Annotated in this window: 109 protein-coding genes and 2 tRNA genes (2 of these 111 running past the window's edge); 59 read left to right on the top strand and 52 right to left on the bottom strand. The window is 70.1% G+C overall.

Annotated features, from left to right (window positions below; genetic code table 11):
* The 3 genes from ASG48_RS11410 to ASG48_RS18335 all read right to left on the bottom strand — a co-directional run.
* On the bottom strand, positions 1–197 hold the 5' portion of the coding sequence (locus tag ASG48_RS11410; protein WP_055849567.1) for a type II toxin-antitoxin system RelE/ParE family toxin. It extends 97 nt beyond the left edge of the window; only the first 197 of its 294 coding nucleotides appear in the window; the start codon lies at positions 195–197; its stop codon lies beyond the left edge, outside the window.
* 8 nt (positions 198–205) lie between these two features.
* Entirely contained in the window at positions 206–442 is a 237-nt protein-coding gene (locus ASG48_RS11405) for a ribbon-helix-helix protein, CopG family (protein WP_055849563.1), read from the bottom strand.
* Positions 443–596: 154 nt separating this feature from the next.
* Positions 597–1,268 carry a hypothetical protein gene (locus ASG48_RS18335; RefSeq protein WP_156381562.1) on the bottom strand — a complete coding sequence of 224 codons (672 nt, stop codon included), beginning with the start codon at positions 1,266–1,268 and terminating at the stop codon, positions 597–599.
* 387 nt (positions 1,269–1,655) lie between these two features.
* Between ASG48_RS18335 and ASG48_RS11400 the strand changes: the two genes are divergently transcribed.
* Positions 1,656–1,922, top strand: coding sequence for a hypothetical protein (locus ASG48_RS11400; protein ID WP_055849560.1), 267 nt, complete (start codon positions 1,656–1,658; stop codon positions 1,920–1,922).
* Between the two features lie 266 nt (positions 1,923–2,188).
* On the opposite strand, the gene ASG48_RS18330 is transcribed toward ASG48_RS11400, so the two are convergent.
* Both ASG48_RS18330 and ASG48_RS11395 read right to left on the bottom strand, forming a co-directional pair.
* Complete coding sequence (locus ASG48_RS18330; protein WP_156381561.1) at positions 2,189–2,365, bottom strand: hypothetical protein; 177 nt, start codon at positions 2,363–2,365, stop codon at positions 2,189–2,191.
* A 1,141-nt stretch (positions 2,366–3,506) separates the two neighbouring features.
* Positions 3,507–3,583, bottom strand: a tRNA-Arg gene (locus tag ASG48_RS11395).
* Positions 3,584–3,728: 145 nt separating this feature from the next.
* Between ASG48_RS11395 and ASG48_RS11390 the strand changes: the two genes are divergently transcribed.
* Positions 3,729–4,733 (top strand): NADP-dependent oxidoreductase, encoded by a 1,005-nt coding sequence (locus tag ASG48_RS11390; RefSeq protein WP_055849557.1) that lies wholly within the window; start codon positions 3,729–3,731, stop codon positions 4,731–4,733.
* 521 nt (positions 4,734–5,254) lie between these two features.
* Positions 5,255–5,869: a ribonuclease H-like domain-containing protein gene (locus ASG48_RS11385; protein WP_055849554.1), complete on the top strand. Its 615-nt coding sequence runs from the start codon at positions 5,255–5,257 to the stop codon at positions 5,867–5,869.
* 95 nt (positions 5,870–5,964) lie between these two features.
* Here ASG48_RS11385 and ASG48_RS18935 read toward each other — a convergent pair whose 3' ends face one another.
* From ASG48_RS18935 to ASG48_RS11370, 4 genes are all read right to left on the bottom strand, one after another.
* Entirely contained in the window at positions 5,965–6,093 is a 129-nt protein-coding gene (locus ASG48_RS18935; protein WP_280138012.1) for a hypothetical protein, read from the bottom strand.
* Between the two features lie 224 nt (positions 6,094–6,317).
* Positions 6,318–7,349: a RhuM family protein gene (rhuM, locus tag ASG48_RS11380; protein ID WP_055849552.1), complete on the bottom strand. Its 1,032-nt coding sequence runs from the start codon at positions 7,347–7,349 to the stop codon at positions 6,318–6,320.
* Between the two features lie 166 nt (positions 7,350–7,515).
* Positions 7,516–7,591 (bottom strand) — tRNA-Ala (locus ASG48_RS11375).
* 188 nt (positions 7,592–7,779) lie between these two features.
* The gene (locus ASG48_RS11370; protein ID WP_055849549.1) at positions 7,780–8,181 is read right to left on the bottom strand and encodes a TIGR02300 family protein; all 402 of its coding nucleotides are present in this window, start codon (positions 8,179–8,181) and stop codon (positions 7,780–7,782) included.
* Between the two features lie 307 nt (positions 8,182–8,488).
* Here ASG48_RS11370 and aroA point away from each other — a divergent pair, with 307 nt between their 5' ends.
* Together aroA and ASG48_RS11360 are read left to right on the top strand one after the other, a co-directional pair.
* A complete protein-coding gene (gene aroA / locus ASG48_RS11365; RefSeq protein WP_055849546.1) occupies positions 8,489–9,850 on the top strand; it encodes a 3-phosphoshikimate 1-carboxyvinyltransferase in 1,362 nt (453 codons plus the stop codon).
* Positions 9,851–9,859: 9 nt separating this feature from the next.
* The gene (locus ASG48_RS11360) at positions 9,860–10,273 is read left to right on the top strand and encodes a hypothetical protein (protein WP_055849543.1); all 414 of its coding nucleotides are present in this window, start codon (positions 9,860–9,862) and stop codon (positions 10,271–10,273) included.
* A gap of 13 nt (positions 10,274–10,286) precedes the next feature.
* Here ASG48_RS11360 and ASG48_RS11355 read toward each other — a convergent pair whose 3' ends face one another.
* Positions 10,287–11,189 (bottom strand): LysR family transcriptional regulator, encoded by a 903-nt coding sequence (locus tag ASG48_RS11355; protein WP_055849540.1) that lies wholly within the window; start codon positions 11,187–11,189, stop codon positions 10,287–10,289.
* A 155-nt stretch (positions 11,190–11,344) separates the two neighbouring features.
* Between ASG48_RS11355 and ASG48_RS11350 the strand changes: the two genes are divergently transcribed.
* From ASG48_RS11350 to rpsA, 3 genes are all read left to right on the top strand, one after another.
* A complete protein-coding gene (locus tag ASG48_RS11350; protein WP_055849538.1) occupies positions 11,345–12,118 on the top strand; it encodes a L,D-transpeptidase in 774 nt (257 codons plus the stop codon).
* Positions 12,119–12,348: 230 nt separating this feature from the next.
* The gene (cmk, locus tag ASG48_RS11345; RefSeq protein WP_055849535.1) at positions 12,349–12,987 is read left to right on the top strand and encodes a (d)CMP kinase; all 639 of its coding nucleotides are present in this window, start codon (positions 12,349–12,351) and stop codon (positions 12,985–12,987) included.
* Between the two features lie 296 nt (positions 12,988–13,283).
* The gene (gene rpsA / locus ASG48_RS11340) at positions 13,284–14,984 is read left to right on the top strand and encodes a 30S ribosomal protein S1 (protein ID WP_055849532.1); all 1,701 of its coding nucleotides are present in this window, start codon (positions 13,284–13,286) and stop codon (positions 14,982–14,984) included.
* Positions 14,985–15,424: 440 nt separating this feature from the next.
* Here rpsA and sbmA read toward each other — a convergent pair whose 3' ends face one another.
* The 4 genes from sbmA to hisF form a co-directional block, all read right to left on the bottom strand.
* Positions 15,425–16,684, bottom strand: a complete 1,260-nt coding sequence (gene sbmA / locus ASG48_RS11335; protein WP_055849529.1) for a peptide antibiotic transporter SbmA — start codon at positions 16,682–16,684, stop codon at positions 15,425–15,427.
* Between the two features lie 155 nt (positions 16,685–16,839).
* Complete coding sequence (coaA, locus tag ASG48_RS11330; protein ID WP_055849526.1) at positions 16,840–17,802, bottom strand: type I pantothenate kinase; 963 nt, start codon at positions 17,800–17,802, stop codon at positions 16,840–16,842.
* Positions 17,802–18,131, bottom strand: coding sequence for a phosphoribosyl-ATP diphosphatase (locus ASG48_RS11325; RefSeq protein WP_055849524.1), 330 nt, complete (start codon positions 18,129–18,131; stop codon positions 17,802–17,804). The genes coaA and ASG48_RS11325 overlap by 1 nt, the downstream gene beginning before the upstream one ends.
* Positions 18,132–18,287: 156 nt before the next feature.
* Positions 18,288–19,067, bottom strand: a complete 780-nt coding sequence (gene hisF / locus ASG48_RS11320) for an imidazole glycerol phosphate synthase subunit HisF (RefSeq protein WP_055849521.1) — start codon at positions 19,065–19,067, stop codon at positions 18,288–18,290.
* 326 nt (positions 19,068–19,393) lie between these two features.
* On the opposite strand from hisF, the gene ASG48_RS11315 reads away from it, so the two are divergent.
* Complete coding sequence (locus ASG48_RS11315) at positions 19,394–20,251, top strand: alpha/beta fold hydrolase (RefSeq protein ID WP_055849518.1); 858 nt, start codon at positions 19,394–19,396, stop codon at positions 20,249–20,251.
* Positions 20,252–20,509: 258 nt separating this feature from the next.
* On the opposite strand, the gene ASG48_RS11310 is transcribed toward ASG48_RS11315, so the two are convergent.
* The 7 genes from ASG48_RS11310 to hisB form a co-directional block, all read right to left on the bottom strand.
* Positions 20,510–20,746: a hypothetical protein gene (locus tag ASG48_RS11310; protein ID WP_055849516.1), complete on the bottom strand. Its 237-nt coding sequence runs from the start codon at positions 20,744–20,746 to the stop codon at positions 20,510–20,512.
* 79 nt (positions 20,747–20,825) lie between these two features.
* Positions 20,826–21,569 carry a 1-(5-phosphoribosyl)-5-[(5-phosphoribosylamino)methylideneamino]imidazole-4-carboxamide isomerase gene (gene hisA, locus ASG48_RS11305; protein ID WP_055849513.1) on the bottom strand — a complete coding sequence of 248 codons (744 nt, stop codon included), beginning with the start codon at positions 21,567–21,569 and terminating at the stop codon, positions 20,826–20,828.
* An 8-nt stretch (positions 21,570–21,577) separates the two neighbouring features.
* Complete coding sequence (locus ASG48_RS11300) at positions 21,578–22,093, bottom strand: hypothetical protein (RefSeq protein WP_055849510.1); 516 nt, start codon at positions 22,091–22,093, stop codon at positions 21,578–21,580.
* Entirely contained in the window at positions 22,090–22,287 is a 198-nt protein-coding gene (locus ASG48_RS11295; RefSeq protein ID WP_055849507.1) for a hypothetical protein, read from the bottom strand. Before ASG48_RS11295 ends, ASG48_RS11300 begins: the two co-directional genes overlap by 4 nt.
* A 67-nt stretch (positions 22,288–22,354) precedes the next feature.
* The gene (gene hisH, locus ASG48_RS11290) at positions 22,355–23,008 is read right to left on the bottom strand and encodes an imidazole glycerol phosphate synthase subunit HisH (protein WP_055849505.1); all 654 of its coding nucleotides are present in this window, start codon (positions 23,006–23,008) and stop codon (positions 22,355–22,357) included.
* Entirely contained in the window at positions 23,008–23,496 is a 489-nt protein-coding gene (locus ASG48_RS11285; protein ID WP_055849501.1) for a DUF2628 domain-containing protein, read from the bottom strand. The genes hisH and ASG48_RS11285 overlap by 1 nt, the downstream gene beginning before the upstream one ends.
* A 7-nt stretch (positions 23,497–23,503) precedes the next feature.
* Positions 23,504–24,112 (bottom strand): imidazoleglycerol-phosphate dehydratase HisB, encoded by a 609-nt coding sequence (hisB, locus tag ASG48_RS11280; RefSeq protein ID WP_055849777.1) that lies wholly within the window; start codon positions 24,110–24,112, stop codon positions 23,504–23,506.
* Positions 24,113–24,274: 162 nt separating this feature from the next.
* Here hisB and hslV point away from each other — a divergent pair, with 162 nt between their 5' ends.
* Positions 24,275–24,835: an ATP-dependent protease subunit HslV gene (hslV, locus tag ASG48_RS11275; RefSeq protein ID WP_082529423.1), complete on the top strand. Its 561-nt coding sequence runs from the start codon at positions 24,275–24,277 to the stop codon at positions 24,833–24,835.
* A 46-nt stretch (positions 24,836–24,881) separates the two neighbouring features.
* Here the strand turns inward: hslV and ASG48_RS11270 are convergent, their stop codons facing one another.
* On the bottom strand, positions 24,882–25,487 hold the full coding sequence (locus ASG48_RS11270; protein ID WP_244486875.1) for a GNAT family N-acetyltransferase: 606 nt from the start codon (positions 25,485–25,487) through the stop codon (positions 24,882–24,884).
* Positions 25,488–25,668: 181 nt separating this feature from the next.
* Between ASG48_RS11270 and ASG48_RS18320 the strand changes: the two genes are divergently transcribed.
* Entirely contained in the window at positions 25,669–25,863 is a 195-nt protein-coding gene (locus ASG48_RS18320; protein ID WP_156381560.1) for a hypothetical protein, read from the top strand.
* 51 nt (positions 25,864–25,914) lie between these two features.
* On the opposite strand, the gene ASG48_RS11265 is transcribed toward ASG48_RS18320, so the two are convergent.
* From ASG48_RS11265 to ASG48_RS11255, 3 genes are all read right to left on the bottom strand, one after another.
* A complete protein-coding gene (locus tag ASG48_RS11265; protein WP_055849773.1) occupies positions 25,915–27,297 on the bottom strand; it encodes an HD domain-containing phosphohydrolase in 1,383 nt (460 codons plus the stop codon).
* A gap of 91 nt (positions 27,298–27,388) precedes the next feature.
* On the bottom strand, positions 27,389–28,015 hold the full coding sequence (locus ASG48_RS11260) for an alpha-ketoglutarate-dependent dioxygenase AlkB (RefSeq protein WP_055849493.1): 627 nt from the start codon (positions 28,013–28,015) through the stop codon (positions 27,389–27,391).
* A gap of 16 nt (positions 28,016–28,031) precedes the next feature.
* Positions 28,032–28,742 (bottom strand): LuxR family transcriptional regulator, encoded by a 711-nt coding sequence (locus ASG48_RS11255; RefSeq protein WP_055849490.1) that lies wholly within the window; start codon positions 28,740–28,742, stop codon positions 28,032–28,034.
* A 490-nt stretch (positions 28,743–29,232) separates the two neighbouring features.
* Between ASG48_RS11255 and hslU the strand changes: the two genes are divergently transcribed.
* The 3 genes from hslU to ASG48_RS18310 all read left to right on the top strand — a co-directional run bounded on the left by hslU (position 29,233) and on the right by ASG48_RS18310 (position 32,960).
* Positions 29,233–30,537: an ATP-dependent protease ATPase subunit HslU gene (gene hslU / locus ASG48_RS11250; RefSeq protein ID WP_055849487.1), complete on the top strand. Its 1,305-nt coding sequence runs from the start codon at positions 29,233–29,235 to the stop codon at positions 30,535–30,537.
* A gap of 191 nt (positions 30,538–30,728) precedes the next feature.
* Positions 30,729–31,454 (top strand): hypothetical protein, encoded by a 726-nt coding sequence (locus tag ASG48_RS18315; protein WP_156381559.1) that lies wholly within the window; start codon positions 30,729–30,731, stop codon positions 31,452–31,454.
* A gap of 3 nt (positions 31,455–31,457) precedes the next feature.
* Positions 31,458–32,960 carry an ATP-binding protein gene (locus ASG48_RS18310; protein WP_156381558.1) on the top strand — a complete coding sequence of 501 codons (1,503 nt, stop codon included), beginning with the start codon at positions 31,458–31,460 and terminating at the stop codon, positions 32,958–32,960.
* Positions 32,961–33,024: 64 nt separating this feature from the next.
* Here ASG48_RS18310 and ASG48_RS11245 read toward each other — a convergent pair whose 3' ends face one another.
* Positions 33,025–33,807, bottom strand: coding sequence for a class II glutamine amidotransferase (locus ASG48_RS11245; protein WP_055849485.1), 783 nt, complete (start codon positions 33,805–33,807; stop codon positions 33,025–33,027).
* Positions 33,808–34,123: 316 nt separating this feature from the next.
* Here ASG48_RS11245 and ASG48_RS11240 point away from each other — a divergent pair, with 316 nt between their 5' ends.
* Positions 34,124–34,666: a formaldehyde-activating enzyme gene (locus ASG48_RS11240; protein ID WP_055849482.1), complete on the top strand. Its 543-nt coding sequence runs from the start codon at positions 34,124–34,126 to the stop codon at positions 34,664–34,666.
* A 39-nt stretch (positions 34,667–34,705) separates the two neighbouring features.
* On the opposite strand, the gene ASG48_RS11235 is transcribed toward ASG48_RS11240, so the two are convergent.
* From ASG48_RS11235 to ASG48_RS11220, 4 genes are read right to left on the bottom strand one after another with little or no spacing between them, the layout of a single operon-like run.
* A complete protein-coding gene (locus tag ASG48_RS11235; protein ID WP_055849479.1) occupies positions 34,706–35,101 on the bottom strand; it encodes a helix-turn-helix domain-containing protein in 396 nt (131 codons plus the stop codon).
* The gene (locus tag ASG48_RS11230; RefSeq protein ID WP_055849475.1) at positions 35,098–35,643 is read right to left on the bottom strand and encodes a Smr/MutS family protein; all 546 of its coding nucleotides are present in this window, start codon (positions 35,641–35,643) and stop codon (positions 35,098–35,100) included. Before ASG48_RS11230 ends, ASG48_RS11235 begins: the two co-directional genes overlap by 4 nt.
* A complete protein-coding gene (locus ASG48_RS11225; protein ID WP_055849466.1) occupies positions 35,640–36,734 on the bottom strand; it encodes an MltA domain-containing protein in 1,095 nt (364 codons plus the stop codon). Before ASG48_RS11225 ends, ASG48_RS11230 begins: the two co-directional genes overlap by 4 nt.
* Positions 36,735–36,753: 19 nt before the next feature.
* Complete coding sequence (locus tag ASG48_RS11220) at positions 36,754–37,467, bottom strand: Tim44/TimA family putative adaptor protein (RefSeq protein ID WP_055849464.1); 714 nt, start codon at positions 37,465–37,467, stop codon at positions 36,754–36,756.
* Between the two features lie 250 nt (positions 37,468–37,717).
* Between ASG48_RS11220 and ASG48_RS11215 the strand changes: the two genes are divergently transcribed.
* Together ASG48_RS11215 and secB are read left to right on the top strand one after the other, a co-directional pair.
* Entirely contained in the window at positions 37,718–38,236 is a 519-nt protein-coding gene (locus ASG48_RS11215; protein WP_055849461.1) for an FxsA family protein, read from the top strand.
* A gap of 201 nt (positions 38,237–38,437) precedes the next feature.
* A complete protein-coding gene (gene secB / locus ASG48_RS11210) occupies positions 38,438–38,950 on the top strand; it encodes a protein-export chaperone SecB (RefSeq protein ID WP_055849458.1) in 513 nt (170 codons plus the stop codon).
* Between the two features lie 61 nt (positions 38,951–39,011).
* On the opposite strand, the gene dnaQ is transcribed toward secB, so the two are convergent.
* The 4 genes from dnaQ to ASG48_RS11190 form a co-directional block, all read right to left on the bottom strand.
* On the bottom strand, positions 39,012–39,734 hold the full coding sequence (dnaQ, locus tag ASG48_RS11205) for a DNA polymerase III subunit epsilon (protein WP_055849454.1): 723 nt from the start codon (positions 39,732–39,734) through the stop codon (positions 39,012–39,014).
* 107 nt (positions 39,735–39,841) lie between these two features.
* Entirely contained in the window at positions 39,842–40,462 is a 621-nt protein-coding gene (gene coaE, locus ASG48_RS11200) for a dephospho-CoA kinase (RefSeq protein WP_055849452.1), read from the bottom strand.
* Entirely contained in the window at positions 40,459–41,418 is a 960-nt protein-coding gene (locus ASG48_RS11195; RefSeq protein ID WP_082529414.1) for a shikimate dehydrogenase, read from the bottom strand. Before ASG48_RS11195 ends, coaE begins: the two co-directional genes overlap by 4 nt.
* Positions 41,411–42,010, bottom strand: coding sequence for a Maf-like protein (locus tag ASG48_RS11190; RefSeq protein ID WP_055849448.1), 600 nt, complete (start codon positions 42,008–42,010; stop codon positions 41,411–41,413). The genes ASG48_RS11195 and ASG48_RS11190 overlap by 8 nt, the downstream gene beginning before the upstream one ends.
* 536 nt (positions 42,011–42,546) lie before the next feature.
* Here ASG48_RS11190 and hemE point away from each other — a divergent pair.
* The 6 genes from hemE (at position 42,547) to ASG48_RS11160 (ending at position 47,515) form a co-directional block, all read left to right on the top strand.
* Positions 42,547–43,569, top strand: a complete 1,023-nt coding sequence (gene hemE / locus ASG48_RS11185; protein WP_055849444.1) for a uroporphyrinogen decarboxylase — start codon at positions 42,547–42,549, stop codon at positions 43,567–43,569.
* A gap of 140 nt (positions 43,570–43,709) precedes the next feature.
* The gene (gene hemJ / locus ASG48_RS11180) at positions 43,710–44,195 is read left to right on the top strand and encodes a protoporphyrinogen oxidase HemJ (protein WP_156381574.1); all 486 of its coding nucleotides are present in this window, start codon (positions 43,710–43,712) and stop codon (positions 44,193–44,195) included.
* 79 nt (positions 44,196–44,274) lie between these two features.
* Positions 44,275–44,808, top strand: a complete 534-nt coding sequence (locus tag ASG48_RS11175) for a gluconokinase (protein WP_055849438.1) — start codon at positions 44,275–44,277, stop codon at positions 44,806–44,808.
* A gap of 245 nt (positions 44,809–45,053) precedes the next feature.
* A complete protein-coding gene (rho, locus tag ASG48_RS11170) occupies positions 45,054–46,310 on the top strand; it encodes a transcription termination factor Rho (protein WP_055849435.1) in 1,257 nt (418 codons plus the stop codon).
* A gap of 203 nt (positions 46,311–46,513) precedes the next feature.
* Complete coding sequence (locus ASG48_RS11165; RefSeq protein ID WP_055849432.1) at positions 46,514–46,999, top strand: YbaK/EbsC family protein; 486 nt, start codon at positions 46,514–46,516, stop codon at positions 46,997–46,999.
* A gap of 96 nt (positions 47,000–47,095) precedes the next feature.
* Positions 47,096–47,515, top strand: coding sequence for a DUF3830 family protein (locus ASG48_RS11160; RefSeq protein WP_055849429.1), 420 nt, complete (start codon positions 47,096–47,098; stop codon positions 47,513–47,515).
* A gap of 3 nt (positions 47,516–47,518) precedes the next feature.
* Here the strand turns inward: ASG48_RS11160 and ASG48_RS11155 are convergent, their stop codons facing one another.
* Positions 47,519–49,564 (bottom strand): thioredoxin domain-containing protein, encoded by a 2,046-nt coding sequence (locus ASG48_RS11155; protein ID WP_055849426.1) that lies wholly within the window; start codon positions 49,562–49,564, stop codon positions 47,519–47,521.
* A gap of 160 nt (positions 49,565–49,724) precedes the next feature.
* Between ASG48_RS11155 and mnmE the strand changes: the two genes are divergently transcribed.
* From mnmE to ASG48_RS11130, 5 genes are all read left to right on the top strand, one after another.
* On the top strand, positions 49,725–51,077 hold the full coding sequence (gene mnmE / locus ASG48_RS11150; protein ID WP_055849423.1) for a tRNA uridine-5-carboxymethylaminomethyl(34) synthesis GTPase MnmE: 1,353 nt from the start codon (positions 49,725–49,727) through the stop codon (positions 51,075–51,077).
* 145 nt (positions 51,078–51,222) lie between these two features.
* Entirely contained in the window at positions 51,223–53,106 is a 1,884-nt protein-coding gene (gene mnmG / locus ASG48_RS11145; protein WP_055849421.1) for a tRNA uridine-5-carboxymethylaminomethyl(34) synthesis enzyme MnmG, read from the top strand.
* 148 nt (positions 53,107–53,254) lie between these two features.
* On the top strand, positions 53,255–53,824 hold the full coding sequence (gene rsmG / locus ASG48_RS11140; RefSeq protein ID WP_244486874.1) for a 16S rRNA (guanine(527)-N(7))-methyltransferase RsmG: 570 nt from the start codon (positions 53,255–53,257) through the stop codon (positions 53,822–53,824).
* Between the two features lie 120 nt (positions 53,825–53,944).
* Entirely contained in the window at positions 53,945–54,730 is a 786-nt protein-coding gene (locus ASG48_RS11135) for a ParA family protein (RefSeq protein WP_055849415.1), read from the top strand.
* A gap of 76 nt (positions 54,731–54,806) precedes the next feature.
* The gene (locus tag ASG48_RS11130) at positions 54,807–55,772 is read left to right on the top strand and encodes a ParB/RepB/Spo0J family partition protein (protein ID WP_055849412.1); all 966 of its coding nucleotides are present in this window, start codon (positions 54,807–54,809) and stop codon (positions 55,770–55,772) included.
* Positions 55,773–55,898: 126 nt separating this feature from the next.
* Here ASG48_RS11130 and holA read toward each other — a convergent pair whose 3' ends face one another.
* Genes holA through leuS form a run of 3 tightly spaced genes read right to left on the bottom strand, consistent with a single transcriptional unit; the run spans position 55,899 to position 60,190 of the window.
* On the bottom strand, positions 55,899–56,942 hold the full coding sequence (gene holA / locus ASG48_RS11125; protein ID WP_055849409.1) for a DNA polymerase III subunit delta: 1,044 nt from the start codon (positions 56,940–56,942) through the stop codon (positions 55,899–55,901).
* Between the two features lie 25 nt (positions 56,943–56,967).
* The gene (locus ASG48_RS11120; RefSeq protein ID WP_055849406.1) at positions 56,968–57,606 is read right to left on the bottom strand and encodes a hypothetical protein; all 639 of its coding nucleotides are present in this window, start codon (positions 57,604–57,606) and stop codon (positions 56,968–56,970) included.
* On the bottom strand, positions 57,593–60,190 hold the full coding sequence (gene leuS / locus ASG48_RS11115; protein WP_055849404.1) for a leucine--tRNA ligase: 2,598 nt from the start codon (positions 60,188–60,190) through the stop codon (positions 57,593–57,595). Before leuS ends, ASG48_RS11120 begins: the two co-directional genes overlap by 14 nt.
* A 154-nt stretch (positions 60,191–60,344) precedes the next feature.
* Between leuS and ASG48_RS11110 the strand changes: the two genes are divergently transcribed.
* Both ASG48_RS11110 and ASG48_RS11105 read left to right on the top strand, forming a co-directional pair.
* Complete coding sequence (locus ASG48_RS11110) at positions 60,345–61,025, top strand: YggS family pyridoxal phosphate-dependent enzyme (protein ID WP_055849401.1); 681 nt, start codon at positions 60,345–60,347, stop codon at positions 61,023–61,025.
* 115 nt (positions 61,026–61,140) lie between these two features.
* The gene (locus ASG48_RS11105; RefSeq protein ID WP_055849399.1) at positions 61,141–62,454 is read left to right on the top strand and encodes a cyclopropane-fatty-acyl-phospholipid synthase family protein; all 1,314 of its coding nucleotides are present in this window, start codon (positions 61,141–61,143) and stop codon (positions 62,452–62,454) included.
* Between the two features lie 817 nt (positions 62,455–63,271).
* Here ASG48_RS11105 and acs read toward each other — a convergent pair.
* The gene (gene acs / locus ASG48_RS11100; RefSeq protein WP_055849398.1) at positions 63,272–65,221 is read right to left on the bottom strand and encodes an acetate--CoA ligase; all 1,950 of its coding nucleotides are present in this window, start codon (positions 65,219–65,221) and stop codon (positions 63,272–63,274) included.
* Between the two features lie 119 nt (positions 65,222–65,340).
* Positions 65,341–66,426, bottom strand: a complete 1,086-nt coding sequence (locus ASG48_RS11095; protein WP_055849395.1) for an AI-2E family transporter — start codon at positions 66,424–66,426, stop codon at positions 65,341–65,343.
* A 323-nt stretch (positions 66,427–66,749) separates the two neighbouring features.
* On the opposite strand from ASG48_RS11095, the gene ASG48_RS11090 reads away from it, so the two are divergent.
* Together ASG48_RS11090 and ASG48_RS11085 are read left to right on the top strand one after the other, a co-directional pair.
* Positions 66,750–68,354 carry a peptide chain release factor 3 gene (locus ASG48_RS11090; RefSeq protein WP_055849392.1) on the top strand — a complete coding sequence of 535 codons (1,605 nt, stop codon included), beginning with the start codon at positions 66,750–66,752 and terminating at the stop codon, positions 68,352–68,354.
* Between the two features lie 52 nt (positions 68,355–68,406).
* The gene (locus tag ASG48_RS11085; protein ID WP_055849389.1) at positions 68,407–68,727 is read left to right on the top strand and encodes a YnfA family protein; all 321 of its coding nucleotides are present in this window, start codon (positions 68,407–68,409) and stop codon (positions 68,725–68,727) included.
* A gap of 37 nt (positions 68,728–68,764) precedes the next feature.
* Here ASG48_RS11085 and ASG48_RS11080 read toward each other — a convergent pair whose 3' ends face one another.
* Positions 68,765–69,265 carry a thermonuclease family protein gene (locus ASG48_RS11080; RefSeq protein WP_156381556.1) on the bottom strand — a complete coding sequence of 167 codons (501 nt, stop codon included), beginning with the start codon at positions 69,263–69,265 and terminating at the stop codon, positions 68,765–68,767.
* A gap of 116 nt (positions 69,266–69,381) precedes the next feature.
* The gene (locus ASG48_RS11075) at positions 69,382–69,615 is read right to left on the bottom strand and encodes a DUF1674 domain-containing protein (RefSeq protein WP_055849387.1); all 234 of its coding nucleotides are present in this window, start codon (positions 69,613–69,615) and stop codon (positions 69,382–69,384) included.
* Between the two features lie 248 nt (positions 69,616–69,863).
* Between ASG48_RS11075 and htpX the strand changes: the two genes are divergently transcribed.
* The 5 genes from htpX (at position 69,864) to purH (ending at position 76,274) form a co-directional block, all read left to right on the top strand.
* Positions 69,864–70,835 carry a zinc metalloprotease HtpX gene (htpX, locus tag ASG48_RS11070; RefSeq protein ID WP_055849384.1) on the top strand — a complete coding sequence of 324 codons (972 nt, stop codon included), beginning with the start codon at positions 69,864–69,866 and terminating at the stop codon, positions 70,833–70,835.
* 98 nt (positions 70,836–70,933) lie between these two features.
* Complete coding sequence (locus ASG48_RS11065; protein ID WP_055849768.1) at positions 70,934–72,271, top strand: transcription antitermination factor NusB; 1,338 nt, start codon at positions 70,934–70,936, stop codon at positions 72,269–72,271.
* Between the two features lie 278 nt (positions 72,272–72,549).
* Positions 72,550–74,229 carry a heparinase II/III family protein gene (locus tag ASG48_RS11060; protein WP_055849381.1) on the top strand — a complete coding sequence of 560 codons (1,680 nt, stop codon included), beginning with the start codon at positions 72,550–72,552 and terminating at the stop codon, positions 74,227–74,229.
* Positions 74,230–74,266: 37 nt separating this feature from the next.
* Entirely contained in the window at positions 74,267–74,431 is a 165-nt protein-coding gene (locus ASG48_RS18305; protein WP_156381555.1) for a hypothetical protein, read from the top strand.
* 175 nt (positions 74,432–74,606) lie between these two features.
* On the top strand, positions 74,607–76,274 hold the full coding sequence (purH, locus tag ASG48_RS11055; protein WP_055849378.1) for a bifunctional phosphoribosylaminoimidazolecarboxamide formyltransferase/IMP cyclohydrolase: 1,668 nt from the start codon (positions 74,607–74,609) through the stop codon (positions 76,272–76,274).
* A 22-nt stretch (positions 76,275–76,296) separates the two neighbouring features.
* Here purH and ASG48_RS11050 read toward each other — a convergent pair whose 3' ends face one another.
* The 6 genes from ASG48_RS11050 to ASG48_RS11025 all read right to left on the bottom strand — a co-directional run bounded on the left by ASG48_RS11050 (position 76,297) and on the right by ASG48_RS11025 (position 86,177).
* Positions 76,297–77,745: an MFS transporter gene (locus tag ASG48_RS11050; protein WP_082529412.1), complete on the bottom strand. Its 1,449-nt coding sequence runs from the start codon at positions 77,743–77,745 to the stop codon at positions 76,297–76,299.
* Positions 77,742–78,650 carry an MOSC domain-containing protein gene (locus ASG48_RS11045; RefSeq protein ID WP_055849374.1) on the bottom strand — a complete coding sequence of 303 codons (909 nt, stop codon included), beginning with the start codon at positions 78,648–78,650 and terminating at the stop codon, positions 77,742–77,744. The genes ASG48_RS11050 and ASG48_RS11045 overlap by 4 nt, the downstream gene beginning before the upstream one ends.
* Positions 78,651–78,982: 332 nt before the next feature.
* The gene (locus tag ASG48_RS11040; protein ID WP_055849370.1) at positions 78,983–83,869 is read right to left on the bottom strand and encodes an NAD-glutamate dehydrogenase; all 4,887 of its coding nucleotides are present in this window, start codon (positions 83,867–83,869) and stop codon (positions 78,983–78,985) included.
* 162 nt (positions 83,870–84,031) lie between these two features.
* Positions 84,032–84,670, bottom strand: coding sequence for a TPM domain-containing protein (locus tag ASG48_RS11035; protein ID WP_055849367.1), 639 nt, complete (start codon positions 84,668–84,670; stop codon positions 84,032–84,034).
* Positions 84,670–85,536 carry a TPM domain-containing protein gene (locus ASG48_RS11030; RefSeq protein WP_055849364.1) on the bottom strand — a complete coding sequence of 289 codons (867 nt, stop codon included), beginning with the start codon at positions 85,534–85,536 and terminating at the stop codon, positions 84,670–84,672. Before ASG48_RS11030 ends, ASG48_RS11035 begins: the two co-directional genes overlap by 1 nt.
* Positions 85,533–86,177 (bottom strand): LemA family protein, encoded by a 645-nt coding sequence (locus tag ASG48_RS11025; RefSeq protein WP_055849764.1) that lies wholly within the window; start codon positions 86,175–86,177, stop codon positions 85,533–85,535. Before ASG48_RS11025 ends, ASG48_RS11030 begins: the two co-directional genes overlap by 4 nt.
* Positions 86,178–86,286: 109 nt before the next feature.
* On the opposite strand from ASG48_RS11025, the gene ASG48_RS11020 reads away from it, so the two are divergent.
* From ASG48_RS11020 to lpdA, 19 genes are all read left to right on the top strand, one after another.
* Positions 86,287–86,544 carry a hypothetical protein gene (locus tag ASG48_RS11020; RefSeq protein ID WP_055849362.1) on the top strand — a complete coding sequence of 86 codons (258 nt, stop codon included), beginning with the start codon at positions 86,287–86,289 and terminating at the stop codon, positions 86,542–86,544.
* A 49-nt stretch (positions 86,545–86,593) separates the two neighbouring features.
* Complete coding sequence (gene pdxY, locus ASG48_RS11015; RefSeq protein WP_055849763.1) at positions 86,594–87,487, top strand: pyridoxal kinase PdxY; 894 nt, start codon at positions 86,594–86,596, stop codon at positions 87,485–87,487.
* Complete coding sequence (locus ASG48_RS11010) at positions 87,487–88,281, top strand: DUF429 domain-containing protein (protein ID WP_055849359.1); 795 nt, start codon at positions 87,487–87,489, stop codon at positions 88,279–88,281. Before pdxY ends, ASG48_RS11010 begins: the two co-directional genes overlap by 1 nt.
* A 153-nt stretch (positions 88,282–88,434) precedes the next feature.
* Positions 88,435–88,968, top strand: a complete 534-nt coding sequence (locus ASG48_RS11005) for a protease inhibitor Inh/omp19 family protein (RefSeq protein ID WP_162243924.1) — start codon at positions 88,435–88,437, stop codon at positions 88,966–88,968.
* Positions 88,969–89,073: 105 nt separating this feature from the next.
* Positions 89,074–90,225 carry a cell division protein ZapE gene (zapE, locus tag ASG48_RS11000; RefSeq protein ID WP_055849344.1) on the top strand — a complete coding sequence of 384 codons (1,152 nt, stop codon included), beginning with the start codon at positions 89,074–89,076 and terminating at the stop codon, positions 90,223–90,225.
* A gap of 309 nt (positions 90,226–90,534) precedes the next feature.
* Complete coding sequence (locus ASG48_RS10995) at positions 90,535–90,999, top strand: DUF1348 family protein (protein ID WP_055849341.1); 465 nt, start codon at positions 90,535–90,537, stop codon at positions 90,997–90,999.
* On the top strand, positions 90,996–91,577 hold the full coding sequence (locus tag ASG48_RS10990) for a TetR/AcrR family transcriptional regulator (RefSeq protein WP_082529410.1): 582 nt from the start codon (positions 90,996–90,998) through the stop codon (positions 91,575–91,577). Before ASG48_RS10995 ends, ASG48_RS10990 begins: the two co-directional genes overlap by 4 nt.
* Before the next feature lie 483 nt (positions 91,578–92,060).
* Entirely contained in the window at positions 92,061–93,023 is a 963-nt protein-coding gene (gene mdh, locus ASG48_RS10985; RefSeq protein WP_055849337.1) for a malate dehydrogenase, read from the top strand.
* Between the two features lie 64 nt (positions 93,024–93,087).
* Positions 93,088–94,278, top strand: coding sequence for an ADP-forming succinate--CoA ligase subunit beta (gene sucC / locus ASG48_RS10980; RefSeq protein ID WP_055849334.1), 1,191 nt, complete (start codon positions 93,088–93,090; stop codon positions 94,276–94,278).
* A 56-nt stretch (positions 94,279–94,334) separates the two neighbouring features.
* A complete protein-coding gene (locus ASG48_RS18300; RefSeq protein ID WP_156381552.1) occupies positions 94,335–94,634 on the top strand; it encodes a ribbon-helix-helix protein, CopG family in 300 nt (99 codons plus the stop codon).
* Positions 94,558–94,980 carry a PIN domain-containing protein gene (locus ASG48_RS10975; RefSeq protein ID WP_055849331.1) on the top strand — a complete coding sequence of 141 codons (423 nt, stop codon included), beginning with the start codon at positions 94,558–94,560 and terminating at the stop codon, positions 94,978–94,980. Before ASG48_RS18300 ends, ASG48_RS10975 begins: the two co-directional genes overlap by 77 nt.
* 35 nt (positions 94,981–95,015) lie before the next feature.
* Entirely contained in the window at positions 95,016–95,918 is a 903-nt protein-coding gene (sucD, locus tag ASG48_RS10970) for a succinate--CoA ligase subunit alpha (RefSeq protein WP_055849328.1), read from the top strand.
* 246 nt (positions 95,919–96,164) lie between these two features.
* Entirely contained in the window at positions 96,165–99,149 is a 2,985-nt protein-coding gene (locus tag ASG48_RS10965; RefSeq protein ID WP_055849325.1) for a 2-oxoglutarate dehydrogenase E1 component, read from the top strand.
* Positions 99,150–99,201: 52 nt separating this feature from the next.
* Positions 99,202–100,494, top strand: a complete 1,293-nt coding sequence (odhB, locus tag ASG48_RS10960) for a 2-oxoglutarate dehydrogenase complex dihydrolipoyllysine-residue succinyltransferase (protein ID WP_055849322.1) — start codon at positions 99,202–99,204, stop codon at positions 100,492–100,494.
* Positions 100,495–100,505: 11 nt separating this feature from the next.
* Positions 100,506–100,757: a DUF4160 domain-containing protein gene (locus ASG48_RS10955; protein WP_055849320.1), complete on the top strand. Its 252-nt coding sequence runs from the start codon at positions 100,506–100,508 to the stop codon at positions 100,755–100,757.
* A complete protein-coding gene (locus ASG48_RS10950; RefSeq protein ID WP_055849318.1) occupies positions 100,754–101,068 on the top strand; it encodes a DUF2442 domain-containing protein in 315 nt (104 codons plus the stop codon). Before ASG48_RS10955 ends, ASG48_RS10950 begins: the two co-directional genes overlap by 4 nt.
* Positions 101,069–101,248: 180 nt before the next feature.
* Positions 101,249–102,007 (top strand): SDR family oxidoreductase, encoded by a 759-nt coding sequence (locus tag ASG48_RS10945; RefSeq protein ID WP_055849315.1) that lies wholly within the window; start codon positions 101,249–101,251, stop codon positions 102,005–102,007.
* 175 nt (positions 102,008–102,182) lie between these two features.
* Positions 102,183–102,587, top strand: coding sequence for an MAPEG family protein (locus ASG48_RS10935; RefSeq protein WP_055849311.1), 405 nt, complete (start codon positions 102,183–102,185; stop codon positions 102,585–102,587).
* A 48-nt stretch (positions 102,588–102,635) separates the two neighbouring features.
* Complete coding sequence (gene lpdA / locus ASG48_RS10930) at positions 102,636–104,045, top strand: dihydrolipoyl dehydrogenase (protein WP_055849308.1); 1,410 nt, start codon at positions 102,636–102,638, stop codon at positions 104,043–104,045.
* Between the two features lie 151 nt (positions 104,046–104,196).
* Here lpdA and ASG48_RS18295 read toward each other — a convergent pair whose 3' ends face one another.
* The 3 genes from ASG48_RS18295 to ASG48_RS10915 all read right to left on the bottom strand — a co-directional run bounded on the left by ASG48_RS18295 (position 104,197) and on the right by ASG48_RS10915 (position 106,896).
* Positions 104,197–104,391 carry a hypothetical protein gene (locus tag ASG48_RS18295; protein ID WP_055849306.1) on the bottom strand — a complete coding sequence of 65 codons (195 nt, stop codon included), beginning with the start codon at positions 104,389–104,391 and terminating at the stop codon, positions 104,197–104,199.
* Positions 104,392–104,660: 269 nt separating this feature from the next.
* Complete coding sequence (locus ASG48_RS10920) at positions 104,661–105,716, bottom strand: TraB/GumN family protein (protein WP_055849303.1); 1,056 nt, start codon at positions 105,714–105,716, stop codon at positions 104,661–104,663.
* 226 nt (positions 105,717–105,942) lie between these two features.
* Positions 105,943–106,896 (bottom strand): tyrosine recombinase XerC, encoded by a 954-nt coding sequence (locus ASG48_RS10915; protein WP_055849301.1) that lies wholly within the window; start codon positions 106,894–106,896, stop codon positions 105,943–105,945.
* A 198-nt stretch (positions 106,897–107,094) separates the two neighbouring features.
* Between ASG48_RS10915 and ASG48_RS10910 the strand changes: the two genes are divergently transcribed.
* Positions 107,095–107,529 carry an OsmC family protein gene (locus ASG48_RS10910; protein ID WP_055849298.1) on the top strand — a complete coding sequence of 145 codons (435 nt, stop codon included), beginning with the start codon at positions 107,095–107,097 and terminating at the stop codon, positions 107,527–107,529.
* Positions 107,530–107,654: 125 nt separating this feature from the next.
* On the opposite strand, the gene ASG48_RS10905 is transcribed toward ASG48_RS10910, so the two are convergent.
* The gene (locus tag ASG48_RS10905; protein ID WP_055849759.1) at positions 107,655–108,098 is read right to left on the bottom strand and encodes a Fur family transcriptional regulator; all 444 of its coding nucleotides are present in this window, start codon (positions 108,096–108,098) and stop codon (positions 107,655–107,657) included.
* A 93-nt stretch (positions 108,099–108,191) separates the two neighbouring features.
* On the opposite strand from ASG48_RS10905, the gene ASG48_RS10900 reads away from it, so the two are divergent.
* Together ASG48_RS10900 and ASG48_RS10895 are read left to right on the top strand one after the other, a co-directional pair.
* On the top strand, positions 108,192–108,617 hold the full coding sequence (locus tag ASG48_RS10900) for a hypothetical protein (protein WP_055849295.1): 426 nt from the start codon (positions 108,192–108,194) through the stop codon (positions 108,615–108,617).
* 188 nt (positions 108,618–108,805) lie between these two features.
* Positions 108,806–109,572 carry the 5' portion of an Nramp family divalent metal transporter gene (locus ASG48_RS10895; RefSeq protein WP_348271132.1) on the top strand. Its footprint extends 487 nt past the window's final position, so 767 of the gene's 1,254 nt are visible here — the first part of the coding sequence; it begins with the start codon at positions 108,806–108,808; its stop codon lies off the right edge, out of view.

The raw sequence follows: 109,572 nt of genomic DNA, 5'->3' as shown, positions 1-109,572 counted from the left end.
GTGCCGGGTATGACCAGTTCACGCGTGCCGCGTATTTCCCCGGTACGACCAATGAATGGATTGGCGGCGAGCAGAGTGGCGGTCTTGGAATGGATGTCGTTGACGATCCGGGCGGCGGCGCGTGGGTTGCGCTCACCGATATAGTCGCCGATGGCCGCAAGCTCCGCGAGATAGCGTCTGGTCCAGGCGATCCGCACCGGCGGGATCAGGCCTGGCTGTATTTGTTGAGGACGGTCGCGATCTCTTCGTCGGTCGCGAACTCGCCCCGATCTGCATCTTCGATGCCGGCCTGAACGCCGGCTTGCCAGCGTTCCTGCCACGCCAGTGAGCGGCCATGCGCAAGCGCGTCCTCGATAATCTGAGCGCGGGTGCGGGTCGAACGCTCGGCCAAAAGGTCGATACGACGGCTAAGATCGTCCGGGAGTTCTAGGGCTCTGGTCATGTGTTAATTGTGCCACAACCCGCCTGGGGCTGCCAGTGGTTTCGGGCTTCCTGACCCACAACCGCAGGCGGCCATTGAACTCTGTCGCTTCCCACCTGTTCTCGAAACACGAATCGTGGCGGAGGGGAGAGGCGGATGGGCAAATACATTTTGGTTAGGCCGGGGACTTTGAGCGCCTATATGCGCGCCGCATCTGTCGCCGAACGATCGTGATATGATTTTCGTGATGTTCGATCACCTTCGCGATCGATGCCGCGTCGCCCGCAAAGTAGGTGCGAGCGTAATTCATAAAGAACCGGCAGCTCAGAATGTCCAGTTCATGCAGAAGTTGAGACTCATTGCGCATCGGTTCGTTGAGGCGGCCGGTGATACGAACGACGCGTTTTATATGATGAAGAAAGATCATCGGCGGAAGCGAGTAGTGCGCGCGAAACTGGAACTCTCCCAGCATTTCGTAGTAATTGCCGGCTGTCAGTCCCCTTCTCGCTTTCACCTGCCTCGTGACTTGCGCTAGCGGATCGAGACTGTGATAAATTTCTTGGATAAGCGCGCCGATTTCGCTGTCGTCATCGAGAGCTGCTTCAAACCAAAAATTCCCGGTGGGATAAGGGAACTTTGAAATGCGCTTCCGCAGCAGACGGTAAATCAGATAAACGGTTCTCGAAGCAGGAGGGTCGCGCATGACGGTTTTCGAGCGTCGAATGAACGCGGCGGCTGTGAGCCCTTCCGCGTAACCAAGCAGGATGTGCTCGATCTGGCGATCGCTGTTTTTCTGTCCGCGGAGATAGCGTCCCTTGCTGGTCATAAGCGTAAAATGTGCGGTCAAGCGGGCGCATGTCCATGAGCATTTTCCGCCACGGCAAGACCTTCGCTAACCGCTTAAAATTGTTGATACTTTTATATGCCGCATGCTTCGGAAGCGAGGCTTGTGGTGCTAGAGTCCTGTGACCTCTCGGCTTGCAGCGTTGTCGGTGTTAGCTCCATATAACCAATGACAGAACTGATGAAGAAATAGGAATTTGTTCTTGTAGTGTTCTCATATTTGTGAGTATGATGCGGAACGATACTGATTGATCTTGGATCGGCTGAAAGCCGGCAAGTTTAGTCGATTGCTCTGGCAATCTGATCGCTATCAAAAACCTTATCGGACGGACCAAGCCGGCGCCATGCCAGCGGCGCAATCCGTTCGCGCGCCCTACGGAAGGAGGCGATTATGACGACCGACCAACACACACCCTCTTCCCAAGGTGACCGCGAGGCGGTTTCACCGATCGCCTCGATGGCCGATTTCGACCCTGCGGACTATCGACCTTATCTCAACGGTCTCGAACTCAGCGACGAGCAGGCCAGCGAGCTGCTGCGCATTCTGTGGGACATGATGCGCATGTGCGTAGAGATGGACATCCCGGCAGAAAGCTGGGGGCAGATTGTCTCGCCCCTCTTCCTCGCTGCCGCAGCCGATTCGCCCGAGGTAGACTAGCCGATCCTGAACCGGAGACACCGCCAACTCACACGATGCCAGCCATGAAACATCCATCGCCAACCATCGGCGCGCAACAATACCAAACGCTGATCTATTGCCGCGTCTCCAGCAAAAAGCAGGAGCGCGAGGGCGACGGCCTCGCCTCACAGGAAACGCGCCTGCGCGATTACTGTCAGCGTTCGGGCCATACGGTTGTCCGGGTGTTTCGCGACCAGCTCACAGGCAGCGAGAGTCGCCGGCCTGGTCTGCGGGAAATGCTGGCTTTAGTCGAAGCGGACAAAAAGGCTCGCTACCGCATCGTCTTCGACCATCTCGATCGCTTTACCCGCGACTTCTACGTCCACGCCGATCTTCGCCGGACGATCGCGAAACTCGGCGCGATCCTGGAAACGCCGGCCGGGGTGCTCGACGACCGCTCGTCTTCGCGGTTGATGGAGCATGTCACCGTGGCCTTTGCCGATTATCATCGCGTGAACAATGCGGAGCAGACGGTCAACCGGATGCAGGCGCGCCTTCAAAACGGCTTCGCCGTGTTCGCTGCGCCGTCCGGCTATGCTTATGAGCGCGTGGCCGGCCTCAATGGCCGAGTGCTAGTACGCCAGGAGCCGGCGGCATCGGTTGTAGTCGAAGCGCTCGAAGGACACGCCTCAGGCCGCTTCGAAAATCAGGCGGACATGCAGCGCTTTCTCGAACAGCATCCGCTTTATCCAAAGCCGAAGGATGGGCGGGTGCCGCACCAGCGCGTCGGCGACATGCTTCGGAACCCGATCTATGCCGGGTATGTCGAAAGTCCGAAATGGGGCGTCAAACGGCGTAAGGGTCACCACGAGCCGCTGATTTCTTACGAGACCTTCCAACGCAACCAGGACCGCCTGAACGGCTTGCGCATGACTTACCGCACCGATCTCAGCCAGGATTTCCCGCTGCGCGGCTTTGTCGTCTGCGATGATTGTGAGGGACCGCTAACGGCGTGCTGGTCGATCAGCGGCAGCGCGCAGAAAAAGCGGCATCCGTACTACCAGTGCCCGAAGAAGGGCTGCGCCAGCTATGGCAAGACCATTCGCCGCGATCTGATCGAGGGCGAGTTCGAGGCCATGCTCCGCAGCGCCCGGCCGCAGCCGCAACTGTTCGCCGTGGCGACAGCGATGCTCAAGGATTTGTGGACGCGCAAGCAGTCAAACGTCGCCGGCGAGCAGAGGGCGCTGAAGGCCAGCCTTGCCAAAATCGAGGCGCAGATCGAACAAGCGGTTGAGCGGATAATCGAAACGAGCGTGCCGGCCGTGAGCCGTGCGCTCGAACAAAAGGTACAGAAGCTGACCAGCGAGAAACTGTTGGTCACCGAGAAGATCGAGAACTGCGGCGCGCCGCAGGGCGACTTCGAGCGGCGAGTTAGAACGGGCCTCGCGTTTCTCGCGAACCCTTGCAATCTCTGGGCTACGGGGCGAATCGAAGACCGCCGTTCGGTGCTCAAACTGACCTTTGGCCAGAAGCTGCGCTACAAGCGCGGCGAAGGCTTTAGAACGCCCGATCTTACCTTGCCATTCAAAGTGTTAGCGGGATTTTCCGGTGTCGAAGTGAGAATGGTGCACCCGACAGGATTCGAACCTGTGACCTCTGCCTTCGGAGGGCAGCGCTCTATCCAGCTGAGCTACGGGTGCCCGGAGCGCGCCGGCCCGGAGGGCGGGGCGTGGATGGACGGTGCATAGCGTATCGGCGGGCGGCGGGCAAGGAAGGAGAGCGGCGGGAGTGACCTTGCCGCCGCGCGCTCCATCTGTCCCCTCCCACGACAGGGAGTGACGGGACATGACGAGCGACGAACTGATCCTGGCGAGCCGCCCGACCGGCCTGCCGGGCGCGGAGAATTTCACGGTGCGGCAGGTGGCCCTGCCCGAGCCCGGCGAGGGCGAGTTCCGGGTGCGGGTGGAGGTGATCTCGCTCGATCCCGCCATGCGCGGCTGGATGTCGGAGGGGCGCTCCTACGTGCCGCCGGTGGAGATCGGCGCGGTGATGCGCGCCTTCGCCGCCGGCACGGTCGAGGCCTCGCGCCATCCCGGCTTCCCCGAAGGATCGAGCGTCGTCGGCATGCTCGGCGCGCGCAGCCACGCCCTTTCCAACGGCGAGGGCGTCTATCGCATCGAGCGCGCGCGCGCGCCCATCGAGCGCTGGGTCGGCGGGCTCGGCATGCCGGGCATGACGGCCTATTTCGGCCTCCTGCGCATCGGCCGGCCGAAGGACGGCGAGACGGTGGCGGTGGCGGCCGCGGCCGGCGCCGTCGGGCAGATCGTCGGCCAGCTCGCCAAGCTGCACGGCGCGCGGGCCGTCGGCATCGCGGGCGGGCCGGAGAAATGCCGCCTCCTCACCGAGACCTTCGGCTTCGACGAGGCGGTGGACCACCGCGCGCCCGACATGGAGGCCCGCCTCAAGGCCGCCTGCCCGAAGGGCATCGACGTCTATTTCGAGAATGTCGGCGGGCCGATCGCCGATGCCTGCTATCGCAACATGGCCATGAACGGGCGCGTGCCCGTCTGCGGCATGATCTCCACCTACAACGGCGAGTCGACCGAGGGCCTCAGCCTCGCGGCCTACCGTTCGATCCTCGTCAACCGCCTGACCGTGCGCGGCTTCCTCATCTTCGACTTCGCCGCCGATATCGAGGAGGCGCTGACCAATCTCGGCCGCTGGCACGAGGAGGGACGGCTCGTGATGCGCGAGGACGTGCGCGGCGGCGGCCTTGGCGCCTTCGGCGCGGTGCTGAGCGACCTCTATACCGGCGCCAACACCGGCAAGCTCGTCCTGAAGCTCGACTGACCCGGCCGGCCCCGCGACGGCAGACGACGGCGGGGCCGTCGCGGGGCCGGCCTTCGCTCGATGGGCGACGACCGATGCGCACCTGCGCGCGGCCCGTAGCGCGGCGGGGCGGCAAGACGCCGAAGGGTCCGCGTGCCGCCGGTCTTCAACGACGCTTCGGCCGGGACACCGTCGGCGGCCAGCCGGCCGCCGGCCGCAGCTCGGCCCCGTCACGCGGGACCGGGCCTCCGGTGCCGCCGGTTGCCGCCCGATCAAGCCGGACTTTCGGCGCGACGGTCGACGGGCCGCAATGATGAGCCGGCTTATGGTCTATGCGGCGAGGCGCGAGCCGGGTCCCGCGAGGCCCGTCGCGCGATCGCTTTTCCGCCGCACCGCACCCGGCCGTCGCGGCGCTTTTGACATGGAAGGGCGGATCGCTATGGTGCCCGCGCCCGTCGGTTCCATGGCCGGCGGCCCGATCCGCGCCGCCCGACGCCAGCCGGCGCCGGCCTTCCAGCCCAGACCTTGCGAGACCCGAGCCCATGACCGTGCGCGTGCACAAGGGGGACCTCCCCGACCTCTCCCGCTACACCGGCCCGGTCGCCATCGACACCGAGACGCTCGGCCTCGACACGCGGCGCGACCGGCTCTGCGTGGTGCAGCTCTCGCCCGGCGACGGGACGGCGGACGTGGTGCAGATCGCCAAGGGCCAGCGTTCGGCGCCCAATATCGAGGCGCTCCTGCGCGATTCCACCAAGCGCAAGATCTTCCACTACGCCCGCTTCGACGTCGCCGCCCTCTACCACGCCTTCGGCGCGATGACGGACGGCATCTTCTGCACCAAGATCGCCTCGCGCCTCGTGCGCACCTATACGGACCGGCACGGGCTGAAGGATCTCGCGCGCGAGCTCATCGGTGTCGATCTCTCCAAGCAGCAGCAGTCCTCGGACTGGGCGGCCGAGACGCTCACCCAGGCGCAGGTCGACTACGCCGCTTCCGACGTCCTCTATCTCCACGACATCATGGGCGTTCTCTACAAGCGGCTGGAGCGCGAGGACCGGATGGAGCTCGCCAATGCCTGCTTCGCCTTCCTGCCGACGCGCGCCCGGCTCGACCTCATGGGCTGGGACGAGACGGACATCTTCGCCCATTCGTGACCGGGTGCCGGCAGGACGGCGCTGCCCTCCAGGCGATGAACGACGCTTCGGGCGCCCCGGCGCATCCGGCCCGGCCCGCCCGAAGCTGGGAGGGGCTACTTGCCCTTGGAGGAGGAAGACGGCGTCAGCCCGCCCTTCAGCGAAGGGGCGGCGGCGACCGTCTTGGCCTTTTCCTTCTTGGGCTTGCGCACTTCCTTGGAATTGCGTCGCTTTTCCTGGACCATGGGAGCGCCTTTCGTCACCGGAGGATCGGCGCTGCCAGCGCCGGCCGGTCGTCGTCCGTCGCGGAGACTCCAGCCCCACAGGCGTGCGCCTTTTGCCGCCCGGGTTCAAGCGCGATCGTCGAGGGTGCTGGGCCGGGCATGGCGCAGAACCGTCACCGGGCAGTCCGAAGCCGTCCCGAGGCGCCCCTCGGAAAGACTGCATCCGCGCGTGACCGCGCGCGGCGTCAGCGCCTCGGCCGTTTTGGGATGTCCTTGGCCTCGCTGGCCAGCGCTCCGATCTGCCGGTCCGCCTCCAGGCGCCGACGCTCCCTTCGCCGCGCATCGAAGGCGGCATATTCGTTCGTCGCATGGCGGTCGGCATCCGCCTTCGAGATCGCGCCGCCGCCGACAAGGACCGTGCGGCCGAGACTGCGCAGCTGACGGTCGAGCAGCGTCTCGACATCGCGCATGACGATCAGCCGCCCCATCTCGAACTGGTCCTCAAAAATGTCGAGGAGGATGGTCGTCAGCCGGTTCAACTCCCGGATCTCGCCCTCGGCAAGATAGTTCTTCGAGACGGTCACGTCGCCCTTGCGGATCTCGTCGTTCGGCCAGGTCCGCAGGCCCATGTCGGGCGCATCGGCGTCGGCGCGCGCGGCGACGATCTCGGCGGGCGTATGGGACGTCACGGCATGGACGAGCTTGGCCTGCAGGCGCCGGAAGAAGGTGCCGGCCGCCTCCGACCGGCTTTCGTAGTCCTGGCACATCGAACAGATCGTCCGCAGTTCCCGATAGACGTTCGCTTCGTCGGAGCGGATGTCGCGGACGATCTCGCGCAGTTCGGCGATGCGATCGGCGCTCTCGGGCTGCTTGAGCCGCAGCGCGTCCACCACGAAGCCCTTCGTCGCGAACTGCACGAGCACGCCCGTCGCCCAGCGGCGGAAGACGGTCGCCTGCGCCGAGGAGACGCGATAGCCGACCGAGATCACCATATCGAGGCTATAGAGGGTTGCAGGACGACCGTTGGTTGTTTGCACTTTTTGCAAAGAAGTCGCTTCGTCGAGTTCGCCCTCCAAGATCACGTTGGAAATATGTCGCGAGACGGTCGATACGTCCCGCCCGAACAGCTGTCCGATCTGCGCTTGCGTCATCCAGAGGGCGTCGCCCTCGTAGCGGATGTCGAGGCGCAGGCCCTTGTCCGTGCCGTAGACGAGGAAGCGGTCGCCGGTGGCCTCGTCCTCCACGAGGCGGACCGGCTCGATCGGGTCATCCTGCATGCGCCGCCTCCCGTTCGGATCCGGAACTTCATGCCGCGTGCGCCGAGACTCCGGCAGGACGGGCATCGTCCAGGAATGGACAAGGGCGCGGGACGCGTCAACTGAGGCGCGAAACGCCCGATAGGCGAGCGTGGAACCGGGCGATAGCGGGATCAGGGAGAGGATTTGGTGGAGCCGAGGGGGATCGAACCCCTGACCTCTACAATGCCATTGTAGCGCTCTCCCAGCTGAGCTACGGCCCCATCACGTGCCGGCGGACCGGCGCGGGCGAAGGGCGTCTGGTGCGCCCCCCGTCTTGTGTGGGCGGGTCTTAATGAAGCCCGCGGGGACGGTCAAGCGCTAATCGCACCGGCCGTCCAACTTCCTCGGCGCCGCCCCGCGTCCCGTGTCGGCACGGGGGGCGCGGCGCCCGTTTCGCCGGGCCTTGGCCTCAGCTGTCGTCGTCGTCGTCGCGCCCGCCGCCGATCACGTCGGAGAGGTCGTCGTCCTCCTCGTCCTCGTCGGGCAGGAAGGCGTCGTCCGGCTCGTCGTCGGCCTCGTCCACGTCGTCGTCGTCGATGTCGGGCAGGTCGTCCTTGGCGGTGCCCGCCTCCTCTTCCTCCACCTCGGAGAGCGAGACGGTGTTGGGCGTGCCCTCGATCTCGACGGTCTCGACCTCCTCCTCCTCCTCTTCGGCCTTGGCGGGCTCCTTGCGGCGCGTGTCCACCTCGAAGAAGGAGCGGGGATAGGACTTGCCGGTATAGGGCGAGACGACCGGGTCCTTGTTCAGGTCGTAGAACTTGCGGCCCGTCTCCGGGTCGATGCGCTTGGTGCCGAGTTCGGGTTTGGCCATGTCTGCCTCGTCGTCAGGAAGGGTGCCGCCCGGCGTGGCGCCGGAGGGAGAAGGGCTGGGTCCGGCGGCTGGCCGCCTCGGCCGTCGGGCCGGCGCACCGCGCCGCGCAAGGGCCGGGACCGACGCCTGGAACCATCGGAAAATCGACCGGTCTGATACGGGCTCCCCGGAGCCTTGTCAAAGAATGCCTCGCGGGGGACGCAGGGGCAGGCGGGCGCGGCGCGTGGCGGGGCGCGGGCAGGCGTGGTACTGGCGCCTTCGGCCCGTCGGCGCGGCGGCGGGCCCGGCAATCATCAGGAGAAGCGCGATGGCGGATCACGGGGGCGCGGCACGGCCGCTGACGGCACGGGCGGGGTCGGCTCTGAAGGGCAGCGCGAAAGTGCCGGGCGACAAGTCCATCTCGCATCGCGCCTTCCTGTTCGGGGGCCTGGCCTCGGGGCGCACCCGCGTCACCGGCCTTCTGGAGGGCGAGGACGTCGTCGCCACCGGCCGGGCCATGCGGGCCATGGGCGCGCGCATCGAGCGCGACGGCGAGGCCTTCGTGGTCGAGGGCGTGGGCAATGGCTGTCTCCTCGAGCCCGAGGCCCCGCTCGATTTCGGCAATGCCGGCACCGGCGCGCGGCTGACGATGGGCCTGGCCGGCGCCTACGATTTCGGCACGACCTTCGTCGGCGACGCCTCGCTCTCGCGCCGGCCCATGGGGCGCGTGCTCGACCCGTTGCGCGAGATGGGCGTGCAGGTCGCCGCGCGCACCGGCGACCGCCTGCCGCTGACGCTGCGCGGGCCGCGCGTGGCCGCGCCCATCGAGTACCGCGTGCCGATGGCCTCCGCGCAGGTGAAGAGCGCCGTGCTGCTGGCCGGGCTCAACGCGCCGGGCGTCACCACGGTGATCGAGCCGGTGATGACGCGCGACCATACCGAGAAGATGCTGGAGGGCTTCGGCGCGCGCATCGAGGTGACGACGGACGCGGCCGGCACGCGCACCATTCGCCTCGAGGGCCAGGGCGAGCTCACGGGCGTTGCCGACTTCACCGTGCCGGGCGACCCCTCCTCCGCCGCCTTCCCGATCGTGGCGGCGGCGATCGTGCCGGGCTCGGACGTGACGGTGACGAATGTCCTGATGAACCCGACGCGCACCGGCCTCGTGACGACGCTTTTGGAGATGGGCGCCTCGATCGAGATCCTGAACCCGCGCCGGTCGGGCGGCGAGGACGTCGCCGACCTTCGCGTGCGCCATGCCCCGCTCGTCGGCGTCACCGTGCCCGAAAGCCGCGCGCCCTCCATGATCGACGAATATCCCGCGCTCGCCGTCGCCGCCGCCTTCGCGCAAGGGCGCACGGTCATGGTCGGCCTGGAGGAGCTGCGCGTGAAGGAGAGCGACCGGCTCGCCGCCGTCGCCGCCGGCCTCGCCGCCAACGGCGTCGCCCACGAGGAGGGCCGCGACAGCCTGACCGTCACCGGCGACCCGGACGGGCGCGGCTATGGCGGGGGCACGGTCGCCACCCATCTCGACCACCGCATCGCCATGAGCTTCCTCGTCCTCGGCCTCGCCTGTCCGAAGGGCGTGACGGTGGACGACGCGCGCATGATCGCCACGAGCTTCCCCGAGTTCGAGAGCCTCATGGCGGGCCTCGGCGCGGTGCTGGAGCCGGCCAAGCCGGCGGGCTGAGGCGCCCGCATGGCCGGCCTCCTCGCCCTCCTCTTCTTCCTGCCGATCTCCTTCGTCTACGGCCGCCACCGGGCGCGCCGCGCGAAGTCTGGTCCGGGCGGGCTGAAGCGGCGGCTGGCCGCGCTCCTGCCCCTGCCGCTCCTCGTCGGCGCCTGCCTCGGCCTCGCCGTCCTCTTCCATGCGAGCGGCGAGGGCACGCTCGGCGGGGGCGCGGCGATCTTCTCGACGGGCAACGGCGTCGTCGACGCCGGCCTTCGGACGGCGCGGCTCGTCGGCGATCTGGCGCTCGTCCTGTTCTTCCTGTCCCTGCCCTTCGTGCTCGGCAGCGCCGTCGCCGCGCTCCTCCTCGTCCTCGACGCGCGCGGGGTCCGCGCGATCCCCGCCGAAGCGCCGGAGCCCCCGCCGGCCGAGGGGCGGGACTGAGCCGGCCCGCGCCTCAGGCGATGCCCTCGGTGCCGGCGAGATGACGCACCAGCGCGTCGGCGAAGCTGCGAACGACCGGGCGCATGTAGCGCACGGACGGATAGGCGAGCACCATCTCGGCCGGCCGAACCTCGTGGTCGGGCAGGATGCGCACGAGCCGGCCCGCCTCGAGGTCCTCGGCCACGAGAAGGCGCTGCACCGGCCCGCAGGCATGGCCGGCGAGAAGCGTGCGCACCAGCACCTCGGCGTCGTTGGTATGGATCGCCGGCCGCACGGGAACCTCGATCGCCGCGCCCTCGCGCAGGAGCGTCAGCACCCGGCGCTGCGACAGGACGTTGCTCGTCGTCACCAGCCGCAGGGACGCGAGGCGCTCCGGCGTGTCGATCGGCCCGAAGGCGTCGAGAAAGGCGGGGCTCGCCACGAGCAGCCGGTCCACAGACCCCAGCCGGCGCACCACCACGTCCTGCGCCTCGGGCCGACCGTAGCGGATCGCCATGTCGAAATTGTCGTAGACGAGATCGATCACCCGGTTCTCCAGGATGAGGTCCACCGAGACGGCGGGGTGATCGCGCTGGAAGTCCATCACCAGCGGATGCACGATCTTGGCGCCGATGCAGCACTGGGCGTGGATGCGCAGCCCGCCCTCCACCTCGCCCGCGCCGCGGCTGACGCCCTCCAGCGCCGCGTCGATCGCCGCAAGCCCCGAGCGCGTCGCCTCGTAGAGCGCCTGGCCGGCCGCGGTCGGCCGCACGTGGCGGGGCGAGCGTTCGAGGAGCCGGGCGCGCACGCGGGCCTCCAGGCCCGTCATCTGCTTGGAGATCGCCGGCTGGCTGACGCCCAGATCGTGGGCCGCCTCCGTCATCGAGCTGCGTTCCACGATGCGCACGAAGGCCCGCAGGGCGGCGGTCAGGTCCATATCCCATTCCTCCAGGTTATGAGCCGTATAGCCCAATTCCCATTGCTCATGGTAGCAGGCTCTGCAGGATAGGGCGGCGAGAGCCGCCCGGCCGCCGCATCCGCGCGCCCCGAGGCGCGGGAGCCGGCCGGTCGCAGGGTTTGGAGAAGGGCCGCATGACGAGACGCAACCTCACGAGACGCACGTTCCTCGTCCTCTCGGCCTCCGCCGGCGGCACGCTGGCCGGCTGCACCACCGCGCTCCAGCCCCGGCCCTCGTCGCTGGCGCTCGCCGCGCCGCCCGTCCGCGTTTCCGCCGCGCCGCCGCCCGCCCCGGCCGCAGCCGCCCCCACCGTGCAGCGCACGCCCGAGCTCGACGCCTGGTTCGCCGCCCGCGAGGATGGCGGCCACACGATCCCCGCCGTGCCCTACTGGCGCATGGACCCGAAATTCTTCCGCCAGCGCGTCGTCGATCCGACCGGCGAGCCGGCGGGCACGGTCGTCGTGGATACGCCGAACCGCTTCCTCTACCTCGTCGAGCCCGGCGGCATGGCGCTGCGCTACGGCGTGGGCATCGGCCGCGACGGCTTCGCCTGGGGCGGCGAGGGCGTCATCCACTGGCGCCAGCCCTGGCCGCGCTGGAAGGTGCCGGCCGAGATGGTGGCGCGCAAGCCCTCGCTCGAGATCTACTCCGTCGCCAATGGCGGGATGGCGCCCGGCGTGGACAACCCGCTCGGCGCGCGCGCCCTCTACATCTTCCAGAACGGCCAGGACACGCTCTACCGCCTGCACGGCACGCCCGAATGGGACAGTATCGGCGGCGCCAATTCCTCGGGCTGCGTGCGGCTCGTCAACCAGGACGTGATCGACCTCTACGACCGCGTGCCGCATCACGCCCGGATCGTGGTGCACCAGGCGCCGCTGATGGCGGCCGTCGGCGCCGCGGCCTGAGACCGCCGCGCCGTCGCGACGACCGTTCCCGGCGTCGGCCGCGCGGCGCCAGCCCGCGCGGCGCTTGGCGTCTCGTCGGATGAGACGCCCCGAAGGCCCGGTTCGACGGCGGGCCGGCATGAGGCGGCGCTCGCGCGAGAGGCGGCGCGCGCGAGAGGCGGGCGCGCCGGATTTGCGCGCCCGCCCGCGGCGGTGATAGGGGGGCGCACGCCGCAAGCCCGAAAGAGCCCATGCCCGCATTCACCATCGCCATCGACGGCCCGGCCGCTGCCGGCAAGGGCACGCTCGCCAAGCGCCTCTCGGCGCATTACGCCCTGCCCTATCTCGACACCGGGCTCCTCTACCGCGCGGTCGGGGCGATCGCGGCGGCGGGCGGCGGCGATCTCGACGATCCCGCGGCCATGGCCGCCATCGCCGCGGGGCTCGACGCCGCCCTCATCGAGGAGGAGCCCCTGCGCGGCCACGAGGCCGGCGAGCGCGCCTCGCGCGTCGCCGCCCATCCGCCCGTGCGCGAGGCGCTGACGGCCTTCCAGCGCGCCTTCGCCGCCCGGCCCGAGGGCGCCGTGCTCGACGGGCGCGACATCGGCACGGTGATCTGCCCGGACGCGGCGGTGAAGATCTTCGTCACCGCCAGTCCCGAGGTGCGGGCGCGCCGGCGCACCGACGAGCTCCTCGCCAAGGGCCGCGACGTCGACTACGCGCGCATCCTCTTCGAGGTGCGCCAGCGCGACGCGCGCGACGCCGGGCGCAGCGTCGCGCCGCTCAAGGCCGCCGAGGACGCGCACTTGCTCGACACGAGCGCTTTGGATATAGACGCGGCATTCCGAGCGGCGTGTCAGATCGTCGACGGCGCCCTTTCGCGGAGATAGCGAAGCCGGGGTGGTCTTCCCGAGCGAAGGCCGCCCGTCTTCCGCGTTCCAGCCCGCGAAGGCGCTCCGCGATCCTCGCCAGGCCGCCGGACGCATGCCGGACTACGCGTCGCCGTCGATCCATCGCGCCGGGCGGGCCTCCCTTCGACAAGGGATCTCCCGCCGCCCCTGCCGCCGCAAGGCCGCCGGGGCTGGATCGGCCGGCCACGTGCCTTCGAACACCGACCCCGGGGCGGCAGGCCCCACGGCGCTTCGCATCCCAGCCTCAGGAGGCCGGATGCTCCCAAGGAGAACGAATGTCTAACGCAAGCCCGACGCGCGAGGATTTCGCCTCGCTTCTCGAAGCGTCGTTTCACGAGCAGGACGTCGCGGAAGGAACGGTCGTCAAGGGCACCGTCGTCGCGATCGAGAAGGACATGGCCGTCATCGACGCCGGTCTGAAGGTCGAGGGCCGCGTGGCCCTCAAGGAATTCGGCGGCCGGATCGGCGGCGACCTGAAGGTCGGCGACACGGTCGAGGTCTATGTCGAGCGCATCGAGAACGCCCTCGGAGAGGCCGTGCTCAGCCGCGACAAGGCCCGCCGCGAGGAGAGCTGGGTCAAGCTCGAAGAGAAGTTCAACCGCAACGAGAAGGTCGAAGGCCAGATCTTCAACCAGGTCAAGGGCGGCTTCACGGTCGATCTCGACGGCGCGGTCGCCTTCCTTCCCCGTTCGCAGGTCGACATCCGTCCGATCCGCGACGTGACCCCGCTGATGAACACGCCGCAGCCCTTCCAGATCCTCAAGATGGACAAGCGCCGCGGCAACATCGTCGTCTCGCGCCGCACGGTCCTCGAGGAGAGCCGCGCCGAGCAGCGTTCGGAGATCGTCCAGAACCTCGAAGAGGGCCAGACGGTCGAGGGCGTCGTCAAGAACATCACCGACTACGGCGCCTTCGTCGACCTCGGCGGCATCGACGGCCTGCTGCACGTCACCGATATGGCCTGGCGCCGCGTCAACCATCCGACCGAGATCCTGCAGATCGGCCAGACCGTCAAGGTCCAGATCATCCGCATCAACCAGGAAACCCACCGCATCTCGCTCGGCATGAAGCAGCTCGAGGCCGATCCGTGGGACGGCATCGGCGTGAAGTACCCGATGGGCGTCAAGGTCACGGGCCGCGTCACCAACATCACCGACTACGGCGCCTTCGTGGAGCTGGAGCCGGGCATCGAGGGCCTCATCCACGTCTCGGAAATGTCCTGGACGAAGAAGAACGTCCATCCCGGCAAGATCCTCTCGACCTCGCAGGAAGTCGAAGTGGTGGTGCTCGAGGTCGACCCCAACAAGCGCCGCATCTCGCTCGGCCTCAAGCAGACGCTCGCCAACCCCTGGGAGACCTTCTCCGAGCGCTTCCCGACCGGCACGATCGTCGAGGGCGAGGTCAAGAACAAGACCGAGTTCGGCCTGTTCATCGGCCTCGAGGGCGACGTGGACGGCATGGTGCACCTCTCCGACCTCGACTGGAACCGTCCGGGCGAGCAGGTCATCGAGGAGTTCAACAAGGGCGACATCGTCAAGGCGCAGGTTCTCGACGTCGACGTCGAGAAGGAGCGCATCTCGCTCGGCATCAAGCAGGTGGGCGGCGACGCCTTCGTGGAAGCGGCGGAAGCCGGCGACCTGCGCCGCGGCGCGGTCGTGACCTGCGAGGTCACGGCGGTGAACGACGGCGGCCTGGAAGTGAAGATCGTCGATACCGACTTCACCTCCTTCATCCGCCGCGCCGATCTCGCCCGCGACCGTGACGAGCAGCGCCCCGAGCGCTTCCAGGTCGGCCAGAAGCTGGACGCGCGCATCACGCAGTTCGACAAGAAGGCCCGCCGCGTCGGCGTGTCGATCAAGGCGCTGCAGATCGCCGAGGAGAAGGAAGCCGTCGCACAGTACGGTTCCTCCGACTCCGGCGCCTCGCTCGGCGACATCCTCGCCGCCGCCCTCAAGGGCCGCCAGGACGACGAGTAAGCCTCTCCCCGGCGCCTTCGGGCGCCGGACGGACGTCCGACAGGACAAGGCCCGCGCGGAGCGATCCGCGCGGGCCTTTTCGTTCGGGCGTGGCGCCGGCGCAAAGGGCCGGGGCGGAAGACCGTGGTGCCGCCGGCGGCCTCGGGGGCGCGAGGTGCGGGCAGCGCGGTCGCGGCTTTCGAGCGCGCGGCGGCGGCACGGGCGGGCACGCGCGCGAAGGCGGCCGCAGCGGCGCGACGCCGATCGGCTGCGCCGCCCCCTCATCGCCCCGCCGGAACGTCGCCCCGCAGGGGAGAAGCGGGCGGCGCGAGCCTGGCGTTCGAGGGCTCGGGATGTGCGCTGCCTCGACGCGCGCCGGTCTTCTCTGCGGAGCGTTACGCCCTGGACCGCCGAAGCGGGCGCGCGACGCCGCTCCGGCGGCGGCGCGCGTCCCTGTGGCCCTACCCGTCGATCCCCACGCCCTCGCGGGCGAGCCAGCGCTGGTCGATCTCGGGCAGCGGCTCGCCTTCGATGGCGGCCTCGAAGCCGCGCAGGCGCTTGTAGATGGAGAGGAGTTCGACGATCACCGTCCAGGAATTGACGAGATACTGGAAGGAGGAGCGCACCTGGTCGAAGGCGTTGAGGATCTGGTTCATCGCGCCGAGCGTGATGGCGCCGACGACGATGGTGGGGCCGAGGATCAGCATGGGGAAGATGTTGTCGGCCTGCAGGTAGCCGATGCGGGCGACGTTGAAATACATGTAGTGGAAATACAGCCGGAAATAGTTGCGGCGCACGTTGGCGAAGAGCTCGGCCACCGTCGGCGGCTGGGCGCGGCTCGCGTCGTCCTCGCCGTAGACGAGCTCCTTGCGGTAGGCCGCCTCCACCCGCTGGTTGCGGAACTCCAGGCCCGGCAGCTTGATGCCGACGAGGGCGAGGAAGCCCGTGCCGAAGGCCGACCACAGGATCGCCGCCCAGACGAGCGCATAGGGCACCTGCCCGATGATCGGCAGCGTGGTGACGTTGGCCGAGAGGACGACGAGGACGGGCAGGAAGGCGATCAGCGTCATCACCGCGTCGATCAGCCGGACGCCCAGCGACTCCACCGTGGTGGAGAAGCGCATCGTGTCCTCCTGCACGCGCTGCGAGGCACCCTCGATCTTCCGCAGCTTCGACCAGTGGGCCATGTAGTAGTTGTTCATCGCCGTGCGCCACCGGAAGATGTAGTGGCTGACGAAGAAGAGGTTCAGCACGGAGATGGTGATGGCGAGGAAGGCGATGCCGGCAAAGGTCAGCATCTCGCCGTAGAATTCCGCGATCGTCACCGGCCGCGTCTTGGCGAGGGCGGCCTGGATGAGATCGTAGAACGGCCCGTACCAGGCATTGATGGCGACGGAGACCTGCACCTGGAAATAGGTGACGAAGATGATGAGCGCCGAGCCGAGGATCGACCAGTTCATCCAGGGATGCGGCGCGTAGAGGCGCCAGAACGCATAGAACAGCCCGACGAAGACGGCGAAATAGACGTAGAACCACAGGAAGGGCGCCGACCAGAACACCGTGACCCCGACGATGGGCGGCACGTCCTCGGGCCGCGGCGGCAGGCCGAACAAGGCGCCGAGCCCCTCGCCCACCGTGTACCAGAGCCCGACGGCGACGAGCGTCCAGACGACCACGGACCAGAAGAAGGGCTTGGGGTTCGGGAAGAAGGAGACGAACACGGGAAGGCAGGTCCTTGTCGGAGTTCGGCGGGCGCGGACCCTTCGGCCGCGCCATGCCAGTCTAGCGAAGATGGCGCGCGGGCGGCATTAAATGGCGGTCATGTGGCGCCCGGCCGCCCGGCCGCGTTTCACGTGAGACGCCCGCCGAACGCGCGTCAGATCTTGCGCAGCGCCACCTGGTCGACGAGATGGTCGCGGCCCTTGCGCAGGATGAGATCGGCGCGCGGGCGCGTCGGCAGGATGTTCTCGTGCAGGTTCCGCGCGTTGATCGTCGTCCAGAGCCGCTCGGCGATGGCCAGCGCCTCCTCGTCGGAGATCTTGGAATAGCGGTGGAAGAAGGCGCGCTCGTCGCGGAAGGCCGTCTCGCGCAGCTTCATGAAGCGCTCGATATACCAGCGGCGGATGTCGTCCTCGTCGGCGTCGATATAGATGGAATAGTCGAAGAAGTCGGAGACGAAGGGCACGGCCTTGCCGTCCTTGGGCATGTCGCGCACCTGCAGGACGTTCAGCCCCTCGAAGACGAGGATGTCCGGCCGGTCGATCGTCACGCGCTGGCCGTGCACCACGTCGTAGACGATATGCGAATAGACCGGCGCCTGGACATGGCGGGCGCCTGCCTTCACGTCCGAGAGGAAGCGCAGGATGGCCGAGACGTCGTAGCTCTCGGGAAAGCCCTTGCGCTGCATCAGCCCTTCCGCCTCCAGCACCGCGTTCGGGTAGAGGAAGCCGTCGGTCGTCACCAGCGCCACGCGCGGCGAGGTCGTCCAGCGGCCGAGGAGCTCGGTGAGGATGCGCGCCGTCGTCGACTTGCCGACGGCGACCGAGCCGGCGATGCCGATGATGAAGGGGGTCTTCGGGCCCGCCGCGCCGCCCGAGAGGAAGGTCTGGCGCTGGCGGAAGAGAAGCTGCGAGGCCTCGACATGGGCGTAGAGAAGCCGCGACATGGAGAGGTAGATGCGCGACACCTCCTCCAGATCCACCGGATCGCCGAGCGAGCGCAGGCGCCGCACCTCCCCTTCCGAAAGGGTCAGCGGCGTGTCCGCCCTGAACTTCGCCCATTCGCGCGCCGAGAAGACCCGGTAGGGCGAGAGGCGCGAGGGCGTCAGCTGGTCCAGCATCAGGCCTGCCCTTGCGGGCGGCGCGCCTTTTCCTGCAGCCCGGTCTCGGCCGTGCGCCGCTCGAGTTCCTCCATCACCGCCGAGAGCGGCACGTTCGACAGATGAAGCGTCACGAGGAGATGGTAGAGAAGGTCGGCGGCTTCCGAGGTCAGCTTCTCCGGCGTCTCGGAGACGGCGGCGATCACCGTCTCGACGGCCTCCTCGCCGAGCTTCTTGGCCGCTTTCGCCGGCCCGCCCGCCGCGAGCCTGGCCGTATAGGAGGACGGGTCGGCGGAGGCCGCGCGCTGCGCGACGATCCTCTCGAGGTCGTTGAGGTCGAAAGTCGTCATGGGGTGCCCTTGGCCCGTGCGAATTTTCATTGGCATGCCGGGCGGCGAAGGGCAATCCACGCCGCGCCGCCGCTTCGTGACGGCCGTGCGACGATCCCGCCCGTCGCGGCGCTGCCGGCGGGCCGCAACCGTGGGGCGAGACGGCCTCGGCCCCGATCAGGCGTCGAGGCGCATGGGGATGCCGGCGGCCGCCATATGCGCCTTGGCCTCGGCGATCGAATAGGTGCCGAAATGGAAGATCGAGGCGGCGAGCACGGCGCTCGCATGCCCCTCGATGACGCCCGCCACGAGATGATCGAGCGTGCCGACGCCCCCCGAGGCGATGACGGGCACGGCCACCGCGTCGGCGACGGCGCGCGTCAGGCCGAGATCGAAGCCGGCCTTGGTGCCGTCGCGGTCCATGGAGGTGAGGAGGATCTCGCCGGCCCCGAGCGCCACGACGCGCCGGGCGAAATGCACCGCGTCGAGCCCGGTGGGCCTGCGCCCGCCATGGGTGAAGATCTCCCAGCGCTCCGCCTCGCCGGCGGCCGAGACGCGCTTGGCGTCGATGGCCACGACGATGCACTGGTTGCCGAACTTGTCGGCGGCCTCCGCGACGAATTCGGGCCGCGCCACGGCCGCCGTGTTGATCGAAACCTTGTCGGCCCCGGCGAGCAGCAGGCGGCGGATGTCGGCCACCGTGCGCACGCCCCCGCCCACGGTCACCGGCATGAAGCAGGCCTCGGCGGTCCGCGCCACCACGTCGAAGATCGTCTCGCGGTCGTCGGAGGAGGCGGTGATGTCGAGGAAGCAGAGCTCGTCCGCCCCCGCCGCGTCATAGGCCTTGGCCGCCTCGACGGGATCGCCGGCATCGACGAGCCCCTCGAAATTGACGCCCTTCACGACGCGCCCGTCCTTCACGTCGAGGCAGGGAATGATGCGGGATTTGAGGCTCATGCGGGTTCGCTCCCCTGCCGGTCGCGTCGACGGTCTGCGGGCGGCGCGCCGCCCGCCCCTCTTGAGGCCGCTCGGGCCTCCCGCGTCAAGCACCAAGGCGGGGCGCCCGTTGCCGGACCGCCTTCTTTCGAGGAGGCCCTGCGACGGCGATCTGAGCCGGACGCGCAACGCTGCGGTCCCGACCTGAGAGAGGTCGCCCGGGCCGGGATTTCGAAGCCGCTGTCTGCCGGCCCATCCTCGTCGGCCCGAAAAGGCTTGATCGCCCGCCGTCGAGAGCCCATGCCCTGCGCCTGCCCGTTTCGTGGCGCAAGGGAAGGAACGAGGCCATGGAGGCTGGGCCGTATAGCCGGGTCGTCGAGACGCCCGGCCTGTCCATCGCCTGCCGCGATGCCGGCGGGCCGCCGGGGGCGCTGCCGCTTCTGCTCCTGCACGGCGCGGTGCAGACGGCGCGCATCTGGGACGGGCAGTTCGAGGCGCTGGCCCGGCACCGGCGCGTCGTCGCGCCCGATCTTCGCGGCCATGGGGAGACGGCGGCGGACCCCGCGACGATCTCGGTGGAGCGCATGGCGCGCGACGGGCTGGCGCTGCTCGACGCGCTCTCCATCGAGCGGGCGGCGGTCTGCGGCGTCTCGCTCGGCGGCATGGTGGCGCTGGAAATGGCTGCGCTGGCGCCGCGGCGGGTGGAGGCGCTCATCGTCGCCAACACGCCGCTGGCGCTCTCCCTGAGCCCGCGCCTGCGCGCCGCGCTGGAAGCGCTCGGGCCGCAAAGGGTGCTGAAACCCGCCTTCGCGCTGCTCGGCCGCAGGCGCACCGGCGCGCTCGGCCTCGCCGCCGCGCGCCACCTCTTCGGCAAGGGCTGGGTCGGCCCCGAGACCGAACGCCATTTCGTCGCCGGCTTCGGTTCGATGGACGAGGCGGCGATCCTCTCCACCTATGCCGCGATCGTGGCGGCCGATCCGGCGCGGCTCCTCCCGCTCGCCGCCCCTTGCGTCATCGTGCTCGGCACGCACGAGACCGGCCTCGTGCGGCGCCACGCCGCGCTCATCGCCGAGCGGCTCGGCCACGCCCGGATCGTGACGCTGGAGGGCGGCCACGTGACGAGCCTCGACAGCCCCGACGCCTTCATCGCGGTGGTGGAGGCGTTTCTGGCGAGCGAGGAGGCTCATCCCTCGCCGCAGATCTGACGCTCGGGCCATTGCCGGGCGACACACAATCCGCCGCCGGGCGAGGCGGACAGGACGCAGGCCCCGCGTCTTCCGCGATCCCGAAGGCGGCGGGGACGCTTCGGGACACGCTGCGGGTCCGAGACCGCGCCGACGGGTGCGCCGACGCGGCCCGACCGATCCCCAGATCGCCGATGCCTGCCGGCTGCGGCGCTCGCGCGGTCCCGGCCGGCTTGGCCCATGGCGGCGTTCCGCCTGCGCCCTTCCAGCTTTGCCGGCTTACCGGAAAGCGCGGCCCCATTCGTCCAGAATGGGATAGCGCCGCTCGATCTGCGTCGCCCAGGAGAACACAGCGAAGGCGTCCGGATGGTCGGGATCGAGGCCGTAGTCGATCTGGGCGATCTGCATCGGCGACATCTTCAGGACATAGGCCAGCAGGTGGAACTGCTCGCCCCAGGCCTCGGCGTCTCCGTTCGTGTCGAGATCGGGCCGGGGCCGCGGTTCCGGGTCCTGCATGCGCCTGTCTCCCCTCCGGCGAGGCCCGGACGTTCCAGGCCGGCACGGTCCATCCCGGACGGATGACGGCCGTTCGATCTCAGCCGGCTTCGCCGGCCAGCACGCGCAGCGCCTCGGCGGCGTCGATGCGCCCGTCGTAGAGGGCCCGGCCGGAAATGGCGCCTTCGAGGCGCGCGGCGTCCGGCATGGTCAGGCGCACGACATCGGCGATGGAGGCAAGGCCGCCGGAGGCGATGACGGGGATCGACACCGCGTCGGCGAGGTCGATCGTGGCGTCCCAGTTGATGCCGGCGAGAATGCCGTCGCGGTCGATATCGGTGTAGATGATGGCGGAAACGCCCGCATCCTCGAAGCGGCGCGCGAGATCGACGGCGGTCAGCGCCGCGGTCTCCGCCCAACCCTCCACCGCCACCTTGCCGCCCTTGGCGTCGATGCCGACGGCCACGCGCCCGGGAAAGGCGCGCGCCGCCTCGCGCACGAGGGCGGGATCGCGCACCGCCACGGTGCCCAGGATGACGCGCGACAGGCCCGTGGCGAGCCAGCGCTCGATATCGGCCATGGTGCGGATGCCGCCGCCGAGCTGCACCTTCATCTCGGTGCCGACCGCGGACAGGATCGCCTCCACCGCGCCCCCGTTCACGGCCCGGCCCTCGAAGGCGCCGTTGAGATCGACGACGTGGAGATGGTCGAACCCGTCGGCGCGGAAGGCGCGGGCCTGCGCGGCCGGGTCCTCGTTGTAGAGCGTCGCCTCCTCCATGAGGCCGAGCTTCAGGCGCACGCAGGCGCCGTCCTTGAGGTCGATGGCGGGGAAGAGAATGGGCATGGAAGAGGTCAGCTCAGGAGAGAAGCGCCGTGGCGATGGCGCGGAAGACGTCGGAACCGCCGATGGCCGCCGCCAGGGACGGCGACGAGAAGCGTCCAGAGGGCGGTGGAGACGATGCCACTCCAGACGGCGAACCGGAAACCCGACTTCGCCTCGATGCTGCGTTGGATGGACTGCGCCTGTCGCAGAACCTCGTTGCTGAGGGCGTCGCGCTGGATCGCGGGCGTCGCGGCCTCGACATAGACGTTGCCATAGTCGCTCAGGAGGTCGAACGCCCTTTGGCGAAGCGTCTCGCGCAGGCCGGGTGTCAGGTAGCTCGAGGTGACGGCCGAGATTTCCTCGCGCGTCGGAGCGCGGTCGGCGTTCTTGCGCTTGTAGTCCACGATCCAGTCGCGCTTCTGGCGCTTGTAGAGCGCGTAGGCGACGAGACCTGCGATGTCGAGATCCGGGCCGCTCTCGTCGACGAAGGCCTCCAGGACGCGGTTGTAGTCCGCCCCGGCCGACGAACCCGGACTGTCGATCATCGACCGTATTTTTCCAGATATCGTTTCGAGGCGTTCTGCAGCGCCCTTTCGTGAACGCTGCGATCGACCTGGCGCAAGATCGTGCCGTCCGGAAGCCGAATGTCGGTGAAGACGCCTTGACCGGCCTTCGCGGTGCGCAGCGAATAGACGACCTTCGGCTTGGTCTCCTTGGAGTCCTTGACGCTGTTCGTCATGAGAGCGTTCCTTCGAGCGACGCGGCCCGGCCCAAGATAGCATCTTCGCGTGGCCCCGCCACGGGCCTCACGGCTTCCAGGCCAGGAAATTGGCGAGGAGGGCGAGGCCGAGGCGCTGGCTCTTCTCGGGGTGGAACTGCGTGCCGGCGACGTTGTCGCGCGCGACGATCGCGGTGACCGGGCCGCCATAGTCGGTGGTGGCGACCACATCCTCGGGGCGGAAGGGCACGAGGTGGTAGGAATGCACGAAATAGGCGTGCAGCCCGCGCTCGCCCGTCTCGATGCCGGCCAGGAGCGCGTGCGGCTGTTTCACGTGGATCGTGTTCCAGCCGATCTGTGGGATCTTCAGGGCCGGATCGTTCGGCACCATGATCTCGACATCGCCGCCGATCCAGTCGAGCCCCTGGCTCACGGTCTTTTCCAGCCCCCGCGTCGACAGGAGTTGCATGCCGACGCAGATGCCGAGGAAGGGCCGGCCCTTCTCCTCCACGGCCTCGCGCAGCGCCGCCTCCAGGCCCGGCACGGCCGAGAGGCCGGCGCGGCAGTCGGCATAGGCGCCGACGCCCGGCAGGACGAGCCGGTCGGCGGCGGCGATCTCGGCCGGGTCGCTCGTCACGAGGACGCGCGTCGGCGATCCGCCCTCGCGCGCGGCGCGCTCGCAGGCCTTGGCGGCCGAGCGCAGGTTGCCCGAGCCGTAGTCGATGATGGCGAGCGTCTGCATCAGCGATCCCGCATGGCGTCAAAGAAGCGGTTGCCGCCGGGGGCGCGCGCGATCGCGGCGGGAGCGCGCCAGGGCAGGAGCCGGCGGGGCGGAGCGGCGGCGGCGGCGAGCGGGTCCGCGCCGGCATAGTAGCGGATCTCGGCCTCGGCCCGGCTCTCGGCCTGGATCGCGGCCGTCTCGCGCCAGCCCTCGCGGGCGAGCTTGGCGGCGCGAAGGCGCGGACCTTCCAGGGCGACGAGGAGACCGAGCAGGACCGGCAGGACGGCGCCGGGCAGAGCGAGCTGCGGCACGCCGGCCTCCATCGCCATGAAGGCGAGCGAGAGGACGAGCGCGCCGGCGCCCGCGAGCCAGAGCCGGTAGCGCCAGAGCCAAAGGAAGGTGAAGAGGAAGGCGAAGACGGAGAAGCGGTCGCGCAGGAACAGCGCCTCTGCGCTGCGCTCCTCCTCCACGCCCGGCGGCTCCATCACGATGTAGCGGGTCAGCGCCATGGGGCCCTCACGCGAGCGTGCCCTTGGTGGAGGGCACGAGATCGGCCTGGCGCGGATCGATGGCCACGGCCTCGCCGAACACCCGCGCCACCGCCTTGAAGCAGGTCTCCGCGATATGGTGGCAGTTCTGCCCGTAGAGATTGTGCACATGCAGCGTCACCCCGGCGTTCTGCGCCAGCGCCTGGAAGAATTCCTGCACGAGCTCGGTGTCGAACGTGCCGATCTTGGGCCGGGAGAACTCGGCCTTGAAGACGAGGAAGGGCCGGCCCGAGACGTCGATCGCCGCGCGCGTCAGGCACTCGTCCATGGCCAGATCGAGCGAGGCGTAGCGGCGGATGCCGCGCCGCTCGCCCAGCGCCTTGCGGATGGCGAGGCCGATGGCGATGCCCGTGTCCTCCACCGTGTGGTGGTCGTCGACATGGCGGTCGCCGCGCGTCTCGATCTCCATGTCGATCAGCGAATGGCGCGAGAGCTGGTCGAGCATGTGGTCGAAGAAGCCGACGCCGGTGTCGATCGTGGAGCGGCCGGTGCCGTCGAGATCGACGCGCACGCGCACCTGCGTTTCCTTGGTCACGCGCTCCACGCGCCCGTCGCGCCGTCCGGCCGTCTCGCCCATCGTCATGCCCTCGCCTCGCCTTGGCCGCTCCCTTACCATCCCATCGGCCCCCGCGCGAGGCCATGGCGCCTCGCTTGGCAGCGTCGCCCCGGCGCACCACATGGGGCCCGAACGCAAGACGCGCAGAGCGCCGGGCCGGCGCGACGAGGACGAACGGCAATGATGGAACGACACGACCCCGCGCAGATGTATTCGACGACGATCGTCACCGTGCGCAAGGGCGGCAAGGTGGTGGTGGCCGGCGACGGGCAGGTCTCGCTCGGCAACACGGTGATGAAGGGCAATGCGCGCAAGGTGCGGCGCATCGGCAAGTCGAGCCAGGTCCTGGCGGGTTTCGCGGGCGCCACGGCCGACGCCTTCACGCTCCTGGAGCGGCTGGAGGCCAAGCTCGAGCAGTATCCCGACCAGCTGACGCGCGCCTGCGTGGAACTCGCCAAGGACTGGCGCACCGACCGCTACCTGCGCCGCCTGGAGGCGATGATGATCGTCGCCGACGCGAAGGTGACGCTGACGCTGACGGGCAATGGCGACGTGCTGGAGCCCGAGGGCGGCGTGATGGCGATCGGTTCGGGCGGCAACTACGCGCTCGCCGCCGCCAAGGCGCTCGCCGATACCGATTTCGGCGCCGAGGAGATCGCCCGGCGGGCGATGAGGATCGCCGGCGAGATCTGCATCTACACCAATGGCAACGTCGTCCTGGAAAGCCTCGACGCGGCGGAATGAGGAACCGGCCCGCCGGTCCGCCCGCGCTCTCCGGCGGGCCCCGCCCTCACTCGAAGATCGGCACGTGCGGGGCCGCGTCGCGCGGCAGGAGGCCGGTGAGGCGCGGATCGTCGGCGATCTCGATCGTCTGGCCGCGCGGAGCGAAGCCGGAGCGGCGGTAGAACTCCATCGCCTTCGGGTGGTCGAGCGTGTTGGTGTGCAGGAAGAGCCGTTCGATCGGCCGCGAGAAGGCCGCCGCGATCGCCCGGTTCATCAGACGCCGCGCCTGCCCCGTGCCAACGAGCCGCGCCGAGACGCCGAAATAGACGAGCTCAGCCGCCGCTCCCATGCGGAAGTCGAGCTCGGCCATGCCCTCCGCCACCCCGTCCACGGTGAGGACGTGAAGCTCCAGCGCCGGATCGTCCAGGAGCGCCTGCAGGCGCTCGCGCGACAGGACGAGCCGCCCGTACCACAGATGCGGCGCGCCGATGCGGCGATAGAGGTCGAGATAGGCATCCACGTCTGCGCGCGTCACGACCTCGATCGTGCCGCCGAGCCCCGGTGCCTGCGCCCGCGGGGCGGGCGCCCGGCCCATGTCGAGAAACGTCGCCACCGCCGCGATCTTGCCGCGCGGCACCGCCGTCATCGGGCTCGGCTCGTTCGTCTCGGTCATCCTCAAGGCCCCTTCGCGCGATCGTCGCTCCTTGGCGCGCGGGGGCGGGAGAGGTCAAGCGCCTCCGCTTGCGATCGCCGCCCGGGCCCCCGCCGCGAAAGCCGCCGTCCCGGCGGAACGGCGCTTCCGCGCCCGGCGTTACGCCTTCGGTGCGCACCCGTTTTCCCCCGAGGAGGTTCCCATGACCGCAGGCCAGGACAGCCCGAAGCCCGCCCCCGCCGGCAAAGTCCCGGATGCCGGGACGAGCCCGATGGAGGCGCAGAACAACCACATGGCGCATCAGAGCGTGCCCGGCCCGAAGGACGGCGTGATCACCGGCGCCGAACCGTCCGAACTCGGCCGTCACGTGGAGAAGGACAGCGCCCGCCGCGACTGAAGCACGCCGCGCGAGCGCCCGCGATGTTTCACGTGAGTCAGTCGCGGGCCGTCAGGCGGCGGCCCGCGCGGTCTCGGCGTCGAGCCGGGCGAGCGCCTGGCGAAGCGCGGCGACGACCGTGCCGTCGACGGCCGTGCCCGTCTCCGCGTCGAGGATGGCGAGCGCCTTGGAGAGCGGCATGGCGGCCCTGTAGGGGCGGTCGGCCGTCAGCGCGTCGAAAATATCGGCGACGGTGACGATGCGCGTGTCGAGATCGATCTCGACCGCCTTCAGCCCGCGCGGATAGCCCGTGCCGTCGAGCCGCTCGTGATGAGAGCCGCCGATGCGGGCGAGTTCTGCGAAGGGCGTGATGCGCGCCAGGATCGCCTCCGAGAGAGCCGAGTGGCCGCGCATGGAGACCCATTCCGCCTCGTCGAGCTTGCCGTTCTTGTCGAGGATGGAGTTCGACACGCCGAGCTTGCCGATATCGTGCAGGAGCGCGGCGCGCTTCAGGCGGCGGCGGCGCTCCACGTCGTAGCCCATGACCTCGGCGATCATGTCGGTGAAGAGCGCGACGCGCTGCGAATGGCCGCTGGTGAAGGGGCTCTTGGAATCGACGACGCCGGCGAAGGCCTCCGCGATGTCGTCGAGATAGTCCTCGTCGACGGTGGCCGCGAGACGCGCGGGCTCGAGATCGAGCACGTGCTCGGCGATGCGCGGATCCTCGAGTCCCGCCCAGAAGGCCTCGTCGCCGGCAAGCGTCTCGAAGAGCGCGACGAGATGGGGATCGAACCAGGTGCCGGCGCGCCGGGCGACCTCCGCGACCGCCGCCTGCCGCCCGCCGATGCGGTGGAAGACATCGGCGATCTGCGCCAGGAGCGCCACCCGCGCATAGAGGGGGATCGCCGTGCCGCCGAGCCCCGCCGGTCGGCCGAGCCCGTTCCAGTGCTCGTCGAGGCTGGAGATGCCGAGCGCCACGCGCTCGGAGAAGCGCAGCGTGCGGGCGATGGCCGCGCCCCGCTGGCAGCGCGTCTCGATCATCTCCTGCGCGATCTCGCCGCCGTTGCGCACGATGTGGACGAGGGCCCGGAAACGCTCGGAAAGCCCGGCCTTCAGCCCCGTCTGCTGCAGGATGAAGCGCAGGACGCGCGCCAGCCCGTCGTCGAGCTCCTTGAAGTCGCGCTTGAAGGCGAGATCGTCGGCCAGATACAGTTCGCAGATGCGCGCCGCGTTGGACGAGCAGCCGAGGTCCTTCAGGAGCAGCGTGTAGTAGAGCTCGCAGGTCTCCGCCTCGCCGAGGCCGAGATGGCGGGCGAGATGGATGCCGATATAGGCGCAGCGGATGCAGTGGCCCGGCGGCTGGCCCTCCGTCATGTCCAGCGCCTGCGAGAGGGCGCCGAGCACTTCGGCAAGGCGCATCGTCTGCGAGGGGGCGCGCCCCCGATCCTCCGGCATGTCCGCGATCCCGCTCGTCTCCGTCATGGCCGGACCATGGCAGGAACGGGTAAAGGAGCGCTCAAACGCGCGCCGCGAAATGTCGCGATGCTCAGGCGTTCGCCGTCCCCGGCGGCGTGACGACCCGCAGCGTGAGGCTCACGCGGCCGCCGTTCTTCAGGAGGGCGGAGGTCATGGGATAGACCCGGTCGATGCCGTGATGGGCGAGCCGGCCTTCGCCGCCGAGCACCACGACGTCGCCCGATCTCAGCCGGATCGAGGTGGTGCGGCCGCCGCGCGCGGTCTCGCCGACGCGGAAGAGCGCGTCGTCGCCGAGCGAGACGGAGAGGACGGGGGCCGACAGGTCGGCCTCGTCGCGGTCCTGGTGGAGGCCCATCTTGGCGCCCTCCTCGTAGAAGTTCACGAGGCAGGCCTCGGGCGCGCGCTCGCAGGCGGAAAGCTCGCGCCAGAGCGACAGGAGGATCTCCGGGATCGCCGGCCAGGGCGCGCCGGTCCCGGGATGCAGCGGCTGGTAGCGGTAGCCGGCGCGGTCCGAGACCCAGCCGAGCGCGCCGCAATTGGTCATGCGCACGGAAAAGGGCTTTCCCGTGCGCGGCATCTGCGGCCGGTAGAGCGGGGCTTGCGCCACCACCGCGCGCACCGCCTCCAGAAGCGCGAGCTGCGCCTCGCGCGAGAGCGCGCCCGGCACGTGGCGCACGCCGCGCGGCAGGACGGTCACCGCGCCCAGGGGATGCTCACGAGAGATAGCCGAGCTGGGCGGCCAGCGCGACGGCGTGGGTGCGGTTGGAGGCGTCCATCTTGCGCGTCGCCGCCGACAGATATTGGGAGACCGTATATTCGGAAAGGCCGAGGATGATGCCGATCTCGGCGGAGGTCTTGCCGAGCATGGCGAGCTTCAGGCAGTCGCGCTCGCGGCCCGAGAGCGGGTTGCGCCGGCGGTTCTCCTCGAAGCGGCAGGCGGCCAGCATGCCGAAGAAGGCGAAGGCGAAGAGCTGCAGCTCGCGCACCGTGGCCTCGCCCGGCGGGGCGTGCGGGCCCGCGAAGGAGAGCGCGCCCGACAGGGCGCTCATCCCGTGCACGGGCAGGATGACGCCGGAGAGATAGCGCGCCTCGGCCACGAAGCGGGCGGCGGGGGACGGATCGGCCTCGTCCGTGCCGAACAGCGTCTCGGCGTCCCAGACGAAGGGCATGGGGTCGGTGCGCAAGGGGCCGAGCACCAGCTTGAAGCGGTGGAGGCCGGCCTGCTCGTAGCCCTTGGCGAAGGCGGGCGGCCAGTTGCCCATCACGAGGCGCGTGGCGAGCGCGTTGTCGTCGGTGGAGGGCAGCGTCAGCACGGCGGCATGGGTGAAGCCGCAGGCCGCGCCCGCCTCGCACAGGGCGCCCTTCAGCGCCTCCTCGCACCAGGGCTGGGGAAGGGCGGCCAGACGGGCGAGCGCCCCCGTCATGCCCGGCCGGCCGGCGCCGCAGCCGCCCGCGGCAGGCCCGGCGCGCGGCGCAATGCGGGCGCGGGGCGGGAGGCGGTCTGGCTCGGGTTCGGTTGCGCCATGGGCTGGGGGCCCTCTGGTTCGGGTCGCGGGAAGCGCGGCGGTTCGGGAGGCGAACCGGCGAATCGGCTGGGCCCGATCGTAGCTCAAAACGCCGCCCTGCAAAGCACGAAGGGCGGCCAAAATGGTGGAGAAGCCCGCCCGCGCCGGGCGTTGCGGCCACAAGACGCTGGCCGGTTTGCGAAAATTTCCCGCCTTGCCCTCTTCGCTTTTTCGGCATCGCCCGCGCCCTCCGGCGGCGGGGTCTTGTTCAAGGCCCGCCCAAGGACCAGATCATCGGGCGATCGCCCCTTCTCTCCCACCCGGCGCCTCCGAAGGGCCCGGGCTCCCGAGGCCGGCGACGGGTCCGCCCCTGCGGCGGCCCGCCCCGGCCCTCACATGACGGACCGACATGACCGACTTCTCCCCCCGCGAGATCGTTTCCGAGCTCGATCGCCACATCATCGGCCAGAACGACGCCAAGCGCGCCGTCGCCATCGCGCTGCGCAACCGCTGGCGCCGGCTGAAGCTGGACGGGAGCCTTCGCGAGGAGGTGAGCCCGAAGAACATCCTGATGATCGGACCGACGGGCGTCGGCAAGACGGAGATCTCCCGCCGCCTCGCACGATTGGCGGGCGCGCCCTTCATCAAGGTGGAGGCGACGAAGTTCACCGAGGTCGGCTATGTCGGGCGCGACGTGGAGCAGATCATCCGCGACCTCGTGGAGGTCGGCATCGGCCTCGTGCGCGACAGGAAGCGCGACGAGGTGAAGGCGAAGGCCCACCAGGGCGCCGAGAACCGCGTTCTGGAAGCGCTCGTCGGCAAGACGGCCTCGCCCGCGACGCGCGAGAGCTTCCGCAAGCGCTTGCGCGACGGCGAGCTCGACGAGAAGGAGATCGACATCGAGGTCTCCGACACCGGCAGTCCGCTCGGCGGGCTCGACATTCCCGGCATGCCCGGCGCCAATGTGGGCGTCCTCAACCTGTCGGAGATGTTCGGCAAGGCGATGAACCGCACGAAGCAGCGCCGCACCACGGTGAAGGACAGCTACGCCCTCCTCATCGCCGAGGAGTCCGACAAGCTGATCGACCAGGAGCAGATCGTGCGCGAGGCGGTCTCGACGGTGGAGAACAACGGCATCGTCTTCATCGACGAGATCGACAAGGTGGCGAACAAGGACGGCGGCATGGGCGCGGGCGTCTCCCGCGAGGGCGTGCAGCGCGACCTCCTGCCGCTGGTGGAGGGCACGACGGTCGCCACCAAGCACGGGCCGGTGAAGACCGACCACATCCTCTTCATCGCGTCGGGCGCCTTCCACGTCTCCAAGCCCTCCGACCTCCTGCCCGAACTGCAGGGCCGCCTGCCCATCCGCGTCGAGCTGAAGGCGCTGACCCGCGACGACTTCCGCCGCATCCTCACGGAGACCGAGGCCTCGCTCATCAAGCAATATGTGGCGCTGCTGCGCACCGAGGACGTGACGCTCGAGATCACCCCCGACGCGATCGACGCCATCGCCGACGTCGCCGTCTCCCTCAACGGCTCCATCGAGAATATCGGCGCCCGCCGCCTGCAGACGGTGATGGAGCGCATCCTCGACGACATCTCCTTCGAGGCCCCCGACAAGGGCGGCCAGACGTATACGGTGGACGCGGCTTACGTGCAGAAGGCGATCGGGGGCATCGCGGGGGATGTGGATCTGTCGCGGTTTATTTTGTGAGGGGGGGCGGTTTGATAACGATCTGATCGAGGCTCCATCTTCCGATACACAGAAGGAAATGCACGAGTTTGCCTACACCGCTTCAGGGATCGCTCGGCCAACTGCGTGTGTTTGTAAAATGGGATTGTTTTTCGAAGTGCAACTGCCTATCAATTGTGAGATCCAACCGCTAGTTGAGAAGCGCAATATTTATGGGTATAGGCGAACTAGTCTGCGGCAAACCCGACGCCGAATGGTCTGCATCAGACACTTTCATTCACTATACAAGCTTGTTGAATAGGTTTCACGAAAAGCTAAAGGAATATCGAGCCGATCTAGCAAAGCCTGAAGCGGCTATGTTTGCAGCGTTTTGTGCTCGCGTGATATTGGAGAACTCGGCAACCATTCTTTCGGGCCGTCTTGATCCATTTCGAATGATGGCTATTCGAAGTTTTCAGTCTCAGAGAGACTTCGATCATGGAAAACAGTTGAAAGCAGGCTATAAATGGACCCCAGATGTTGTCCCTATGGAGAACGAGACGAATATTTGGAAAAAGGACGTAGAAGGTAGTAAGTTGAGTAGGGCGTTATTTTCTCCTTACTTCGAGGAATTATTCTGGCGGCCGGCATTTACAAATGCCGTCGACTACGTGGATGACAATGGCTTCGTTAGAAGCGAGCTAATGCAGACGATGGAACCAGATCAATTCATTGGTCGCATGAAATCGGAATTATCACGTCTGTATTCAGTGCTCTCGAAAGGAGTCCACTGGGACTATCTCGCACCAGAGGCTATACTTGATCCAGATACGTTGCTGGTGGCGCTTGATGACAGTCAGTCTTATGTTGCGCTGTTAGCATTTACGTCACACTTCATACCGACATCATATGGTCGAATCGCAAAGTCACAAGCGTATCAATTATATAGCGAGATTTAGAAAATGACTGATGTCGGACTAGATGAAAATTTTGATGCCGGGCTGATACTTGCGGCCGAGGAATGGCCACTCGACGCCTTTGACGCCCATCATAGTTTTTCGAACTATGATGAAAGCATAATTAGGAAACTCTCAGCGCATGGGCCCGTCCTAATTCGCGGCGGTCGTGGAAGCGGAAAAAGCGCTCTACTCATTGCTGCTCATAAGCGTATGACAGAGAAGAAAAACGTCTTTTCCGTTTATCTTAGCTTGCGGTATCTACCACTACTGCAAACCGATGGTGAGGAGTATATCAAGCATTTTTGTGAAATACTATCAAACAAGATCCAATCTGATTTAAAAATCAATAACTCAAGCATTGATTTTGTGAGAGCAGAGAGTTTAACAGAACTGCAGCGCGGACTTGCAGACCTATCGGCAGCGGTAGGTCAAAGAATAATACTTCTGTTCGATGATGCGGCTCACATTGGTCGCGAGAAGCCGCTTGAAGTATTCTTTGATCTTTTTAGGACACTGTCCAGCAATACGATTTCTTGCAAAGCCTCCATCTATCCCGGCGTTACTAAATTTGGAATTCGTTTCGACATATTCAATGATGCCACGGTAATTGACGTTGCTCGACTTGAGACGAGTGAAGTCGAAAACCATTTTGTTGACGTTCTTAGGAGGAGGTATCCGAGTTTAGCCCATAAGGACATATACTCTGATCGACTTACCCTTGAAATGTTTAGCGGGATACTTGCTCGGGCTTTAGTCGGCAATATGCGCGCGTACATTCTTGCATGCAACCGATTCGTGGATAAAGAGAAGATATCTATTCCTGATCTAAACGCTTGCTTACTCAATATGGCGACTGACTACTACTGGCCGTTAATGGAGGAGGTCGCTCCAAAACTTGGACAGTATGAGCCGTTTATAGACACTGCGACTGATATCTTCACACAACTTATCGACGTGGCATCGAAAAGCAACCCCAGCCGGCAAAGTCCCTCTGAAAGAGTTTTGGTTCACCGCGCAATGGTAACAAAATTTGCAAAACCTTTTGAGATACTTGAGTATCTTGGTTTCATAGGTAAGAGAGATGCTTCACGGGCTCTGAAGTCCGGCGGCCGAGGCCCTGTTTATGCTGTAAATCTGTGTAGTTTACTGGAGCAGGTTCAGGGTAAGCGGATGACGTTAGAGATGATGAATGACTGGCGATCGGCCCGGACTGATGCTACTGAAATACATGTGAACTCCGATGTTTTCGGCAATATCGCGCTCCCCAGTCTTCCTTCGGTGGACACTCTAGGTATACTAGAGAAGCCTCTCAAATGGATTGAGAAAGGAAACATGTATCCCTATGGGCTCACGCCAGGAAAGATTAGCCTGTTTGTAGCAGCAGGATATGAGACCATTGGCGAGTTAGTTGGGGCAGACGATGCGAAGCTCATAGCTATTGATGGCATTGGCGACAAAACAGTAAAGAAGGCTCGTGACCTTGCCTATCAGGCTGTTTGGATGTAATGGTTCTGCAAATACCCGTTATGTAGTGAAAATTTTCGGGCCTTCGTACTGATTTTAACTCCCCTCAAGCCGCCACCGCCTCCCCCACGCCAATCCCGAACGGCACGACCCTGACCGCGCCCCGTCGGTCCGCGATCGCGACCGACTGCGGGGGCACCGCGCTCCATTCGCTGGCGTTGTCGCCGCAGGGTTCGGAGGCGACGATGAGGCCCTGGCCGCGTTTGCGCAGGTACAGGGAGGGCGGCTGGCGGTCGCTCGACCAGCGGAAGGCGTAGAGGCGCTCGCCGTCGGTGTGGACGGCGGCGAAGCGCAAGGTGGCGGCCGGGGCGATGCGGGCGATGGCGGAGAGCGCGCCGGCATAGGCGGCGACGGGGTTGCGGTCGGCGCCCGCGGCCATGGCGGCGAGGAAGATGGCCTCCGAATCGCTCGTGCCCTTGCGGTGGCGGTAGAACGGATCGGCGATCAGCCCGTCCACTTCGCGGCGCAGCGTCTCGTAGCCCTCGATCTGGCCGTTGTGCATGAAGAGGTGCCGCCCCAGCGTGAACGGGTGGCAGTTGGCGGTGGAAACCTCGCCGGAGGTCGCCGCGCGCACATGGGCGAGGAAGAGGCCGGAGCGGATCTGGCGGCAGAGCGAGGCGAGGTTGGCGTCCGACCAGGCGGGCAGGATGCCGCGATAGAGGCCGGGCTCGGGCCGCTCGCCGTACCAGCCCGTGCCGCAGCCGTCGCCGTTGACGATCGTGCGCGCCTCGCGCGCGGCGAGCGACTGGGCGACGAGCGAGCCCTTCGGCTCGATCAGCACGGCGTCGAGGAAGACGGGCGGGCCGGCATAGGCGACGAGGCGGCACATGCTTGGTTTCGTTCTTCGCAAGGTTCGAGGGCGTGTCGGGGCGGTGGAGGCAAGTCTCGGGCCGCGAGCCTGACCGGGGCTTGCGCGGAGCGGGATGGCGCGCAGGAAGCGCGCCGCCTGTTGCCCTTCGCCCACGCCGGGGAGAGGCGCCCAGCCGGCAGGGCGCGGTGCGCGCGATCTTGCGGCGGGCGCGAAGATGGGTCATCGCTCCGCCCGGCCCCGCCCGGCGGGGTCATCGCGCGGCCGGCGCGGGGGGCGAGACCGCCTCGCCCGGCCTGTCAGGCAGGGCGGCGTGCCGCCGTCAGGGAGAGTTTCGATGAGCGACATCTGGTTCCGCACCGGGGAGGCGACGGTGCTCGCCGCAGACGGCCAGTTCACCGACGCCATGCCCGAGGTGCTGATCGGCTCCGTGCGCGGCCCCGTCGGCCAGGCCTTCGCCTCCATGATGGGCCAGGTGCAGGGCCACACGCGCATGTTCGTGGTGCGCGACATCAACCAGATGGTCCGTCCGGCCACGATGATGACGACCAAGGCGACGATCGAGAGCCTCGCCTATGTCGAGCTTCTGGGCGGCGTCGTGCAGGGCGCGACGGGCGACGCCATCGTCGACTGCCTCATCGAGGGCATCCTGCCGAAGGATCAGGCGGACGAGATCTGCATGATCGTCATGATCTGGCTCGACCCGCGCTGCGCGACGCACGAGACCCTGGACCTGAAGGACCTCTACCGCACCAATTACGAGGCGACGAAGCTCGCCATCTCGCGCGCCATGACCGGCGAGCCGAGCGTCGAAACGCTCATCGCCAACCGGACATCGGTGCGGCACTACGCGCTGGAAGGCGTGCTCGACGGGGAATGACGCGGCGCAGAGGCCGCCACCTTCTCCCCCCAAGCGCCCCTATCGGCGCCGGCGGGCCTTGATCGCCGCCTGCGCCCGCTCGCTGGCGGCCTCGAGTTCGGCGAGGAGGTGGACGACGTCCTCGCGCGAGAGCGTGGCGATGGTCTCCGAGAGGCGGTTGGCGAGCGCCGTCGCCTCCGGCCCGAGGCCCGCTGTGCCGACGCTCACCTTGGGGTGGGAGAGTTCGGCGAGCCGCTGCAGCTCCTCCGCCTCGTCCCAGATGACGTTGAGATAGCCGATGATGCGCTGCAGGAGCTGCCAGGTCGGGCGCCCGCGCCGCCCGTGCTCGAGGGCGGAGAGATAGGCGCTGGAAACGCCGATGGCGGCGGCCATCTCGCGCTGCGTCACGCCCTTCTGGCGCCGGAGCGCGCGCACCTTCTCGCCGAAGGGCGTCACGGCCGGCGCCTCAGCCGCACGTAGAGCGCGCCGTCGCCGCCGTGATGGCGCTCGGCCGGCTCGAAGCCGGAGACGTAGCGGCGGAATTCGGGCGTCTCGAACCAGTGCGGCACGACCCGGCGCAGCACGCCGCGCGCTCCGAACAGCGCTCCCCCGCCCCCGCCCCGCCCGGTGATGACGAGGACATGCCGCAGGCCTTGCGCATGGGCGCGCGACAGGAAGCCGAGCAGCGCGTAATGGGCGACGCCTTGCGTCATCTCGTGAAGGTCGATCCGCGCCTCGATGGGCAGGCGGCCCTTGGAGAGCTTGCGCCGCACCGGCTTCTCGATCGGGTGGAGGCCGAGCGGGCGCGGCCCGGGCGCGGGCGCGGCCGGCAAGGGCGCGGCGGGCGTGCCCGAGAGCGCCTTCTCGAAGGCGGGGCCGAGCAGCGCCTCGTCCTCCTTCTCCTGCGGCGGCACCGCCTTGCCCGGCAGCGGGCGCACCGAGCGGGCGACGCCCGCCCAGAGCCGGGCGTCCTCCTGCGAGAGCCGGCCGCGCTTCACCGCGACAGGCGCGCGGCGAGCGGCGCCGGCGCGAGGAGATGGAAGGCCGCGCGGTGGCGCACCGCGCCGGCGAGCGCGCCCGCCTCGGAGCCGGAGCCGACGAAGAGATCGGCCCGCGCGGGGCCGAGGATCGCCGAGCCCGTGTCCTGCGCGATGCAGAGGCGCCGGAAGGGGCGCTCCTCCACGAGAAGCCCCGGCGCCGAGACGAAGAGCGGCACGCCGTAGCTGTGCAGGAGCCGGTCGACGGCGATGGAGGCGAGCGGCGTCAGCGAGACCTTGGCCGCGCCGACGGGCCCGAGGCTCTCGTCGGGCACCTCGAACCGGGAGAAGAAGATGAAGGAGCGGTTGCGGTCCAGCACCTCGCGCAGGCGCTCGGGATGGGCGGCGAGCCAGCGGCGGATGCCCGCCATGTCCGCCTCCGCCAGCGTCAGCGCGCCGGTCTGGACGAGATGGCGGCCGATGGCGGTGAAGGGATGGCCGGTCTTGGCCGCATAGCCGACGCGCATCGTGCGCCCGTCGGTCAGGCGCAGCCGCGCCGAACCCTGGACATGGACGAAGAAGGCCTCGACCGGGTCCTCCAGCCAGGCGATCTCGAGGCTGCGCCCCTTCAGGAGCCCCGCCTCGATGGACGCGCGGTCGGGGTACTCCTCCAGGAGCCCGCAGGGCTTGCGGCGGGCGAAGCGGAACTCCGGGTCGAAGCCCGGCGGCCGGTTGACGTCGTCGACCTTCACCAGATCCTCGGGCGGCGCGTAGAGCGGCACGCGGAAGCGCGCCGTCTCCACCGGCGAGGCCTCCGCCACCGGCTCGTAATAGCCCGTCAGAAAGCCGGGCTCGGACCCTGTCGCCTCGGGCGGTCGGATCTCCAGGAGCTCGAACTCGGTCTCGAAGAAGGCGCGGGGGTCGGAGGCGCCGGCGAGCGCGCGCCGCGCCGCGCCGTGATAGGTGCTCCCCTCGATGCCGAGCGCGCCCGTCGGCAGGGCGCCGGACAGAAGCCGCGCGGCGCTCGCCCGGAACGCGGAAAAGGCCGGCGCGGGATCGAAATCGCGCCAGCCTTCGAGGGCGGAGAACGGCAGGGGGCGGAACGTCGTCATCGCCGGGCCCTCGGAAGCGTCAGGCCTCGTCTTCGGACTCGGTGCCGACGAGCTTCCAGTTCGGGTCGCGCGAGCGCGTGTCGCGGGCGAAGGTCCACACGTCCTTGACCTCGACGACGGTCTCGGGATCGCCGTCCACCACCTCGCCGCTCGGCTTCACGACGGCGGAGATCAGCTGGGAGACGATGCGCACGGTGACGAAGGCCTCGCGGTCCTTCAGCTCGGCCGCCACGAGGCTGGCGTCGTCGATGCCGACGAAGGAGGACTGCATGCGCTCGCCGCGCCCCTCGCGTTCGGCGATGGCGCCCTCGAAGCCCTGGAACACGTCGGCCGAGAGAAGGCCCTTGAGAAGCTTGCGGTCGCCGTCGGCGAAGGCGGTGACGATCATCTCGTAGGCGACCTTGACGCCGTCGAGGAAGCCGGCGGGGTCGAAATCGGGATCGGCCTCGCGGATGCGGCGCAGCTCGGCGTTGAGCGGCGTGCCGGGGGCGGCGACCTTGTCGATCGCCTCGAAGCCGGTGGGCGCGGCCATCGGCCCCTCGCCCGCGCGGCGCTGCGGCAGGGTGATGACGTTGCCGCCGTCATTGGCCCCGGCCGGCGGCTCCACGCGCTCGGGGCGCGAATAGGGATCGAAGGGCGGCCGCTCGTTGCCGGTCCGGCGCCCGAGCACGTTGCGCAACTGGAACAGGACGATCGCCGCCAGCACGATGAAAAAGATCGTCCCCAAACCCATGTCGCGCCGTCGTCTCCCCTGTGTCGCGTCCGTGTCGCGGATCTATGTCGCGTCCGTGTCGCGGACCTCTCCGCCCCTTCGATATAGAGAGCGTGGGCCCAGCATTCAATTTCCCTCGTCGGCTTCCTATGTTCGGAGCAACCGGCGCCAACTGAGGCCCCGCGGCCGAGACGCCCCGAAGGCGACGGCCGGGGGGCGCGGCGCTTCCGCCCCTTTGCGGGGGCCAGCCCCACGGAGCCTTGCCGAGCCGATGCCGCTCATCCTCATCCCGATCCTCCTCCTCGCCATGCCGCTCGTCGAGATCGGGGGCTTCATCCTCGTCGGCGACTGGCTCGGCCTGTGGCCGACGCTCCTCCTCGTCGTCCTCTCGGCGATCCTGGGCGCGGCCCTCCTGCGCCGGCAGGGCATCGCGACGCTGCGCCGCATGCAGGGCGAGATGCGCGCCGGCCGCGTGCCGGGGCGCGAGGCCTTCGACGCGGTTCTGATCGGCATCGCCGGCATGCTTCTCCTGGTGCCGGGCTTCGTCAGCGACATCTTCGGCCTCCTCCTCTTCGTGCCGGCCGTGCGCCGCATGATCGGCACCGCGCTCGCCCGCCGCGTCGTGGTGGCCGGCTCGGCGACGATGGCCCGCCGCCCCGGGGCGCCCCATCCGTCCGGCCCGGCCGTGATCGACCTCACGGCCGCAGAGATCGGCCGCGGTCGCGACCCGAACTCGCCCTGGACCCGCGACGGCACGGACGACGAGACCGGACCGCGCACGCTGCACTGACCGGGCGCCCGTCCGACCGGCCCTGCGCGAGGGCCCCGTGCGGGCGGATCCGCAGATCGCGCCGGCGCCTTGTCTCTCCCCGCCCCAGATGCTAGCGCTCGCGCCCGAAAGCGCCCCGGCGGACGGGTTCGGCGGGCGCCATGCCGCCGGCCGGACGGCCGGGACGGCCCGCCCGAGGGGCGCAGCGACAAGGGAGCGATCATGTCCGAGGTCAACAACCAGGCGAACGGCGCGGGCGCCGGGGCTCCGGCCGCCGCCGTCAACGTCCTCACCCAGTATATCCGCGACCTCTCCTTCGAGAGCCCGCACGCGCCGGGCGTGCTGCGCAGCCAGCAGCGTTCGCCCTCGATCAATATCGGCGTGAACGTCTCGGCCAATCCGCTCGGCGGCCCGCAGGCGAGCGAGGGCGAGTTCGACGTGCGCCTGACGCTGAACGCCAAGGCCGGCGAGGGCACCGAGCTCCTGTTCAATGTCGAGCTCGAATATGGCGGCGTGTTCCGCCTCACGGGCATCCCGCAGGAGCATATGCTCCCGGTTCTCTTCATCGAGTGCCCGCGCCTGCTCTTCCCCTTCGCCCGCCAGGTCATCGCGGACATCACGCGCAACGGCGGCTTCCCGCCGCTGATGATCGACCCGATCGACTTCGCCGTCCTGTTCCAGCAGCGCATGGCCGAGGAGCGCGCGCGCGCGCAGGTCCAGACCACCAACGCCTGAGGCGCCTTTCGCCGATCTCCGGAAGGCCCCGTGCGGCGACGCGCGGGGCCTTTTCCGTGTCTCAGGAGGCCTTCTGCGCCGCCTCGTCCGCAGGCTCCAGGAGCTTCATCCAGGCCGGCGAGGAGCCGAGCGTCGCCACGAAGGCGCGGTGGCGCGCCGCCTCCTCCGGCGTCAGCCGGGATGCGAGCGGGGCAAGGCGCTGGGGCACGGCGATGCGCTCGTTCGCCCCGCCCGGCTCGCGCCCGTCCACCACCACGAGCCCGAGGGCCGACTGCCGGCCGCCCAGGAGTTCCAGATAGACGTCGGCCAGGAGCTCGCTGTCGAGCAGCGCCCCGTGCTTGGTGCGCTTGGACGTGTCGATCGAGAAGCGCGAGCACAAGGCGTCCAGCGTGGCGTTGGCCATCGGGAACTTGCGCCGCGCCATGGCCAGCGTGTCGACGATGCGATCGGCCTCGATCGGCGGGCGCTCCAGCCGAGCGAGCTCGGCATTGAGGAAGCGCAGGTCGAAGGTCGCGTTGTGGGCGACGAGCCTGGCGCCCCCGAAAAAGGCCTCGAACTCCTCGACGATCTCGCCGAAGGTCGGCTTGTCGGAGAGCATGTCGTCGGAAATGCCGTGGACGCGGAACGCGTCGGGATCGACGCGGCGCCCGACCGGGCGGACGTAGCGGTGGAAGACCTTGCCGGTGGGCACGTGGTTCCACAGTTCCAGCCCGCCGATCTCGATCACCCGGTCGGCCTCGAAGTCGAGCCCGGTGGTTTCCGTATCGAAGACGATCTCGCGCATGGAAGGGCCTTTGTCGGTCTGGCGCCTCCCTTGTCCTCCCTCGCCGGGCCGCGGGCAAGCGGAGGACGGCAACGCCGCCGGCCTTTCCACATCGGGATCGCCTGCGGCTACGCCTTGGGCGCGATGCGCCTACGATACCGCCCGGGGTCCTTGGCGAAACTCCCCACGATCCGCTCCACCGCGGCGCGCGTGGTCTCAAGGCTCGTGCCGGTGTCGATGACGATGTCGGCGCGCCGGCGCTTCTCTTCGTCGGGCACCTGCTTGGCGAGAATGGCGGAAAAGCGGTCGGGCGTCATGCCGGGCCGGGCGAGGACGCGGGCGCGCTGGATCTCGGCCGGCGCGGAGACGACGGCCACCGCGTCGCAGCGCGCCTCCCCGCCCGTCTCGTAGAGGAGCGGAATGTCGAGGACGGCGAGGCAGGCGCCGCTCGCCCTCGCCGCGTCGAGGAAGCGCGTCTCGGCCGCGCGCACCAGCGGGTGGACGATCGTCTCGAGCCGGGCGAGCGCCGCACTGTCGTTCAGGACGGCCTTCGACAAGGCCGCGCGATCGACGACGCCCCCGCTGACCGTGCCCGGAAAGGCGGCCTCGACCAGCGGCGCGGCCGCGCCCGCATAGAGCGCGTGGACGGCTTCGTCCGCCGAATGGACGGGCACGCCGAGATCGCCGAACATGCCGGCCACCGTCGACTTGCCCATGCCGATCGAGCCGGTGAGGCCGAGGACGATCATCCCGCCGCCTCGATGTCGGCGACGATTCTCGCGCGCAAGGGCTCGTCGACGGCGGGGCGCGTGCCGAACCAGCGCTCGAAGCCCGGCACCGCCTGGTGCAGGAGCATGCCGAGCCCGTCGGCCGTCGAGAGGCCCCGCGCCCGGGCCGCCGAAAGGATCGGCGTCTCCAGCGGCACGTAGACGATGTCGGTGACGAGCGCGTGGTCGGGCAGGGCGGAGAGGTCGACGCCCTTTTTCGGGAACCAGTCGGGCAGTTCGTCCTCCGGGTCGGCCTGCGGGATGGGCGCGGTGTTCACCAGGAGATCGGTGCCCCGCAGGAGGCTCTCGCGCTCGTCCTCGCCATGGGCGGTGACGACGGCGCCGAAACGCTCGGCCAGCGCTCTCGCATTGTCGAGCGTGCGGTTGAGGACGCGGACGCGCGCCACGCCGCGCGACAGGAGCGCGTGGATCACCGCCCGCGCCGCGCCGCCCGCCCCGATCACCGTCGCGGTCTCGGCGTCGGACCAGCCGGGCAGGCGCTCGTCGAGATTGGCGGCAAAGCCGTAGGCGTCGGTATTGCCGCCGACCAGCGTGCCGCCCTCGAACCACAGCGTGTTGACCGCGCCGATCGCCTCCGCGTCGCCGTCGCGCCGCGCGGCGGCCTCGAAGGCCGCCACCTTGTGCGGGATCGTGACGTTGCCGCCGACGAAGCCCGCCTCGCGCATCGTGGCGAGGAAGGTCGCGATCTCCTCCGGCGGCACGCCGACGCGCCGGTAGCTGCCCTCGAGCCCGTGGCGGGCGAGCCAGGCGCCGTGGATGAGCGGCGAGCGCGAATGCCAGACCGGCCAGCCGGTGACGAAGGCCTTCGGGCCCGTGGGCTCGGCGGCGCGGCGCGCGGGGTCGAAGATCGAGCCCTCGCCGCGTGGAAGCGGCGCGCCGCTGACATAGGGTCTCGGGGTCCAGTCCGTCTCAGCCATCGATGGCGCCCTTCTCGCGCAGAGCTTTGAGCAGCGGCAGCAGCGGCAGGCCGATGATGGCGAAGAAGTCGCCGTCGATCCGCTCCATCAGCTGGATGCCCTCCCGCTCGATCTGGTAGGCGCCGACGCTCGTCAGCGCCCGCCGTCCGGCGGCCGCCAGATAGCGGCCGACGAAGCCGGGGTCGAGGGGTCGCATCGTCAGCGACACGGTCTCGACATGGCGGAAGAGGACCGCGCCGTCCCGCACGAGCACCACGGCGCTGTGGAGCTGGTGGGTGCGGCCGGAGAGCTTCAGGAGCGTGCGCCGCGCCTCCTCCATGTCGGCGGGCTTGTGCAGCACCTCGTCGCCCAGCGCCAGCGTCTGGTCGGCGCCGATGACGAAGGCGCCGGCATGGCGCTCGGACACGTCGCTCGCCTTGGCCTGCGCCAGCACTTCGGCGACGTCGGCGGGGGTCGCGCCCGTCTCCTTCAGCGGCGCCTCCAGCGCCCGCTCGTCGAGCGTGCTCGGCTCGACGACGACGTCGATGCCGGCATTCTTCAGGAGCTCGCGGCGATGCGGGCTGGCGGAGGCGAGGATGAGGCTGTGGGCCATGGGGCCGCTCCTTCGGGCTCGAAACGCTCGAGCGTCCGCGCTCGAGATAGGGGCAGCCTGCGCGCAAGGCCATGGGGCGCCTCGACGGGACTCGATTCTGGGGGTCGGCGCAAGGCCTTTCGCCCGTCATCCCTGGGATTCTCGGGGGGCCTGTGGGAAGAGCCCGATTGTCCCCAGGGCCGGGCCGGGCCGGGGCGAAGCGGTGGGAAAGGGGGCCCGTCGTCCACAGAGCGCCATCGCCGGGCGCTTGTGGAAAGGAGAGCGGGACTTGCGGGACGGCCCGGCGAAGCGCGCGCGCCGTCCAGGGCTTGTCCACAGGCCCGGCCGTTTTCGGATCTGCCGCAAGAGGCTGAAACGTCTCGGCTTTTGCGATCCATCCCCGCTTGCCGTCCACGCCGGGGAGTCCTGTCCCGCCGCGGCGTTGGATTTTCGCCGCGCGGCCGCCATCTAGGGGCCCTTGTGAATTCCGGCTATCCACCGAGTCATAGAACCAGAATCTCGATCTCAATAGATTTCATTTCTAGAAGGGAGCCCTGATGGGCCAGCGCAAGCTTCTCCGCGTTCTCGACGGGGAGACCGTGTTCCCGCCTCCGATCTGGCTGATGCGGCAGGCCGGCCGCTATCTGCCGGAATATCGCGAGACGCGGGCCAGGGCCGGCGGGTTCCTCGACCTCTGCTACAATCCCGACTTCGCCACCGAGGTCACCCTGCAGCCGATCCGCCGCTTCGGCTTCGACGCGGCGATCCTCTTCTCCGACATCCTCGTCATCCCCGACGCGCTGCACCGGGGCGTCCGCTTCGAGGCGGGCGAAGGGCCGAGGATGGAGCCGATCCGTCCCGCCGAGATCCAGGACCTCGACCCGTCGGACGCCGACACGCATCTCGCCCCCGTCATCGCGACGGTGGCGCGCCTGCGCGCCGAGCTTCCCGAGGAGACGACGCTGATCGGCTTCTGCGGCGCGCCCTGGACGGTGGCGACCTACATGATCGCCGGGCGCGGCACGCCCGACCAGGCGCCCGCCCGGCTCTTCGGCTACCGGAACCCGGAGGAGATGCGGGCGCTCCTGTTCCTCCTGGCCGAGATGAGCGCGGACTATCTCGTGCGCCAGCTCCAGGCCGGAGCGGACTGCGTGCAGATCTTCGACAGCTGGTCGGGCGTCCTCGACGAGGCGAGCTTCGAGGCCTATGCCGTCGCCCCCGTCGCGCGGATCGTCGAGAAGGTGCGCGCGGCGGTGCCGGGCGCCAAGATCATCGGCTTTCCCAAGGGCGCGGGCGCGCTGCTCTCGACCTATCGGCAGAAGACCGGCGTCGACGCGCTCGGCCTCGACTGGGGCGTGCCGCTGTCCTTCGCCCGCGAGCTGCAGGCGCAAGGGGCGGTGCAGGGCAATCTCGACCCGCTGCGCCTCATCGCCGGCGGGCAGGCGCTCGAGGAGGGCGTCAGGGCGATCCTCGACGGCCTCGGACAGGGCCCGCTCGTGTTCAATCTCGGCCACGGCATCACGCCGGACGCGCCGATCGCGCATGTGGAGGCGCTGCTGCGGCTGGTGCGCGGGGGCTGACGGCGAGGGGCGCGGCGGCGGAGCGCGATTGGCTTTGGCGGCGGCGAAGGCTAGATCGGTTCCAGACGCCCTCCCCTTCCCGCGAAAGCCCTGTCCCCATGAGTTCCATCGCCACGCCGCCCGCCAAGGACCGCTCGGGCATGATCGCCGGCATCGCCGGCCTCCTGCTCGCGCTCGTCCTGTTCCTCCTCGTGCCGGTGGAGGGCCAGCTCTGGGTGCAGTCGCTGCACATCGTGGCCGTCATCGCCTGGATGGCGGGCATGCTCTACCTGCCGCGCCTCTTCGTCTACCATGCCGAGGTCGGCCCCCGCACGCCGCAGTCCGAGACGTTCAAGGTGATGGAGCGGCGCCTGCTGAAGGCGATCATGCTGCCGGCGATGATCGTGACCTGGGTGGCGGGCGCTTGGCTCGCCTACACGATCTACGGCTTCCAGTCCGGCTGGCTGCACGCCAAGATCCTGCTCGTCGTCGCCATGAGCGGTCTGCACGGCTACTACGCCGCCTCCGCCCGGCGCTTCGCCAACGACATGAACGGCAAGTCGACCAAGCACTGGCGCGTGATGAACGAGGTGCCGACCGTGCTCCTCGTCCTCATCGTCATCCTCGTCGTGGTGAAGCCCTTCTGAGGCCATTGCGCGCCCGCCGCCGGACCGGCTAGGACAGCCGCCGGCGGCGCCGGCCTTCCGCCGATCCGGGGAGACGGGCATGAACGAGGCGAGCGGCGGCAGGACGACCTGCCTCGTGACGATGGGGCCCTCCGGCACCGGCAAGACGACGACGGCGACCGGTATCGCCGCGCGCCTCGGCTGGGTCTTCGCCGAGGCCGACGACTTCCACCCCAGGGCCAATATCGAGAAGATGTCGGCCGGCATCCCGCTGACCGACGAGGACCGCTGGCCCTGGCTCGCGCTCATCGCCGGGTGGATCGACGAGCAGGCGGCGGCCGGGCGCGACTGCGTCATCACCTGCTCGGCGCTGAAGCGGCGCTACCGCGACGTCCTCAGAGGCTCGCAGGCGCGCGTTCGCTTCGTGGAGCTATGCGCCTCGCCCGATCTCGTCGAAGCGCGCCTGCGGGCCCGCCAGGGCCACTACATGCCCGCTTCCCTCCTCGCCTCCCAGTTCGCCGACTTCGAGCCGCTGGAGGCGGACGAGGACGGCGTCGAGATCGGCGTCGACGCGGCGCCCCCGGAGGTCGTCGCGCGCGCGCTGGCCGCGCTCGGCCTCGCCCCCGCCGCCTGAGGCGCGTTGCGCCGGCGGCTCCCGCCGCCCCCCGCGCCTCTTGCGTGGCGGGCCGCCAGCCGGTATATCAGGCCCACATCCCGCCTTTGACGAAATGCGCATGCGTGCCGACCCGGTGCGCGAGACTCCTGCCGAAGAACACGTCCCGTGTCCGGCGACAGCGCTTTCCCTCTCCCGACTTCAGCGCCCGTCCCCGCCGCTCCGAGGCGGGCGGACGGCGCTCCAAAAGAGCCTTACGAACCCGAATGAAACTTCAGGACCTGAAGAACAAGAGCGCCCCCGAGCTCATCGCCTTCGCCGAGGAGAACGCCGTCGAGAACGCGTCCGTCCTGCGCAAGCAGGAGCTCATGTTCGCGATCCTCAAGCAGCTCGCCGCCTCCGAGGTCGAGATCGTCGGCGAGGGCGTCGTCGAGATCCTGCAGGACGGGTTCGGCTTCCTGCGCTCGCCCGACGCCAACTACCTGCCGGGCCCCGACGACATCTACATCTCGCCCTCGCAGATCCGGAAATTCTCGCTGAAGACCGGCGACACGGTGGAGGGGCCGATCCGCTCCCCGAAGGAGGGCGAGCGCTACTTCGCCCTTCTCAAGGTCAACACGATCAATTTCGACGATCCCGAGCGCATCCGCCACAAGAGCCATTTCGACAATCTGACGCCGCTCTATCCGAACGAGCGCTTCAAGATGGAGCTCGGCGATCCGACCAAGAAGGATCTCTCGGCCCGCGTCATCGACCTCGTCGCCCCGCTCGGCAAGGGCCAGCGCGGCCTCATCGTCGCGCCGCCGCGCACCGGCAAGACGGTGCTCCTGCAGAACATCGCCCATTCCATCACCGCCAACCATCCCGAGTGCTACCTCATCGTCCTGCTCATCGACGAGCGGCCCGAGGAAGTGACGGACATGCAGCGCTCGGTGAAGGGCGAGGTCGTCTCCTCCACCTTCGACGAGCCGGCCACGCGCCACGTCGCCGTCGCCGAGATGGTCATCGAGAAGGCCAAGCGCCTCGTCGAGCACGGGCGCGACGTCGTCATCCTCCTCGATTCGATCACCCGTCTCGGCCGCGCCTACAACACGGTCGTCCCCTCCTCCGGCAAGGTGCTGACCGGCGGCGTCGACGCCAACGCCCTGCAGCGCCCCAAGCGCTTCTTCGGCGCGGCGCGCAACATCGAGGAAGGCGGCTCGCTGACGATCATCGCCACCGCCCTCATCGACACGGGCAGCCGCATGGACGAGGTGATCTTCGAGGAGTTCAAGGGCACCGGCAATTCCGAGATCGTGCTCGACCGCAAGGTCGCCGACAAGCGCATCTATCCGGCGATGGACATCCTCAAGTCCGGCACGCGCAAGGAGGATCTCCTCATCCAGCGCTCGGACCTGCAGAAGATCTTCGTCCTGCGCCGCATCCTCGCCCCCATGGGCACGACGGACGCGATCGAGTTCTTGAACGACAAGCTGAAGCAGACCAAGAGCAATTCGGACTTCTTCGACTCCATGAACACCTGAGGGGCCTCGTTCCCTCGGTCGAAGACGTCACGGCCCCGCCTTCCCGGCGGGGCCGTTTTCGTTCGGGCGCACGCGTCCCGCCGGCGCGGGGTCGCGGGCGGTGGCGAGCGATCCCGTCGCCGCCGCCGGCGGTCCCCGCGTGCGAACCGCGCGGCGATGCTCTAAGGACGGACGATCCATCGCCCCGCCCGGAGGCCGCCCGCATGTCGCAGACCCTTCCCGCGCCCGCCGAACGGGTGCTCGCCGCCGCCACGGCGCGCGGGCTGAAGATCGCCATCGTGGAGACGCGAGCCTCCGCGCGCTCGGCGGAGGAGGCGGCGGCGGCCGTCGGGGCGCAGGTCGGGCAGATCGTCAAGAGCCTGGTCTTTCGCGGCGCCTCCAGCGGGACGGCGCATCTCCTTCTCGTCTCGGGCGCGAATCGCGTCGACGAGGCGGGTATGGAAGCTCTTGTCGGCGAGGCGCTGGAGCGCCCGGACGCGGCCTTCGTGCGCGCGGCGACCGGCTTTGCCATCGGCGGCATCCCGCCCTTCGGCCATGCGAGCCCGCTGCCGGTCTTCATGGACGAGGATCTCTTCGCCCACGCCACCGTCTGGGCCGCCGCGGGCACGCCGACGCATGTCTTCGAGACCGTGCCGCTTCAGCTGCGCAGCGCGACCGGCGCGCGCGTCGGCCGCGTCAAGCCGGCCTGACCTCGTCGAACGGTGCCGGACCCGCAAATCCGGGATGACAACGCGCGACCGCTTCGCCGCGGCCTTCGCCCCAGACCAGCCTCACGAGGACCCCGGATGAGCGACACCGACTGCCGCATCACGATCGACGGAGCCGCCTTTCCGGCACGGTTCGAGACGGCGCGCGCGCCCAGGACCGTGGCGCTGTTCCGCGCGCTCCTGCCCTACCGCCAGCGCATCATCCACGTGCGCTGGAGCGGCGAGGCCTGCTGGATCCCGCTCGGCAGCACCGATTTCCCCCTGCCGCCGGAGGACGCCACCTGCCACCCCGCGCCCGGCGAGATCCTGCTCTATCCCGGCGGCGTCTCGGAGACCGAGATCCTCCTCGCCTACGGCCCCTGCGCCTTCGCCTCCAAGGCCGGGCCGCTCGCCGGCAATCCGCTCCTGACGATCACCGCCGGGCTGCCGCGCCTTGCCGAACTCGGCCGCGACACGCTGTGGAGCGGCGCCAAGGAGATCGTCTTCGAGGCGGTCTGAGCCTCAGTCCGGGCCGGAGCCGGACAGGAGCAGGGCGCGCAGGCCGTCCGCGTCGTGCACCGGCGCGCGGCAGGCGCCGGCCTCGCAGAGAAAGGCCGCCGGGCGCCCGTCGAGCTGGACGGCGGCCATGGCGAGACGTCTCGGCAGGTCGGCCGGCGAGAGCGCGAAGAGATCGAGCCGCGCGGGATCGACGCTATCGAGGGCCACCGCCCGCAACGCCTCGCCGCGCGGATCGCCCGGGCCGGAGAAGATCGCGAGCTCGCGCCCGCGCCGCAGTCGGTCGACGGCCGAGACGAGAGCCGGCACATGCAGTCCGCCCGAGGCGACGCGGCCGGCGGCGGCCTGCGCCGCGCGCAAGGCGCGTTCGGAGAGCTCCGCCGAGCCGCTCGCCTGCGCCAGAAGCGCCAGACCCTCGACAACCAGCGCCGTGCCGCCGGGCACGGCGTCGTCGCCGTCGCCCCGCAGCCGCAAGGGCACGTCGGTGGCGTCCAGGGCCGAGAGATAGTGCCCGCCCGCCCCGTCGCCGTGGAAGCGCTCCAGCGCCTCGGCATAGCGATGGCCGGCCTCGAGATAGGCCGCGTCGAGCGTCGCGCAGAAGAGCATCGCGCTCGCCCCCATCAGCGCGCCGTAGTCGCCCGAAAGCGCCGGGCTTGACGCCTTGCCGCCGCGCGCGGCATGGCAGAGGCGGCCGTTCGGATGCATCTCCCGTTCCACGAAGGCGAAGGCCTGCCGGGCGAGACCGAGCGCCCGCCCGTCGCCGAGCACGCGCTCGGCCTCCACGAGACCCGCGATGGCAAGGCCCGACCAGTCGGCGAGGACCTTGTCGTCGCGCGCCGGCGGCGTGCGCGCGACTCTCGCCTGGAAGAGCTGCGCCCGCTCCGGCGCGAAATCCGCGGCGGCGTCGATGCCGGCCGGATGCAGCCGGTGCAGGACGTTGCTGCCCTCGAAATTGCCGCTCTCGGTCACGTCGTAGGCGGCGCGGAAGGCGCGGGCGCGCTCGCCCAGCACGGCGTCGACCTCGGCCGCGGCGAAGGCGTAGAAGGCGCCCTCCTCCAGATGGCCCTCGGCATCGAGACTGTCGGCGTCGAGCGAGGCGGCAAGGCCCCCGCCCGGCACGACCATCTCGCGTGCCAGCCAGTCCACCGTCTGCGACAGGCGGTCGACGAAGAGCCGCTCCCCCGTCGCCCGCGCGCCCCAGGCGAGGTGCCTGAGGAAGGCGGCGTTGTCATAGAGCATCTTCTCGAAATGCGGCACGAGCCAGCGGTCGTCGACGGCATAGCGATGCAGGCCGCCGCCGAGGTGATCGTAGATTCCGCCGAGGCAGAGAGACTGCAGCGTGTGCAGGAAGGCCTCGCGCCGGCTCGCCGGCCCGTCCGGAAACCCCGAGCGGGCCAGGACCTCGATGGTCGGGGCGTTCGGAAATTTCGGCGCGCCCTTGAGACCCCCGAGGACGGGGTCGATCAGCGTCTCGACGCGCGCCGCGAAGGGGGCGAGCGCCAGCGCGTCCAGCGAGGCCGTGGCGGAGGCGCCCGCCAGCGTGCGGTGGAGATGGGCCGTCATGTCGGCGGCGCTCTTCTCCAGGGCGTCGCGCCGGTTGGCATAGGCCTCGGCCACCGCCTCCAGCACCTGCGGGAAGCCCGGCCGCCCGAAGCGCGGCTCGGGCGGGAAATAGGTGCCCCCGTAGAAGGGCGCGCCGGTGGGCAGGAGGAACATGGTCAGCGGCCAGCCGCCCTGCTCGCCCATCGCGTGGAGCGCGCTCATGTAGATCTGGTCGATCTCCGGCCGCTCTTCCCGGTCCACCTTGATGCAGACGAAGAGGCGGTTGGCGATGGCGGCCGTGGCCTCGTTCTCGAAGCTCTCATGCGCCATCACATGGCACCAGTGGCAGGCGGCATAGCCGATGGAGAGGAGGATCGGCCGGTCGAGCGCCCTGGCCCGTGCCAGGGCCTCCGGCGACCATTCCATCCAGTGCACGGGATTGTCGCGGTGCTGCTGGAGATAGGGGCTCAGCGCCTCGCCGAGCAGGTTGCGATCCTCGTTCCGCTCCATGATCGTCCCTCCCGCCCTTGCTCCGTTCGCTCCGGCAAGGGTAAGGCGCTCAAGGTCCTCGAACAGGGCGCGCGGCGCAAAGCCCTGCGTCGCGACCCGGTTTCGAGCCCGGGCGGCCTTGTCCGGCCTCCCGCCTCCAGCGCCCGCGAAAGGCCGCGCCATGTCCCGCGACAGCAAGGTCGAGACCATCGTCGCCCTATCCTCCGGCGCGCTGCCGAGCGGCATCGCGGTGCTGCGCGTCAGCGGCCCGGCCGCCCGGGGGGTCGTGACGGCGCTTGCCGGATCGGTGCCCGCGGGGCGCCGCGCCGGTCTGCGGCGCATCCGGGACCGCGACGGCGCGACGCTCGACCGTGGCCTCGTCCTGTTCTTCGAGGGCCCGGGAACGGCGAGTGGCGAGGACAGTGCCGAATTCCACCTTCATGGCGGCCGGGCCACGGTCTCCGCGGTCCTTGCCGCCGCCTGCGCGCTGCCGGGCGTGCGGCTTGCCGAGGCCGGCGAATTCACCCGCCGCGCCTTCGAGAACGGGCGCATCGACCTCACCGAGGCGGAGGGGCTCGGCGATCTCCTCGCCGCCGAGACCGAGCGCCAGCGCCGCGCCGCGCTCGACCAGGCCGACGGCAGCCTGCGCCGCCTCTACGAGGGCTGGATGGACGCGCTGACGGGCATGCGCGCGATGATCGAGGCGAGCCTCGACTTCGCGGACGAGGGCGACGTGGGCGAGACGCTGGATCCTGGCACGGCGCGGGCGATGGCGCGGCTTCTGGTGGAGCTGGAGGCGCATCTCGACCGCGCCGAGCGCGGCGAGATCCTGCGCGCGGGCTTTCGCGTCGCGATCGTCGGGCCGCCCAATGCCGGCAAGTCGAGCCTGATGAACGCGCTCGCCCGGAGAGACGTCGCGATCGTCACGCCCGTTCCCGGCACGACGCGCGACGTTCTGGAGGTGACGCTCGATCTTCGCGGCATTCCCGTGCGCCTCTTCGACACGGCGGGTCTGCGCGAGACGGACGACCCGGTGGAGGCCATCGGCATTGAGCGGGCCCGCCGCACGATGGACGCCGCCGATCTCGTGCTCTCGCTCGTCCCCGCCGATGCGCTCGAAGAGGCGGCCGGTTTGTCTCACGTGAAACATGCGGTCGTGGATGGCGAGGCGGCGAAGCCGACGCATCTGACGGTCCTGTCGAAGGCGGACCTGGCGAAGCGGCCGGTTCCCGACAGCTGGCCGGCCCTCTCGACGCGAGACGGGACGGGCCTCGAATCCCTGCTCGCCCATATCGCGGCGGCGGCGTCCGAAGGCATCGGCGAGGAGCCCCTGCCGCTGCACGAGCGCCATCGCGCCCTCCTCGGCGAATTGCGTGACCTCCTGCGCGAGGCGCTGGACCATCCGGACGACGCGCCGGAACTCCAGGCCGAGCGCCTGCGCGAGGCGGCCGACCGGCTCGGCCTGCTGACGGGACGGCGGGGGGTGGAAGACCTTCTCGACATCGTCTTCTCCCGCTTCTGCATCGGAAAATAGCGCATCACCAACGAGGCCCGACCCCCGCCATCCGCGCCGCGACGGCCGCCGACGCGGATGCGATCGGTGCTTGCTCGCGCCTCCGCCGACCGCCCGCCGTCGCCTTCGATTGACAGGCCCGGCCGGCTGCGGCTTAACCGAAGCCATGACCCAGTCCCGTTCCGATCCTTCCGCCGACGTCGTCGTCATCGGCGGCGGCCATGCCGGCACCGAGGCGGCGGCGGCGGCCGCGCGCGCCGGCGCCCGCACCGTCCTTCTCACCCATGCCTTCGCCACCGTCGGCGCCATGAGCTGCAATCCCGCCATCGGCGGCATCGGCAAGGGGCATCTCGTGCGCGAGGTGGACGCGCTGGGCGGCCTGATGGGCGAGGCGGCCGATGCCGCGGGCATCCAGTTCCGCCTCCTCAACCGGCGCAAGGGCCCGGCCGTGCGCGGGCCGCGCACGCAGGCCGACCGCAAGCTCTACAAGGCCGCGATCCAGGACGCCGTGCGCCGGCAGGCCGGGCTGGAGGTGATCGAGGGCGATGCCTTCGATCTCGAACTTTCCGCCGAGGGCTGCATCTCCGCCGTCCTCCTTGCAGACGGGCGGCGCATCGCCTGCGGCGCGGCTGTGCTAACCACCGGAACTTTCCTCAACGGCCTCATCCATATCGGCACGTGGACCGTGCCCGCCGGGCGCGTCGGGGAGGCGCCGTCGGTCGGCCTGTCCGCGACGCTCGCGCGCCTCGGCCTTCGCCTCGGGCGCCTGAAGACGGGAACCCCGGCGCGGCTCGACGGGCGCACGATCGACTGGGCGAGCCTCGAGATGCAGAAGGCCGACGAGGACCCCTCGCCCTTCTCCTATCTCACCCGCGCGATCACCGTGCCGCAGATCGAATGCGGCATCACCCGCACGACCGGCGAGACGCATCGCATCATCCGCGAGAACCTGTCCCGCTCGGCCCTCTATGGCGGGCGCATCGAGGGCACGGGGCCGCGCTACTGCCCGTCGATCGAGGACAAGATCGTCAAGTTCGGCGATCGCGACGGGCATCAGGTCTTCCTGGAGCCGGAGGGGCTGGACGATCCGACCGTCTATCCGAACGGTCTCTCGACCTCGCTGCCGGAGGACGTGCAGGCCGCCTTCCTGCGAACGCTGCCGGGGCTGGAGCGCGTGTCGATCCTGAAGCCCGGCTATGCCATCGAATACGACCATGTCGACCCGCGCGAGCTGCGGGCGACGCTGGAGGTCCGCGCCGCCAGGGGCCTGTTCCTCGCCGGTCAGATCAACGGCACGACCGGCTACGAGGAGGCCGCGGCGCAGGGGCTGCTCGCCGGGCTCAACGCCGCGCGCCGCGCCGGGGGCGGGGAGCCGGTGACGATCGGGCGGGGCGAGGCCTATCTCGGCGTGATGGTGGACGACCTCACCCGTTCGGGTGTCAGCGAGCCCTATCGCATGTTCACCTCGCGCGCCGAGTTTCGGCTCTCGCTGCGCGCCGACAATGCCGACCGCCGGCTGACGCCGCTCGGCCTCGGCTGGGGCCTGATCGACGCCTGCCGGCATTCCGTCTTCACCGCCAGCGAGGCGGCGCTCGACGAGGCCCGCGCGCGGCTGGAAGGCCTGACGCTGACGCCGAACGAAGCGGCGGCCGCAGGTCTCGCGGTGAACCAGGACGGACGGCGGCGTTCGGCCTGGCAGCTCCTGTCGCAGCCGGATATCGACCTCGCGCGTCTCGTCGCCCTCTGCCCGGAGCTTTCCGCCCTGCCCCCGGCCGTCGCGGAGCGCATCGAGATCGAGGCGGCCTACGACGTCTATCTCGACCGGCAGCAGCGCGACCGCGATCGCCTGCGGCGCGACGAGGGCCGGGCGATCCCCGCGGATCTCGATTTCGACACGATCAAGGGTCTGTCCAACGAGCTGCGGCACAAGCTCGGCACGCGGCGCCCGTCCAGCCTCGCCGAAGCCGAGCGTATCGATGGCATGACGCCGGCGGCGCTCGCTCTCATCCTCGTCGCGCTGCGGCGCCTGGAGCTTTCCGATGCGGCCTGAACCGTCCAAAGCCAAGCGGGCCGGAAAGATTCTGGAGAAGAAGAAGGCCCCGCCGAAGACGAAGCCGCTGCCCCGCGCCGAGTTGCTGGCGCGTCAGGCCGAGGGACGCGCACTTTTCCTGTCAAGCCGCGATGTTTCACGTGAAACCATGGAGGGGCTCGACGCCTATGTCGATCTTCTCAACACGTGGCAGGCCAAGATGAACCTCGTCGCGGAGTCTACCCTTGCGGAGGTCTGGACGCGGCATATCGCCGATTCCCTCGTCCTCGCCGATCTGATGCCGGCCTTCGAGCTGAATGTCGATCTCGGCTCCGGCGGCGGTCTGCCCGGCATCGTGCTCGCCATCGCCCGGCGGAACCAAGGCGGTCGTGTCGATCTCGTCGAGAGCAACCAGAAGAAGGCGGCCTTCCTGCGAGCGGCCCAGCGGACGCTCGGCCTTTCCGGCACCGTCCATGCTGCACGCATCGAGGAATGCGGCGCCGTGCTGGGCGCGGCCGACACGATAACGGCCCGCGCTCTCGCCGCCCTGCCCGATCTTCTCGCCCTCGTCGCTCCGCATATCAGGGCAGACACGCGCTGCTTCTTCCACAAGGGTCGGCTGCACGAGGAGGAAATGGCGCTTGCCTCTGCCCAATATCGTTTCGGCGTGGTACAGCACGAAGGCGACGGCGGCGACGGATCCACGATCCTGGAGATCGCCGATATCGCTGTGGCCTGAAACGGACAGGCCGAGATTGTTTCACGTGAAACGATTCGGCAGGTCTCGGTTGACCGGCCGGGACGGTGGCACGGTCTATTCGATAGGCTGTGGGTGACGATTTTGGGGACCGGGGTGCCGATGCGCATCATCACCATCGCCAACCAGAAGGGCGGAGTCGGCAAGACGACGACCGCGATCAATCTCGCGACCGCGCTGGCGGCCGTCGGCAAGCGCACGCTTCTGGTCGATCTCGACCCGCAGGGCAACGCCTCCACGGGTCTCGGCATCGAGAAGGACGACCGGGAAACCTCGTCCTACGACGTCCTCATGGAAACGGCCTCGATCACGCAGGCCGCGATGAAGACGGCCGTGCCGAACCTCTCCGTCATCGCCTCGACGCTCGACCTCCTCGGCCTGGAGATGGAGATCGCCGGCGCCACCGGGCGCGCCTACCGGCTGCGCGACGCGCTCCATTTCCATCAGGTCGAGAACGCGCTGTTCGACTTCGTGCTGGTCGATTGCCCGCCCTCGCTGAACCTCCTGACGATCAACGCCATGGCGGCGGCGGACGCGATCCTCGTGCCGCTGCAATGCGAGTTCTTCGCGCTCGAAGGCCTGAGCCAGCTCCTGCAGACCGTCGATCAGGTGCGCGACAGCCTGAACCCGGCACTCGAACTCCATGGCATCGTGCTGACCATGTATGACGGACGCAATAATCTGGCGAGCCAGGTGGTGAAGGACGTGCGCTCCTTCATGGGCCCGCGCGTCTACGAGACGATCATCCCGCGCAATGTGCGCGTCTCCGAGGCGCCGTCCTTCGGCAAGCCGGCCATCCTCTACGACATGAAATGCTCGGGCAGTCAGGCCTATATCAAGCTTGCCTCCGAGATCATCCAGCGCGAGCGGGCGCTGGTGGCGGCTTGAGAGATCCGCGCCCTGGCGCCTGGTGCCTCGCCCCGAACCGTGACGACGACCGACCGCCCGCAGAAGGGGATGTGACATGACGGAAGACAGATCGCGGCAGCGTCTGGGACGCGGCCTCGCCTCTCTCATCGGCGCCGGCGTCGCCGAACCCCGCCGCGCGGTGCCGGGCTTCCCGGATGCGCCCGCCGCGCCGAGCGAGATCCCGGCGGCGGAGCGCTACGTGCCGCTCGACCGCATCGTCGCCAACCCGTTCAATCCGCGCAAGACCTTCGACGAGGCGGAACTGGCGGAGCTCGCCTCCTCCATCCGCACGCATGGCGTGGTGCAGCCGCTTCTCGTTCGGCCCCGGCCGGGCGTGGCAGGCGCCTTCGAGCTCGTGGCCGGCGAGCGTCGTCTGCGCGCGGCCAAGCTCGCCGGGCTCACCGAGGTGCCGGTCGTGCTGCGCGAGATCGGCGACCGCCAGTCGCTCGAAATCGCCATCATCGAGAATGTCCAGCGCTCCGATCTCAACGCCGTCGAGGAAGCGCTCGCCTACGAGATGCTGATCGACGAGCACGGCTACACGCAGGCCGATCTGGCCGAGGTGCTCGGCAAGAGCCGCAGCCACGTGGCCAACACGCTGCGCCTCCTGAAACTCCCCGACAGCGTTCGCGCCATGGTCGCCGCGGGCACGCTCTCGCCCGGCGCCGCGCGCACGGTCGTGACCTCGCCCGATCCCGAGGCGGCCGCGCGGGCCATCGTCTCCGGCGGCCTCAGCGTGCGCGAAGCGGAGGATCTCGCCCGCAACGGCGCTCCCGTCTCCGCGCCCAAGCCGCGCGCCAGAAGCCCGAAGCCGGCGGAAGCCAAGGACGAGGACACGCTGGCGCTCGAACGCCTGCTCAGCGAGACGCTGGGCATGGAGGTCGAGATCACGCTGAAGGGCGAGCGCGGCTCGCTGCGCATCGACTATGCCGATCTCGAACAGCTCGACGAGATCTGCGGCCTGCTCCAGACCCATCGCCGGCGCCGACCGGACGAAGGCCCGCGCGTGCGTGAACTCTGACGCTCCCTCGCCGGGTCGCGCGGTCCGCTGTTCGGACTCACGTGAAACAAAAGAGCGGTGTCTCGGAAACGGGGCGTCCCCGCCGCCTTGCCTGACGGCGCTCGACCTTTCAGGCCGTCCCTCGGATCAGCCGCGCGTGCGTCGGCGGGCCGTTTCCACCGCGATATCCATCATCAGGCGCCGGGTGATCGTCTCGGCGAGCGCCGCCTCGCGGCGGGCGGCGAGAATGTCGGCCTCGATGCGCCGCAGGAGCTGCGAGATCGCCTCGAGCGGCCAGGCGCCGAGCGCGGCTTCCATGGCCGCCTTGCGCCGGAAATGCGGGCGTGCGCGCTCGACCACGCGGCCGACCGTCTCGCCGTGCCGCTCGACGAGTTCGCGCATCGCCTGCAGCTGCTGGAAATAGCGCAGCAATCCCTGCTGCAGCGGGAACAGCGCGCCGCCGGCCTGCGCCATGCGCTCGATGAGATGGGGCAGGCGCTTGACCTCGCCGCCGACCGTGGCGTCGATCGTCTCGTCCAGCGTGTCGGCCGAGACGTCGCCGACGAGATCGCGCACCATCTCGTCGGTGATCTTGTCCATGCCATAGGCGTAGACGCAGAGCTTGCGCACTTCGCCGCGCGACAGGCGACGGTCGGCACCGAGACGGGCCCGCAGGCTGTCCCGCGCGTCGCGGTCGATGGACAGATGCGCCTCGCGCAGTTCCTCGTCGATCATCTGGTCGAGCGCGCGGCCCTCGTCGGGATAGCAGGGCAGCGCCATGGCGGCCCGGCCCTTCTCGGCCGCCACGCGCAAGGGCGCGCTCTTCTTCAGGTCGCCCGCCTCGATCACGAGGAGCGCGTCCTTCGGCGGCCTGGCGCCGAGTTCGACCACGGCCTCCGACAGCGCCTTCATCGCGCCCGAGCCCGCCCGCACGCGGATGAGCCGTCGCCCGCCGAACATGGAGATCGTGCCGACCTCGTCGAAGAGCCGGCCGATGTCGCGCTCGGCCTCCTCGGCCGTGAGGGTCGCGACGGCGAACGGATCCGAGGCGTCGACGCCCGAGAGGGCCGCGATCTTCTCGGCGCGTTCGGAGACGAGCCCGGCATCGGGCCCGTAGAGAAGGACGACGGGAAAGGACGTGTCGGGCCGCGAGAGGAACGCGTCCACCTCGCCGGCCTTCTTCTGGGCCATCGCGCCGCCTCCCCGCGCCGCGCCGTCAGCGCGTGCGGTAGGTGGAGCCCGCGGTGATCCGGCCCGTCACGTCCTCGGGCTGGAGAAGCGGGGCGAGTGCGGCGCCGGCGGCCCCGGGGCGGGGCCGGCGCAGGTCCGCCGCGATGGCGAGTTCGATCTCGGCGGCGATCTCGTCGCCCGCCTGCTGGCGCGCGTCCAGGACGGCGCGCGAGACGGCGTAGAGCTGGCTCGTGCGGTCGTAGGGCGTCGCCGTGGAGCGTTGGCCCCGGCCGATCACGACCTTGTCGGAGAGACGCACCACGCTGTAGCTCGCGTTCAGCCGGTAGATGGAGGCGGACGGTACGCCGCCCGGCGCGATCTGCGTGTTGCCGGAGGCGCCGAAGGCCGTCAGCCGCACCTCGTAGAGCGGGTTGGAGGCGGTCGTCCCGCCATTCAGGCGGAACAGGAGCGCGTTGCGCACGATCTGCGTCGTGCGGTCGTTGACGTCGGCGACGGCGAAGCGGCCGCGCAGGGCGTTCATGCTCGTCTCGGGCGCGCCCGGCGCGCCGGCGCTCATCGGACCGTTGGAGCCGTAGAGGGGACCGGACGTGCAGCCGGCGAGGCCGGCCAGCGCGAAGGCGGCGAAGAGGGCGGACCGGCGACGGCCGCGATCAGACCACGACATTGATGATTCTCCCCGGGACGACCACGACGCGCTTCGGGAGGGCCCCGGCGAGTGCGGCGCGCACGACCTCGAGATCGAGCGCGGCCTTTTCGATGTCAGCTTTGCCGGCGCTCGCCGCCATGGTCAAGTCGCCGCGCTTCTTGCCGTTGATCTGGACCGGCAGGGTGATCGTGTCGTCCACGAGCATGGCCGGATCGACCTCGGGCCAGGGGGCGGCGGCCGCGAGGCCCGGGGCGCCAAGCGCGCTCCAGCACTCTTCGGCGAGATGGGGCATCATCGGCGCGACGAGCCGCACGAGGATGCGCAGCGCCTCGCGGGCGGCGGCGCGCTCGGGCGCGGGGCTTTCGGCGTTCAGGCCCGAAACGCCCGAGGAGAGCGCGTTGACGAGCTCGTAGAGCCGGGCGACCGCCTTGTTGAAGGCCAGACGCTCGATGTCGTCGGCCACGCCCGCCGCCGTGCGATGCGCGGCCCGGCGCAGCGGCGAGGCGGCGTCGGCCTCGCCGTCCGTGCCGAGATGCGGTGCGGTCTCCGAGACGAGGCGCCAGAGGCGCTGCACGAAGCGGTGGGCGCCCTCGACGCCCGCCTCCGTCCAGATCACGTCGCGGTCCGGCGGGGAGTCGGAAAGCATGAACCAGCGGGCCGTGTCGGCGCCGAGACTTGCGATGATGTCGTCGGGATCGACGACGTTCTTCTTCGATTTCGACATCTTCTCGATGCCGCCGATCTCGATTGGTCCGCCCGTGGAGAGGCGCGTCGCCTTCCGGCCCCCCTCCCCCTCGACGATGGCGACATCGGAGGGCACGACCCATTCGCGGCCGTCGCGATAGGTCTCGTGCACGACCATGCCTTGCGTGAAGAGGCCCTTGAAGGGCTCGTCGACATCGACATGGCCGCATTCGCGCATCGCCCGCGTGAAGAAGCGCGAATAGAGGAGATGCAGGATCGCGTGCTCGATACCGCCGATATACTGGTCCACCGGCAGCCAGGCATTGGCGATCTGCGGATTGGTCGGCTCGGCCTCGTGCGGCGCGGTGAAGCGGGTGAAGTACCAGGAACTGTCGACGAACGTGTCCATCGTGTCCGTCTCGCGCAGGGCCGCGCCGCCGCATTGCGGGCAGGTCGCCTGGCGCCAGGTCGGATGACGGTCCAGCGGGTTGCCGGGCTTGTCGAAGTCGATGTCCTCGGGCAGCACGACGGGCAGGTTCTCGCGGGCCTCCGGCACCACGCCGCAGGCCTCGCAATGGAGGACCGGGATGGGACAGCCCCAGTAGCGCTGGCGCGAGATGCCCCAGTCGCGCAGGCGGAAATTCACCTGCCTCCTGGCCTGCGGCGCACCGAAGAGATCCGTGCCCTCCAGCCGCTGGGCCACGGACTCGAAGCCCTCGTCCGGCGTCTTGCCGTCGAGGAAGCGCGAGTTGAACAGCGTGCCCTCGCCGTCATAGGCGACGGTGCCGACCGCGAAGCTCGACGCGTCCTCGCCACCCGGCAGCACGACGGGCGTCACGGCCAGATCGTACTTGCGGGCGAAGTCGAGGTCGCGCTGGTCATGGGCCGGGCAGCCGAAGATCGCGCCGGTGCCGTAGTCCATCAGGACGAAGTTCGCGACATAGATCGGCAGCGTCCAGGACGGGTCGAACGGGTGCACGGCGCGAAGGCCGGTGTCGACGCCCTTCTTCTCGGCCGTCTCGATCGCCTCGGCGGAGGTGCCGGTGCGTCTGGCCTCCTCGTTGAAGGCGGCGACGGCCGGGTTGGTGCGCGCGGCGGCGAGCGCCAGCGGGTGGTCGGCGGCGATCGCCAGGAACGAGGCGCCGAAGAGCGTGTCGGGCCGCGTGGTGAAGACCTCGAGGTCGCGCGCCTCCCCTTCCGGCTTTTCCAGCGCGAAGCGCAGGAGCAGGCCCTCCGAGCGGCCGATCCAGTTGCGCTGCATGAGGCGCACCTTTTCCGGCCAGCCCGGCAGCGCGTCGAGCGCGGCGAGGAGATCGTCGGCATAGCGCGTGATGCGGAAGAACCACTGCGTCAGCTCGCGCTGCTCCACCTCGGCGCCCGAGCGCCAGCCGCGCCCGTCGATCACCTGCTCGTTGGCGAGCACAGTGTTGTCGACCGGGTCCCAGTTGACCTTCGACTTGCGGCGATAGGCGAGGCCCTTCTCCAGGAAATCGAGGAAGAGCATCTGCTGGCGGTGGTAGTAGCCGACGTCGCAGGTGGCGAACTCGCGGCTCCAGTCGAGCGAGAGGCCCATGGACTTGAGCTGCCCGCGCATGGTCGCGATATTGGCATAGGTCCATTCGCGCGGATGGACCTTGTTCTGCATGGCGGCGTTCTCGGCGGGCATGCCGAAGGCGTCCCAGCCCATCGGGTGCAGGACGTTGAAGCCCTTGGCCCGCTTGTAGCGCGCCACCACGTCGCCCATGGCATAGTTGCGCACGTGGCCCATATGGATGCGGCCGGAGGGATAGGGGAACATCTCCAGCACGTAGTATTTCTCGCCCGGCGCATCGTCCTTCGTCTCGAAGAGCTGCGCCTCGTCCCAGGCCTTCTGCCAGCGGGGTTCGGCGATGCGGGGATTGTAGCGTTCTGAGGCCATGCTTCTTCAACTGACGGAGGGGCGGGCGGACAAGGCGGCCGGGATCTGGGTCTTCGACGCTGACTTATCCCGTGACCCGAGCGCGAGACAACAGATAAGCGGCGCTCGCGGGGACGGCGATGCCGCGAAATGCCAGGAGAGGCGCAAAGACGACATGGACGAGGATCTTTCCCACCGCTACGCCGCCGTGAAGGCCGCCCTCGAGGCAGCCGCGAAAGCCGCCGGCCGGACGCCGGACGCGGCCGCCCTCGTCGCCGTCTCGAAGACGCACGGGCCGGAGGCGATCCGCCCGGTGATCGCGGCGGGACAGCGGATCTTCGGGGAGAACCGCGTGCAGGAGGCGAAAGCCAAATGGCCTTCCCTTCGCGCGGAGACGCCCGATCTGGAACTGCGGCTGATCGGCCCGCTGCAGTCCAACAAGGCGGGCGAGGCGGTGGCCCTGTTCGACGTGATCGAGACGGTGGACCGCGAGAAGATCGCCGCCGCGCTCGCCGCCGAGATGGAGCGGCAGGGCCGGCGCCTTCGCCTCTACGTCCAGGTCAACACGGGCGAGGAGCCGCAGAAGGCGGGCATCGCGCCGGGCGAGGCGCTGGCCTTCGTCGAGCGCTGCCGCACCGTGCACGGGCTCGCGATCGAGGGGCTGATGTGCATTCCCCCCGCCGAGGATGATCCGGCGCCGCATTTCCAGCTTCTGGCGCGGCTTGCCCGTCAGGCCGGGTTGGAGAGGCTCTCCATGGGCATGTCCGGCGATTTCGAGACGGCCGTCGCCCATGGCGCGACGAGCGTGCGCGTCGGCTCGGCGATCTTCGGGCAGCGCGAGGCCTATGGCGGCTGAGCCGGGCGGCGGATCGTCGCCCGCGACTTCATAAGGGTCCCGACATACATTGCGCGAAGCGCGAGGCCGTGGTCCACGCTCGTCCCCGAAAGTTTCACGTGAAACGAGGTCGGCCATGGCCGTGTCGAATGCCGAGACCGCCGCGACGGAGCGACTCGCTTCCCTGCTGCGCCATGCGCATGCCACCCTGCAGCCGGGTCCGGCGCTCCGCCTGTGGACCGGGGAGCGGCTCGGGCCCGAGACCGGACCAGCCCTTGCGCTGAACGATCCGCTGGCGCTCTCGCGTCTCCTGACGCGCCCGCGGCTCGAGACGATCGTGGAGCTCTGGGTGGAAAAGGCCATCGATGTCGAGGGCGGCTCGATCTTCGATCTGGCCGCCGCGCGCGGGACGGGGCGCACCAGGGGCGCGCTGAAGCGCTTGGGCCTCGCGCGCCTCGCGCGCCTTCTGCCGACGCTCGTCGCCCTGCGCCGGGCGGACCGGGCGCGCGGGCGCGAAAGCCGGCTCACCGACGGGTCCGATGCCGGCGCCAGCGGCTCGACCCAAGGCGCGATCCAGTTCCACTACGACGTGTCAAACGCCTTCTACCAGCTCTTCCTCGACAAGCGCATGCTCTATTCCTGCGCCTATTTCGACGGCTGGCACGGTGATATCGACAAGGCGCAGACCGACAAGCTGGAGATGATCTGCCGCAAGCTGCGGCTGAAGCCCGGCGAGCGCATGCTCGATATCGGCTGCGGCTGGGGCGGGCTCCTGATCTACGCGGCGCAGACCCATGGCGTCACCGGCCACGGCGTGACGCTGAGCCAGGCGCAGTTCGACATCGCTACCGCCCGCGTGCGCGAGGCCGGCCTTTCCGATCGTATCACGATCGAACTGAAGCCCTTCCAGGCGCTGACCGGCACGTTCGACAAGATCTCGTCCATCGGCATGTTCGAGCATGTCGGCTTCGCCCATCATGACGCGTATTTCTCCGCCGTGCGCAAGCTGCTCGTGCCGAAGGGCCTCTATCTCCACCACACGATCGCGCGGCCCGCCAAAGCGAGCCTCAAGGCCTTCCGACGCGGCACGCCCGAATACCGGGCGATCGTGCGCTACATCTTTCCCGGCGCCGATCTCGATTTCATCGGCCACTCGCTGCAGCAGCTCGAGGCGCACCGTTTCGAGGTGCATGACGTGGAGAACTGGCGCGAGCACTATGCCCGCACCTGCCGCCTCTGGGCTGAACGCCTGTCCGCGCGCATGGACGAGGCGGTGGCCGAGGTCGGCGAGCCCCAGGCCCGGCTCTGGCTCCTCTACCTCGCCGGCGTCTCGCTGGGCTTCGAGCGCGGCACGCTGATGATCAACCAGACGCTGGCCTCGCGGCGCGCCAAGGGCCTCTCCGGCCTGCCGCCGACCCGCGCCGATCTCTATCGGCCCATGGGCGGGTGATCCGAGGTTCGAGCGCTTCGGGCTGAACGGCGGTGCCAGCGGCGCCCGAACTGCCTTCGTCGCCCCCGCGGGGAGACGTGCCCGGCAGGGGATGAGGGATGTCGGGCGCCAGACGCGGCGCGCCGAAGCGCCTTACCGGACGCTTGCGTCCCTCGTCCGCCGGCCGGCATCGTCTCTCGGGACGGGAAAGGGAGACGTCCGGCGCCGAGCCCCTGCAGGAGTTTTCCGCGCTGCGAGATTCAGGAAAAAGCGAGATCCCCGACGGTGCGCGCCGCAAGCAATGGCATCACGCTGGGTCCGCTTTTCCATCCGCTCCGATCGGCTCCTGAAAGCACAAAAGGCCGCCTCTCAAGTCAATGAGAGGCGGCCCCGTGAAGTCTGCCATGCCGGAGGTCGCGAAGACCCTTACCGGGATCGCATATCTCTTACGCTTCGGAAGGAGACTGCTCCGTCGAACCCGCGAGATACAAAGACCCAACCGGCATTTGGAAATCACTCGACATTGGATCACCTCCTTCCATTACGTTGAACACGAGAAGAGTATGGGGCGATAAATGCGGCACTGCAAGGGCACGCGGAAAAAAGCGTCAGGTTGACGCAAGGTGGAGTTTCTAAACGGCTTGCCCCTTGAAACCCGAGCGTTCGCCGACACGAAGGACCGATCCGGCCCCCTCGTGCGAACGGGGCGCGCGATGCCGCCGGTGAGGCGGGCCGCGCCGCGCAGGACCGGCGGCAGGGGCGGCACGGGATGGCACAAGGCGGCGCGATCCCTGCCCGCCCCGTCCCGCTCGCCTCCGCCGGGCCCTTGCCCTGTCCCCTACCCTTTCCGGTTCTGGCGGTTCTCCACGAGGTCGTCGACCACCGCCGGGTCGGCGAGCGTCGAGGTGTCGCCGAGCGCGCCGAAATCGTCCTCCGCGATCTTGCGCAGAATGCGGCGCATGATCTTGCCCGAGCGCGTCTTGGGAAGGCCGGGCGAGAACTGGATCTTGTCGGGCGAGGCGATCGGGCCGATCTCGCTGCGCACATGCGCGACGAGCTCCTTCTTCAGCTCCTCCGAGCCCGTCTCGCCGCCCATCAGCGTCACGTAGCAGTAGATGCCCTGCCCTTTCAGATCGTGCGGATAGCCGACGACCGCCGCTTCCGAGACCTTGGGATGGGAGACGAGCGCGGATTCCACCTCCGCCGTGCCCATGCGGTGGCCCGAGACGTTGAGCACGTCGTCCACGCGGCCGGTGATCCACCAGTAGCCGTCCTCGTCGCGCCGGGCGCCGTCGCCGGTGAAGTACTTGTTCGGATAGGTGGAGAAATAGGTCTGCTCGAAGCGCTCGTGGTCGCCGTAGACCGTGCGCATCTGGCCGGGCCAGGAGTCGGTGATGCAGAGATTGCCCTCGGTCGCGCCCTCGAGCACGGCGCCCTCGTTGTCGACGAGCTGCGGCTGCACGCCGAAGAAGGGGCGCGTCGCCGAGCCGGGCTTGAGGTCGGTGGCGCCCGGCAGCGGGGTGATGAGGATGCCGCCGGTCTCGGTCTGCCACCAGGTGTCGACGATCGGGCAGCGCTCCTCGCCCACCACGCGATAGTACCAGGTCCAGGCCTCCGGGTTGATCGGCTCGCCGACCGAGCCCAGCACCCGCAGCGACTTGCGCGAGGTGCCCGTCACCTTGTCGTCGCCCGCGCCCATCAGCGCGCGGATGGCGGTGGGCGCGGTGTAGAAGATCGAGACCCGATGCTTGTCGATCACCTGCCACATGCGCGAGGCGTCCGGATAGTTCGGCACGCCTTCGAACATCAGGGTCGTGGCGCCGTTGGCGAGCGGGCCGTAGACGATGTAGCTGTGGCCCGTCACCCAGCCGACATCGGCCGTGCACCAGTAGATCTCGCCCTCGCGGTAGTCGAAGACGTATTCATGCGTCATCGCGGCGTAGACGAGATAGCCGCCGGTCGTGTGGAGCACGCCCTTGGGCTTTCCCGTCGAGCCGGACGTGTAGAGGATGAAGAGCGGATCCTCGGCGCCCATCGCCTCGGGCGGGCAGTCGGCGGAGACCGTCTCGCGCGCCTCGTGCCACCAGACGTCGCGGCCTTCGCTGACCGCGACCTCGCCGCCGGTGCGCTTCACCACGATCACCGTGTCGACGCTCTGGCCGGCCTTCGCGGCGATCTCGATGGCGCGGTCGGCGTTCTTCTTCAGCGGCACCTTGCGCCCGCCGCGCAGGCCCTCGTCGGCGGTGACGAGGACGCTGGAGCCGGCATCCTCCAGGCGGTTGCCGAGCGCGTCCGGCGAGAAGCCGCCGAAGACGACCGAATGGACCGCGCCGATGCGCGTGCAGGCGAGCATGGCATAGGCCGCCTCGGGGATCATCGGCATGTAGATCGTGACGCGGTCGCCCTTCTTCACGCCGCGGCTCCTGAGGACGTTCGCCATGCGGCAGACCTCCTCGTGCAGCTCGCGGTAGCTGATGGCGCGGCTTTCGGCCGGATCGTCGCCCTCCCAGAGGATCGCCGTCTGGTCGCCGCGCGTGGCGAGATGCCGGTCGATGCAGTTGGCCGAGACGTTCAGCGTGCCGTCCTCGAACCACTTGATGGAGACGGCGCCGGGGGCGAAGGACGTGTTCTTCACCTTGGTGAAGGGCGTCATCCAGTCGATGCGCGCGGCCTTCTCGGCCCAGAAGCCGTCCGGGTCCGTCACGCTTCGGGCGTACCATTCCCGGTAGGTCGCGTCGTCGATGCGCGCCCCGGCCTTCCATTCGTCCTTCACGCGGATGGTGCTCATGCGGATGTCCTCCCAGACGCCGGGCCGGCGCGGGGCCGGTCTTCGCGCGCGAACTTACGGGAAAGGCTCGGAACGGGTCCAGCCTTGCAGGCTTCATACTTTTGAGGGACGGCGGCGCCTCAGAGCTTGTCCTCGGCGCGGGCGTAGAGCCGCTCGTCCGCCCGCTCGGAGAGGGGGCCGCCCAGCGTGTCCTCGATATAGAGCTCCTGCACGAGACGCTTGACCACGGCGACGAGGGGCACGACCAGCGCCACGCCGATGAGGCCGAAGAGGACGCCGAAGACGAGCTGGGCGCCCAGCGTCAGCGCCGGGGGCAGGGCGCTCGTGTAGCGCTGGGCGATGGGCTGGGCGACGTTGCTCTCGATGCCCTGGATGACGACGTAGACGAGGAGGCCGTAGAGGGCCATCTGCGGGCTGTCGGCAAAGCCGGCGAGCACGATGACGACGCCGGCAACGAAGGGGCCGAGCGTCGGCACGAAGGCCAGGAGCCCGGCCTGCAGCGCCAGGAGGAAGGTGCTGGGCATGCCGATGAGCCAGAGGCCGAGAAGCGTCACGGCGAAGATCGTCACCATGGAGATCGCCTGTCCCGCGAGCCACAGGACCAGTTCGTGCGCCGAGAGCACCACCGCCTCCTCGATGCGCGGCCGGCGGTGCTTCGGGAAGAGGCTGACGATGCCGCGCCGGTAGAGGCCGGGCTGCCAGGAGATGAAGATCGCCAGGAACAGGAGGATGAGGAAGTTGCCGAGCCCGCCGAGAACGGAGAAGGCGGTCTGCGAGGCCGAGGAGAAGAGGCCGGACGGGTTGGGCAGGAAGGTCTTCAGCTGGTCCGGATCGAAGCCGCCGATGCCGGGGAGACCGATGCTCTCCAGACGCTGGGGCAGGCTGGAAAGCTGGCCGTCGACGAGATCGAGAAGGTCGGAGAACTGGTCGACCAGCGCCAGCCCGCCCCAGGCGAGCCCGCCGGCGAGAAGCCCGAAGACGAGGAGGACGGTGAGGACGAGCCCGGCCGTGTGCGGCAGGCCCAGCCTGCCGAACCCGTTGGCAATGCCGGTGAAGACCGAGGCGAGCACCATGCCGCCGAAGATCAGGAAGAAGGCCGAGGAGGCGAGGAGCACGCCATAGGCGACGAGCCCCATCGCCAGCGCGATCCCGAGCGCGATCACCACCCGCCGCGCGAAGGCGGCGTCGCCGTCGATCCGATCCATGTGTCCCCGCCTGCCGCAACGATGTTGGCAAAGCGAGCGGGACGCCGATTGGTTGCGTTTTCGGGCGCGCAAAGCGCGTGGGTCGAGCCCGCGCCCCGTGCGAGGCCTACACAAGCGGGGCGGGGACGCGTATAGCCGGTCGCAAATCCCCTTCGGCCTGTGGACCTGCGTGACCTCCCAACCGTGGCCGGGCCTGCCGCGATCGTTGCGGCGCGCGCGGCGCGCCCGGGCGGGGCAGGGGACGCACGTGAAAGGACCTTGCGAATGCGCGCCATTTCCAGAGGGCGGCCACCGGTCGCGGCGACGATCCGGGCGGCGGCGCGATGAGCCGGGCCTCGGACGCGGGCGCGCAGCGCCCCTATCTCTCGCGGCGCACCTTCGCCATCATCTCCCACCCGGACGCCGGCAAGACCACGCTGACCGAGAAGCTGCTGGTCGCCGGCGGCGCCATCTCCATGGCGGGCGCGGTGCGCGCCAAGGGCGAGTCCCGGCGCGCGCGCTCGGACTGGATGGAGATCGAGCAGAACCGCGGCATCTCCGTCACCTCCTCGGTGATGACCTTCGAGCGCGACGGGGTGACGTTCAACCTCCTCGACACGCCCGGCCACAGCGACTTCTCCGAGGACACCTACCGCACGCTGACGGCCGTCGACAGCGCCATCATGGTGATCGACGCGGCCAAGGGCATCGAGGCGCAGACACTCAAGCTCTTCGAGATCTGCCGCCTGCGCGACATTCCCATCATCACCTTCGTCAACAAGGTGGACCGCGAGGGCCGCGACCCGTTCGAGGTGCTGGACGAGATCGAGGAGAAGCTCGCGCTCTCCGTCGCGCCCGTGGTCTGGCCGGTCGGCCAGGGCTCGGCCTTTCACGGCCTCTACGATCTCGCCGCCGACGAGCACCTGACGATCGCGCAGGGGCGCACGGGGCTGCAGGACACGGTGCGCCCGATGTCGGGCCCGCGGGACGAGCGGCTCGACGCCACCGTGCCGCCGGAGATCCTCTCCGAGTTCCGCGACCAGGTGGAACTCGCCGCCGACGGCTACGCCGCCTTCGACCCGGAGAAGTACCGCGCCGGGCACCTGACGCCCGTCGTCTTCGGCAGCGCGCTGCGCAGCTTCGGCGTCGACCAGCTCCTGAAGCTCGTCGCCACCCACGCGCCCTCGCCGCGCCCGCAGCCGAGCGATGCGGGGCCGGTGGACCCGGCCGGCGACAAGGTCTCCGCCTTCGTCTTCAAGGTGCAGGCCAACATGGACCCCAAGCATCGCGACCGCGTGGCCTTCGTGCGCTTCTGCTCGGGCCATTTCCAGCGCGGCATGAAGCTCGACCACGTGCGCTCGGGCAAGCCGATCGCCGTGTCGAACCCGATCTACTTCTTCGCGCAGGAGCGGGCGCTCACCGAGGAGGCCTTCGCCGGCGACGTGATCGGCATTCCCAACCACGGCACGCTGCGCGTCGGCGACACCTTGACCGAGGGCGAGCGCTTCCGCTTCACGGGCCTGCCCTCCTTCGCGCCGGAAGTGCTGCGGCGGGTGCGGCTGGAGGATTCCATGAAGGTGAAGCAGCTGCGCCGGGCGCTGGACGATCTGGCCGAGGAGGGCCTGACGCAGGTCTTCCGCCCCGTGCTCGGTTCCAGCTGGATCGTCGGCGTCGTCGGGCCGCTGCAGCTCGACGTTCTCGCCTCGCGCGTTGCGGCCGAATACAAGGTGGAGGTCTCCTTCGAGGCCGCCCCTTACGCCGTCGCGCGCTGGATCCGCTCCGACCAGCCGGGCGCCGTCGCCAAGTTCGTCAAGGAGAACACGATGAACGTGGCGCTCGACCGCGACGAGAGCCCCGTCTTCCTGCCGCGTTCGGAATGGGACCTGCGTTACGCCGTGACCCAGCATCCCGAGCTCACCTTCGACGCCACGCGCGAGATCGTCGGCTGATCGCGGCCGTGCCCGCCCGGCCCGCCGCCCGCCCGGCGGCAGGCAGGGCGTCGTGACGGTCCTCGTCTATGCCGGGGCGGCGCTCGCCGAGATCGCCGGCTGCTTCGCCTTCTGGGCCTGGCTGCGGCTCGGCCGCTCGGCGCTCTGGCTGGCGCCGGGCCTCCTGTGCCTCGCGCTCTTCGCCTTTCTCCTCACGCGCGTGGAGAGCGAGGCGGCGGGCAGGGCCTATGCGGCCTATGGCGGGGTCTATATCGCGGCCTCGCTCCTCTGGCTGTGGCTCGCCGAGGGCCATCGACCGGATGTCTGGGACGGGGCGGGGGCGGCGATCTGCCTCGCCGGCGCGGCGCTCATCCTCTTCGCGCCGCGCGGCTGACGCCGAGGCCCTCGCGCGGGCCGGCGGACGGTCGATCTCAGCCGCGGCCGAGCAGGCGCTCCATCAGGCCGGCGTCCGCGCCCGGCGCCGTGCCGTCGCACCAGTCGCGCCGCTTGCCGCCGCCATAGGCGCCGACGAGGCCTTCGCGCCGCAGCGTGGCGGCGATGTCGGGCACGTCCTGCGTGGAGAGATCGGCGAGGACGCGGCCGAAATACTTGTCGCCCTCGATATCCGTGAGCTTCACCCGCCCGGTCTGCAGGAGGGCCACCAGACGCGCGCGCGCGGCCTCGGCCGCCTCGCGTTCGCCGTCGCATTTGGCTTTCAGCTCCGGCGCGTCGACGCCGCGCAGGCGCACGGCCGTGTGCACCGTCTGCATCGGCCAGACGAAGGCTTCCACCTCCACCGTGTCGCCGTCGCGCACCTTCACCACCGCCGCCTCCACCGGCCCCGCGATGCCGCGCGGCGGCTCGCCGGCCGTCGTGGAGGAGGCGAGGAGATGAGCCGACAGGAGCGCCGGCAGGGCGAGGACACGGATCATCGAATCCCAGGGGGTATGAGGACTATATTCTTATAGAGCCGACCCCCGTCCCGATCAAGCCCGTCCCGGTCGGCCATGCGCGCGGCCGGCCAGCGATGGTCCTGCGCCGCGCGGCGTCAGAAGTCGGAGATGATGCCGTTCTTCTCCCAGTCGCCGTAGCGCACGGGCTCGGGGCCGCCGCGGCCGCCCTGTTCGGGCGGGCGGGTGGCGGGATCGACCTTCACCGCCTCGTTCGCCGCGCGGCGGGCGGCGGCTTCGGCGAGGGCGCGCTCGGCCGCCGGCGAGAGCGCGCGCGGCGCGGCCTCGGGCTCGGATGTCGTCTCTTCGGCGGGGAGGGGGGCGTCTGCCATGATCGTCTCGCGTTGGGAACGGAGCTTGAGATAGGCGCGGGGCGGCGCTTTGTCAGGAGGCCCGCCCCATGGCGCGGCGCCGCCGCCTCCTGTAGAGGCGCGAGGGGACCGGCTGCGGGTTTCGATTGAACTGGTCCGCGCCGTCTCCCATCTTGGAAGCCGAGGACCTGACGGGAGCGCCCGGTGTCCAGGAGGTCCCTGCCCCGCGTCCCGGCTCGGGCGCCCGGTCGCACGAGGTTCGACGCGCCATGAACATGATCAAGACGGCGATGCTTCTCGCCTTCATGACCGCGCTCTTCATGGGCATCGGCCTTCTGATCGGCGGGCGCGGCGGCATGATGGTCGCCTTCCTCCTCGCCGCCGGCATGAACCTCTTCTCCTACTGGAACGCCGACAAGCTGGTGCTGCGCCTGCACCATGCGGTGGAGGTGGACGAGCGCACGGCGCCCGAATACTACCGGATCGTGGCCGGGCTCGCCGCCAGAGCCGGTCTGCCGATGCCGCGCGTCTACGTGATCCGCCAGGACCAGCCGAACGCCTTCGCCACCGGCCGCAATCCGCGGAACGCCGCCGTCGCGGCGACGACCGGCCTCCTGGAGCGGCTGACGCCGCAGGAAGTGGCCGGCGTGATGGCGCACGAGCTCGCCCATGTGCAGAACCGCGACACGCTCATCATGACACTGACCGCGACGCTCGCCGGCGCGATCTCCATGCTCGGCAACTTCGCCTTCTTCATGGGCGGCAACCGCGACAACAACAATCCGTTCGGCTTCGTGGGCGTCATCCTGGCGATGATCGTCGCGCCCTTCGCGGCCATGCTGGTGCAGATGGCGATCAGCCGCACGCGCGAATATTCCGCCGACCGGCGCGGCGCCGAGATCTGCGGCGAGCCGCTCTGGCTCGCCTCGGCGCTCGCCAAGATCGCCGCCGCGGCCGGGCGCACCGTCAATGTCGAGGCCGAGCGCAATCCGGCCACGGCGCATATGTTCATCGTCAATCCGCTCAACGGCCAGCGGATGGACAGTCTCTTCTCCACCCATCCCGACACCGAAAACCGCATCGAGGCGCTCCGCTCCATGACCGATATTTCAGGCGGCGGCCCCGCCGCCGCTCCGACCGCCCCCGCGCGCCCGGCCGCCGGACCCTGGAGCGGCCGCGTCGCCGGAACGGCGCGCGGGCCGCGCCCGACCGGCGCCCCGCGCAAGGGGCCCTGGGGTTGAGCCCGCAGGACAAGGGCCGGCGCGGGGGCAATTTCGACTCCACCCGTTCGGCGCCGCGCAAGAAGCCGCTGCCGCAGCGCCCGCGCGCGGTGGAGGACATGCCCGACGGGCGCACGGCCGGCGACCGGCCGGGCCTCGGCGCGCGGCTGGTCGCGGCCAAGCTCCTCGCGGCCATCGTCGACGCCAGGACCTCCGCCGACGGGCTTCTCGATCCCGGCAACGGCCAGCCGGGCCTGCGCGCGCTGGAGCCGCGCGACCAGGGGCTGGTGCGCGCCATCATCCTGACGGCGCTGCGTTTCCGCGGCTCGATCGACGCCGCGCTGCTCGCCTGCCTCGACCGGCCGCTGCCGCCGAACGCGCAGGCGCTGCGCCATCTCCTGCATGTGGGCGCGGCGCAGATCCTCTATCTCGACGTGCCGGACTCGGCCGCGGTGGACCTTGCCGTCGCCAGCGCGCGCGTCGATTCCCGCAGCCAGCGCTTCGCCTCCATGGTCAACGCCGTCCTGCGCCGCCTGTCGCGCGAGAAGGAGACCCTGCGCGATGCCGGCGACCCGGCCGCCAACATGCCCGCCTGGCTCGGCCGGCGCCTTCTCGACACCTATGGCGAGGCGACGCTCTCGGCGATCGCGGCCGCGCATCTGACGCCCGCCCCCCTCGACCTCACCGTGAAGGGCGACCCCGCCCTCTGGGCGCAGCGCCTCGGCGGCGTGGCGCTGCCGACCGGCACCGTGCGCATCGCCGCCTTCGACGGTCCGGTGACCGGCCTCGAGGGTTTCGCGGAGGGCGAGTGGTTCGTGCAGGACGCGGCCGCCGCGCTGCCGGCGCGGCTCTTCGGCGACCTCTCGGGCAAGCGCGTCGCCGACCTCTGCGCGGCGCCCGGCGGCAAGACGGCGCAGCTCGCGCTCGCCGGCGGGCGCGTGACGGCGCTCGACATCAACGCCAACCGCCTGAAGCGTCTGCGCGAGAACCTCGCCCGGCTCGGCCTCGAGGTCGAGACGAAGCTCGGCGATCTCGGCGCCTTCGAGCCGGAGGCGCCGTTCGACGCCGTCCTCCTCGACGCGCCCTGCTCCTCCACCGGCACGATCCGCCGGCACCCGGACGTCGCCTATACGAAGGACGCGGCGGAGATCGAGAAGCTCGCCGGCGTCCAGGCGCGGCTCCTCGACGCCGCCGCCCGGCTGGTCGCGCCCGGCGGCACGCTCGTCTTCTCCAACTGCTCGCTCGATCCCGTCGAGGGCGAGGCGGTGGTGCGCGCCTTCCTCGCCGCCCATGGCGACTACGCGACCGATCCCGTGCGCGCCGAAGAGGTGCCGGGTCTGGCCGAGGCGGTGACGGGGGAGGGGTGGCTGCGCACGGTGCCGGCCATGCTGGCCAACGAGGACCCGCGCCTGGCCGGCCTCGACGGCTTCTTCGCCGCGCGTCTGCGCCGGGCCTGAGACGGAACGGGGAGGGCCGCCCGTCCCGTCCCGTCCTGTCCCGTCCCGCCGCGCCTGCGTCCCGCTCCGTTGCGGAGGCGGCGCCTGCGGCGCCGGCAGGCTTGCGCGGGGCTGACCGGCCGACGCCTGCCCGGATCGCGCGGTTAGGGAAGTGTTTACCACGATCCCCGACTGTCGGGCCTCGATCCGGCAGCGGCGCGCGTCCCCTCGTTCGTCCGCTCCGGCCCCATCCTGGCGATCCGCCGCGGGAGCGATCCCGCCCTGACGGGACGGACGGCATGACCGCGATCCTCGCCGAGAAGCCGCTTCTGGCGGCGCTGACCCTGCGCGAAGCCTGGCGGCGCCTGCGCCGGCACCTGCATGTCTCCGCGCCCTTCGCCCCGAGCGTGCCGGCCGCGCTCACCGTTCTGCCGCCGAGCCTTCGCGCGGGCCGCGCGGCGCAGGCGGAAGCCATCTATCTCGGCACCTTCTCCTTCGCCGACGAGACCATCGCGACGGGCCGCGACGGCGTGTTCCGGGCCCGCGGCGTCTCCCTCGCCGCGCAGGCCGAACTCCACGCCTTCGAATGGCTCGCCCATCACGCGGCGGCCGGCCATGCGCTCGCCAGCCAGAACGCCCGCAGCCTCGTCGACGACTGGATCGCGCTCGGGCGGCAGGCGCGGCGCGGGCCGGCGAACGAGCCCGACGTCGCCGCGCGCCGTTTCATCGCCTGGCTCGCCCATGCCGACATCGTGCTGCGGGAAGGGGATCTCGCCTTCTACCGCCGCTTCATGCGCTCGCTGGCCGCGCAGGCCCGCCACCTGCGCCGTGCCCTCCACGAGGCGCCGGAGGGGCTGGCGCGCCTGCGCGTCCTCATGGCGCTCGCCTATGCCAGCCTCTGCCTGCCCTCCACCGTGCTGCGCATCCGCGGCGCGGCGCAGGAGCTCGGCGAGGAGCTGGACCGCCAGATCTTTCCCGATGGCGGCCATGTCTCGCGCGATCCCTCCGCCCTCGTCGCCATCCTCGCCGACCTCCTGCCGCTGCGCGAGACCTATGTCGGCCAGGGCCAGCCGGTGCCCAAGGGCATCTATTCGGCCATCGACCGCATGCTGCCGGCGATCCGCTTCTTCCGCCACGGCGACGGGACGCTGGCGCTCTTCAACGGCGCCGGCGTCTGCGACACGGCGCTCGTCGACGATCTCGTGCGCTTCGACGAGACGCTGGGCGAGCCCATCGTGCATGCGCGCCAGTCCGGCTATCACCGGCTCGCCGCGGGCGCCGCGCGCCTCGTCTGCGACACCGGCTGCCCGCCACCGGCGGCCGTCTCGGGCCGGGCCCATGCCGGAACGCTCGCCTTCGAATTCTCCTGCGGCCCCGAGCGGCTCGTCGTCAATTGCGGACGCCCGCTGACGGGAAGCGGCGACTGGCGCCGCCTGTCGCGCGCCACCGCCGCCCATTCCACGCTGACGCTCGCCGACCATTCCTCCGCGCGCTTCTCCGGCTCGCCGACGCTCGACCGCTTTCTCGGCAGCCCGCTCGTCTCCGGCCCGAGCCAGGTCGCGGTGGAGGAGGAGGGGCATAACGGGCTCGCCGTCACCGCCACGCATGACGGCTACGAGCGCACCTTCGGCGTCTTGCACGAACGCTGCCTGGAAATGGCGCGCGACGGCTCGGCCCTCTTCGGCCGCGACCGGCTGCTGCGCGGGCTCGCCGCCGCCCACCAGCCGGCGCTGAAGGCGCGGCAGGCGACGCTGCGCTTCCACCTTCATCCGCGCGTCGACACGCGCCGCACGGGCCACGGGTTCGAGCTGACGGTCGGCGACCAGCGCTGGCTGTTCGACTGCGACCAGCCGAGCGAGGTCGAGGACTCGGTCTTCTTCGCTCTGGAACGAGGCCCCCGCCGCACGCGCCAGATCGTGGTGAGCTTCGAGGCGGGCCATCCCGACGGCGCCGCCTGGCGCTTCGAACGGCTGCGCTGAGGGGAACGGCCCGGCGCCCTCTGGTGTTGCGCCCCGTATGAGACCCACGCTCGCCTGCCTCCTCGCAGCCCTTGCCTGCCTCCCCGCCTGCGGCATGCAGCGGGCGGTGGGCGTCCTTCCCTCGACGCTGGACGATCTCGCCGACCGGTCCGCCGCAGCCCGCGAACGGCCGGGCGAGACGGTGCCCCCGCCAGTCCGCTGAAAGTCCGCCGGTGCGATGTCTCACGTGAAACATCGTGGGACAGCGCCGTGGAATGGGGAGCGGGCACGGCCTTCGGCCTTGTCCGGGGCGCGAGGCGACCGTATCAGGTCGGCCATGATCCCGGCCGGCCGACAGACGCGCCGTCCGGCCGCCGACAACAGGAAGGCCGCTCCCCATGTCCGTCAAAGCCAATGCCACGCCCGCGCCGGACCGCCTGACGCCGAAGCGCGCGCTCCTCTCGGTCTCCGACAAGACGGGACTGGAGGATCTCGCCCGGTCGCTTTCCGCGCGGGGCATCGAGCTCGTCTCCACCGGCGGCACGCGCCAGGCGCTGGCGGCGGCGGGCCTTGCCGTGCGCGACGTGTCGGAGCTGACGGGCTTTCCCGAGATCATGGACGGGCGCGTGAAGACGCTGCATCCGGGCGTCCATGGCGGGCTCCTCGGCATCAGGGGCGACGCGACCCACGCGCAGGCGATGGAGACGCACGGGATCGCGGGCATCGATATCCTCGTCGTGAATCTCTACCCGTTCGAGGAGACGCTGGCGGGCGGGGCGGACGCGGCCACGGTGGTCGAGAATATCGACATCGGCGGGCCGGCCATGATCCGCGCCGGCGCCAAGAACCACGCCTATGTCTGCGTCCTCACCGATCCGGCCGATTACGGCGCGCTCGTCTCGGCGCTCGAGGCGGGCGAGGGGACGGTGGACCTGGCGCTCCGCCGGCGCCTCGCGGGCAAGGCCTTCGCGCGCACCGCCGCCTATGACGGCGCGGTCGCCGGCTTCTTCGCCGCCGCGCAAGGGGAAGGCGAGATCCCCCGGCACCGCAGCTTCTCCGGCACCCTGGCGCAGGGCCTTCGCTACGGCGAGAACCCGCACCAGTCCGCCGCCTTCTACCGCACGGGCGAGAGCCGGCCGGGTGTCTCGACCGCGCGCCAGCTGCAGGGCAAGGAACTCTCCTACAACAACCTCAACGACACGGACGCCGCCTTCGAGCTCGTCGCCGAGTTCGACCCGACGGCGGGCGCGGCCGTGGCCATCATCAAGCACGCCAATCCCTGCGGCGTGGCGCAAGGGTCGAGCCTCCTCGACGCCTATCGGAGGGCGCTCGCCTGCGACCCCGTCTCGGCCTTCGGCGGCATCGTCGCGCTGAACCGGCGTCTCGACGCGGAGGCCGCCCGCGCCATCGTCGAGGTGTTCACAGAGGTCATCATCGCGCCCGAGGCGGACGAGGAGGCGATCGCCATCGTCGCGGCCAAGAAGAACCTGCGCCTTCTCGTGACCGGCGCCCTGCCCGATCCGCGCCAGGCGGGCACGATGGTAAAGTCGCTCGCCGGCGGCCTCCTCGTGCAGTCGCGCGACAACGGGGTCGTCGACGAGCTCGACCTTCGCATCGTGACGCGACGCGCTCCGGGCGAGCAGGAGATGGCGGACCTGAAATTCGCCTTCCGCGTCGCCAAGCACGTGAAGTCCAACGCCATCGTCTATGCCAGGGAGGGCGCGACGGTCGGCATCGGGGCGGGCCAGATGAGCCGGGTGGATTCGGCCCGCATCGCCGCCCGCAAGGCCGAGGACGCGGCGCAGGCGCTTCTCAAGGAGCGCTCCGGCGCCGAGATCGCCGCGGGGATGGCCGCCGGCCACGCGACCCGCCCGCTGACGCACGGCTCGGTCGTGGCCTCCGACGCCTTCTTCCCCTTCGCCGACGGCCTTCTCTCGGCCATCGAGGCGGGGGCCACCGCCGTCATCCAGCCGGGCGGCTCGATGCGCGATGCCGACGTGATCGCCGCCGCCGACGCGCATGACGTCGCCATGGTCTTCACGGGCATGCGGCACTTCCGGCACTGAGAGCGCGCGGGCCCGGGGCCGGTCAGCCCCCGCGCCGCCGCTCGTCCGGCACCGTGACGAGGAGGGCGGCGCCGGCGGCGAAGAAGAGGACGAGGACGGCCATGCCGGCTCGGGCGGCCGTCTCCGGATCGGTGCGGCCGGCGAGAAACGCGGTGACGAGCGAGACGCCGAGCGTTCCGAGAAAGGCCGTGGCGCGCCCGGTGAAGGCGTAGAGGCCGAACCAGCGGCCGGATTCCTCGGCCGGGATCATCGTCGCGAACAGGGCCCGCGAGGAGGCCTGCACGGGACCGAAGGCAAGGCCGACGAGGAGGCCGAAGAGGAGATAGGCGCGCTCGGCCGGCGTGGCGAAGAGGCCGGCCGGCGCGCCCGCCCCGGGCGCGAAGTCGAGAAGGCCGAAAAGGGCGCTGCCGGGCCGGGTCGAGACGAGGCCGAGCGTGGCGAGCGTCAGCGCGGCGAGACAGGCGAGGATCACCGCGCGCGAGCCGAGCCGCGCGTCGAGCCGGCTGGCGACGAGACAGCCGAAGACGGCGGCGACGTTGAGGAGGATGCCGAAGAGGCCGCTCTCGACGATCGACCAGCCGAAGAGCCCGGCCGCGAAGGCCCCGCCGAGGACCAGGAGCGCGTTGACCCCGTCCTGGTAGAGCATGCGGGCAAGGAGGAAGCGCAGGAGCGGGCGGCGCTGGCCGAGCGCGGCCAGCGTCCGCTTCAGATCCCCGAGACCGGCGCGAAGGCGGGGGCGGAGCGCCGTCCGCTTCGCCCGGTCCCGGCCGTCCGGCACCAGCCACAGCATCGGCAGGAGGAAGGCGAGATACCACAGGGCGGCTAGCGGCGCCGTGGCGCGCGCGCCTTCGCCGGCGGCCAGATCGAGCCCGAAGAGCGGCGGGAGCCCGGCGATCGTGCGGCCGGTGCCGGGCGAGGCGGCGAGGAAGACGAGGGCGATCACCAGCGCCGCCAGCCCGCCGAGATAGCCGAGGCCCCAGGCGACGTTCGAGACGCGGCCGATCTCGCCGGCGCGCACGAGGCGGGGCAGCATCGCGTCGTTGAGGACGATGGAGAGTTCGGCCGCGATCTGCGCGGCGACGATCAGCGCCCCGGCGACGAACAGGCTGGAGCCGGGCGCCGCCCGCCACAGAAGGCAGAGGGCGGCGACCTTGAGGACCGCGAGCGCCGCGATCCAGCGCTTGCGCGCGCCCGCCCGGTCGGACAGGGCGCCCGTGAGCGGCGACAGGATGGCGACGAGGATGCCGGCAAGCGTCGCGGTCGCGCCCCAGGCGGCCTGGCCGGTGGCGATGTCGGGCGCGAGCTCGGAGACGAAATAGGGGCCGAAGACGAAGGTGAGGACGACGGTGAAGAAGGGCTGGGCGGCGATGTCGAAGGAGATCCAGCCCCAGACGGCCGGCCGGGCGAGCGCGCCGGGCGGCGCCCCCTCGGGCCCGGTCGCCGCGTCGGGCTCCGGCGCATTCGTGGTCACGCGGCGCCCGTGACGGCGGGACGGGCGCCGGCGTCGGGACGGCGCAGCGGCCAGCCGCCCTCGCGGCGCGACAGGACGGTCACGGGATCGCCGACGCGCAGCGTGCCGGCCGCGCGCGGCACCGCGTTCCAGCCGAAGAGGACGCCCCGGGCGCGCCTGTCGGCGGAGAGACGGATGCGCGAGAGGCTGTCGATGGGCTCGGGCCCCTCCGGCTCGCCGCTGATCTGGTCGATCGTGGTGACGATGCAGCGGGCGCAGGGCTTGACGAGGTCGATCACCGCGTCGCCGACGGCGATGGTCGCCCAGCCATCCTCCTCGAAGGGCTCGAGCCCGGAGACGACGAGATTGGGCCGGAAGCGGCTCATCGGCACGGCCTCGCCGCCATGGGCGACGATCTCGCGGTTCAGGCCTCGCAGCGAGGCCTCGCTGGCGACCAGCAGCGGGAAGCCGTCGGCAAAGCCCACCGGCGTGTCGCGGTCGATCCAGTCGCGCGAGACCGAGCGGCGGGCGGCCCCGTCGAAATGGACGAGGCGCAGCGGCCGCCCGAACCAGCGCGACAGGGCGTCATGGTCGGCCTCGCCGGCGAGCGCGGCCTCGACCGTGTCGGTCCAGATCCGCACCGCGAGCCGCGCCTCGCCTTCGGGATGGGGCACGAAGCGCTCGCCGCCGTCCCCGCCCTCCGCGTCTCCCTCGCCATCGTAGGAGAGATGCAGACCGTCGGCATCCTCATGGGCGGAGAGGCGGGCCAGCGAGGGCATCTCGCGCTGAGAGACGAAGCGGCCGGCCGCGTCGACGAGAAGCCAGCGTCGGTCTCCGGCCAGACCCGCCGGCTCGAGCGCCGCCTCGGCCATCGGGATGGCGCGTGCGCCCTTCAGCGGGTGGATGTGGAGGGCGGTGAGTTGCATCGGTTCGCTCCCGTCGCGTCTGCCCTCGGGATAGAGCGGAAGCGGGCCGGGGTCGACCCGATTTTCGCGGGTCCGGCGGATCCGCGCAGGCCTGCGGCGGGCGGGCCGTTCAAAGCCGGGTAGCGAGATCGGCCGGACGCGGCCGGACGCGGCTGTTCGCGCCTTCGCACGCCGCGGGCCGCGAGGCGACCGGCGACAGTTCGAGGCGCCGGACGGGCGGCGAGGAGGCCGCCGCCCGTCCGGCAGTCACGGCAGCGCCGATGAACCGCCCCTTCGAGCCGCGGAGCGGTGCGGGAGGAGGCGGAGCGACGCGCGGCGGAGGCCCGGACGGGTCATTCCGCCGCGAGGTCCGCCAGAAGGCCGGCGGCGACGGTGAGGCGGGCGACGGAGGTCTCGCCGGAGCCGGCAAGGGCGGCGATCTGGCGGGAGATGCGCTCGACGCCGTCGCGGTGGCTGTCGGCCCAGCCCTGGGCCGTCCCGTAGCGCGAGAGGGCTTGCGCGGTGAGGCGGCGTCGGGCGCCGGCGATCTGGCTGTCGGCGCGCATGAGGGCGAGGATCTCGTAATAGTCGCTGGGACTGAGGCCCCCGAGCGCGCTTTCGAGGCGGCCGATCTCGAAGAGGCCGGTGACGGCGAAATAGGCCTCGATCGTCTCCTCGAGCCCGGTGTCTGTTTCACGTGAGACAGAGGCGATGTCGGGAATGAGGGCGAGGAGCGGCAGGAGCGCGATCTCCTCGGCCAGATCCCCGGGCACGCCGGCCTCGGTGAAGCGGCTTCTGCGGGCGGCGATCTCCTCGCGCGAGCGTTCGCTCGCCTTGTCGAAGAGCGTGCCGCGCAGGCGCTGCAGCCCGTCGCGCAGCGAGACGACGAGGCTCGTCAGGCCCTCCTCGAAACGCCCGTTCTGGATGTGCCAGTAGGTGGCGCGGGCGAGGAACCGGCCGATCTGCGCGTAGAGCTCGTTCTGGATGGCGCCGGGCACGGCCGCGTCCAGCGCGTCCACCCGCTCGATCAGGCTGCGCGCGTCGAGCCCGTCATGGGCGGCGACGAAGGCGCGCACGATGCGGCCGGGCGAGGCGCCGGTGGCGTCGCGCATCACGGTGACGAAGGTCGTGCCGAGCCGGTTCACCGTCTCGTTGGCGAGCACCGTGGCCACGATCTCGCGCGCGAGGCGGTGGCCGGCGATGTCATGGGCGAAGCGGTGGCGCATCGGGGCGGGGAAATAGTCGGCGAGGCGATCCTCCAGGTAAGGATCGTCCGGCAGGTCGCTCGCCACCACCGCGTCGAAGAGCGCGATCTTGGCATAGGCGAGCAGCACGGCGAGCTCGGGCCGGGTGAGGCCCTTGCCCGAGGCGCGAAGGTCGGCGATGGCGCCGTCCGTCGGCAGGTATTCGACGGCGCGGTTGAGGCGGCCCTCCTCCTCCAGCACCGTCATGAAGCGGGCCTGCTGCGAGAGGCCGGCCGCCCCGCGCCGCTCCTCCAGCGAGAGGGCGAGCGTCTGCTCGTAATTGTTGGCGAGGACGAGGTCGGCCACCTCGTCGGTCATGGAGGCGAGGAAGGCGTTGCGCTCCTGCGGGTCGAGACGGCCGGCCTCCGTGGCGCTCTTCAGCGCGATCTTGATGTTGACCTCGACGTCGGACGTGTTGACGCCGGCCGAGTTGTCGATCGCGTCCGTGTTGATGCGCCCTCCGCCCCGCGCGAAGGCGATGCGGCCCTTCTGGGTGACGCCGAGATTGGCGCCCTCGCCGATCACCTTGGCGCGCAGCTCCTCGGCGGTGACGCGCAAGGGGTCGTTGGCGCGGTCGCCGACATCGGCATTGGGCTCGCTGGCGGCGCGCACATAGGTGCCGATTCCGCCGAACCAGAGAAGGTCGACGGGGCTCTTCAGGATCGCGGCGATGACCTCCGCGGGCGTGCCGGAGCGCCTGTCCCAGCCGATCGCCTCGGCGGCCTCGGGCGAGAGGCGGATCTCCTTCTGGCGGCGCGAGAAGACGCCGCCGCCGGCCGAGATCCTCGCGGCGTCGTAGTCGGCCCAGGAGGACCGGGGCAGGGCGAAGAGGCGGGCCCGCTCCTCGAAGGAGGTCTCGGGGTCCGGGTCCGGATCGATGAAGATGTCGCGATGGTCGAAGGCGGCGACGAGCCTCGCCTGGCGCGAGAGCAGCATGCCGTTGCCGAAGACGTCGCCCGACATATCCCCGCAGCCGGCGACGGTGAAGGGCTCGGCCTGGATGTCGAAGGCCTTGTCGCCGCCCTTCAGCTCGCGGAAATGGCGCTTGACCGCCTCCCAGGCGCCGCGCGCGGTGATGCCCATGGCCTTGTGGTCGTAGCCGGCCGAGCCGCCGGAGGCGAAGGCGTCGCCGAGCCAGAACCCTTCCGAGGTGGCGATGGCGTTGGCCGTGTCGGAGAAGGTCGCCGTGCCCTTGTCGGCGGCGACGACGAAATAGGGGTCCTCGCCGTCATAGGCGCGCACGCGCTCGGGCGTCTTCACGCCGGCGCCGACGATCGTGTCGGTGACGGAGAGGAGCGAGGCGATGAAGACGACATAGGCCGAGCGGCCGGCGGCGAACCACGCGTCGCGGTCGGAGGCGTCCGGCAGGCGCTTGGGGTAGAAGCCGCCCTTGGAGCCGACGGGCACGATGACGGCATTCTTCACCTGCTGGGCCTTCACGAGGCCGAGCACCTCGGTGCGGTAGTCCTGCGCGCGGTCCGACCAGCGAAGGCCGCCCCGCGCGACGGGGCCGAAGCGCAGGTGCACGCCCTCCACGCGGGCGTCGAAGACGAAGATCTCGCGATAGGGCACGGGCTCGGGCAGGCCCTCGACGGCGGCCGAATCCAGCTTGAAGGCGAGCGCGGGCTCGACGGCGCCGGGCTGCGAGGCGGGGTCGGAGGAGAGGCCGTCGACGGCGTAGTAGTTGGTGCGCAGCGTGGCGAGGATGGCGCCCAGGAAGCGGCGCAGGATGCGGTCGTCGTCGGCCGAGGAGACCGCGTCGAGCGCCTCGATGACGGCGTCGTAGAGGTCGAGCCCGCCGCGCTCGGCCGCGCGGCGGCGGGGGCCCGGCTCGATCGCGGCATCGACGGGGCCCGCTGGCGGCGCGTCCGGCGAGAAGGCGCGCTCGAAGAGTTCGGCGAGGCGCTGCGCGATCTGCGGCTGGCGCACGAGCGCGCCGGCCAGATAGTCCGGCGAATAGGGAAGGCCCGCCTGGCGCAGGTAGCGCGCGTAGGCGCGCAGCATGTTGGCGCGGCGGTGGTCGAGCCCGGCGGCGAGCACCAGCGCGTTGAACCCGTCATTCTCGATGCGGCCGGCCGAGACCGCGGCGAAGGTCTCCTCCAGGGCCACGCCCTGGTCGGACAGGCGGATCGGCCCGCCGCGCGGCAGCGAGAGGTCCATGTCGTGCAGGAAGACGGCGCCGGCCTGCGGGGCGACGAGGCGGAAGGTGCGCTCGGACCCGACCGAGAAGCCCATCGCCTCCAGGATCGGCACGCGGGTGGAGAGATCGACGGGCTCGCCGAGATGGTAGATCTTGAGGCGCAGCACGTCCTCGCCGTCGCCCGGACGGCGGTAGAAGTCGATGGAGAGGGGAGCGTCCGCCGTCAGGCGCGAGACGACCGAGACGTCGGTGACGGCCTCCTGCGGGGCGACGAGGTCGCGATAGCTGTCGGGCAGGCCCGGCACGTAGGCGGCGAGCGCGCGGGCCCCGTCCCGGCGGCGCAGGGCGGCGTCGAAATCGTCCTCCCAGTTGCGCGCCATCTCGGCGATGCGCTGCTCGAGCCCGTGCGGATCGACCATGGGCGTCTCGCCGCCGCGCCGGCCCACGATGAAGTGGACGCGGGCGAGAAGGCCCTCGGGGAAGGCCGGATAGTAAGCCGAGACATGGCCGTCGTAACGCTCGGCCAGAAGCAGGCCGATGCGCTCGCGCAGGCGCGAATCGTAGCGCTCGCGCGGCACGAAGACGAGGACGGAGACGAAGCGGTGGAAGCGGTCGATGCGCGGCAGGACGCGCACGCGCGGACGCTCGCCGAGCTCGACGACGGTCGCGACGAAACGCTCCAGCGTCTCCGCGTCGATCTGGAACATCTCGTCGCGCGGATAGGATTCCAGCGCGTTCAGAACGGCCTTGCCGGAATGGGAGCCGGGGCGGAAGCCGGAATCCTCGATCACCGTCTGCGCCTTGCGGCGCAGATAGGGAATGGTGAGGATCGACTGCGTGTAGGCCGAGGAGGTGAACAGGCCGACGATCCGAAGTTCGCCGGCAAAGTTTCCGGCCGCGTCGTATTCCTTGATGCCGACATAGTCCATGTAGGCGCGCCGATGGACCAGCGAGCGCGAGTTGGCCTTGGTGACGACGAGCGGCTCGGGCGCGTTGAGGAAGGCGCGGATCTCGGGCGTCACGGTCAGCGGCCGGCCGGCGCGGCCGAGGATTCGCACGTCGGGATCGGAGAGGATTCCGAGGCCCGCATCGTCGCGCCGCTCCAGCGCCTCGCCCTCGCCCGCGTCGTGATAGACGTATTCGCGCGCGCCCAGGAAGATGAAGTTGTCGTCGCGCAGCCATTGCAGGAAGGCGGCGGCCTCGCGCACGCGGGCGGCCTGCGCGGAATCGGCCAAGGCGGAGGCGCGCTCGTGCATGGCGGCGACGGCGTTGTCGACCCGCGCGCGCATGGAGGAGAAGTCGCGCACGGCCGCGCCGACCTGCACGAGGATGCGGGACAGGGCGGCGCGAAGGCGCTCGGTGTCCTCGTCATCGGTCGCGGCGACGACGGTCTGGATCAGGCTGACGCGGTCGTCGCCCTCGAAGCTGCGGTCGGAGACGCGCGAGGCGGCGAAGCGCTCCATCGACCCGTCGGCCCCGCGCGAGACGTCGAGGATGGGATGGGAGACGGCGCGCAGCCCCGCCGCCCGTTCGGCGATCTCGGCCATGACGCTGTCGAAGAGGAAGGGCATGTCGTCGTTGACGATGGTGACGACGGCGAGCGGGGCGTCCGGCCCGTTCGGGTCCTCCACCGTCTCGATGCGCACGATCGGCGTGCCCGGCCGGTGGGCCTTCAGCGCCGCGAGACCGGCGCGCGCGGCCGCCGCGAGGACGGCCGGGTCGAGGCTCGCCAGATCCTCGGCCGGCGGGCGCGCGAAGAGGAGCGGCACGAGAGCGGCCTCCGGCGTGGTGCCGCCGGCGGCCCTTGCGATCGCTTCCAGCCGTTCGGCCTTGCCGGGATCGATCTCGGTCAGCATGTCGTCGTCTCCTGCGGCGTCCGTCGCGCCGGCCCGTTCGCGCGCTCGCGCCGGGCCCGGCCTCGTGGGTCCATGGATCCCGATCGGCGGCGGCGCCGCTGCCGGGGCCTCAAGAGTAGCGTCTTCCCGCAGGACTTCCATCGCCTGGATTGCGGGGCGCCGTCAGATCTCGACGAGCCGGTCGGGGAGTTCGTTGACGTCGGCGGCGCCCGCCGGGCATTCGGCCCGCAGGATGGCGCCGGCGGCCGCGATGGCGGCGACGAAGCCGTCGGCGGCGCGCCCGTCGCGCGCGGCCTCGGCGAGATCGCGCACGATGGCGTCCCAGCGCTCCTGCGGGACCTTCGAAGACAGGCCCTCGTCGGCGATGATCTCGGCATGGTGCTCGGCCTCGCCGAGGAAGATCAGGAGGCCGGTGCGCCCGCTCGTGCGGTGCAGGCCGTGGGCGAGGAACTGGGAGCGGGCGAGCGCGCTGGCCCGGGCGCCGGCGAGCGCCCGCGGCACGAAGGCCATGCGCAGGGACGGCACGGCGGCGAGGATCGCGAAGGACAGGGCGGCGAGCGCGATCTGGCCGAGGACGAGCGTCTGGCCGGAGACGGTCTCGCCGCGCGCCGCGGCGAGGAGGGCGGCGAGCGCGGCGGCGGCGAGCGAGGTGCCGAGCGCCACGAGGCCGGCGACGGAGAGATAGGTGCCGGCGCCGCGCGCGAAGACGGCGTGGATCTCGCCCGCCGTGCCGCGCTCGGCCGCCGCGATGGCGGCCGCGACGCGGGCGTGGTCGTCCGGGCCGAAGACGAGACGGGCCATCACCAGCTCCCCGAGGATCCGCCGCCCCCGAAGGAGCCGCCGCCGCCCGAAAACCCGCCGCCGCCCGACGAGCCGCCGCTGAGACCGCCGCCGAAGCCGCCGCCGAACCCTCCGCGCCGGGCCGAGCCGGAGGAGAGGGCGGCGTTGCCGAGCGTCCAGACGATGCCGAGCCAGCGGTAGCGGTTCGGCCCGACCTTCACCCCGCGCCGGCGCGCCATGCGGGAGAGGAGGAGGCCGCCGAAGATCAGCACCCAGATGCCGAAGAAGAAGACGGCGAAGAGCGCCTCTTCGGGGCCCCCTTGCGCCTGCCAGCCGGCATTGCGCTCGGCGCGGGCCTGAAGCTCGGCGGCGTCGCCCGACAGGACCTGGAGGATCGCCTGCGTGCCCTTCTCGATGCCGCCGGGATAGTCGCCGGCCTTGAAGGCGGGCAGGAAGATGCCCTGCACGATGGTGGAGGAGAGCGCGTCGGTGAGCGTGCCCTCCAGCCCGTAGCCGACCTCGATGCGCAGCTTGCGGTCGTCGCGCGAGACGAGGAGAAGGACGCCGTTGTCCTCGCCGGCGCGCCCGAGCGCCCATTGCCGGGCGAGGCGGTTGGCGTAGTCCTCGATCTCGTAGCCCTGCAGATCGGGCACGGTGGCGACGACGACCTGATCGGAGGAACGCTGTTCGAAGGCGGCGAGAGCCTCTGTCAGCGAGGCCTCGAGCGCCGGGGGGATGAGGTCGGCGCCGTCGACGACGCGCCCGGTGAGGGCGGGAAAGGTCTGCGCGAGGGCCGGGGCGGCGACGGGAAGGAGGAGGCCGAGGAGACCGACGAGGAGCGCGGCGCCCGCCCGCCGCCTTCGCCGGGGCGCCGGGACGAGGCTCATTTGCCGAAGTCGACGGCGGGCGGCGTCTCCGCGCCGGCCCGCGCGGTGAAGGGCGCCATCGGCTCGGCGTCGCCATAGAAGATCGCCGCGATCCAGCGGCCGGGAATGGTGCGGAGCTCGGTGTTGTAGACGCGCACGGCCTCGATATAGTCGCGCCGGGCGACGGCGATGCGGTTCTCGGTGCCCTCCAGCTGGCTCTGCAGGGCGAGGAAGTTGGCGTTGGACTTCAGGTCCGGATAGGCCTCCACGGAGACGAGCAGGCGCGACAGCGCGCCCGAGAGCCCGTCCTGCGCCTCCTGGAAGCGCTGCACGGCGGCGGGATCGGTCAACTGGCCGGCGTCGATCGTGGTCTGCGTGGCCCGGGCCCGCGCCTCGACGACGGCGGTGAGCACGTCCTGCTCCTGGCGGGCATAGCCCTTCACCGTCTCCACGAGGTTGGGGATGAGGTCGGCGCGGCGCTGATACTGGTTCTGCACCTCGGCGAAGGCGGCCTGGGCGCGCTCCTGGTAGGTCGGCACGGCGTTGATTCCGCAGGCCGAAAGGAGCGGCGCGAGGAGAGCCGCGACGAGAAGGGTCCAGAACGGGCGCTGCGGGGCGGAGCGAAACCGGACCGGACGGGCCCCGGAGGTTGCGGCGGGCAGGGCGGTCACGGGCGTCTCCCAATGGTAGGCCTTGCGAAAGGTAGCGCGGCACCCTCCCATCTCCAAGCGCCATTGCCCTGCGGCCCGTTTCAGGGCAGACCTTTCGCCCATGAACACGCACGACGAGGACGCGAGGCGGGCGCGCGAGGCGAAGGCGATCCTCGAGCGCATCCGCCAGGAGACGGAGCCGCAGGTGGGCGCGCACACGCAGGCCATGGCGACGCGCACGCGCGACCATTTCTCCGGCCGCGACGATCCCTCGGACGACCGGATCGAGATCCTCGGCAAGCGCATCGGCCGCTCGCTCTCCGTCGTCGGCTTCGTGGTGCTGGCGCTCCTCCTCGCCTCGCAGGTCTTCGCGCCGTGAGGCGCAGCGCTCCGACGCCGGTCGGGACGATCTCGGAATGGAACCGCCGATGAGCCGCACCGATGCGAGGCCGCACAGGGACCGGCCGGCCGTCGTCTCGATCTCGAGCCATGTGGCGCGCGGCACGGTGGGCAACCGGGCCTGCGTCTTCGCGCTGGAATCGCTCGGCTTTCCGGTCTGGTCGGTGCCGACGGTGACCCTGCCCTGGCATGCCGGGCACGGGCCCTCGACGCGCATCGTGCCCGCGCCCGGCGAGTTCACCGCGCTGATGGCCGATCTCGCCGCCTCGCCGCGCCTCTTCGAGGTGGGCGCGGTCATCACCGGCTATTTCGGCGCCACCGAGCAGGTGGAGGCGGCCGCCGCCTTCGTGGAGGCGGCCAAGCGCGCCAATCCCGACCTCCTCTTCCTCTGCGATCCCGTGACGGCGGATCGTGGCCGGCTCTACCAGCCGGAGGCGACGCTCTGCGCCATCCGCGACCGGCTGCTGCCGCTCGCCGACATCGCCACGCCCAACCGCTCGGAGCTGGAGTTCCTCTGCGGGCTGGAGCTTTCCGACAATTCCCACCTCATCGAGGCGGCGAGCGCGCTGGGGCCGGCGAGCGTCCTCGTCACCTCCGCCTATCCGATGCTGCGCGGGGGCATCGGCAATCTCCTCGTCGACGGGTTCCAGGCGCTGCTGGCCGAGCATCGCGAGATCGACGGGGCGCCGAACGGCGTCGGCGACCTGACGGCGGCGGTCTATCTGGCGCGCATCCTCGCCGGCCTGCCGCCGGAAAAGGCGCTGCAGACGACGACGGCGACGGTGTTCGAGATCCTGGCGCGCACGATCAAGCGCGGGGCGGACGAGCTGACGCTGGAGACCGATCCCGACAGCCTGAAGCACCCGATGGCCATGGTGCAGATGCGCCGGCTCACCCATCCGAACGGGAACCGCCGGGCTTGATGGGACCGGGCCTGGAGGCGCCGGCGCCGGGCGCGGCCGCCCCGGCCTTCGGGGCGAGCGCCTGCGCCGGCGGCTGGCTTCTCGTCGCCGCGCCCGGCGGACCGGGGAACTGGGCCCGCGTCTTCCCGCGATTCGCCTTCCTCGCCGACGCCCTGCCGGAGGGCGCGCGGCTTGCCGTCGGCGTGCCCATCGGCCTGCCGGCGCGCATCGAGGGGCCGGGGCGCTCGGCCGAGAAGGCGGTGCGGGCGGTGCTCGGCGGCCGGCAGTCGGCGGTGTTCTCGACGCCCTCGCGCGGCGCGGTGGAGGCGGGCGCGGGGCCCTTCGCGGACGACCTGGCGCGGCGCGAGGCCTATGCGCGGGCGGGGGCCGTGGCGCGGGCCACCTCGCATCCGCCGCGCGGCGTCTCGATCCACGGGTTCCGCCTGTTCCCGCGCATCGCCGAGCTCGACGCCGCGCTGCGCGCCGACGCGGCCTTGCGCGCGCATGTCTTCGAGAGCCATGCGGAAGCCGCCTTCTGGGCGCTGAACGGCGAGCGCCCGCTCGGCTCGCCCCGGACCGTGAAGGGCGTCGCCGACGCGGCCGGCCTTCGCGAGCGCCGCAGGCTCCTGGAGGCGCAGGGCTTTGCCGCGGGCGTCCTGCATGGCGCGCCGCCGGCCGGCGCCGACATCCTCTCGCTCGCCGACGCCTGCGCCCTCTCTCTCGTCGCCCGGCGCATCGCGCTGGGGCGCGCACGCGCCTTTCCGCCGGGCGAGGAGCGCGACGAAGCGGGCTTGCGGATCGCCATCTTCGCCTGAGGGCGACGTTTTTAGTGGATTGTGGGCCACAACGACGCAATTTGGTTTCAATTCGCGCGATCGGCGCCTTGCGAAGGCGGGCCGGCGTCCCCCCTTATGGCGCAAAGGCCGGCAAGGATGCCGGGACGATCGACACAGCCGGGGGAACGAGCCTTGATCAGTGCACGCATGACGACGGGTGCCGCGCTCGCGGCCCTTCTGGCCGCCGCGGGGTGCTCGAGCTCGGGGACCTCGCAGATGTCGCGGGCCATTCCCGCCCTGCCGGCCGCGCCCGCCGGGCAGGTGACGGCGAACCAGCTGCCGCCCCCGCCCCCGCCGCCGCCGCCGGCCCCCGCGACCGAGACGGCGAGCCTGACGCCCACCCCGCCGCTCGGCGAGACGCCGGCCGCCGCGCCCGCCTCCACCGAGCCGCTCTCGCGCAACTCCGTGCTCGGCGCCTACAAGGTGACGACGACGGGCGGCAACTGCCAGATCATCCTCTCGCTCACCAAGTGGACCGGCGGCTACCGCGCCGCCTCGCGCGGCTGCCCCGGCAACGTCGCCGACGTGACCGCCTGGGACGTCTCGGGCAGCCAGGTCGTGCTGAAGGATTCGGGCGGCGGGCAGGTGGCGAGCCTCTCCTCCTCCGGCGGCTCGCGCTACGAGGGCCAGACGACCGGCGGGCAGACGATCAGCCTCTACCGCTGAACCGCCGTCGCAGGAGCCCGGGCGCGCGCAGGCGCGTCCGGCCGAAGGGCGCCGCGGCGCCGGGCCCCCGCGGACCGCGCCGGGGCGAAGACGAGTCCGATCCCCATGTCGCCCGACCCCAAACGACCCGGCGGCCCGCGCCCCGGCCCGGTGCGCGCCGCGCTGGAGCGGCTGATCGCCTCGGGCGAGATCGAGCCGGACGCGGCCCAGCGCGCGCTCGCCGAGCGCTTCGACGCGCTCGACCAGCGCCTCTCCACCGAGAGCGTCGCCTCCAAGGGCTCGGCGCTCGGCTGGCTGTTCGGCGCGCGGCGCCGCCCCGAGCCGCTGAAGGGCCTCTACATCCATGGCGAGGTCGGCCGCGGCAAGACCATGCTGATGGACCTGTTCTTCCGCGCCTCCTCCGTCGCGGCCAAGCGGCGCGTGCATTTCAACGCCTTCATGGGCGACGTGCACGAGCGCATCGGCGCCTATCGAAGGGCCCAGCGCGAGGGCGAGGGGGGCGATCCGATCGGCCCCGTGGCCCGGGCGATCGCGGGGCAGGCGCGTCTCCTGTGCTTCGACGAGTTCTCGGTGACGGACGTGACGGACGCGATGATCCTGTCGCGCCTCTTCACGGCGCTCTTCGAGGAGGGCGTCGTCCTCGTCGCCACGTCCAACGTCGCGCCGCGCGATCTCTATCGCGACGGTCTGAACCGCGGCCTCTTCCTGCCCTTCGTGGAAACGCTCGAGGCCCATGTCGAGGTGGTGCGGCTCGACGGCGCGCAGGACTGGCGGCTGATCGGCCTGTCGGAGGACAATATCTACGTGACGCCGCTGGACGAGGCGGCGCGGGCCCGCATCGACGCCGTCTGGCGCTCGCTCCTCGACGGCACCAAGGAGGCGCCCGCCGCCCTCTCGATCAAGGGCCGCACCCTCTCCGTCCCGCGCGCGGGCAACGGCGCGGCGCGCTTCACCCATGCCGAGCTCCTGCAGCGCCCGCTCGGCGCGCAGGACTATCTCGCCCTCGCCAGGCGCTTCCACACGCTGGTGCTGGAGGGCGTGCCGGTGATGGCCGAGGCCGAGCGCAACGAGGCCAAGCGCCTCATCGCCCTCGTCGACAGCCTCTACGACGCCGGCCGCCGGCTGGTGATCTCGGCGGACGCCCCGGCGGACGCCCTCTATCGCGGCCGCTCGGGGACGGAGACCTTCGAGTTCCAGCGCACGGTGTCGCGGCTGACGCAGATGCGGACGCGGGAGTATCTCGACGCGGTGGTGTGAGGGCGGAGACGGTGACGGCGGCGGGTGATGAGCGGTCCGTCCGCGTCAGCGTTGCAACGAGCGCAAGCTGCCATGCGGGAGCCGTGAGTTGCCTCGCGAGCCACCCGCCCCACGCGTCCGACTGAATGTCGACCGGCAATCACGATCGAATTCAAACGGCAATCCCATAGGGGGCGTGGCCTGGACCCGTGCGTTCGAGAGCATCGAGTCGGTCGGGATCACGCGCTGAGCCGAAGGAGAACAGGAGCATTGACCGCTCGCAAGTGAAGTTGTACCGATCGGTAAAGCAGATCGCGAGAAGGATATCCGATGTCGAGACCACCGCTTCCTCCCTTCACCCAGGAGACCGCGACCGAGAAGGTTCGCCTCGCCGAAGACGGCTGGAACACCCGTGACGCAGCCAAGGTCGCAACCGCCTACACGCTCGACACGCGCTGGCGGAACCGAGTGGAATTCGCGACCAATCGGGAGGAGGCGCAGGCTTTCCTGACCCGCAAGTGGAACCGGGAACACGAATACCGGCTGATCAAGGAACTCTGGGCCTTCACCGGCAACCGCATTGCGGTGCGCTATGCCTACGAGTATCGCGACGACGGGGGACAGTGGTTTCGTGCCTATGGGAACGAGAACTGGGAGTTCGTCGAGGACGGGTTGATGAAGAACCGCCACGCGAGCATCAACGAGATGCCGATCACCGAGACGGAGCGGAAGTTCCGCTGGCCGCTCGGGCGTCGTCCGGACGACCATCCGTCCCTGAGCGAACTCGGCCTTTGAGTTCGAAGCGCGTCCTGACCGATCGCGGCAGCGCCGTCCCGGCTCTGGCTGAGGCGTTTCGCGAACACGGTTTCGAGGGCGCGAGCCTGACCGTCTTGTCGAAGGCGACGGGGCTCGGGAAGGGCAGCCTCTACAACTTCTTTCCCGGCGGGAAGGAGGAAATGATGGAGGCGGTCCTGACCGACATCGACACCTGGTTCGAGACGGCGATCTTCTCGCCGCTTGAGCGGGCGACGGATCCCGCTGCGGCCGTTACGTCGATGATCGAAGAAGTGACGGCCTATTTTCGGTCGGGCAGGAGGGTGTGCCTCGTCGGCTGCATCGGCTTGAACGCCTCCGGTGCGGCATTCGCCGACCGGATCCGACGCTACTTCGCACGGTGGATCGCCGCGCTAGCCGATTGCCTCAGAGCCGGGGGCGTTACCGATCCAGTGGCCGCGCAGCTCGCGGAAGAGGCCGTCTCCGGCATACAGGGTGCGATCGTCTTGGCACGGGCGCTCGGGGATGAAGCGGCGTTTCTGCGGATCGTTCAACGCCAGCAATCGATCCTGATCGGCGGAATGATCGCTCGAGGCTAAAGCCAACGACCGAAGCCATCCAAACGACCGTTCCGATAGCGATAGATAGGGACCCTCCGCTGGCCGCATGGCTGCGGTCCACGGCCGGCAGCTCCCGCTCCGAGGTCCTGTCGGTTTCACAGCGGCGTCCCGCCCGCTTGCCCCGGCCGGGGCGGGCCTTTTTCCGGCGGCATTGGCAATTTTCCCGGCCACACCGCGGCACCGCGCCTCCGCCTTGATCGCAATGCAAAAACGCTCTTCCGTTTACGTAAGCGCCGAGTGGTCTAAACGGTTGAAACTGCTGCGTCGCGGCTTTCGGACAGGCGGGAGCGGTTGCAATGGCGGGGCTTGCGTCATATCCCCTTCGTCTCGAAGGCGCAGGACGGCCGGCGGCAGCCGGCCGGCGGGCGCGGGCAACCGTCACGGGGTTCCTCTTCCGAAGCGAAGCGGGCGCGGGGCGGCGCATCGGACAGAACGCAACGTTCAGGGGACGTGAAGGACATCATGGCGCGCAGCAAGATCGCACTCATCGGGTCTGGCATGATCGGCGGCACCCTCGCCCATCTGGCTTCCCTCAAGGAACTGGGCGACATCGTCCTCTTCGACATCGCCGAGGGAACCCCGCAGGGCAAGGCGCTGGACATCGCGCAGTCCGGCCCCGTCGAGGGCTTCGACGCCCATCTCTCCGGCGCCAACGACTATGCCGGCATCGAGGGCGCGGACGTCTGCATCGTCACCGCCGGCGTGCCGCGCAAGCCCGGCATGAGCCGCGACGATCTGCTCGGCATCAACCTGAAGGTCATGGAGCAGGTGGGCGCGGGCATCGCGAAGTACGCGCCGAACGCCTTCGTCATCTGCATCACCAACCCGCTCGACGCGATGGTCTGGGCGCTGCAGAAGTTCTCCGGCCTTCCGAAGGAGAAGGTGGTCGGCATGGCCGGCGTTCTGGACAGTTCGCGCTTCCGCCATTTCCTCGCCACCGAGTTCAAGGTCTCCGTCGAGGACGTGACGGCCTTCGTGCTGGGCGGCCATGGCGACACGATGGTGCCGCTGACGCGCTATTCGACGGTCGCCGGCATTCCCCTGACCGACCTCGTGAAGATGGGCTGGGTCTCGGCCGAGCGCCTGGAGGAGATCGTCCAGCGCACCCGCGACGGCGGCGCCGAGATCGTCGGCCTCCTCAAGACCGGCTCGGCCTATTACGCGCCGGCCGCCTCCGCCATCGAGATGGCCGAGAGCTACCTGAAGGACAAGAAGCGCGTGCTGCCCTGCGCCGCCGCGCTGAAGGGCGAATACGGCCAGAGCGACCTCTATGTCGGCGTGCCCTGCGTGATCGGCGCCCACGGCGTGGAGCGGGTGATCGAGATCGAGCTCGACGCCGACGAGAAGGCGGCCTTCGAGAAGTCCGTCGGCTCGGTGCGCGGGCTCATGGACGCCTGCACCGGCATCGCCCCCAACCTCAAGTGATTTCACGGCAGCCGGGAGCGATCCCGGCTTCCTCTCCCTCTCCCGGCGCCGCGAAGAGTTTGACATGAACATCCACGAATATCAGGCCAAGCAGGTCCTCAAGTCCTACGGCGCCCCGGTCGCCGAAGGCGTCGCCATCACCGAGGCCTCCCAGGCCGAGGCCGCGGCCCGGCAGCTGCCCGGCCCGCTCTACGTGGTAAAGAGCCAGATCCATGCCGGCGGGCGCGGCAAGGGCAAGTTCCGGGAGCTCGGGCCCGACGCCAAGGGCGGCGTGCGCCTCGCCAAGTCCGTGGAGGAGGCCGTCTCCCACGCGAAGGAGATGCTCGGCAACACGCTCGTCACCGCCCAGACGGGCGAGGCCGGCAAGCAGGTGAACCGCCTCTATATCGAGGACGGCGCCGACATCGACCGCGAGCTCTATCTCTCGCTCCTCGTCGACCGCTCGGTCGGCAAGGTCGCCTTCGTCGTCTCGACGGAAGGCGGCATGGACATCGAGGCCGTGGCCCACGACACGCCCGAGAAGATCCACACGATCGCCATCGACCCGGAGACGGGCGTGACGCAGGCCGACGCGGAGAAGATCTGTCAGGCCTACGGGCTCTCGGGCACGGCGCGCGAGGACGGGCTCAAGCTCTTCCCGATCCTCTACAAGGCCTTCTCCGAGAAGGACATGAGCCTCCTGGAGGTGAACCCGCTGATCGTCATGACGGACGGGCATCTGCGCGTCCTCGACGCCAAGTGCTCCTTCGACGGCAACGCGCTGTTCCGCCACGACGACATGAAGGCGCTGCGCGACGAGACCGAGGAAGACGCCAAGGAGATCGAGGCCTCCAAGTGGGACCTCGCCTATGTCGCGCTCGACGGGAATATCGGCTGCATGGTCAACGGCGCGGGTCTCGCCATGGCGACGATGGACATCATCAAGCTCTACGGCAAGGAGCCGGCGAACTTCTGCGACGTCGGCGGCGGCGCCTCCAAGGAAAAGGTCGCGGCGGCCTTCAAGATCATCACCGCCGACCCGAAGGTGCAGGGCATCCTCGTCAACATCTTCGGCGGCATCATGAAATGCGACGTCATCGCCGAGGGCGTCGTCGCCGCGGTGAAGGAGGTCGGCCTCAAGGTTCCGCTGGTCGTGCGCCTGGAAGGCACCAATGTCGACGCCGGCAAGCGCATCCTCAACGAGAGCGGCCTCGCCATCACGGCGGCGGACGACCTCGACGACGCCGCCAAGAAGATCGTCGCGGCGATCGGTTGATCGGGCACACATGATCGCACATATTTTGGCTGTGTGATCATGTGGAGGCGGGGTCCATGAAGAACGTCACGCTGGCGATCGACGAAGAGCTGCTGGGCAAGGCCCGGGCGCTCGCCGAGAGGCGCAAGACCTCGCTCAACGCGATGGTCCGCGCGCTTCTCGCGCACGAAGTGGAGCAGGAGGACCGCATCGCCTGGGCGCGGTCGGGCCTCCGGCGACTTCTCGACGAATCGACGCTCGACATGGGCCCGGATTGGCGCTGGAACCGGCAGGACGCTTATGCGGAGCGAGAGGATCGACTGCTTCCTCGACACGAACGTCCTGATCTACGCGGCGCAGGTGAGAGCGAGAGATGAGCGTCGCACCGACATCGCCCGCGAACTCGTGCTCGCCTCCGTCTTCGGCCTGTCCACGCAGAGCCTCGCCGAGTTCTACTCGCTCGCCACCCATACGGCGCGCACGCGCCTTCGGCGGGACGACACCGACCGCTGGATCGGCTTCCTGTCGTCCTTCCCGCTGGTGTCGGTCGATATCGGCATCGTCGCGCGGGGGATCGAGCTCTCCCGCCGCTACGGCATCCGCTATTACGACGCGGCGCTTCTCGCCGCGGCCGAGCGCCTCGGCGCCCCCGTTTTCTACTCCGAAGACCTCAACAACGGGCAGAGCTACGGCTCGGTCCGCGTCGTCAACCCGTTTCTCTAAGGTCCCCGGACCGCACGGAGCCCGATAAGACTCTCATGTCCATTCTCGTCGACAAGAACACCAAGGTCCTCGTCCAGGGCCTGACCGGCAAGACCGGCACCTTCCACACCGAGCAGGCGCTCGCCTATCACGGCACGCAGATGGTCGGCGGCATCCACCCCAAGAAGGGCGGCGAAACCTGGACGGGATCGAAGGGCGAGAGCCTGCCGATCTTCGCCACCGTCGCCGAGGCCAAGGAGCGCACGGGCGCCAACGCCTCCGTGATCTACGTGCCGCCGGCGGGCGCGGCCGACGCCATCATCGAGGCGATCGAGGCGGAGATCCCGTTCATCGTCTGCATCACCGAGGGCATCCCGGTGATGGACATGGTCAAGGTCAAGGCCCGTCTCGACAAGTCGAGCTCGCGGCTCCTCGGCCCCAACTGCCCGGGCGTGCTGACGCCGGAAGAGTGCAAGATCGGCATCATGCCGGGCTCGATCTTCAAGAAGGGCAATGTCGGGATCGTCTCGCGCTCGGGAACGCTGACCTACGAGGCGGTCTTCCAGACCACCAACGAGGGTCTCGGCCAGACGACGGCGGTCGGCATCGGCGGCGACCCGGTCAAGGGCACCGAGTTCATCGACATGCTCGAACTGTTCCTCGCCGACGAGGCGACGCAGTCGATCATCATGATCGGCGAGATCGGCGGCTCGGCCGAGGAGGACGCGGCGCAGTTCCTGATCGACGAGGCCCGGAAGGGCCGCAAGAAGCCCATGGTCGGCTTCATCGCCGGCCGCACCGCGCCCAAGGGCCGCACGATGGGCCATGCGGGCGCCGTCGTCTCCGGCGGCAAGGGCGACGCGGAATCGAAGATCGCGGCGATGGAGGCCGCGGGCATCCGCGTCTCGCCCTCGCCCGCGCAGCTCGGCAAGACGCTCGTCGAGGTTCTGAAGGGCTGACCGGCCCTCGCCGGAGAGCGGATCGGGCGAGACGGGCGGCGGGCTGCCCTTCTTCGGCCCGATCGCAGTGAAACAGAAGGTGCGCCCGCTCCAGAGCGGGCCGCCAGCCTCGCGCAGCGTAAGGCTTGTAGCGCGGGGCGACAGAAGACGACGTGTTCGAGTGAACGGTACGGCGCCAGACGCGCCCTGCCTCCTGAAGAAGCTCCAGAGGAGACGGCGTCCCGAACGGATGCCGCGACGAAAAAAATGTCACGCAATCCGGCGAACGAGACCTTCGCGCTCACCTCCTTCCTCTACGGCGGCAATGCCGACTACATCGAGAGCCTGCAGGCTCGCTACGAGACGGACCCCGCCTCCGTCCCCGGCGAGTGGGCCGACTTCTTCGGCGCCCTGCAGGAGGAATCCTCCGAGGTGAAGAAGAATGCCGAGGGTCCCTCCTGGGAGCGCTCGAACTGGCCGATCGCGGCCAATGGCGAGCTCGTCTCGGCCCTCGACGGCAACTGGGGCCCGGTCGAGAAGCGCATCGACGCCAAGGTGAAGGACGAGGCGCAGAAGGCCGGCGTGCCGCTGGACGCGGCCGCCGTGCGCCAGGCCACGCAGGATTCGGTGCGCGCGCTGATGCTGATCCGCGCCTATCGCGCCCGCGGCCATCTGCACGCCAAGCTCGACCCGCTCGGCATCGCCAAGCCCGCCGACGACGACTACAACGAGCTCTCGCCCGCCGCCTACGGCTTCACCGAGGCCGATCTCGACCGCAAGATCTTCATCGACAATGTGCTGGGCATGCAGTTCGCGTCCGTGCGCGAGATGGTCGACATCCTCGAGCGCACCTATTGCTCGACGATCGGCGTCGAGTTCACCCACATCTCCAATCCCGAGGAGAAGGCCTGGCTGCAGGCCCGCATCGAGGGGCCGGACAAGGGCGTCGCCTTCACGCCGGAGGGCAAGCGCGCCATCCTCAACAAGCTGATCGAGGCCGAGGGCTTCGAGAAGTTCCTCGACGTCAAGTACAAGGGCACCAAGCGCTTCGGCCTCGACGGCGGCGAGTCGCTCATTCCCGCGCTCGAGCAGATCATCAAGCGCGGCGGCCAGATGGGCCTGAAGGAGATCGTGCTCGGCATGGCCCATCGCGGCCGCCTGAACGTCCTCTCTCAGGTGATGGGCAAGCCGCACCGGGCGATCTTCCACGAATTCTCGGGCGGCTCCTACAAGCCCGAGGACGTGGAGGGCTCGGGCGACGTGAAGTACCATCTGGGCGCCTCGTCCGACCGCGAGTTCGACCAGAACAAGGTGCATCTGTCGCTGACGGCGAACCCCTCGCATCTGGAGATCGTCAACCCGGTCGTCCTCGGCAAGGCGCGCGCCAAGCAGGACCAACTGATGGGCCGCACGCGCACCGAGATCGTGCCGCAGGACGTGCGCAAGAACGTGCTGCCGCTGCTGATCCACGGCGACGCGGCCTTCGCCGGCCAGGGCGTCGTGGCCGAGTGCTTCGGCCTTTCCGGCCTGCGCGGCCACCGCGTGGCGGGCTCGATCCACTTCATCATCAACAACCAGATCGGCTTCACCACCAATCCGCGCTTCTCGCGCTCCTCGCCCTATCCGTCCGACGTCGCCAAGATCGTCGAGGCGCCGATCTTCCACGTCAACGGCGACGACCCCGAGGCGGTGGTCTACGCGGCCAAGGTCGCGACCGAGTTCCGGATGAAGTTCCACAAGCCGGTGGTCGTGGACATGTTCTGCTACCGCCGCTTCGGCCATAACGAGGGCGACGAGCCGGGCTTCACCCAGCCCCAGATGTACAAGACGATCCGCCAGCATCGCACGACGCTGGAGCTCTATTCGGAGAAGCTCGTCTCGGAAGGCGTGGTCTCGGCCGAGGAGGTCGAGCAGCGCCGCGCCGAATGGCGCAAGAATCTCGAGGAGGAGTTCGAGGCGGGCCAGGCCTACAAGCCCAACAAGGCCGACTGGCTGGACGGCGCCTGGTCGGGCCTGCGCCGGGCCGAGGAGGAGGACGAGCCGCGCCGCGGCGTGACGGGCGTTCCGATCAAGACGCTGAAGGAGATCGGCACCAAGCTGTGCGACGTGCCCGAGGGCTTCACCGTCCACAAGACGATCCAGCGCTTCCTCGACAACCGCCTGAAGGCGATCGACACGGGCGAGAACATCGACTGGGCGACGGGCGAGGCGCTGGCCTTCGGCACGCTGCTCCTCGACGGCCATCCCGTGCGCCTCTCGGGCCAGGATTCGGAGCGCGGCACGTTCAGCCAGCGCCATTCGGTGCTCTACGACCAGAACGACGAGACGCGCCACGTGCCGCTCTCGCATCTGTCGAAGGGGCAGGCGGCCTACGAGGTCATCAACTCGATGCTCTCGGAAGAGGCCGTGCTCGGCTTCGAATACGGCTACTCGCTCTCCGAGCCGAACGCGCTGACGCTGTGGGAAGCCCAGTTCGGCGACTTCGTGAACGGCGCGCAGGTGGTGATCGACCAGTTCATCTCGTCGGGCGAGCGCAAGTGGCTGCGCATGTCGGGCCTCGTGATGCTCCTGCCGCACGGCTACGAGGGCCAGGGCCCGGAGCATTCCTCGGCGCGCCTGGAACGCTTCCTGCAGATGTGCGCGGAGGACAACATGCAGGTGGCCAACGTCACCACGCCCTCCAACTACTTCCACATCCTGCGCCGGCAGATGAAGCGCGACTTCCGCAAGCCGCTGATCCTGATGACGCCGAAGTCGCTGCTGCGCCACAAGCGGGCGGTGTCGCAGCTCTCCGAGCTGGCCGGCGAGACGAGCTTCCATCGCCTTCTCTGGGACGATGCGGAGCGCCAGAAGGACAGCGTCATCAAGCTGCAGCGCGACGAGAAGATCCGCCGCGTGGTGATGTGCTCGGGCAAGGTCTATTACGATCTCTACGAGGAGCGCGAGAAGCGCGGCATCGACGACGTCTATCTCCTGCGTCTCGAGCAGCTCTATCCGTTCCCGGCCAAGGCGCTCATCAACGAGTTGTCGCGCTTCAAGCAGGCCGAGATGGTGTGGTGCCAGGAGGAGCCCAAGAACATGGGCGCCTGGGCCTTCATCGACCCGTATCTGGAATGGGTGCTGGAGCATATCGGCGCCACCAAGACGCGGGTGCGCTATACCGGGCGCCAGGCCGCGGCCTCGCCGGCGGCCGGCACGATGTCCAAGCACCTGTCGCAGCTTTCCGCCTTCCTCCAGGATGCGCTGGGCTGACACGCCGCCAGCGCCCCCCGAGACCGACCGACCGTTCAAAGAGAAGCCGTTCATGACCACCGAGATCAAAGTCCCGACGCTGGGCGAATCCGTCACCGAAGCCACGATCGGCCAATGGTTCAAGAAGGCTGGCGACCGCGTCGAGGCCGACGAGACCATCGCCGAGCTCGAGACCGACAAGGTCACCGTCGAGGTGCCGGCGCCCGCCGCCGGCATCCTCGAGGCGATCGTGGTGGAGGCCGGCGAGACGGTCGGCGTCGGCGCGGTGATCGGCCAGATCGGCGAAGGCTCGGGGGCCTCCGGCGGCACGGTGGCGGCGACCGAGAAGCCGAAGAGCGAGCCCGCCAAGGCCGAGAGCGCCGGCGAGGGCAAGGCCGATTACGGCGGCGGCGGCGCGGCGAGTCCGCAAGGCTCGGCGCCGGCGCCCAAGGGCAATGGCGGCGAGATGCCGGCCGCGCCCTCGGCCAAGAAGATGATGGACGAGAAGGGCCTTGCCGCCGGCGACGTCGATGGCTCGGGCCGGCGCGGGCAGGTGCTGAAGTCGGACGTGCTCGAGGCGATCGCCCGCGGCGCGCCCTCCTCGGCCTCCGAGAAGCCCGCCGCCGTCCCCGTCGCGGCCCGCGCGCCCGTCTCGCAGGCCGAGGAGGCCCGCGAGGAGCGCGTGAAGATGACGCGCCTGCGCCTCACCATCGCCAAGCGCCTGAAGGACGCGCAGAACACGGCCGCCATGCTCACCACCTTCAACGAGGTGGACATGACGGCGGTGATGCAGCTGCGCGCCCGCTACAAGGACCTCTTCGAGAAGAAGCACAAGGTGAAGCTCGGCTTCATGGGCTTCTTCACCAAGGCGGTGACGCATGCCCTGAAGGAGATCCCGGCGGTGAACGCCGAGATCGACGGCAACGACCTCATCTACAAGAACTACGCCCATGTCGGCGTGGCGGTGGGCACCGACAAGGGCCTCGTCGTGCCCGTGGTGCGCGACGCCGACAAGATGGGCATCGCCGAGATCGAGAAGGAGATCGGCCGGCTCGGGCTCCTCGCCCGCGACGGCAAGCTCGGCGTCTCGGACATGCAGGGCGGCACGTTCACCATCTCGAACGGCGGCGTCTACGGCTCTCTGATGTCGACGCCGATCCTCAACGCGCCGCAGTCGGGCATTCTGGGCATGCACAAGATCCAGGAGCGCCCCGTCGCCATCGCCGGCAAGGTGGAGATCCGTCCGATGATGTATCTGGCGCTCTCTTACGACCACCGCATCGTGGACGGGAAGGAGGCCGTGACCTTCCTCGTGCGCATCAAGGACTCGCTGGAGGATCCCGAGCGCCTGGTGCTCGACCTCTAAGGACCCACGCCGTGCCGACGATCGCGATCGTCGACGGCATCCGGATCGTGATCTTCTTCAACGATCACGATCCGCCTCACTTCCACGGCTTTCTGGCCGAGCATAGGATGAGGATCGACATCGCCGCCGTCCGCAGCATGGATGGCGGCGGCACGAGCGCTGCGGAACGCAAGCTGCTCGCCTGGACGCAGGAGCATCGCGAGACGCTTCTGGCCGCCTGGTCCGACGCCCAGGCCGGCCGGACGCCGAGGAGGATCAGGTGAACGCGATCAAGGTGGATCAGGCCATCGCACTCGATGGGCACCGGCTGCAGGTTCGCTGGAGCGACGGTCTGGAGGGCGTGGCCGACTTCGGCGCGATCCTGGCGAAACCGCCCTATTGCCAGCTGACGGCCGAGAGCTTCGCGGATGTACGGATCGAGCCCTATGGTCATACGATCTACTGGCTTGCGCCGGACGGAAGCGAAATCGACGTCTGTCCGGACGTGCTGCGCGCAATGGTCGATCCGGACGCGGCCGAGCGCATCGCCGCCGAGGAGCGGCGCTGGCACGAGACGCAGGCAGCGGCCGAGTGACGGGATCCTCGACGGCCCTTGCCTTCGCGGCGATCCGGCGGGACGGATCGGGTCGTCGGCCGACACCGGCCCCTGGCTCCGCCTCGCGCCATTCCCTCTCGACGGCCCCCGCCCGGATCGGGCGGATGGCCGGCCTCGTTCCCATCGGCCTCGCGCCGGACCCTGCCACGGAGTGCCTGCATGGATGACCGGGTGATGCTCGTGACCGGCGGATCGCGCGGCATCGGGGCGGCGACGGCCCTGATGGGCGCCAGGGCCGGATACCGCGTGGTGGTGAACTACGCGGCCAACGAAGCGGCCGCCGCCCGCGTCGTCTCGGCGATCGAGGCCGGGGGCGGGGCGGCGATCGCGCTGCGCGGCGATGTCGGCTCGGAGGCCGAGATCCTGGCGCTGTTCGAAGCGAGCGACCGGTTCGGACGCTTGAGCGTCCTCGTCAACAATGCCGGCGTCGTGGACCGGCCGGGCAAGCTCGTCGACTTCTCCACCGAGCGGCTCGAGCGCATGTGGCGCATCAACGTCACCGGCTCGTTCCTGTGCGCCCGCGAGGCGGTGAAGCGCCTGTCGACGGCGCGCGGCGGGCGGGGCGGCACGATCGTCAACGTCTCCTCCGTCGCCGCCAAGCTCGGGGCGCCGGCGCAATATGTCGACTACGCCGCCTCCAAGGGCGCGATCGACACGCTCACCGTCGGCCTCGCCAAGGAAGTGATGGACGAGGGCATCCGCGTCTGCGCCGTGCGGCCGGGCGTGATCGACACGGACATCCACGCTTCCGGCGGCCAGCCGACGCGGGCCTTCGACATGGCGCCGAGCCTGCCGATGAAGCGGCCGGGCACGGCCGAGGAGGTCGCCGCCGCGATCCTCTGGCTCGCCTCGGACGCGGCGAGCTATTCCGCCGGCGCGATCCTCGACGTCTCCGGCGGCCGGTCGATCTGGCCGTGAGCGTCCGGGCGGCCTTCGGCGCCGGGCGCGCGGCCCGTCCGCACGCTGCGGATCGTCGAGGCGCGGCTCTCGCCGCTCGGGACGGCCTTCGGCGCGGCGAGGCCCGCCGGGTTCGAAACGCCGAAACGGGACGGCCCGCCGGCATTCCGGCTCCCCAGATCCAAGGCCAGACGCCATGACCGACATGCCGCTCTCCACCGAACTCGTGCTCCTCGGCTGGTCCGTGGTGCTGCTCCTCGTGCATGTGGCGCTGCAGGGGCAGCTCGGCACGCTCGACCGGGGCGCCGGCTGGAACGCCGGGCCGCGCGACGGGGCGCCCAAGCCCCTCGGCCCCTATGCCGGCCGCGCCGAGCGCGCCTCGGCCAATTTCCGCGAGACCTATCCCGCCTTCGTGGCGCTGGCGCTCGGCCTTGCCGTGACCGGGCGCACGGGCGAGCTCGGGGAATGGGGCGCCCTGCTTTGGTTCGCCGCGCGCATCGCCTATATCCCGCTCTACCTCCTCGGCGTGCCGGTGGTGCGCAGCCTCGTCTGGGGCCTGTCTCTCGCCGGGCTCCTGATGATGCTCCTGCGCTTCCTGTAGGCGCCGTCTTCGACCCTCTCCCAACTCCAGAACGAGACCTGTTTTCCCATGGCTGACACCTACGACCTCGTCGTGATCGGCTCCGGCCCCGGCGGTTATGTCGGCGCGATCAAGGCCGCCCAGCTCGGCCTGAAGGTCGCCGTCGTCGAGAAGCGCAAGACCTATGGCGGCACCTGCCTCAATGTCGGCTGCATCCCGTCGAAGGCGCTCCTGCACGCCTCCGAGATGTTCGCGGAGGCGCAGCATTCCTTCGCCGATCTCGGCATCGAGGTGGCGCCGAAGCTCGACCTCGCGAAGATGCTCGGCCACAAGGACAAGACGGTGAAGGCCAATGTCGACGGCGTCGCCTTCCTGTTCAAGAAGAACAAGATCGACGGCATCACCGGCACCGGCCGCATCAAGGCGGCGGGCGAGGTGGAGGTGACGGGCGAGGACGGCACCACGCGCAGCCTCGCCACCAAGGCCATCTGCATCGCCACGGGCTCGGCGGTCGCCGGCATTCCCGGCGTCTCCGTCGCCTTCGACGGGACGACCATCGTCTCCTCCGACGACGCGATCGCGCTCAAAACCGTGCCGCAGACGATGATCGTCGTCGGTGGCGGCGTCATCGGGCTGGAGCTCGGCTCGGTCTGGCACCGGCTGGGCGCCAAGGTGACGGTGGTGGAATATCTCGACAAGGTGCTGGGGCCGATGGACGGCGACGTCTCCGCCCAGTTCCAGAAGATGATGCTGAAGCAGGGGCTGGAGTTCCGCCTGGGCGCCAAGGTCACCGCCGTCGAGGCCGCGGACGGGGGCGCGCGCGTCACCTTCGAGCCGGTGAAGGGCGGGGCGGCCGAGACGCTGAGCGCCGACGTCGTGCTCGTGGCCACGGGCCGCAAGCCCTACACGGAGGGGCTCGGCCTCCAGGAGGCGGGCGTCGCGCTCGACGGGATGGGCCGCGTCGAGATCGACGCGCATTACGCCACCAACGTGCCGGGGATCTACGCCATCGGCGACGTGGTGAAGGGCCCGATGCTCGCCCACAAGGCCGAGGACGAGGGTATCGCGCTCGCCGAGATCCTGGCCGGCCAGGCCGGCCACGTGAACTACGGCGTCATCCCTTCCGTCGTCTACACCTCGCCCGAGGTCGCCTCGATCGGCAAGACGGAGGAGGAGCTGAAGAAGGAGGGCGTCGCCTATGCCGTCGGCAAGTTCCCCTTCACCGCCAATGGCCGCGCCCGCGCCATGCTGCACACGGACGGTTTCGTGAAGTTCCTGACCGACAAGGCGACCGACCGCGTGCTCGGCTGCCACATCGTCGGCTTCGGCGCCGGCGACATGATCCACGAGGCGGCCGTCCTCATGGAGTTCGGCGGCTCGGCCGAGGATCTCGCCCGCACCTGCCACGCCCATCCGACGCTCTCGGAAGCCGTGCGCGAGGCGGCCTTCGCGGCCTTCGCCAAGCCGATCCATATCTGAGGGGACGGCGCCGTCGTTCCTCCGCCGGACGTTGCGTCCGGCGGGCGCCAACGGTCGCGAGCGGCGGCGTCGCTTCCTCGTCCCACGTGAAACAGAAAAGGGCCGGCGACCCCGAAGGTCGCCGGCCCTTTTCGTATCCGTGCTTCGGCGATCAGCCGCGGGTTTCGGGCTTCGCGCCTTCCGCCGGAACCGGCAGGGCCGGGGGCGTGTCGGTGCCGGCGTCGGCGGTGACGATGGGCGTCATGGGCGCTTCGGCGGTCACGGAATTGCGCATGCATTCCGCCGAGGCGGGCAGGGCGGTGACGAGGAGGGCCGCGGCGGCGGCGAGGGCCGTGAGATGCGTCATGCCGGTCTCCTTGGGCTTCGGACGGGCAGGGGCCCGTCGCTTCGCGCGGCCTGACGGGAAGACGCCCGAGGCGGTTCGGGCAGGCCTTGCGGGACGGGCGGAGTGTGCGGGCAACGCGCCGGAGCGGCAAGCGGCGCGTCATCACGATCGGGTGGCCTGCGCGAGAGGCAGGTTGGAGACGGCGCGGGCAGGGGGCGGGCTGCGGGCGATGGCCCCGGCCGTTCCGGCGGGCCGGACGTCGCCCCGCGCGCCATCACGGCTTCCGCGTTTCAGTCGGCGCGGGAGACGGTCCAGCCGCGGGCGCGCAGCATTTCGACGAGGCCGTCGGGGCCCGGAAGGTGCAGCGCGCCGACCGCGACGAAGGCGCCGCCGGCCGAGAGAGCGGCCTGCATGCGCTCGGCCATGCGGGCGTTGCGGTCGGTGAGGATCGCCTTCTCGAAGGCGGAGGCGCCCTCGGCCGTGCCGAGCATCGCCGCGCCCGCCGGCAGGGCCTTTTCCAGCGCCGGCATGATCGTGCCGATCTCGCCCGCGCGCCAGAGCTCCACCATCGTCTCCATGAGGTCGGGCATGCGGTCGGCGTTCTCGACGCCGGCGACGAGGCTCTCCACCTGCAGGTCGAGCGGCAGCGAGGCGAGCGCCTGCAGCTGTTCGGCGGCGCTCTCCAGCCCCTCGACGGGCTTGCCCGCGGCGCTGGCGCGTTCGGCGAGCGTCAGGTCGAGGACGCCGAGACCCTCGGCCTTGCGCGCCGCCTCGCAGGGGGGCACCGAGACGGCGACGGAGACGAACCAGGGCTGCAGCGTCTCGATCGACTGGAAGGGAATGCCCTTCCGTGCAAGCGCCTCCTCCAGCAGGGCGCGCTGATCGGCGGAGACGAGGTCGCCGAGGCGGCGGCCGGCGGGCAGCGCGGTGAGCGCGGGATCGGCGAAGAAGGCGGCGGCGGCCTTCTTCTGGTCCATGATGTCGGTCGTCTCGATGACGAGGCGGCTCGCCTCGGCAAAGGCCGCCTCGGCCCCCGGCGGCAGGGCGAGGACGCGCGGGTCCGTGAGATGGATCGTGCCGAAGAGATGGGAGGGCGCAAGACCGGCGCGCTCGATGCGGAAGAACTTGCCGCGCCCGTTCGGCACGCGTGCGGCCTCGGCCGCCACCGCCGCGTAGCGCCCGTCGGCCTTCAGACCCTCGATTAGGCTGCGCCCCTCGCAGGACGAGGCGTCCTGCGCGCGCGCCGGGGCGAGCGTCGCGGCGCCGAGGAGCGCCAGGAGGAGGAGCGGCAGGGCGAGGGCGGCGGCGAGCGCCAGGGCGGCCAACCGGTCGATCGTTCGGGTCATCGCATCAGCTCCCGCGGGGCGGCCTTTCCAGCGCCCGCAGGCGCGAGACGTCTGTCGCGCCGGAGAGTAGACGCGCGAATGCGACCAAAGGCTGAATGCCGGGCCGCGAGCGCCGACATCCGGCGCGACGGCCGCGCCCCGGTTCCCGGACCGGCCTGCTGGCGAACCGATCCGCCGGGCCGGTCCATGCGAGTGCCGGACGAGGCTCGATCGTCGCGCGGCGCTGTCAGGCGCGCCGGCGGGCGCGGGGATGGGCGTCGTCATATTGGGTCAGGAGGCGCGCGGCGTCGACGGCGGTGTAGCCCTGCGTCGTCGACAGGCTGGCATGGCCGAGAAGGTCCTGGATGGTGCGCAGGTCTCCGCCCGCCGCCAGGAGATGGGTGGCGAAGGAATGGCGCAGCGCGTGGGGCGTCGCCGTCTCCGGCAGGCCGAGGGCGCCGCGCAGGGCTTGCATGCTGCGCTGGACGATCTGCGGCCGCAGCGGGCCGCCGCGCGCGCCGCGAAAGAGCGGCCCGTCCGCCCCCAGCGCATAGGGGCAGAGGCGGCGGTATTGCGAGACGGCGGCGTGGACGGCCGGCAGGAGCGGCACGAGCCGCGCCTTGCCGCCCTTGCCGGTGACGGCCATGGAGCGGGCCTGCGGATCGGCCAGCGCGTCGCCGGCAAGGTCCAGCGCCTCCGAGATGCGCAGGCCGCAGCCGTAGAGGAGCGTGAGGACGGCCGTGTCGCGGGCCGCGATCCAGGGCTCGAGCGCCAGCGCGCCGGCGTCCTCGGCGACGCTCAGCGCATCGGCGACGCTGAGCGGCCGGGGCAGCGACTTCGGCGCCTTGGGCGCGCGCATCGCCTTGGCCCCGGCGGAGGAGGCAAGGCCCTGGCGCTCGAGATGGCGCAGGAAGGACCGCAAACCGGCGAGCCCGCGCCCCAGCGTGCGCGCGCCCGCGCCCTCGCGCCGCCGCGCCGCCAGGAAGGCGCGCAGGTCCGTGGGCCTCAGATCGGCGAGATCCTCCATCGCGGCGGGCCGGGCGTGGTGGCGGGTGAGGAAGATCAGGAACTGGCGCAGGTCCCGCTCGTAGGCCTCCAGCGTGTTGGCGCTGGTGCGGCGCTCCTCGCGCAGCACGGTGAGCCAGGTCTCCTTGTGGCGCAGAAGCGCGGGCGTGGCGTGGACGAGGATCGGCTGGTTCATCGTTCGACCCCTTGCGACGCCGTCCGGCGGCGGGACGCCGGCCTGCGGCTGCGGGCAGCATGCTCCCGGCATGGTGAAGGCTTCGTTCGCGCGCGGGGGCGCCCGCGTCCTCGCCCTCCCGCGCCGCCGCACCATCTTCTGCCCGGAGGCGGCGGACAGGCCGCCCTGTAGCGACATATTGCGAAAGGACGATCCATCATGAAACGTCATGCGACCGCGATCTGGCACGGCGCCCTCGGCGACGGCAAGGGCACGCTCACCACGCAGTCCGGCGCGCTCTCGGACCACGGCTATTCCTTCAAGGCCCGGTTCGAGGACGAGAGCGGCAAGTCGGGCACCAACCCCGAAGAGCTGCTCGCGGCCGCCCATGCCGGCTGCTTCGCCATGCAGCTCTCGCATTTCCTGGCCGAGAACGGCACGCCCGCCGACGAGCTGAACGCCAAGGCCGTGGTGAACGTGGAGCAGGTGGAAGGCGGCTTCGAGGTGAAGGAGAGCGCCATCACGCTCACCGCCAAGGTGCCGGGCATCGAGCCCGCCAAGTTCACCGAGCTCGCCGAGAAGGCCAAGGCCGGTTGCCCGATCTCCAAGGCGCTCGGCGCCATCAAGGTCAGCCTCGACGCGAAGCTGGCCTGAGGAACGACCGGCGGGCGGTCCGAAAGGGCCGCCCGCCAGCCCCTCTCCTTCGACGGGGCGGAGCGTGCGGAGAGCCGGCGGCGCCGATGCGGCGCCGAGATCCGATGCGGTCCGTCGCCCGTGGCTCAGCCCTTCGGGCGCTTGCGCCCGTAGAGCTCCAGCCGGTGGAAGACGATCTCGTAGCCGAGCCGCTCGGCGATCTCGTCCTGCAGCGCCTCGATCCGCTCGGAGCGGAACTCCACGACCTCGCCGCTGTCGAGGTCGATCAGGTGGTCGTGATGGGCCCCGTCCGCCTGCTCGAAGCGCGCGGGGCCGCCCTCGAAGACGTGGCGCTGGATCGTGCCCTTCTCCTGCAGGAGCTTCATCGTGCGGTAGACGGTGGAGAGCGAGATGGAGGGATCGCGCTCGGCCGCCCGCCGGAAGATCTCCAGCGCGTCGGGATGGCCGGTGCCGACCTCCGAGAGGATGGTGAGGATGATCCGCCGCGGCCGCGTGATCCGCACGCCCTGTTCGCGCAGCAGCGTCTCGTAGCCGGCCAGGATCGCAGCGGGTGCCTTCTTCTCGGTCATGCCGTCCAACGCTCGCAAGCCCGGGCCGCGCCCGATCGCCGCCGCCGTTTTCCCTTGCGCCCTGTCATGTCAGAATTTTCCGCGGAGACAACCATGTGCCGACGCCTGCCGGGCGCCGTCCTGCTCATCGGTGGTGCGGAAGACGGCGAGACCTGCGCGATCGCGGCGCTCGCCCGCAGTCGCTTTGCCACCACGGTGGCAATCGGGCGGCGGGTGATCCGCGCCTTCTCGCCCATCGGGGCGCCGGCCCTGCCCTGGGGCGACCGCGCGCGCTTCGCCGAGGCGATGCTGCGGCCCGATCCGGAGACGCGGGACGCCGCCCCGCGCCTTGCGCCGCCGGGCTTCTCCGACGACGCCCTGCCCGGCATCGGCGGCGATCCCGCCCTCGAGGGGCCGGCGGTGCCGGACGGGCGAGGCGCGGGCCGGCGCGACCCTGCGGGGCGCACGGCCGGTTCGTTGTCCAGCCCGTCCCGTCCATCCGCCTTCTTCCTTCTTGCAAACGATTTGCATTTGCATTGACGAGGCGCGGCGCCCGATCTAGCTTCCGCCAAGAGGGCGTCCGCGGACGCCCGTTCCCTCACCAGCCCGACGCGGATATCCCGATGGAAGACCTTCTCAAGCCCGGCCTGTCCGCCGCCCCTCGCGACGACGGGTTCAAGGGGCCGCCGGGCGAGCCCTCGCTCGGCGAATCCTATCGCAGCGTGCCGATGCGGCGCGCCGGCTCGCGCACGCGGTTCCTCGCCTTCATCGGCCCGGGCTTCCTCGTCGCCGTCGGCTACATGGACCCCGGCAACTGGGCGACCTCGATCGCCGGGGGCTCGGAATTCGGCTACACGCTGCTCGCCGCCGTCGCGCTCTCCTCGCTGATGGCGATCCTCCTTCAGTCGCTCTGCGCGCGGCTGGCCGTCGCCACGGGCCGCGATCTCGCGCAGGCCTGCCGCGACGCCTATCCGCGGCCCGTCTCGCTCGTCCTCTGGGTGCTGGCGGAGCTCGCGATCATCGCGACCGATCTCGCCGAGGTCATCGGCACGGCCATCGCGCTGAACCTCCTGTTCGGCCTGCCGCTCGTCTGGGGCGTCGTCATCACCGCGCTCGACGTGTTCCTGATCCTCTACCTGCAGTCGCGCGGCTTCCGGCGGGTCGAGGCCTTCGTCGCCACGATGATCCTCGTCATCGCCCTCTGCTTCGTCGGCCAGCTCCTGCTCGCGCAGCCCTCGATCGCGGCGATCGTGGGGGGGCTGTTCCCCTCGCCGCAGATCGTGACGGACGAGCGCATGCTCTATCTCGCCCTCGGCATTCTCGGCGCCACGGTGATGCCGCACAACCTCTACCTGCACACGGGCATCGTGCAGACCCGGGCCTACGAGCGCGACGCGCGCGGCAAGGCGGAGGCCGTGCGCTTCTCCACGCTCGATTCGACCATGGCCCTGTGCTTCGCCTTCCTGGTGAACGCCTCGATCCTCATTCTCGCGGC

The organism is Aurantimonas sp. Leaf443, assembly GCF_001425575.1.
Taxonomy (GTDB): Bacteria; Pseudomonadota; Alphaproteobacteria; order Rhizobiales; family Rhizobiaceae; genus Leaf443.
The sequence above is the reverse complement of the archived record's forward strand: the minus strand, read 5'-3'. Positions and strand labels throughout refer to the sequence as shown.

What these genes read in the sequence shown, in the direction of transcription:
- ASG48_RS11385 (WP_055849554.1), top strand. Translation starts at nt 5,255, where the DNA reads ATGACCGTGCGCGTGCACAAGGGGGACCTCCCCGACCTCTCCCGCTAC.
- ASG48_RS11045 (WP_055849374.1), bottom strand. Translation starts at nt 78,650, where the DNA reads ATGCAACTCACCGCCCTCCACATCCACCCGCTGAAGGGCGCACGCGCC.
- rho (WP_055849435.1), top strand. Translation starts at nt 45,054, where the DNA reads ATGAAACTTCAGGACCTGAAGAACAAGAGCGCCCCCGAGCTCATCGCC.
- ASG48_RS11350 (WP_055849538.1), top strand. Translation starts at nt 11,345, where the DNA reads ATGACGAGACGCAACCTCACGAGACGCACGTTCCTCGTCCTCTCGGCC.
- odhB (WP_055849322.1), top strand. Translation starts at nt 99,202, where the DNA reads ATGACCACCGAGATCAAAGTCCCGACGCTGGGCGAATCCGTCACCGAA.
- ASG48_RS11405 (WP_055849563.1), bottom strand. Translation starts at nt 442, where the DNA reads ATGACCAGAGCCCTAGAACTCCCGGACGATCTTAGCCGTCGTATCGAC.
- ASG48_RS11155 (WP_055849426.1), bottom strand. Translation starts at nt 49,564, where the DNA reads ATGGAGCGGAACGAGGATCGCAACCTGCTCGGCGAGGCGCTGAGCCCC.
- hisB (WP_055849777.1), bottom strand. Translation starts at nt 24,112, where the DNA reads ATGGGCGAGACGGCCGGACGGCGCGACGGGCGCGTGGAGCGCGTGACC.
- mnmE (WP_055849423.1), top strand. Translation starts at nt 49,725, where the DNA reads ATGTCCCGCGACAGCAAGGTCGAGACCATCGTCGCCCTATCCTCCGGC.
- ASG48_RS10935 (WP_055849311.1), top strand. Translation starts at nt 102,183, where the DNA reads ATGACCGACATGCCGCTCTCCACCGAACTCGTGCTCCTCGGCTGGTCC.
- hisH (WP_055849505.1), bottom strand. Translation starts at nt 23,008, where the DNA reads ATGCAGACGCTCGCCATCATCGACTACGGCTCGGGCAACCTGCGCTCG.
- aroA (WP_055849546.1), top strand. Translation starts at nt 8,489, where the DNA reads ATGGCGGATCACGGGGGCGCGGCACGGCCGCTGACGGCACGGGCGGGG.
- ASG48_RS18300 (WP_156381552.1), top strand. Translation starts at nt 94,335, where the DNA reads ATGAAGAACGTCACGCTGGCGATCGACGAAGAGCTGCTGGGCAAGGCC.
- hemE (WP_055849444.1), top strand. Translation starts at nt 42,547, where the DNA reads ATGGGCCAGCGCAAGCTTCTCCGCGTTCTCGACGGGGAGACCGTGTTC.
- ASG48_RS11135 (WP_055849415.1), top strand. Translation starts at nt 53,945, where the DNA reads ATGCGCATCATCACCATCGCCAACCAGAAGGGCGGAGTCGGCAAGACG.
- ASG48_RS11300 (WP_055849510.1), bottom strand. Translation starts at nt 22,093, where the DNA reads ATGATCGACAGTCCGGGTTCGTCGGCCGGGGCGGACTACAACCGCGTC.
- ASG48_RS11165 (WP_055849432.1), top strand. Translation starts at nt 46,514, where the DNA reads ATGTCGCAGACCCTTCCCGCGCCCGCCGAACGGGTGCTCGCCGCCGCC.
- purH (WP_055849378.1), top strand. Translation starts at nt 74,607, where the DNA reads ATGTCCGTCAAAGCCAATGCCACGCCCGCGCCGGACCGCCTGACGCCG.
- mnmG (WP_055849421.1), top strand. Translation starts at nt 51,223, where the DNA reads ATGACCCAGTCCCGTTCCGATCCTTCCGCCGACGTCGTCGTCATCGGC.
- ASG48_RS11075 (WP_055849387.1), bottom strand. Translation starts at nt 69,615, where the DNA reads ATGGCAGACGCCCCCCTCCCCGCCGAAGAGACGACATCCGAGCCCGAG.
- ASG48_RS10910 (WP_055849298.1), top strand. Translation starts at nt 107,095, where the DNA reads ATGAAACGTCATGCGACCGCGATCTGGCACGGCGCCCTCGGCGACGGC.
- ASG48_RS18935 (WP_280138012.1), bottom strand. Translation starts at nt 6,093, where the DNA reads ATGGTCCAGGAAAAGCGACGCAATTCCAAGGAAGTGCGCAAGCCCAAG.
- ASG48_RS10975 (WP_055849331.1), top strand. Translation starts at nt 94,558, where the DNA reads ATGCGGAGCGAGAGGATCGACTGCTTCCTCGACACGAACGTCCTGATC.
- ASG48_RS11065 (WP_055849768.1), top strand. Translation starts at nt 70,934, where the DNA reads ATGCCCGACGGGCGCACGGCCGGCGACCGGCCGGGCCTCGGCGCGCGG.
- ASG48_RS11390 (WP_055849557.1), top strand. Translation starts at nt 3,729, where the DNA reads ATGACGAGCGACGAACTGATCCTGGCGAGCCGCCCGACCGGCCTGCCG.
- ASG48_RS11010 (WP_055849359.1), top strand. Translation starts at nt 87,487, where the DNA reads ATGGGACCGGGCCTGGAGGCGCCGGCGCCGGGCGCGGCCGCCCCGGCC.
- hslU (WP_055849487.1), top strand. Translation starts at nt 29,233, where the DNA reads ATGACCGACTTCTCCCCCCGCGAGATCGTTTCCGAGCTCGATCGCCAC.
- ASG48_RS10920 (WP_055849303.1), bottom strand. Translation starts at nt 105,716, where the DNA reads ATGACCCGAACGATCGACCGGTTGGCCGCCCTGGCGCTCGCCGCCGCC.
- ASG48_RS11265 (WP_055849773.1), bottom strand. Translation starts at nt 27,297, where the DNA reads ATGCCGGAGGATCGGGGGCGCGCCCCCTCGCAGACGATGCGCCTTGCC.
- ASG48_RS18295 (WP_055849306.1), bottom strand. Translation starts at nt 104,391, where the DNA reads ATGACGCATCTCACGGCCCTCGCCGCCGCCGCGGCCCTCCTCGTCACC.
- cmk (WP_055849535.1), top strand. Translation starts at nt 12,349, where the DNA reads ATGCCCGCATTCACCATCGCCATCGACGGCCCGGCCGCTGCCGGCAAG.
- ASG48_RS11080 (WP_156381556.1), bottom strand. Translation starts at nt 69,265, where the DNA reads ATGATCCGTGTCCTCGCCCTGCCGGCGCTCCTGTCGGCTCATCTCCTC.
- ASG48_RS10900 (WP_055849295.1), top strand. Translation starts at nt 108,192, where the DNA reads ATGTGCCGACGCCTGCCGGGCGCCGTCCTGCTCATCGGTGGTGCGGAA.
- ASG48_RS18330 (WP_156381561.1), bottom strand. Translation starts at nt 2,365, where the DNA reads ATGCTCCATCAACCGCGAAGACGAGCGGTCGTCGAGCACCCCGGCCGG.
- lpdA (WP_055849308.1), top strand. Translation starts at nt 102,636, where the DNA reads ATGGCTGACACCTACGACCTCGTCGTGATCGGCTCCGGCCCCGGCGGT.
- ASG48_RS11020 (WP_055849362.1), top strand. Translation starts at nt 86,287, where the DNA reads ATGAACACGCACGACGAGGACGCGAGGCGGGCGCGCGAGGCGAAGGCG.
- ASG48_RS18310 (WP_156381558.1), top strand. Translation starts at nt 31,458, where the DNA reads ATGACTGATGTCGGACTAGATGAAAATTTTGATGCCGGGCTGATACTT.
- ASG48_RS11035 (WP_055849367.1), bottom strand. Translation starts at nt 84,670, where the DNA reads ATGGCCCGTCTCGTCTTCGGCCCGGACGACCACGCCCGCGTCGCGGCC.
- ASG48_RS11315 (WP_055849518.1), top strand. Translation starts at nt 19,394, where the DNA reads ATGGAGGCTGGGCCGTATAGCCGGGTCGTCGAGACGCCCGGCCTGTCC.
- ASG48_RS11310 (WP_055849516.1), bottom strand. Translation starts at nt 20,746, where the DNA reads ATGCAGGACCCGGAACCGCGGCCCCGGCCCGATCTCGACACGAACGGA.
- ASG48_RS10905 (WP_055849759.1), bottom strand. Translation starts at nt 108,098, where the DNA reads ATGACCGAGAAGAAGGCACCCGCTGCGATCCTGGCCGGCTACGAGACG.
- ASG48_RS11370 (WP_055849549.1), bottom strand. Translation starts at nt 8,181, where the DNA reads ATGGCCAAACCCGAACTCGGCACCAAGCGCATCGACCCGGAGACGGGC.
- ASG48_RS11060 (WP_055849381.1), top strand. Translation starts at nt 72,550, where the DNA reads ATGACCGCGATCCTCGCCGAGAAGCCGCTTCTGGCGGCGCTGACCCTG.
- hisA (WP_055849513.1), bottom strand. Translation starts at nt 21,569, where the DNA reads ATGCCCATTCTCTTCCCCGCCATCGACCTCAAGGACGGCGCCTGCGTG.
- hisF (WP_055849521.1), bottom strand. Translation starts at nt 19,067, where the DNA reads ATGAGCCTCAAATCCCGCATCATTCCCTGCCTCGACGTGAAGGACGGG.
- ASG48_RS11030 (WP_055849364.1), bottom strand. Translation starts at nt 85,536, where the DNA reads ATGAGCCTCGTCCCGGCGCCCCGGCGAAGGCGGCGGGCGGGCGCCGCG.
- rpsA (WP_055849532.1), top strand. Translation starts at nt 13,284, where the DNA reads ATGTCTAACGCAAGCCCGACGCGCGAGGATTTCGCCTCGCTTCTCGAA.
- ASG48_RS11255 (WP_055849490.1), bottom strand. Translation starts at nt 28,742, where the DNA reads ATGACGGGGGCGCTCGCCCGTCTGGCCGCCCTTCCCCAGCCCTGGTGC.
- ASG48_RS11040 (WP_055849370.1), bottom strand. Translation starts at nt 83,869, where the DNA reads ATGCTGACCGAGATCGATCCCGGCAAGGCCGAACGGCTGGAAGCGATC.
- acs (WP_055849398.1), bottom strand. Translation starts at nt 65,221, where the DNA reads ATGAGCACCATCCGCGTGAAGGACGAATGGAAGGCCGGGGCGCGCATC.
- rsmG (WP_244486874.1), top strand. Translation starts at nt 53,255, where the DNA reads ATGGAGGGGCTCGACGCCTATGTCGATCTTCTCAACACGTGGCAGGCC.
- ASG48_RS10945 (WP_055849315.1), top strand. Translation starts at nt 101,249, where the DNA reads ATGGATGACCGGGTGATGCTCGTGACCGGCGGATCGCGCGGCATCGGG.
- ASG48_RS18320 (WP_156381560.1), top strand. Translation starts at nt 25,669, where the DNA reads ATGACCGCAGGCCAGGACAGCCCGAAGCCCGCCCCCGCCGGCAAAGTC.
- ASG48_RS11245 (WP_055849485.1), bottom strand. Translation starts at nt 33,807, where the DNA reads ATGTGCCGCCTCGTCGCCTATGCCGGCCCGCCCGTCTTCCTCGACGCC.
- holA (WP_055849409.1), bottom strand. Translation starts at nt 56,942, where the DNA reads ATGGCCCAGAAGAAGGCCGGCGAGGTGGACGCGTTCCTCTCGCGGCCC.
- secB (WP_055849458.1), top strand. Translation starts at nt 38,438, where the DNA reads ATGTCCGAGGTCAACAACCAGGCGAACGGCGCGGGCGCCGGGGCTCCG.
- sucC (WP_055849334.1), top strand. Translation starts at nt 93,088, where the DNA reads ATGAACATCCACGAATATCAGGCCAAGCAGGTCCTCAAGTCCTACGGC.
- ASG48_RS11175 (WP_055849438.1), top strand. Translation starts at nt 44,275, where the DNA reads ATGAACGAGGCGAGCGGCGGCAGGACGACCTGCCTCGTGACGATGGGG.
- ASG48_RS10915 (WP_055849301.1), bottom strand. Translation starts at nt 106,896, where the DNA reads ATGAACCAGCCGATCCTCGTCCACGCCACGCCCGCGCTTCTGCGCCAC.
- ASG48_RS11160 (WP_055849429.1), top strand. Translation starts at nt 47,096, where the DNA reads ATGAGCGACACCGACTGCCGCATCACGATCGACGGAGCCGCCTTTCCG.
- ASG48_RS11215 (WP_055849461.1), top strand. Translation starts at nt 37,718, where the DNA reads ATGCCGCTCATCCTCATCCCGATCCTCCTCCTCGCCATGCCGCTCGTC.
- ASG48_RS11110 (WP_055849401.1), top strand. Translation starts at nt 60,345, where the DNA reads ATGGACGAGGATCTTTCCCACCGCTACGCCGCCGTGAAGGCCGCCCTC.
- coaE (WP_055849452.1), bottom strand. Translation starts at nt 40,462, where the DNA reads ATGATCGTCCTCGGCCTCACCGGCTCGATCGGCATGGGCAAGTCGACG.
- ASG48_RS11225 (WP_055849466.1), bottom strand. Translation starts at nt 36,734, where the DNA reads ATGACGACGTTCCGCCCCCTGCCGTTCTCCGCCCTCGAAGGCTGGCGC.
- zapE (WP_055849344.1), top strand. Translation starts at nt 89,074, where the DNA reads ATGTCGCCCGACCCCAAACGACCCGGCGGCCCGCGCCCCGGCCCGGTG.
- ASG48_RS11220 (WP_055849464.1), bottom strand. Translation starts at nt 37,467, where the DNA reads ATGGGTTTGGGGACGATCTTTTTCATCGTGCTGGCGGCGATCGTCCTG.
- ASG48_RS10965 (WP_055849325.1), top strand. Translation starts at nt 96,165, where the DNA reads ATGTCACGCAATCCGGCGAACGAGACCTTCGCGCTCACCTCCTTCCTC.
- htpX (WP_055849384.1), top strand. Translation starts at nt 69,864, where the DNA reads ATGAACATGATCAAGACGGCGATGCTTCTCGCCTTCATGACCGCGCTC.
- mdh (WP_055849337.1), top strand. Translation starts at nt 92,061, where the DNA reads ATGGCGCGCAGCAAGATCGCACTCATCGGGTCTGGCATGATCGGCGGC.
- ASG48_RS11195 (WP_082529414.1), bottom strand. Translation starts at nt 41,418, where the DNA reads ATGGCTGAGACGGACTGGACCCCGAGACCCTATGTCAGCGGCGCGCCG.
- rhuM (WP_055849552.1), bottom strand. Translation starts at nt 7,349, where the DNA reads ATGCAGGATGACCCGATCGAGCCGGTCCGCCTCGTGGAGGACGAGGCC.
- leuS (WP_055849404.1), bottom strand. Translation starts at nt 60,190, where the DNA reads ATGGCCTCAGAACGCTACAATCCCCGCATCGCCGAACCCCGCTGGCAG.
- ASG48_RS11400 (WP_055849560.1), top strand. Translation starts at nt 1,656, where the DNA reads ATGACGACCGACCAACACACACCCTCTTCCCAAGGTGACCGCGAGGCG.
- pdxY (WP_055849763.1), top strand. Translation starts at nt 86,594, where the DNA reads ATGAGCCGCACCGATGCGAGGCCGCACAGGGACCGGCCGGCCGTCGTC.
- ASG48_RS11270 (WP_244486875.1), bottom strand. Translation starts at nt 25,487, where the DNA reads ATGACCGAGACGAACGAGCCGAGCCCGATGACGGCGGTGCCGCGCGGC.
- dnaQ (WP_055849454.1), bottom strand. Translation starts at nt 39,734, where the DNA reads ATGCGCGAGATCGTCTTCGATACGGAAACCACCGGGCTCGACTTCGAG.
- ASG48_RS11105 (WP_055849399.1), top strand. Translation starts at nt 61,141, where the DNA reads ATGGCCGTGTCGAATGCCGAGACCGCCGCGACGGAGCGACTCGCTTCC.
- ASG48_RS11285 (WP_055849501.1), bottom strand. Translation starts at nt 23,496, where the DNA reads ATGGCGCTGACCCGCTACATCGTGATGGAGCCGCCGGGCGTGGAGGAG.
- ASG48_RS11355 (WP_055849540.1), bottom strand. Translation starts at nt 11,189, where the DNA reads ATGGACCTGACCGCCGCCCTGCGGGCCTTCGTGCGCATCGTGGAACGC.
- hslV (WP_082529423.1), top strand. Translation starts at nt 24,275, where the DNA reads ATGGAACGACACGACCCCGCGCAGATGTATTCGACGACGATCGTCACC.
- sucD (WP_055849328.1), top strand. Translation starts at nt 95,016, where the DNA reads ATGTCCATTCTCGTCGACAAGAACACCAAGGTCCTCGTCCAGGGCCTG.
- ASG48_RS11120 (WP_055849406.1), bottom strand. Translation starts at nt 57,606, where the DNA reads ATGTCGTGGTCTGATCGCGGCCGTCGCCGGTCCGCCCTCTTCGCCGCC.
- ASG48_RS11325 (WP_055849524.1), bottom strand. Translation starts at nt 18,131, where the DNA reads ATGACGACTTTCGACCTCAACGACCTCGAGAGGATCGTCGCGCAGCGC.
- ASG48_RS11190 (WP_055849448.1), bottom strand. Translation starts at nt 42,010, where the DNA reads ATGGCCCACAGCCTCATCCTCGCCTCCGCCAGCCCGCATCGCCGCGAG.
- ASG48_RS10995 (WP_055849341.1), top strand. Translation starts at nt 90,535, where the DNA reads ATGTCGAGACCACCGCTTCCTCCCTTCACCCAGGAGACCGCGACCGAG.
- ASG48_RS11090 (WP_055849392.1), top strand. Translation starts at nt 66,750, where the DNA reads ATGAGCCGGGCCTCGGACGCGGGCGCGCAGCGCCCCTATCTCTCGCGG.
- ASG48_RS11240 (WP_055849482.1), top strand. Translation starts at nt 34,124, where the DNA reads ATGAGCGACATCTGGTTCCGCACCGGGGAGGCGACGGTGCTCGCCGCA.
- ASG48_RS11295 (WP_055849507.1), bottom strand. Translation starts at nt 22,287, where the DNA reads ATGACGAACAGCGTCAAGGACTCCAAGGAGACCAAGCCGAAGGTCGTC.
- ASG48_RS11130 (WP_055849412.1), top strand. Translation starts at nt 54,807, where the DNA reads ATGACGGAAGACAGATCGCGGCAGCGTCTGGGACGCGGCCTCGCCTCT.
- ASG48_RS18305 (WP_156381555.1), top strand. Translation starts at nt 74,267, where the DNA reads ATGAGACCCACGCTCGCCTGCCTCCTCGCAGCCCTTGCCTGCCTCCCC.
- ASG48_RS18315 (WP_156381559.1), top strand. Translation starts at nt 30,729, where the DNA reads ATGGGTATAGGCGAACTAGTCTGCGGCAAACCCGACGCCGAATGGTCT.
- ASG48_RS11095 (WP_055849395.1), bottom strand. Translation starts at nt 66,426, where the DNA reads ATGGATCGGATCGACGGCGACGCCGCCTTCGCGCGGCGGGTGGTGATC.
- coaA (WP_055849526.1), bottom strand. Translation starts at nt 17,802, where the DNA reads ATGCTGGACCAGCTGACGCCCTCGCGCCTCTCGCCCTACCGGGTCTTC.
- hemJ (WP_156381574.1), top strand. Translation starts at nt 43,710, where the DNA reads ATGATCGCCGGCATCGCCGGCCTCCTGCTCGCGCTCGTCCTGTTCCTC.
- ASG48_RS11360 (WP_055849543.1), top strand. Translation starts at nt 9,860, where the DNA reads ATGGCCGGCCTCCTCGCCCTCCTCTTCTTCCTGCCGATCTCCTTCGTC.